Source organism: Providencia sp. PROV080, from assembly GCF_033688105.1.
GTDB classification, from domain to species: domain Bacteria; phylum Pseudomonadota; class Gammaproteobacteria; order Enterobacterales; family Enterobacteriaceae; genus Providencia; species Providencia zhejiangensis.
Genome location: NZ_CP096346.1, coordinates 346,029 through 461,371 on the forward strand (window position 1 = coordinate 346,029; position 115,343 = coordinate 461,371).

Sequence of the window (115,343 nt, forward strand, 5' to 3'; positions counted from 1 at the left end):
GTGCCATTAGGCGTCAATAGCCGATCTTAGCGTGTAGCGCTGCTACTTGAAGAAGTCAACGAGTATAGCTTTTTAATTAATCAAAATGGGATAACCAAGTTATGAGCAAACATTACGACTATATTGCAATTGGTGGTGGTAGTGGCGGCATTGCTTCTATGAACCGTGCAGCGATGTATGGACAAAAGTGTGCCCTGATCGAAGCGAAAGAATTAGGTGGAACCTGTGTAAACGTAGGATGTGTTCCAAAAAAAGTGATGTGGCATGCCGCACAAATTTCTGAAGCTATCCGTGCTTACGGCCCTGACTATGGTTTTGACACCACAATTAATCGTTTTGATTGGAAAACATTAATTGCAAGTCGTACTGCTTATATTGATCGTATCCACCAGTCTTATGATCGTGTGTTAGGCAATAATAAGGTTGATGTGATCAAGGGATTTGCTCGTTTTGTTGACGCACATACCGTTGAAGTCGATGGTGAAATTTATACAGCAGACCATATTTTGATTGCAACAGGTGGTCGTCCAGTGATCCCTGCCATCCCTGGTGCTGAATATGGCATGACTTCAGATGGCTTCTTTGAGTTAGAAGCGTTGCCAAAACGTGTTGCTGTTGTTGGTGCGGGCTATATCGCGGTTGAGTTAGCTGGGGTATTAAATGGTCTTGGTAGCGAAGCACACTTGTTTGTGCGTAAACACGCTCCATTACGCTCATTCGACCCGCTGATCGTTGAAACTTTAGTTGAAGTCATGAATACCGAAGGCCCCACTTTGCATACAGAGTCAGTGCCAAAAGAAGTTGTGAAAAATGCAGATGGCTCACTGACGTTGAAACTCGAAAATGGCAAACAACACACTGTTGATGCCTTGATCTGGGCTATTGGGCGTGAACCAATGACAGATAACTTGAATATTGAAGCGACAGGTGTTGAGCTGAATGAAAAAGGCTACATCAAAGTCGATAAATATCAAAATACCAATGTTGCTGGCGTGTATGCCGTAGGTGATAACACGGGCGCGGTTGAATTAACGCCAGTCGCGGTTGCCGCGGGTCGTCGCCTTTCAGAACGTTTGTTTAATAACAAACCTGATGAGCATTTAGACTATAGTAATATTCCAACCGTTGTATTTAGCCATCCACCTATTGGAACCGTTGGTTTAACGGAGCCTGAAGCTATTGAGAAATACGGTGCTGATCAGGTTAAATGTTATAAGTCGTCCTTTACCGCTATGTATACAGCAGTGACCTCCCATCGTCAGCCATGCCGCATGAAATTAGTTTGTGCAGGGGCGGATGAAAAAATTGTTGGTATTCATGGTATTGGATTTGGTATGGATGAAATCTTGCAAGGATTCGCTGTTGCGCTGAAGATGGGGGCAACCAAGAAAGATTTCGATAATACTGTGGCTATCCACCCAACAGCGGCGGAAGAGTTCGTGACAATGCGTTAAAACACCCGTTTTAGGTCATTCAACGAGATAAGGCTGAACGTGTCGGTTCAGCCTTTGTTATTTAATGGCTCATGCTGATAAGACATTAAGCATATTATTTTAATAATACGCTTAAATTTATTGGCTTTTTTGCCACCAAGAAACAATGTAGTCAGCGATCTGTTCAGGATTGTTAATATCCAGTTGCGGTAAGACAGTATCAATAATTTGATTACTTGCTACAGCAATCACATGTTGATCAATTAAGCCATCGAGGGGTTTGCCCACCTCAGCTCTAAACAGAGCGATCTTACTGATCGCCTCATGCTTAAAACCTTCCACTAAAATGAGATCCAGTGAGTGTGGATCAAAACGGCTCGCGAGGTAATGTAGGTCTAATTCTTCTTCATTATCTGGCGTTTCCGTCATGAGCGCCCAACGTTTTTGGCTGGCGACGAGTGTTTGGTCGGCACCTGCTTTACGCAATTCATAACTGTCTTTACCCGGTTTATCGACATCCATATCGTGATGCGTGTGCTTGACTAAGCCGACACGGAGGTGACGTTGCCGTAGTAATGGGATCACTTTTTTTAATAGCGTTGTTTTGCCAGTACCACTGTAGGCCGTGATACCCAGTAGAGGTAGAGATTTTTGGTTCATGATTCTTTTTGTTGCTGTTCCCAGTTGCGGCTATCTTCTGGTGTGTTTAAATTAGCAAAAGAGCCCGATTGTGGAGGGAAAATTACACATTTTGCTGCAACTTCCCGCATAAATAACATTAATTTTCGTTCCCCTTTTGCGAGATATTCATCCAACGAAGGTGCTAAAGAACGATGGAGTAAGGCAAAAGTTGGATGGTCACGTACTGTATCATTAGCATAACAAGCGAGGCTATCGCCTTTTGATTGAAACAGGGTTGAAGCTAGTGTGAGCGGAAAATCAGGAACATCACAAGGAACAAATAATAACCATTCTGTTGTCGCATGATGTAATCCAGCCTGCATGCCAGCTAATGGTCCGGCGAAATCCGCATTGAGATCAGAAATAACAGGAAAACCACTTTGTTGGTAGCATTCTTGGTTACGATTCGCATTGATCGCCAGTTTTCCGACCTGAGGCTGAAGGCGTTCAAGAATATGTTGATAAAGCGGTTTACCGCGAAGTGATATTAAACCTTTATCGACCCCCCCCATACGGCGGCCTAGCCCACCAGCGAGTATCACACCGGTTATTGATTGCTTATCTAACATATTCAATTTTCCTGACTATCTTCAATAAAAGGTTTCAACACAGATGAAAGTAAATTTCGTTATAGTATTCGCTAAAATTTATTCCATTTTCCTATAAAATCAACGAATGTACATGCGAATTAAAGTTAAACTTTACTTAGATTGACATCCATTCGCTTTTTCTCTTGTATGATAGCAAGTAATTTGGCCCCAATATTCGTGATGAAGGAATAAACATGAAATGCCATCGTTTAAATGAAGTTATTGAGCTTCTACATCCTGTATGGAAGGACAATTCAGATCTGAACTTAGTGGAATTACTGCAAAAGCTTGCAGATGAGGCGGGTTTTAAAGGCCCTTTATCTGACCTCACGGATGATGTGCTGATATATCATCTGAAAATGCGTGATAAAAGCAGTGATGAAGCTATACCTGGTTTGAAAAAAGATTATGAAGAAGACTTCAAAACCGCGTTACTGCGGGCTCGTGGTATCATAAAAGATTAATTCGTCATGAATAATATTGAACATTCTCATTTTCATTTTAGTGGCATCTCTCCTGACCTGATCCTTGATGCACTCATGGAAGCGGGTATCTACCCTGAATCAGGCCTGACTGAGCTTAATAGCTATGAAAATCGGGTTTACCAGTTTCAGGACGAAAACCGTAAACGGTTTGTGGTGAAGTTTTATCGACCCGAACGTTGGAACCGCTCACAAATTCAAGAAGAGCATGATTTTACGCTTGAATTACAAGAGGCTGAATTAGCTGTTGCTGCTCCCATCGAATTTTCAGGGCAAACCGTATTGGAATTCGGTGGTTTCATGTTTGCTGTTTTTCCAAGTATTGGTGGGCGTCAATATGAAACTGATAACTTATTTCAGCTTGAAGATGTTGGACGCTTATTAGGCCGGATCCACCAAGTGGGCAAGAAAAACAACTTCACGTTTCGTCCTACATTAGGCATTGCCGAGTATCTCGAGCAACCTAGGCACATCATGGCTCAGAGTGAATTGATTTCACCAAGATGGAAACCGGCATTCATTGAATCACTCGACAGATTGATAGAGCAGACGAAACGGCTTTGGCCAACGGAATTAGCAGCAATACGCTTACAGGGTGATTGCCACCCCGGCAATATTTTGTGGCGTGATGAGGCTTGGCTGGTGGATTTTGATGATGCGCGTAATGGCCCTGCGGTGCAAGACTTATGGATGCTGTTAAATGGCTCTCGTCAGGAACAGTTAATTCAGTTGGACACGCTACTGGAAGCCTATAATGAATTTTGTGATTTTGATGTCAAAGAACTGAAATTGATCGAGCCACTCAGAGCGATGCGAATGGTGCATTATTTGGGATGGATCATTCGTCGCTGGCAAGATCCTGCTTTTCCAAAGGCGTTTTCATGGTTACAAGATGATGATTTCTGGCAAAAACAATCAATCGAATTTGCTTTGCAAGTTGAACGATTGCAAGAAGCCCCTTTGCAGTTGAACTCTCAATTTTAATTAAATAAATACTATTTTTGGAGAACGTAGTATATGAAAAGAATCATGTTGGCTTTAATTGGTATTGCCATGTCATTTGGGGCTGCTGCCGCAAATTACTCTGAAGGTAAAGAATATACGGAGATCAAACAACCCGTACAAAACCTGCCACAGGTATTAGAGTTTTTCTCTTTTTATTGCCCACATTGCTATCAGTTTGAAAATGTCTATAAAGTACCGCAGACAGTAGAAAAAAATCTGCCTGAAGGCGTGAAAATGGAACGCTATCATGTTGATTTCTTAGGCCCGTTAGGTCCAAATCTGACCCAAGCTTGGGCTGTGGCGATGGTATTAAAAGTTGAAGACAAAGTGACACCTATTCTGTTCGAAGGTATCCAAAAAACGCAATCTATTCATACACCAGAAGATATTCGTAACGCCTTCATTAAGGCTGGTGTGAGTGGTGAAGAATATGATGCTGCGTTGAACAGCTTTGTCGTCAAATCACTGGTGTCTAAACAGCAGAATGCTGCGCAAGATCTGAAGCTACGTGGAGTTCCAGCGATGTTTGTTGATGGCAAATATCAAATCCGTAATAACGGGATTGCGGTAGAGAATGCGGCTGATTATGGAAAAGAGTTCTCCAATGTTGTGAACTATTTGATCAACAAAAAATAGCCTATCCTTGTGGCGGCGGGACTTGCCGCCACATTTCACGATTCTTTACGCACCGTTATCAATATCCACAATGTCTCGCATACACTATTTTTGCGCTAGATCAATGGACTTTGCTCTAACTTATTGATTTCATTTTCTTGTTTAACTACTTGATCTTTTCTTAGTTATTGAATCTAAGGCATAACATTATTTTGCCCACAGAGTTATCCACAGGTTATTTTGTTAGGTTTCATCGTCGATAAAGGGAAAATAATCACTTAATTCCTGTCATCGTAATGGCAACATTGTCGCAAGGATCGTCGGTGAAATTGAAACTCAACGTGTATCTAAGCCCACATTGTGGCATCCTATTCATTATTCATTCCTGACAAAAAGATGATGACAGATTATGGCTCAGATAGCAGAAAATCCTCTTATATTGGTAGATGGCTCATCTTACCTATACCGCGCTTATCATGCATTTCCACCTCTGACTAACAGTGCAGGCGAACCGACAGGCGCCATGTATGGTGTGCTCAATATGTTGCGTAGCTTGATTATGCAATATCAGCCAAGCCATGTGGCTGTCGTCTTTGATGCCAAGGGAAAAACATTTCGTGATGAACTGTTTGAAAGTTATAAATCACACCGTCCTCCCATGCCGGATGATTTGCGTGAGCAAATAGCACCACTGCACGAAATGGTAGAAGCAATGGGTTTACCATTATTGGTGGTTTCTGGGGTAGAAGCTGATGACGTGATTGGTACTCTTGCAAGACAAGCGAGTCAAAAAGGGATCCCTGTCTTGATCAGTACTGGTGATAAAGATATGGCGCAGTTGGTTGAACCCAATATTACGCTGATCAATACCATGACCAATACGATATTAGGGCCACAGGAAGTGGTTGATAAATATGGTGTACCACCTGAATTGATTATCGACTTTTTGGCTTTAATGGGGGATTCCTCTGATAACATCCCAGGGGTTCCGGGGGTTGGCGAAAAAACAGCGCTTGCCTTATTACAGGGGATCGGCAGTTTAGAGAAGATTTATGATTCTTTAGATGAGATTGCGGCGCTTGGATTTAGAGGCTCAAAAACACTTGCCCCTAAAATGGAAGAAAATCGAGAAGTTGCATTCCTCTCTTATCAACTTGCAACCATTAAAACGGATGTTGAGTTAGACAAAAGCTGTGAAGAGCTTGCCATTACCAAACCAAATGCAGAAAAACTTCATCAATTGTTTAGCCGCTATGAATTTAAACGTTGGTTAGCCGATGTCGAAAATGGCACTTGGATGGAGGGGAAAAGCGCGAAGAGTAGTGCAGCAGCAAGTAAAACAGAAAAGAAAATTGAAGCTGTCATGTCTGCTCCGACACTGAGTGCGGAAAATTACCAAACGATCTTAGAAAAAGCAGATTTAGATCGTTGGGTAGAAAAATTAGCGTCAGCATCTCTATTTGCTTTTGATACTGAAACCGACAGTTTAGATACTCAAGAAGCTCACTTAGTCGGCATGTCCTTTGCGATTGAACCTGGTTATGCGGCTTATCTACCCTTAGGTCATGATTATCTCGATGCACCAGCTCAACTGCCATTAAATGATGTTTTGGCTGTATTAAAGCCGATACTGGAAAGTGAAAAAATCTTGAAAGTAGGGCAAAACTTAAAATATGACGCTGAGGTGTTACTCAATTACGATATTGAGCTTAAAGGTATTGAATTCGACACGATGTTGGAGTCGTATGTACTCAACAGCGTTGCGGGCATGGGGCGCCATGATATGGATAGCCTCGCGGAACGCCATCTTAACCATAAAACCGTCTCTTTCGAAGAAATCGCTGGAAAGGGCAAAAAGCAACTGACATTCAATCAAATTGCGTTGGAACAAGCGGCGAATTACGCAGCAGAAGATGCCGATGTGACTTTGCTACTCCATCAAGCTCTGTATCCACAGCTAGAAGCTGAGCCTAAGTTGAATAAAGTTTTCCGTGAAATCGAAATGCCTTTAGTGCCTGTTCTTGTCAGAATGGAGCGTAAAGGGGTATTAATCGATGCGGCGGTGCTAGCGGCTCAATCGAAAGAGATCACTGCACGTTTGGCGGAATTGGAGAAAGAGGCTTTTGAGCTTGCGGGTGAAGAGTTCAATCTTGCGTCACCAAAACAACTACAAGCGATTCTCTTTGAGAAACTGCAATTGCCTGTTGTGAAGAAAACGCCAAGCGGCGCACCTTCCACCAATGAAGAAGTCCTTGAAGAGTTAGCACTGAATCACGCATTGCCTAAGTTATTACTTGAACATCGGAGTCTTGCAAAACTGAAGTCAACCTATACAGATAAGTTGCCGTTGATGATCAGCCCGCAAACTCAACGGGTACACACCTCGTATCACCAAGCAGTGACAGCGACAGGGCGTTTATCGTCTCGTGACCCTAACTTGCAAAATATCCCTGTTAGAACGGAAGAAGGCCGTCGTATTCGACAGGCTTTCATTGCACGTCAGGGCTATAAAGTTGTGGCGGCGGACTATTCGCAAATCGAATTACGTATTATGGCTCACTTATCACAAGATAAGGGGTTGTTAACTGCATTTGCGGAAGGTAAGGATATTCACCGTGCAACAGCATCTGAAGTATTTGGTGTGCCTTTGGATGAAGTGACGAGTGATCAGCGTCGTAGCGCAAAAGCAATTAACTTTGGTTTGATTTATGGCATGAGCGCATTTGGATTAGCGCGCCAATTGGGGATCCCTCGTGGTGAAGCGCAACGCTATATGGACCTCTATTTTGAGCGTTACCCAGGCGTGTTGCGTTATATGGAAAATACACGCCATCAAGCCTCTGAACAAGGCTATGTTGAAACTCTAGAAGGACGTCGTCTGTATCTTGCGGATATTAAATCAAGCAATGGTATGCGCCGAAAAGCGGCCGAACGTGAGGCGATCAACGCACCTATGCAAGGAACGGCAGCCGATATCATCAAGAAAGCGATGATCGCGGTGGATGCTTGGTTACAGACCGAAAAACCACATGCTGACATGCTCATGCAAGTACATGATGAATTGGTTTTTGAAGTCAAAGAGTCAGCGCTTGATAGTGTGACCGCCAAAATACGTGAGTTGATGGAACAAAGTATGCAACTTGATGTACCGTTGAAGGTTGATGTCGGTATTGGCGATAACTGGGATGAAGCCCACTAGTGAGAGTCTGAACTGAGTCGAATGCTTAATTCGACTCAGTTTTATTTAGTTATATTATCTATTGTGAAATTATATATTATTCTATTAATACTAATACATAACTCAGTACAGACGAATGTTTGGATGTTTTCTCATTAGCCATAATTTGCATTTGGGTATTAGGCTCAATCATTCCAGACCAAGATGATATACTGATGACAGTAACCCCATATTGATTCTAACGAGTATCAACTTCAGCAATTGCAACTTGCTTTCCATTAATATCTAGACGGTGATGAGCTTTTGTTTTTTACCCTCGACTCGATGCCATTAATTTTGGAATGGTTATTTTCCGTTTTTGTGGTGAAGGCGAAATGATTAACGCTTCTCCATTTTTAATGCAATACATTTCATTTACTTTCACTGTTGATTTCCTTGAGCTCATTTTGACTTTAAAAGCAATAATGGCATAGAGCGTGATGAGTGATAAAAATGAAATTTATTAAGTTTTAATTAAAATAAATTATTGCATTTTTGGTTCATCAATGGATATTTCATTGCCTAGCATTTTATTGATACGCTGAATGCTATTTTCGTTTAAGGAGCCTTGTAAATATTCCATTTTTAATTGGTTGATTAAATAATCATATTGGGCATTCGATAAATTTTTTTTTGACTGATAGAGGGCGGAAGTGGCAGATAGCATATCGACAATAGTGCGCGTTCCTACTTGATAACCCGCTTCTGTGGCATCTAATGAGCTTTGTGTCGAAATGATTAGTTGCTTATAGGCTTTAATACTACTTATCGACGACAATATATTATTGTATGAAGAGCTAACTTGCTGGGTGACGTTGCGATAATCACTTTCAAGTTGCTCTGTTGCTGCCTGAAAACCATACTGAGCTTGCTTAACTTGGGAATTAACCGTATTTCCTTGATAGATTGGTAAATTTAACGAGAGGGCTGCATTATTTTTCCCTGAATGGTTATGTATTCGATGTTGGTTTTCGATATTATTCTTGTCTAGCCGAGTGTTATTGATGGCTGTAGAAGCTTCTAAAGTGACTATAGGTAAATGCCCGCTTTTGGCGAGGGATATCTTATCATTTGATATTTCTTGTATCAGGCGAGATTTTAATAAGCTAAGGTTTTTCATTCGAGCATTTTCAAGTAGAAAGGTGATATTATCGGGTTTGGCGAGTTGTAACTTATTAATATTGAGTTTTGCTAATTGAGTATATCGAACGCCACTAATTTTTCTTAATATTTCAACTGAATTCTTCAATTCGTTGTAACCTATAACCTCTTGAGCAATGATGCTGTCATAGTTAGCTCTCGCATTTTGCACGTCAGTGATGGTCGTTAGTCCTACATTAAAGCGTTGTGTGGTTTGATCTAACTGATGATAAACCGCGAGTTTATGGGCTTTTATGTAAGTGAGGGCATCAATAGACTTTAAGATATTAAAGTAAGAGATAGCCGTTTCTAAAAGAAGATCTTGCTGGCTTATTTGATAGTTAATATCTGAAATAGCGGCCTGTTTTTCTTGAATAGACAGTGATTTCCACTGGGAACTATCGATTATAGCTTGTGTCATTTGTAGGGATAATGCGGAGTTTTTAATATTTTTATTATTATCTGTTTCATCATTGTTTTTATAGCTTGAATTCGCGTTTAATTTTAATTGAGGTAGTAATGAGCTACGCTCTTCATCTATTTTTTTATAGGCTTGATAACGCTCACTTTCTGTTTTTTTTAATGTGGGGTTGTTATCTTTCGTTATTTTATAAATATCCAATAAATCCTCTGCGTTACAATTAAAAACTATAATTATTGAGCTTATTAAAGTAAATAATTTAATTATTTTATTCATTGGTATTAATTCCTAATGCGTTTTTTACAGTTTCGTCTAAATGAGATGTCAGAAAGAAATTTTAATTAAATTATAGATCAGCCATTAAAATGTAAATATAAAAAATCACATTTAAAAATTTAATGTATCTGTTTTGCTATGTGAGCCAACTTAATTAAGTTAGTGTACAAAATGAAATTATTTTACTATCAAATATAATGTGCATTTACTACCTAAGAACGATTGCCACAGTCCATTTTTTTCCCTCAATATAGCGTTTATGTAATCTAATATCTTTTATGGCGACAGGCTTATTTCAGAGCTAAAGGATGAATCATGGAACGCTTATTTTCTCCAACTGCATTTCAAGGGCAGGTCGTGCTAGTTACTGGTGGAGCTCAAGGTATTGGTTTAGCGATTGTTGAAGCCTTTGCTCAATTAGGGGCTTGCGTGATGATGGCTGATTTGCAGTTACAAAAGGCGCAAGCAGCCGCAGCTTCATTGGTCGCAAAAGGGTTTAACGTTCAGGCGGAAGGTTGTGACTGTGCACAGCGGCAACAAATCACCGCTTTGATAGCCAAAATAGAGTGCCAATATCATCGATTAGATGTTGTGGTACACAATGCCGCCTATTTTCCGCTAACAGAATTTATGCAAATAGAGGAGGCGTTATTACAACAGACACTCAGTGTTAATTTAATGGCGCCTTTTTATTTGGCTCAAGCGGCTCAACCGATTATGCAAAGGCAGGGCGGTGGACGTATTTTAATCACCTCATCTGTCACTGGCCCTAGAGTTGCTTACCCAGGACTTACGCATTATGCGGCCTCTAAAGCGGGGGTTAATGGTTTTATTAAGTCAGCTGCATTGGAGTTAGCGCCTTTTGGGATCACGGTAAATGGCGTTGAACCGGGAATGATCCGTACACCTGCCATGGCCAATTTAGGGGATGACCAACTTAATCAAAATATAGCTAGGGCAGTGCCTCTCGGCCGTTTAGGTGAACCAGAGGATATTGCTGCTGCGATGGTATTTTTAGCCTCGCAAGCCGCAGGCTATATTACGGGACAGACGATTGTCGTTGATGGTGGGGCATTACTGCCTGAAACTGTTTTGTAGGTGAACCTGATCTCGCTCGATGCTCGACACCGATGATGTTTGCTCTGTTTTCTTTTGCGCAATTTGAAGGTGTCATGCCATAAAACATCTTTTATCTTTCTGGATTTTTCCTGCTGTTTTTATTTGGCGGAGAACCCCCTTTTTTGTGTGTTATTTGTGCAAAACTACGTGTTTTAGCTGAGTGGAATAAAAATTTACATTACATATTAATGCGACCTATCTCTCATAAATATGTAATAAAAATACGTTTTTTAACGCATATTGCGGTTTTATATTCGCTGAATCGTAGTAAGCATTGAAAAAAAATTACATAAAAGCTTTTTTTTGCGCAAAAAATCAAGTAGAGTATACGGCGTAGGGTACAGAGGTAAGATGTTCTATCTTTCAGACCTTTTACTTCACGTAATCGGATTTAGCTGAATATTAGCTGCTCCAGTCAATATTTTGACTGGAGCATTTTTTTATTCAAAATTTGAGCTAATTGATGATATTTGCCGTTGTGCGCCGATTGACGCACAAGGATGGAAATGGATTAAGCGGGCGTGCTGTACCAGCTATCGAGTTTGATACGTAATTTATCAATACCAATCTTTTTCAGTGCGGAAAAATATTCGACTTCCACATCACCCCCTAATGGTTGTAATGTTTGACGAACTTCCATTAATTGTTTTTTCCGTGCACCAGACGCGAGTTTATCAGCTTTCGTGAGGAGCACTAAAACAGGAATTTCCATCGCGATAGACCACTCAATCATTTGCATATCCAGGTCTTTCAGGGGGTGGCGAATGTCCATCAATACCACCAAGCCTTTAATACATTCTCTTTTTTGCAGATATTCGCCGAGTGCTTTTTGCCATTTGCGTTTCATCTCTTCAGGCACTTCGGCATAACCGTAGCCCGGTAAGTCAACAAGACGAATGCCTTCTTCGACTTCAAATAGATTGATTAATTGAGTGCGTCCTGGTGTTTTACTGGTACGGGCTAAGCTTTTTTGCTGTGTCAGCGCGTTCAATGCGCTAGATTTTCCTGCATTGGAGCGGCCAGCAAAGGCAACTTCGATACCGGTATCTTTTGGTAGATGACGGATATCGGGCGCACTGATGACAAATTTTGTCATGTGATAGTTATGGTTTTTGATTGTCATAGGTGGTTCTCCCTGAGTTGACCTTTGAGGCTGAGGGATTATAGCCATTGAAGGCTGACAAACAAAGCCAAAATTAATCTATACAATCGATGATATGCGTTTAAATTCGCTATTTTTATCTCATATTTGTAGTAATTTAACCATTGTCGAGAGTTTGTAGATTATCTGACGTAAATAAAGGTAAATCTTTAGCAATATATTTAGCTTCGCTCTAGAATTGGTGAATTACACTCATCATAGTCCAAGTTTACAGCATTGCTGATGATGCTTTCAGGCTCACACTTATACGTCTAGCCATCAATTTTTTGGTGTATTAGCTGTACCTTGAATTATTTAGAGTATAATTAAGTCATTAAGCTATAGCGAAAGGGATCTTGAATGTTAAAACGAATTTTTGTGCCTTTACTCGCGGTCTGTGCTATCAGCGCGTCTTCTCTGGCATTAGCTGCGGGTGAAACCTATGTCAAATTAGTGACTTCCGCGGGAAACATTGAATTAGAACTGAATGATAAAAAAGCACCCGTAACCACTGAAAACTTTCTTCAATATGTGAATGAAGGTTATTACAACGGGACCACGTTCCACCGTGTTATTCCTGGTTTTATGATTCAAGGCGGCGGTTTTAACAAAGATCTTCAGCAAAAGCAGACACGTGGCCCCATTAAAAATGAAGCAGACAACGGTCTACGTAATTTGCGTGGAACGATTTCGATGGCTCGTACAGCGAATAAAGACAGTGCGACCAGCCAGTTTTTTATCAACGTTGCTGATAATGCCTTCTTAGACCATGGCCAGCGTGACTTTGGTTATGCCGTTTTTGGTAAGGTTGTCAAAGGAATGGATGTGGTTGATAAAATTTCTAAAGTGAAAACCGAAAACGTTGGCCCATACCAAAATGTGCCCGTTGAGCCAATCTCTATCATTTCTGCTGAAGTGATCAAAAAGCCATAATGGATAGGGTGGGTAGGTCGTGAGTATTTACCCACTTATATTCTTTCCAATATATCAAATGAGATTACGATGCGTGACATTGATTGAGTGGTGTATTCACAGAGACATTGCCAATCCATGAGGATTGATCGTTTTTCTCCCTTTCCCTTCGCTATGCTTTTCTGCTTATCAGCCCGCCAGCTATTGCAACTAATTTCAATTTTGTGACCTTAATCACTGCGTGATTTGAAAACGGTTTGTTTGACGTTCTTTCGGGGCGTTTCGTTGTTAATACATTCACTAACCTAAATATTGGCCTCTATTAGGCATTTTCGTTGAAAAGTAAATTAATCAATTGAAAGGTCAATCTTTCGATTTGAATGGAAACGAAAGGTTTTTAGTGGTTTTTTGTTCTAAAAATGAACTTTAACAAGGATCACATTTTCGATTAGCTCACTCTGCTGTAATTCATCTATGTTGTTAGCATGGTCAATCGTGATAACAAGGTACTGTTTTTTAGGAGTGATATGCATGAGTACAGATACCGTAAAAAGGCGTGAATGCATCATGGATATGTTGTGCCAAGAAGGGAGTGTACGTGTCGATGCGTTAAGCAAACAATTTAATGTTTCTAGCGTCACTATTCGTAATGATTTACGTTATCTGGAAAAAAAAGGGTGTGCCTTGCGCTCTTATGGTGGAGCAATGGTCAATCATAAATTTGCTTTCGATAGACCGTTACAGGTCAAGGGGCGCATGGACCGTGAAATTAAAACTCGTATCGCTAAAAAAGCGGCGGAGTTTGTTCATGATGGGGATTCTCTCATCATTGATTCAGGTTCAACCACAGCCGAAATTGTTCCTTTTCTAAAACAGCACCGTGATTTAGTCGTGATGACTAATGCTCTCAATATCGCATACGAACTGGCCGGTTTCGACAGCGTAGATGTTATGGTTCTTGGCGGACACGTGCGCAAAAATTCTTATTCTCTTTATGGGCCAGCTGCTGAACAGCAGTTATCGCAATATCGTTTTGATACTTTGTTTCTTGGCGTGGATGGCTTTGATCTTGAAGCAGGGATCACGACGCCGAATAGCGGAGAAGCACATCTAAACCGTGTGATGTGTGATGTTGCTCATCAAATTATTGCCGTGGCAGATGGGACTAAATTTGGACGTAAGAGTTTTTGTTTAATACGCGAAGCTAGACTGATCCATCGTCTTATTACTGATAGCCGCATTCCACTTCATTATCGCCAAGCTTTGACGGCATTTGGTGTAGAAGTCATTGTTGTTGATGAATAAGGCATATCTATTTTAATTCTTAATTAAAAACGCAACGTTTTTAATCATATCTGAGTTATTTGGAGAAATTATGCAGCCGCTATTACAGCTGATCCATCGCCATAAATCGGGCGAGGACGTTGGGGTTTACTCTGTCTGTTCCGCACATCCATGGGTATTAGAAAGTGCGATTCGTTTTGCTAAACAGCGAAATACTTCCGTATTAATTGAAGCAACGTCTAATCAAGTTAACCAGTTTGGTGGCTATACTGGCATGTTGCCTAGCGATTTTCGTGAAATGGTTTGGCACATTGCGGATCAATTAGCATTCCCGCGTGAGAGAGTATGGTTAGGTGGCGATCATTTAGGTCCAAATGCATGGCAAAATCGGTGTGCTGATGAGGCGATGCAACTTTCAGAAACGCTAATTTATGATTATGTTGCGGCAGGTTTTCGTAAAATTCACCTTGATTGCTCAATGTCTTGTGCGGATGATCCCATCCCTTTGAGTGATGAAGTGGTCGCTTCTCGTGCGGCAAGACTATGCCAAGTGGCGGAACGTAGCTGGCAAGATCATGGTGGTGAAGCGCCTGTTTATGTTATTGGTACAGAGGTTCCTGTTCCGGGCGGTGCTAAAGAATCGATGGATGGCTTACAGGTGACATCGCCTGAAGCGGCTAAAGCGACATTGTCTATCCATGAAAATAAGTGGCAAGAGCATGGGTTAGCTCATGTGTGGCCGCGAGTGATTGCATTGGTTGTACAACCTGGCGTCGAATTTGACCATCACAATGTTGAACATTATCACCCCGAAAAAGCGAAGGCACTTAGCCAATTTATCGAATCAGTTCCTCATATCGTTTATGAAGCCCACTCTACCGATTACCAAGCATTAAAGGCTTATCGTCAGTTAGTGCGTGATCACTTTGCAATCTTAAAAGTCGGACCGGCATTAACGTTTGCTCTGCGTGAAGGATTATTTGCACTCGATAAATTAGATCGTGAATGGAATGGTGAACGTGATGCCGCTCATTTACACGCCACTCTCGAACAAATTATGAATGAGCAGCCAGAGCGTTGGCGCCCTTATTACAAAGGTAGTGCTCACCAGCAGTACATCGACAGACAATATAGCCTAAGTGACCGTATTCGTTATTACTGGGCAGAACCTGAAGTGGAAACCGCGGTCGCTAAATTATTAGACAATTTAAGGCGCAATCCCGTTCCTATTTCAATGTTAAGCCAATACCTACCTGAACAGGCAGAAGCCGTTAAAGTCGGCGATTTAGAGAATGACCCAAAAGCTTGGGTTATGGATAAAGTTCGAGGGGTGCTCCTTCAATATGCACAGGCGTGTGAGTCTCAATCACAAGGAGTGATGGCATGAAAACCATATTGTCATATTCACCATCTTGGTTAGAACAGCATGGCGCTCTGTTTACCGCGCAAGAAATTACACACCAGCCTCGACTGTGGCGTGAACTGTATCGAGAGTTGGCAGCAAAATCAGCACAATGGCAGCCTTTTTTGGCCAAATTATTCGCCAAGCCAGACTTACAAATTGTGTTATGCGGTGCAGGATCATCGGCTTTTGCAGGGAAAGCAATGGCACCTTGGCTACGCGAATACTGTGGGTTAGACGTACATGCATATGCCTCTACCGATATCGTCCCAACCCCTTGGCACTACCTTGATAAACATAAACCGACATTATTAGTTTCTTATGCGCGTTCGGGTAATAGCCCTGAAAGTGTGGGGGTCATCGAACTGGCCGATCAGCTACTCGACGATGTCTATCACTTGATGTTGACCTGTAATCCCGACGGCGCGCTAGCACGTTATGCGGAAGGGAAAAAGCATGTTTGTTCTTTAATCATGCCGGATGGCTCTCATGACAGCAGTTTTGCCATGACCTCAAGCTTTAGCTGTATGACATTAGCAACCTTATTACTCTTTGGTGTTCAAGACTTCACACAATCACTTAACCATGTTGAAGAGATTGCCACATTGGCAGAAACAGGCCTTTCACAATGGTTACCGATGATTCAAAGCATAACAGAGGATAGTTTTAGTCGCTTGGTTGTGCTTGGCTCAAGTTGCTTTACGGGCATAGCCGAAGAAGGGGCGTTGAAAATGTTAGAGCTAACGTCAGGGAAAGTGGCAACACGCTTTGACTCAACATTGGGGGTACGCCATGGTCATAAATTTATGATTGATAAAGAAACATTGGTAATAGTGATGTTATCGGCTGAAGAGTATTGCCGCCGCTATGATATAGATTTGCTAAATGAGCTGAAACATGACCAACGAGCAAAGAATATTGTGGCACTGAGCAGTCAGCCTTTAGTACAGGCCGTCGAGCTTGATAGCCAACTGAATGATATTTGGTTGATATTTCCTTACCTTGTCTTTTTGCAACTTTTGGCATTTGAAGCCTCTCTTCATCATGGTTTATCACCGGATAACCCTTGCCCGACTGGTGAAGTGAATCGTGTTGTTAAAGGTGTTCAGCTATACCCATACAAATCAACAAAATAATAATAGGAGTGAGTATGTCTACCCCAAATATATTGATGACTCGTATCGATAATCGTTTGATTCATGGCCAAGTTGGTGTGACATGGACGAATTCGCTTGGCGCCAATTTGGTGGTTGTTGCAAATGATGAAGCCGCAGTCGATCCTGTCGCCCAATCTTTAATGGACATGGTGGTTTCTGATGGTGTGCAAACCCGTTATTTTACCCTGCAAAAAACCATAGATGTGATCCATAAGGCCGCGGATCGTCAAAAGATTTTCATCGTTTGTAAAACTCCTCAAGATGTACTCACCCTAGTTCAGGGCGGTGTTCCTATCAAATTTGTCAATGTTGGCAATATGCATTTCATTGAAGGTAAAAAACAAATTCATAAAACGGTCTCTGTGGATGATAGCGATATTCATGCCTTTCGCGAATTAGAAAAATTAGGGATCACTTGTGAAATTCGTCGTGTACCGGATGAGGCGGGTGAAGCCGTCTCTAAGCTAATTAGCTAAGGAGGTCAGTATGCTGGCTGACGCACTACTTATCGCTTTAATTGCGGGGATTGCTGGGGTCGATTTATTTAATGGCTTGACGCACTTTCATCGACCCGTGGTGATTGGCCCCATTGTTGGATTGATTTTAGGCGATGTTCAAACTGGATTATTAGTCGGCGGAACATTGGAATTGGTTTGGATGGGAATGGTGCCACTTGCTGGGGCTCAACCACCTAATGTCGTTATTGGCGGCATTATTGGAACAACATTTGCCATCATGACACAGGCTGATCCTAAAGTTGCTATCGGTATTGCGGTTCCATTTTCTATCGCCGTACAAGGTTGTATCACACTGTTGTTCACACTTTATTCGCCTATGATGCATAAATGCGACGAAATGGTGAAAAAGCTCAATTGGCGCGGTATTGAGATGGTGAACTATTTTGGGATCCTTATTCTATTTTCTTTCTACTTTATTGTTGCTTTCTTACCCATTTACTTTGGTGCTGATGCCGCAAGTGCCATGGTACAAAAAGCGCCGCAATGGCTTTTGGATGGGTTAGCCGTAGCCGGTGGAATGATGCCAGCGATTGGTTTCTCATTACTGATGAAAATCATGATGAAAAAGACCTATGTTGCCTATTTTATTCTTGGTTTTATTTCAGTGACGTTCTTAAACATGCCTATTATCGCGGTCGCGCTGGGGGCATTCGCAATCGCACTGATTGATTTCTTCAACCGTACTCGCAATGACAACAATGATAACGGCAGCTCACCGAAAGTTGCTCAGGAGATGAATGATGGCATTTAATGACAATGATGAAGCTCTGGCAGCAAAAGCGGAGCAGCGAATGGCTCAAGCGATGGCAACGAGTCAGGTAGAGCGTGATGATTACCTTGATAGCGAACCTGCAACAGGACTCACTAACCGTGATATTAACGTTATGGCGCTGCGCTCATTACTACTACAGGCTTCTTTTAACTATGAACGTATGCAAGCGGGTGGCTGGCTTTATACGCTGATCCCAGCACTACGTAAAATTCATAAAAAGCCGGAAGACTTATCGAATTCGATGAAAATGCACATGGAATTTATCAACGTGCACCCGTTTGATGTGACATTTTTATCGGGTTTAGTGCTGGCGATGGAGCGCAGTAAAGAGAAAATCTCGACGATTCGCGCTGTGAAAATAGCGTTAATGGGGCCGTTGGGTGGCATTGGGGATGCGCTGTTCTGGCTGACGTTATTGCCCATTTGTGCCGGTATTGGCGCCTCACTCGCTCTGCAAGGAAGTTTATTTGGTCCCATCATTTTCCTGCTGATGTTTAACATCGTGCATTTTGCGTTACGTTTTGGATTGGCTCATTACGGCTATCGAGCAGGAACAAAAGCGATAGCCATGCTAAAAGCACACACAAAGAATATTTCTCATGCAGCTTCCATTGTTGGGATGACGGTGATCGGTGCCCTCGTGGCTTCTTATGTGCATCTCTCTACACCGTTAGTCATGACGGCCGGTGAAGCTAAAGTGGCGCTACAAACAGACGTATTAGACAAACTGATGCCAAATTTATTGCCTCTCAGTTTTACATTGCTTGTCTACTGGCTAATGAAAAAGGGCTTTTCACCCGTGAAACTCATTGGTGTCACTGTGGTATTTGGCGTGCTTGGTAAATTAGTTGGATTCTTATAAGGGGTTGGCAAATGTTAGGTGTAGTGATTACAGGTCATGGGGGATTTGCGAGTGGCCTATTACAAGCAGTACAACAGGTGATAGGCCCGCAAGAACAATGTGTTGCTATCGATTTTCCTGAAGGTATGTGTACCGACACGCTCCAGCAGGCCTTAAAAAAGGCGAGCCAGCAATGTGACCGAGGGGAGGGGGTTGTTTTTCTCACTGACTTATTAGGGGGATCTCCATTTCGGCAGGCGTCATTGATGGCGCTAGAAAATGAAAATTATCAAGTTATCACCGGAACCAATATGCAAATGGCAGCAGAAATGATGCTAGAGCGCGACGGTATGTCAGTTGCAGAATTTCGAGATATGGCATTGGAATGTGGGCACCGCGGTTTAACCAGTTTGTGGCATGAGCAACAACGTGAAAAAGACGCTGTTGTGAATGATGATGGCATTTAAGGAGAGCATATGTATTTAATTTCTAACCGTGAAATGCTGAAAAAAGCACAATACCGTGGTTATGCGGTACCGGCTTTTAATGTCCATAACCTAGAAACGGTTCAAGTTGTTGTTGAAACGGCAGCAGCGATGTCATCCCCCGTTATTCTTGCCGGCACACCAAGCACTTTTACTTATGCGGGGTTGGAATACATGGTCTCAATTTGTCGTGAAGCGGCACGGGTGAACCGTCTACCTATTGCGTTGCATCTTGATCATCATGAAGAGTATGACGATATTTGCCATAAAGTCAGAGCAGGCATTCGTTCTGTGATGATTGATGGTTCTCACTTTGCTTTTGAGCAAAACATCGAAACGGTCAAGAAAGTGGTGAAGTATTGTCAAAACTATGATGTTAGCGTTGAAGCTGAGCTAGGACGATTAGGTGGGCAAGAAGATGATTTGGTCGTCGACAGTAAAGATAGCTTCTATACTGATCCGATGGCAGCAAAAGAGTATATCACGCGGACAGGCATTGATTCCTTAGCCGTCGCGATAGGGTCAGCGCATGGTTTGTACCATGGCGAACCTCACCTTGATTTTGAGCGCCTAGCAGCGATTAAGCAGCAGGTTGATATTCCTCTGGTATTACATGGGGCTTCAGGGATCCCTGAAAACATGATTAAACGGGCTATTTCGCTTGGTGTGTGTAAAGTCAACGTGGCAACAGATTTAAAAATTGCTTTTGCTGATGCTGTCAAAGCGCATTTTGCCGAGCATCCAGATGCTAACGACCCTCGCAAATATATCACACCGGGTAAAGAGGCCATGCGCAAAGTTGTTGAAAGTAAAATTACGATTTGTGGGAGTGCCGGTATGATGTAAGTGGCGCTCACTTATGCATACAAGAGGCATTGATAGGATGTAAGATGATTAAATCAAATAAGCAGATATATGTTCGTAGGGCATTATTGCCTTCGGGGTGGGCGGATAATGTTTTAGTCATATTGGATGATCATGGGGGTATCCAGCGTGTGATCCCGAATACGCAGTCTGCGGAACAGCCGTCGCCATTCACATTATTACCTGCACTTATTGATACCCATATTCACGGAAGCGCGGGTGCTGATGTGATGGATGCGACCCATGAATCACTCAATAATATCTCTCGTTTCTTAGCATCAAAAGGTGTTGGTGCGTTTTTGGCAACAACAGTCACTGCTCATCATAACGCTATTGAACGAGCATTGGTTCAAGTTAAAAACAGCCAAAAACAAGGTGTGGATGGTGCCGAAATTTTAGGGAGCTATCTTGAAGGGCCATTTTTTACGGCACAACATAAAGGGGCTCATCCACAACATTTATTACATCAACCGGAAAAAGCGTTATTACAGCGATGGATAGCGGTTGCAGAAGGTAGTTTAAAATGTGTGGCGCTAGCCCCTGAGCATCCAACGTCACTTGAGCTAATACCTTGGTTAAAGTCACAGGGAGTGCGTGTCATGATTGGTCATTCAAGTGCAGATTATGCATTAACGCAACAAGGGTTAAATCAAGGTGCGGATGGGGTTGTCCATTGCTACAACGGAATGAATGGTCTACACCACCGTGAGCCGGGTATGGTTGGTGCTGCATTAACTCACGACCAATGTCAGGTGGAATTAATCTGTGATGGTCACCATGTGCATCCAGCTGCAATCAACGTGGTTTACCGTTGTTGTGGGGAACGTTTGTTGTTGATTACAGATGCAATGCGTGCGGCCGGCATGCCAGATGGTGAATACTCTCTCGGTGAAATGACGGTTCAGATGAAAAATGGTGTCGTTCGAACTGAAAGCGGTAGTCTCGCGGGGAGTACCTTGACCTTAGAACGGGGAGTGAGCACGCTACAGCAAGCTTGCAATATATCTTTCGCACAAGCATGGCTACATGGCAGTTTATATCCGGCAAAAGCGTTAGGGATTGCTGACCGTTTGGGTTCCATCGCGCCTGGTAAGCAAGCGAATTTAACACTCTGTGATACCGCAGGAGAAATACAGGCTACTTTTGTGCAGGGTAAGTTGGTTTTTCAGCGATAAACTGATTTAGGGTATGTGATGTCATACCCTAAAGCTGAAATCGTTTAATCGAATGAATGCTTGTAGAGTTAAGAATTATTATTTTATTAATTAAGAATAATTTGTTATCAGTATGTAAATATAATCCCATGATTTTTATATGGAAAATGGTTTAGATAAATTGGATTACTTGATTTAAATAGGCTATTTTCCTGCCTCGGCTGTGTTATGATACCCGCCCCTTATTATTTTTCACTGCTTTTTAGCTCGTATTCTGATTGCTAATGGTAGTAAACTATGCTGGGGATATAATATATAATGATAAAAATCAGTCGGATAGGCTACTATGCTTTTACTTATTGATAATTACGATTCATTTACTTATAACTTATATCAATACTTTTGCGAATTAGGCGCAGAAGTACTCGTTAAACGTAATGATGAAATTTCTATCGAAGAGATAGAATTATTAGCGCCTACACACCTAGTGATCTCACCAGGACCTTGCACGCCTGATGAGGCAGGGATCTCTCTTGAAGCCATTAAATATTTTGCAGGTAAAATTCCAATTTTAGGGATTTGCCTTGGTCATCAAGCGATCGGTCAAGCCTTTGGAGCCACGGTTGTGAAAGCAAGAGAAGTGATGCACGGCAAGACTTCTGCTATTCATCATAATCATCAAGGGGTTTTTAAAGGGTTAAATAGGCCGCTTACGGTAACTCGTTATCATTCCCTCGTCATCGCCGCGGAAACATTGCCAGCATCTTTTGATGTGTCCGCATGGTCACTGAATAACGGTGATGTGGATGAAATTATGGGAATACGTCATAAAACCCTACCAATCGAAGGTGTTCAGTTTCACCCAGAAAGTATTTTGAGTGAGCAAGGTCATGATCTACTGAATAATTTCCTAAAATACTAGACGTTGCTTATTTCAACAAAAAAATAAAATTCACTTCATCACTCGCTTAGCTATTGCTCTTTTGTGATTTTTTATTCATATTTATTGCTTATATTTTCACTTAAGCACTAAGCAAAAGCAGGTGAGGGGTATGAAAGAACAACAAGCAGTAAATCGGCAGACCTATGATGAGGTGATGTTACCTATTTATTCTCCGGCAGAATTCATTCCTGTTCGTGGGGAAGGTAGCCGAGTTTGGGACCAGCAAGGTAAAGAGTATATCGACTTTGCTGGTGGGATTGCGGTGTTAGCACTCGGTCATTGCCATCCTGCTTTAGTTGATGCAGTTCGTGAACAGAGCGAAAAGCTGTGGCATGTGAGTAATATTTTTACCAATGAGCCTGCGCTAAGATTGGCTCAAAAGCTAATTGAAGCCACTTTTGCTGAACGTGTCTTTTTTGCAAACTCTGGTGCTGAAGCCAATGAAGCCGCATTTAAATTAGCGCGTCATTACGCTATCACTAAATACAATCCATATAAAACGAAGATCATCGCTTTTAAGCAAGCCTTTCATGGTCGTACCTTTTTTACCGTATCAGTTGGAGGGCAAGCCAAATATGCGGATGGCTTTGGACCAAAACCCGCTGATATTATTCATGTGCCATTTAATGACCTTGATGCGGTCAAAGCGGTCATTGATGAAAATACATGCGCGGTCGTATTGGAACCTGTACAAGGGGAAGGGGGCGTCACTGCTGCAACGCAAGCGTTTATACAAGGCGTGCGTCAGTTATGTGATGATAATAAGGCTCTATTGGTCTTTGATGAAGTACAAAGTGGTATGGGGCGTACTGGTAAGTTATTCTCTTATATGGATTATGGTGTGGCGCCCGATATTCTGACCACTGCGAAAGCTCTTGGTGGCGGTTTTCCTATTAGTGCGATGCTGACCACCCATGAAATAGCGCAAGAAATGGGGCTTGGTACACACGGTACGACTTATGGTGGAAATCCGTTAGCTTGTGCTGTCGGTAATGCGGCGTTTGATATTATCAATACACCAAAAGTGTTGGATGGTGTCATCAAGCGACATGAGCTATTTGTTTCCCACTTGAATAAGCTCAATGAAAAATATGATATTTTTGCTGAGATCAGAGGGAAAGGGTTATTAATTGGTGCAGAATTGAAAAACCAACTCAATCATCGTTCGAAAGAGATTTTACAGGCGTGTGCCATTGAGGGATTAATGATGCTCAATGCTGGGCCAAATGTATTACGCTTTACTCCATCATTAATTATTTCTGAGGAAGAAATTAATAGTGGTATGAAAAAATTAGAAACAGTGATTGAAAACGTATTAAAAAATAAATAAATGTCTTTTACTCAAAGAGGTATTAACCTCTTTGAGTTTTTAACCATTGATGAGTAGATTAGATCATTATCTTTTTTTGTATAACCTTTCTACTGACGCCTGCTGTTCCTCTAATGTCGCAAATGTTTTTCGAATAATAACAGGAGCATTTTGAGCATTATTTGGAGTAATCGTTTTTTTTATTTTACGAGAACTTTGCGTGCTTATATTTTTTGTGTGATTAATGCGGTTTCCCTTATTTTGTATTTGTTGGGGATCTGCCTTGTTGTGAGTCTCAGAAACGCAAGGGGATAATGCTATTCCAGTCAGACCTCTTTTAACTTGCCCATTTATAATGACGCGTCCAGTGCCTTGAGAATGAGAAGAGATGACATGAGCGGTCTGATGAATTGACTGTTCCTTTTTCGGTGGATTGAGTTCCTTAGTCGTGGTGGCTATTTTGAGGGGAATGCGACTTCCTTTTTGATATGAAATTGGTTTCGGTTGAGTGAAGTGTTTAATAATGGTGTCTTTCTCGGATTGAGTTTGTTCTTTTTTATCCATATACCAAACTAAATCCAGTGCTGAATAGTTTGTACCAATAAGGCTTGCATTGAGTTCTGATTTTTTCAGGTAGAGCATTGAGCGATCTTTTAGAGATTCAGCAGAATAGCGATTAGCCTCTAATTTATCTAACACGTGATGACATTTAGATTTCAACTGCTCAAGTTTTTGTTGAAGATGACATTCAGACGTCGGTTTCTTCACATTTAATGGGGAGGTTGATTGGTTATCACAGATATGACGCTCATTTGTTTTAATCGTATTTTTTGACATGCTTGGTTTTAATGAATAGGAAAAGGGTAACGATAATGAGGGTAAAGAAGGGAGCTGGCTCTTATTGAGAATATTGGCGGTATTGATTGCCGCATCGATTTTAGTTTGCTGTACCTGACATGCGTTATCATCGTATTTTACGGGTGTCGATAAGGTGATTGAGGTTGGCTTAGTGCTATGTATTTCGTTAAGAAAATTATACTTTGCTTCTAGATTATTTCTTTTTATACGACATGATTCAGCGATTGTTTCAGTTGTCAGATTGCCACGTTTGAGCATCTCTGCATGAGCCGCTACTGTTTGGTTGATATATTTTACGGATGGGTGATGTTGACTTGTTTTCATTTTAATAAAACCTTTAAATAATAGTATATTAATTATTCTAGATTTTATTTTTTAGTGGATATGAATAATATAAAATAACGATACTTATGCTATTTGCTGGTTTTGTGGTGATATCGAAGGAAAATGGCTCTATATCAAAGATATAAAGCCATTATGCAATTGAGGTCAGACGAATTATAGGTTTATCGAGTACCGTACACCACGATAGTTTTACCATGCGCGGAGATAAGGTTTTGGTCTTCTAGCATTTTTAAGATGCGACCAACCGTTTCGCGGGAACAACCGACAATTTGGCCAATCTCTTGGCGTGTGATCTTAATTTGCATTCCATCTGGATGCGTCATCGCATCGGGTTGTTTCGCTAAATTAAGTAGCGTTTGAGCAATACGGCCTGTGACATCAAGGAAAGCCAGATTACCGACTTTTTCTGATGTGGTTTGTAGGCGGCTTGCCATTTGCGCGGAAAGGCGCATAAGGATATCAGGGTTAACCTGAATAAGCTGACGAAATTTTTTATAAGAAATTTCAGCGACTTCGCAGGCACTTTTTGCTCTGACCCAAGCTGAACGTTCTTGCCCTTCTTCAAATAACCCTAGTTCACCAATGAAGTCTCCCTGATTTAAATAGGAGAGGATCATTTCTTTGCCTTCTTCATCTTTGATTAAAACAGCCACTGAGCCTTTAACGATATAGTAAAGGGTTTCTGCTTTTTCACCCTGATGGATCAGAGTGCTCTTGGATGGATATTTATGAATATGGCAGTGTGACAAAAACCATTCAAGAGTAGGGTCTGTTTGTGGCTTGCCGAGAACCATTAGCGTTATCCTCTGTATGTTAATACAGCCATTCGGTTAATCGTCACCAGAATAGCTGGTTTTTTAAAGTCACTAGCTTAGCATATTAATTCGCATTATAGAGCAAGTTAATACCAACACTATAATATAATCAATTGAAACCTTGAGTTTTGATCTTAACCCTATCAGGTGGAACTTTGTTTGTAACATATTAAACTCAGAAAGTCTTGTTTTTATCGATTCAGCATCATAAAGCGCCTATTTGATTGAAAGGGTTTATGTAACAATGTAATCTTTTAGATAAACTTTTTCCTAGGGGAATAAAATATGGAAGCAAGAGTTAAATGGGTTGAAGGGCTCTCTTTTTTAGGCGAATCGGCTTCAGGTCATCAAGTTATGATGGACGGTAATTCCGGTGATAAAGCGCCTAGCCCAATGGAAATGGTCTTGATGGCTGCGGGCGGTTGTAGTGCTGTTGATGTTGTTTCTATTTTACAAAAAGGCCGTAATGACGTGAGAGGTTGTGAAGTTAAATTAACGTCACAGCGTAGGGATGAAGCACCTCATTATTTTACCCATATTAATTTGCACTTTATTGTAACGGGAACGGATTTAACGGAAAAAACGGTTGAACGCGCTGTTCAGCTTTCTGCTGAAAAATATTGCTCGGTCTCATTAATGTTAGAAAAAGCCGTCACTGTTACCCACAGTTTTGAAATCAAAAACCAATAATTTATTTATTAATTATATAAATTTTTTAATTTATGATGCTTATTTTAAATAATAATAAGCATCATTTATTATTAATCATGTTTTCTTTTTATGAGTTTTTCGACCAACGGTGTCATGATTAACTCCATCGCTAATCCTAATTTTCCACCTGGTACAACGATAGTGTTCATTGCGGATATAAAAGAACCATTTAACATCGACAATAAATAAGGGAAGTCGATCTGTTCTAGCCCCCTAAAACGAATGACAATGAAACTTTCATCTTGTGAAGGAATCGCTTTAGCGGAAAATGGATTGGATGTATCGACAGTCGGTACACGTTGGAAATTAATATGGGTACGTGAAAATTGAGGGGTAATATAATTAATATAGTCACCCATTGAACGTACGACGGAATCCATGACAGCTTCTCGTGAATGCCCCCGTTCTGTTGTATCGCGGATCAATTTTTGGATCCATTCAAGGTTAACGATTGGAACCACACCCACTAATAAATCGACGTACTGTGCGACATCGTTTTCAGGCGTGACGACACCGCCATGCAAGCCTTCATAGAATAAAACATCACTATTTGCAGGTAAGGGTTCCCACGGTGTGAATGTGCCAGGCTGAAGCCCATAGGGTACAGCTTCATCATAGGTATGAAGGTATTTACGTGATTGACCTCCACCCTGTAAGCTGTAATCTAATAAGGTCTGTTCTAACAATGAAAAATCATTCGCTTCGGGACCAAAATAGCTGATGTGGCGGCCTTGTTCTCTTGCTTTGCGAATCGCCATATCCATTTCTGGACGCGTATAACGGTGGAAACTATCCCCTTCTAATGTTGCCGCTTGGATATTTAACTGATGGAATATTTTACGAAATGCTAAGCTTGTGGAGGTGGTTCCGGCACCACTAGAACCAGTAATTGCAATAATTGGGTGCTTTTTTGACATCATGGACTCCCTGTGCTGCGTTTGCGTCCATGCTTATTAAAATCATGAGCGAAACGGGTTTACGGGCGAAACTGACTTTTTGGCATAAAATTAACAGATTCATGTAATTCTGACCAGACTAGCACAATTTCTCCTGAAACTAACAGCCGTTTTACGTCGTCTACCTTTTGTTGTAACGACTTTTCATGTTCACCATAATCTGTTCCTTCACGTAAGACATAAGCTTCGATCAGGTTTTCTAAAGTGTCAGGGTCTAAATCTTTCCAAGGAATAATCATGACGTTTATTTACTTAAATATGCTGTTAACCATTGAGGAATACGTTTTTCTAACCACATTTCTGGTTTCCTAAAGGAACCGCTAACAAAACCAACATGTCCACCATGTTCAGTCATTTGATATTCGATATTCGCGGGTAAATGTGCTAAATCAGGCACGACATCAGGTGCCATAAAAGGGTCATCTTTGGCATGAATGATTAATGTCGGTTTGGTAATACGGGGTAACCTTGGTAACGCACTGCATTTTTGATAATAATCTGTCGCATTTTCGAAACCATGGATCCTAGCCGTGATCACATCATCGAACTCACGAATACGTTTTAGTTGCTTCAATTGCGCTAAATTTAGGGGTAATGAACCTGGGTAACGCACCAGTTTGCGTGTGGCATTTCGTTTCAATCCATTCAGTAAATAACGTTGATAGAATTGGGAAAACCCCTTTTCCATGCGAATCGAACAAGGTTCTAGCATCAAAGGAGCAGATACGACAACCCCTGCATCAAGGTCTGCCTCATCACCACTTTCCGCTAAATAGCAAGCAAGCATATTACCACCAAGAGAATAGCCAACAGCAGCGGTTGGAACATTTCCCCAAGTCTGTTTTAGCCAATGCAAAAAATACCGCGCATCACTGGTTTCACCTGAGTGATAAATCCGCTTTTGACGATTCGGTTCACCACTACAACCTCGGAAATGCATGATCACCCCTAACCAACCGTGATTCTGGGCGCTTTCTAACATGCCATGAGCATAAGGGCTTTTAAAACTACCTTCTAAGCCATGAAATATCACTAAACGCGGTTTATCGCGTGCCAGCTCAGGGGCTTCACTCCAAGCAAGGTCGATAAAGTCACCGTCAGGTAACTCAAGTCGTTGCCAAATAGGCTTAATTTTCGGTGTACGTCGAAAGATCCTTGGCAATAATGTTTGAAGGTGTGGATTCTTAGCCCAGTTGATTGGTCGAAAGTTTTCTGACATAGCCTTATTTAATTTAGTAATACCCTTGTGGGGCACATAACATACTGTTATTTTTTTGTGATGCAAGTGCACTTAATCGTTAGGATTGATTATAAATGAGTCTAGGACTAGTTTTTTCACTTTTTACGTTTCTATTTATTGCAGCAATAACACCCGGTCCTAACAACATGTTGTTAACATCAAGCACTGCCAATTATGGTTTCCGTCGCAGTGTTCCCTTATTATTGGGGATCATGTTGGGTATGCAGTCTATACTTTACCTTTCCGCGTTTGGTGTTGCAGCGCTTTTATTGCTTTATCCCGCATTACATATCGGCATGAAAATCGTTGGTAGTATATATTTATTGTGGTTGGCATGGAAAACCGCAACCGCCAGCTATTCACCATTGAAAACAGAGAGTACCGTCGCCAAAAACATCAAATGGTATCAAGGTGGGTTGTTACAATTTTTAAATCCAAAAGCTTGGATGATGGGGCTCGGTGCTGTCGGTAGTTATAGTCTCCCCGGAGAACTGTTTACTCAATCGATTATTATAATGAGTATTGTCGTGGTCATGGTTAATTTAGTGGCAGGGGTAATTTGGATGGCTGGCGGAGTCTTCATTGGCCATTTTTTAAGAAGCCGTCGTGCGTGGTTTATTTTTAATATAGTGATGGGACTATTAACGGCAGCTTGCGTCCTCTTGATTTGGCTTGAATAAAAATGTGCGGTAAACGGCAAAAAACCCTTATGAAGGGGGGAGCCTAATCATTGTGGCTCCCCCTATCATTTAATCCAAATCGATATTTTTGCTACCAAAGAAGTAAGTGAAAATAAATCCGCACACATAAGCGACGGCAATGCCACCGACATAAACCGACATACCTGCAAACACACCTTGGGCAGAGGTCATGAGCGGAATGGCAACTAAACCTGATGGGCCAAACACCGTGTTCAGTCCGACAGGTAAGCCCATCCAAGCAATTAAACCAATAAAGAAACCACCCGCAGCCCCCCCTAAACAGGCCGTCACGAAAGGCTTCACGCGTGGTAAGGTGACGCCATAGATCAGGGGTTCTCCAATACCAAGGAAGCCCGGAATGATGGCACCGCGAATTTGATTACGCAAAACCGAATCTTTTTTCGCTTTTGCATAGAGTGCGAGAGCGGCACCCACTTGCCCAGCACCGGCCATGGCCAAAATTGGGAATAATGAGTTGAAGCCTTGCGCATCCACTAAGGCAAAATAGACGGGAACAAATCCTTGGTGTACCCCAAACATCACGGCGATCAAGAATAAACCTGCTAATACGGCGGTTCCAAATGGATTACCATTGAGGTGCATAAATAGCCATGACATACCACTGAATAACCAGCTACCTAATGGCATGATGACCACATAAGCCGCCGCACCAACAATCAGTAAGGTAATGGTGGAAGTTAAAATCATATCAAGGTTAGCAGGAATAATTTTACGTACCTGTTTTTCAACCCATGCACCAAAAATACAGGCGATTAACACACCGATAATGCTGCCTCTAGGGTCTATATCCCAACCAAAAAAGTTGGTCATTCCTGAAAACACCCCAGTGGTTGCATTGGGGTCATAACCCAATACAAAGAGTGCGGCAATAATCGCGCCATTGACTCCACTACCACCGAAGGCTTTTTGGGCATTATAGCCAATTAAAATACTTAAAAAGCTAAATAACCCTTTGCTGAACACCGACATATAAAGAATTAAGTGTACGCCAAATGTCTGTTGCTCTGGGGTTTTAGGTAACCCTTCCGGATAGAAGGTTTGAGTCGCTAATGTTGCGAAACCGAGTAGTAGACCGGCAGCAATAAACCCAGGAATAAGGGGAGTAAAAATGGTGGCAAACTTAGATAAAAAACGATGCACTGCACTTGTTTGTTTCTGCTTCATCTGTTGCTTATTCGATGAGGCAAGTGCACTTAGGTTCGTTGCTAATGAAGGATCTGTTTTTTCGTCAACGACCTGTTCACCACTTTCGAGTATTTGATTCATTAGGTCAGCAGCAGTTTGAGCTTTACCTGGCCCTAGAACAATTTGTAATTGCTCATCACTTTCGATGACGCCAAGGACGCCAGCGATTTGTTTAATTGCTGTTTTATCGACAAGTTGGTCATTGTTGAGTGTTAAACGCAAGCGAGTCATACAGTTTCCCGCTTGCTTAATATTTGCACTGCCGCCGACCTTTTGCAGGATCTCCTGCATCATTTCTTTTGTGATTTTAGCCATGCCATTTACCCTATCAGTTTCCGTTTATTAAACGGACTTTGCGACGTTGAGCGCCGTACGAATAAACCCATTATTGTCTGATAGCAATTGACGTGCTTCATGTGCATTTAGCCCAGATAAGATCATCAAAATTGCTGTTTTGCAGTGTCTTTGACATTGTTGTAACGCGGATTCTGCAGTTTCCCTGTCACATTCAGTCGCTTCCATGACGATTCTGACTTGTCTCTCAACTAACTTGGCATTGGTTGCTTCAACATCGACCATTAAATTGCCGAAGACTTTACCAATACGGATCATTGCCCCCGTCGTGATCATGTTGAGCACTAATTTCTGTGCTGTTCCTGCCTTCATGCGTGAAGAACCTGTCACGACTTCTGGTCCGACAATAGGTGTAATAGCGATATCGGCTGCATTGGCGACCGGACTATTTGGGTTACAGCTAATGGAAGCTGTCACAGCGCCGACTGTGCGTGCGTAGGCCAGCGCACCGAGTACATAAGGTGTACGGCCACTAGCGGCAATACCGACAAGTACATCTTTGTGATTAAATTGGATGTTAATCAGATCTTGCTCTCCCAGCTCTGGTTTATCTTCCGCATTTTCAACAGCACGGAAAATGGCTTGGTGACCGCCAGCGATTAAACCAATCACTTGTTCATGGGGAGTGCCATAGGTAGGAGGGCATTCACTCGCATCCAAAATACCGAGGCGACCTGATGTGCCTGCACCTGAATAAATCAATCTACCGCCATTGAGAAATGCTTGGGCGACTTTGTCGACAAGTTGTGCTATTTGTGGCAGTACTTTTTCGACAGCAAAGGGTACTTGCTTATCTTCATTATTGATGACTTGCAACATATCAAGAGTAGACAACTGATCGATATGGGTGCTCGCTGCGTTACGACTTTCCGTTACCATTTTGCTTAAGTCAATGGTCATAATAAATTACTCCTACTTCGGTTAATGGAAGGATATTAAGGAATTATTTATTCCAGTGATGTGATAATGATCACGGTGCTCTCTATTCTGAATTGTCAATATGAAAGAATATTTCTGTATGATTTAGATAGAGATGATTAGTTACTTATTGAATTTAAGGGATTAATACTAAGTAATGCTATTTTTCTACGAGGAATAATTTATTTTTAATCATAGGCTATGAATAAGGAATAAGGATGACTTTACTGGATACCATCACGTGTTTGCTACCAAGGCTTGCTGAAAATCAACGTAAGATCGCTCAGTACATCCTCGAAAAACCCGAGCGCGTACTTAGCTTATCTTCTCAGCAACTGGCGGAAACGTTGAATGTGAGTCAATCTGCTATTGTTAAATTTAGCCAAAAGGTCGGCGTGAAGGGATATCCGGCACTCAAATTAGCACTCAGTGAAATTATTGGTCGTCAACAACTTGATGAAGCGAACCCCCATGTGGCGTTGCATAATCGTATCACTCAGAGCGATAACCTAATGGTTGTCGCACAAAAGTTGGCTCTGGAAAAAAACTATTCCATCACCGAAACAACGCGTCATCTCGATTTTAAAATGTTTGAAAAAATTGTGGATAGCATTGATAAATCACAACGTGTACAGATTGTGGGGATTGGGGGATCAGGCTTAACGGCCAAAGACTTAAGTTACAAATTACAAAAGATTGGTATCACCACCTTGGTAGAATCGGATCACCATGTGCAAATTGCAGCCGCACTGACCTTGACCCCGCAGGATACTCAAATCGTGATTTCGTTTACAGGTAAGCGTAAAGATATGCTGACTGCTGCCAGCATTGCCCGTAAACAAGGCGCTAATGTGGTGGCAATTACGCGTAGTAGGCTTTCTCCTTTAGCACAATTGTCAGATTATGTACTGGAAAGTATTGCGGAAGAAAACGAATGGCGTAGCTCATCAATTTCATCGAGAACGGCTCAAAATACGCTGACAGACCTGCTGTTTATGGCTTTGCTCCAAAAACGTGAAGCACGAGCGAAAATGTTGGTAATGAATGCGCGAGTTATGATCAATAAATTAGACGAGTAAAGGCAAAATTGTTTTTTATCAATAAGTCACTTGCTTGTTCTTTGCAAAATGCCCTTATTTGAGTTAAGACTAATATAATGAATAAATAATATGGCGTAATATAATAAGGGCATTATTAATGAGGGCATTAATTGTTTATACGGAGCTAACGGATGACGACTCCGTCATTAGCCATGCAGTAGCAAGACTTGCCAGTGAACTCAATGATGAACATGTCGAAACAGTCATCATTCGCGACTTTGAAGACGGCCTCGCTTATATCCGCTCAAATACCAGTATTGATTGCTTATTGTACGGTCGAGATATGTCTGACCGTGATGAACAGGTTCAAGCGCATCGCTTAATTACCCAATTACATCGTAGGCAAGAAGATGTTCCCGTCTTCTTGCTCAGTGATCGTGAAGAAGCGCTGGTTGCTTTTGATCGTAATATGATGGAGCAAGTTGATGAATTTGCTTGGATTTTAGAAGACTCAGCCGACTTCATTGCAGGCCGAGTACTGGCGGCTATTCAACGCTATCGCTCTCAATTGCTCCCACCGTTAATGAAAAGCCTAATCAAGTACAGCGATGTGCATGAATACTCATGGGCAGCGCCGGGTCACCAAGGCGGTGTAGGGTTTACCAAAACGCCAGCAGGGCGTATTTATCATGATTTTTTTGGGGAAAATCTTTTCCGTACAGATATCGGAATAGAGCGCGTGGCTGTCGGATCGTTACTTGACCATACAGGGGCATTCGGCGAGTGTGAAAAGAATGCAGCTCGCGTGTTTGGTGCTGACCAGTCTTATTCTGTGGTTGTGGGCACCTCCGGCTCTAACCGAACAATTATGCAAGCCTGTATGACGGATGAAGATGTCGTGGTGATTGACCGTAATTGTCATAAATCTATTGAGCAAGGATTAATATTAACGGGGGCGAAACCCGTCTATATGATCCCGAGTCGCAATCGTTATGGCATTATTGGGCCAATTTATCCCAAAGAAATGACGCCAGATGCGATTAAATTTAAAATCGCGCATAACCCGCTTACGAAGGCGAAAGTTAAACAGAAACCGGCTTATAGTGTTGTGACCAATTGTACATATGATGGCGTTTGTTATAACGCACGTAAGGTACAAGACTTGCTGGACGGCTCTTTAGACCGTATTCATTTTGACGAAGCTTGGTATGGCTATGCGCGTTTTAACCCTATTTATCGTGACCATTTTGCAATGCGTGATGAAGAAAGAACAGAAAACCAGCCCACTATTTTTGCCACGCATTCTACGCATAAGTTACTGAATGCCTTATCACAAGCCTCTTTTATTCACGTACGTAATGGTCGTAACGCGATTGATTTTAATCGTTTCAATCAAGCCTATTTAATGCACTCAACCACCTCACCGCTATACGCGATTTGTGCATCCAATGATATCGCCGCGGATATGATGGATGGTAATAGCGGGCGGTCACTGACCGATGAGGTGATCCGTGAATCTATCGATTTTAGGCAGTCTTTGGCTTATTTGTATAAAGAATTTATCAATGATGGGGAATGGTTCTTTAAGCCTTGGAATCAGGAAATGGTGAAAGACCCTGCCACGGGTAAACGATATGCCTTTGAAGATGCCCCTGTTGAACTACTCATGAAAGAGCAAAGCTGTTGGGTCATGCATCCAGAGGATAAATGGCACGGCTTTAATGATATTCCTGATAATTGGGCCATGTTAGACCCTATTAAAGTGAGTATTCTCTCTCCGGGGATGGGGGATGATGGTAACTTATTGGATACAGGGGTGCCTGCTGCACTGGTGACCGCGTGGCTCAATCATTATGGCATTGTGCCGACACGCACTACTGACTTTCAAATCATGTTTCTCTTTTCGATGGGGATCACCAAAGGGAAGTGGGGAACATTAGTGAATACCCTGCTTTCCTTTAAGCGTCACTATGATAGTAATACCGCGTTGAAAAAGGTGCTCCCTGAGGTTGTGCAGTCTGCCCCTGAAATTTATGGTGAAATGGGGTTACGTGACCTAGGGGATAATATGTTTGCTTATTTACAGAAAAATAACCCAGGCGGATTACTCAATCAGGCGTATTCGCATTTACCTCAGGTGATGATGAGCCCGCGAGATGCTTATCAAGAAATTGTGGCGAATCGTGTTGAAGCGGTTCCGGTTGATCAATTAGTCGGTAGAGTGGCCGCTAACTCGATTATTCCTTATCCACCCGGTATCCCAATGCTTTTATCGGGGGAAAACTTTGGTGATGAAAATAGCCCCCATATTCGTTATTTACAAGGTTTACAGGCATGGGATAGTGCGTTCCCTGGTTTTGAGCATGAAACTGAAGGCACGGAAGTGATTGATGGCCGATATCATGTGATGTGTGTGACAGCACGAGAGCAATAAGTGAAATAGGGGAGTGCGAATATTAACGCGCTATCTTTAGAGAACCGAGGGAACAACGAGGTGAATGTCTGTTTATTCAACACCTATTTGTTCCCACTACGGTTCTTTGGAAGCGATAAATCAATCGGCTACGCGTTGGATTCGAATTCAGTGGTCATGGCTTCGAGCTGCTCTTGCAGTTCCATCCATGCCATTTCCACCTCTTCTAACGCATTTTTTTGCTCGGTTTGGCTTTTCAAACATTCTGATAGCTCATTCTTGCGAGCCTGCTCATAGATGGAGGCATCAGAAAGCATCGCTTCCAGTTCGGCTAAGGCGCTAGCGTGCTTCTCCATTTTCTTTTCCAACTCCACCAACTTTTTACGAATAGGTTGAGTCTGCTGGCGAAACTCGGCTTCGCGGCGTTTTTGATCTTTTCTATCTTGCGCAGTGACTGTCGTTGTGTTCGCTGGGCGTTCTTTTTCTTGTTGATCGCGAGCCTGTTGTAACTCCATTTTATTTTGTTCGGCTAGCCATTGTTGGTAATCCTCTAAATCACCATCAAAAGGTTCAACCAAACCATCATGCACTAAATATAAGTCATCGGTTGTGGAACGTAATAAGTGCCTATCATGAGATACCACAACCAAGGCCCCTTCGAAATCAATCAATGCTTCTGTCAGCGCTTGACGCATATCTAAATCTAGGTGGTTCGTGGGCTCATCAAGCAGTAACAAATTAGGTCGTTGCCAAACAATTAAGGCGAGTACCAAACGGGCTTTTTCGCCGCCAGAAAAACGGCCACTTGGGTCAGTCACCTGATCCCCTTTAAAACCAAACCCACCTAAATAATCACGTAATTGCTGCTCGGTTTCTTGTGGTGCCAGTCTTGCGAGATGTTGCAAAGGGGATTCGTCAGCATGCAAATACTCTAACTGATGCTGCGCGAAATAGCCTAATTTAATACCTTTAGCTAACGAAACAGTGCCTTGTAATGGCTGTAAGTCTCCAGCAAGTAGTTTAATCAGTGTCGATTTACCCGCACCGTTGCGGCCTAACAAACCAATACGCGAACCGGGAACCAGATTCAATTTAATCGATTTTAAGATGATGGTATCACCATAACCGGCACTGACTTTTTCCATTTTCAGTAATGGATTTGGCAAGCTTTCCGGCTTACGGAAGGAAAAATGAAAGGGATTGTCGACATGGGCCGGTGCCACCATTTCCATCCGCTCTAACATTTTAATACGGCTTTGAGCTTGTTTCGCTTTGGTTGCCTGTGCCCTAAAGCGATCGATATAGCTTTGTAGGTGGGCTGCTTTAGCTTGCTGACTCTCATATAAAGATTGTTGCTGAGCCAGTTTGGTGGCGCGTTGCCGTTCAAAGGAAGAATAGTTGCCGGTATATTCGAACATACTTTCTTGCTCAATATGCAATACTTTATCAATGATCGGATCGAGGAAATCTCGGTCATGAGAAATTAATATTAATGTGCCAGGATAGCTTTTCAGCCATTTCTCTAACCAGATGACGGCATCTAAATCAAGGTGGTTCGTTGGTTCATCCAGTAATAATAAATCAGAACGGCATAGCAATGCTTGCGCAAGGTTAAGGCGCATGCGCCAACCACCTGAAAATGATTTTACCGGTTCTTGTAATTGGTGTTGATTGAAACCAAGGCCATGTAACAGACTTGCAGCGCGTGAACGGATACTCCATGCATTAATCGCATCAAGTTGACCATGTAAGGCGGCTATTTTATGGCCATCATTCTTGTCATTGGCCAATTGCAGTTGTTGTTCGAGAGTACGAAATTCGCGATCACCATCTATCACATACTCAAGTGCAGGCTGATCGAGGGCGGGGGTTTCTTGGTTAACCCAAGCGAGCGCCCATGTATTTGGGAAGGTAGCCGAACCTGCTTCTGCTTGTAATTCGCCTTTTAGCAATGCAAGCAGGGTTGATTTTCCACAGCCGTTTTTACCCACTAACCCAACTTTTTGACCTGGGTTGATTGTCGCGGTGGCATTGTCCAGCAAAACGCGAACGCCACGGCGAATTTGTAATGAAGAGAAAACAATCATAGATGCCGTCAGTTGAAAATATGTTAAATTATACGCGTCATACTTCAAGTTGCAGCGCGTGTTGTCAAGGCATGCTAGCTAGTTTATCCACACTAGTTACCTAGCTCTCTAGGTGCCTAGCGATTCATTCACTTGCTGCCTCGCTGCAATTCGAATTATTAAGAGTATATACAGTGAATACCCTAGAATTTTCAGCTGGTATACGACCATACGAAAATGTGTAGGTGTAAAATAAAAGCGATATCCAAGCTGCATGGTAACGGAAAATTATCCGTCTGACACGCCTTTGAGGAGGGAAAGATGTCAAATAAGCTGAAAGTATTAGTGCTCTACGCACATCCTGACCCTGAAGAATCCGTCGCCAATAAAGCTTTGCTCGAAGCCGTCAAAGATTTAGACCATGTGACTGTACATGATCTGTATGCGACTTATCCTGACTATTTTATTGATGTGACCGCAGAGCAAAAACTGCTATGCCAATATGACGTCATTGTCTTTCAGCATCCCCTCTATACCTATAGTTGCCCAGCATTATTAAAAGAGTGGTTTGATAGAGTATTAACGCGACGTTTTGCGACAGATATGGGGTATCAAAAATTAAAAGGGAAATATTGGCGCTCAGTCATTACTACGGGAGAGCCTCAGGAAGCCTATCAATATGGAGGCTATAATCGTTATCCCTTAAACGACATTTTACGTCCTTTCGAACTGACAGCGGCAATGTGTGACATGCAATGGTTAGAACCCAACATTATTTATGCTGCGCGTAGGCAAGATAAACACCATTTACAGCAGATCATCTCAGGGTACCGTGAGTGGTTACAACAACCATTACAAACAGGGGGCCTCTCCTAATGGGACAACTCGATATCTTTGAAGCTGTCATCGTGTTCCTGTGTGCTGGGGTCGTCATGGTGCCCATCGCCCAAAAAATTCGTTTAGGTGCGGTGCTGGGGTATCTATTAGCGGGTATCATGATTGGACCGTTTGTCTTTGGTTTCATTCATAACGTTGACGATATTCTCCATTTTTCGGAAATGGGCGTTGTATTTTTGATGTTTTTAATTGGCTTAGAACTGAAGCCATCGAAACTCTGGGAGTTACGTCGTTCCATTTTTGGCGTTGGGACAGCACAAGTTGTCGTCACGGCCGCAATCATGGCGGGATTACTTTTTTTAGCAAAATTCTCTTGGCAAGCTGCGGTTGTTGGCGGGCTAGGTATGGCAATGTCATCAACCGCAATGGCTTTGCAGCTCATGAATGAAAAGGGCATGTCCAATAAAGAGAGCGGGCAGTTAGGGTTCTCGGTATTGTTATTCCAAGATATGGCCGTGATCCCAATAATGGCATTAATCCCATTATTGGCTGGTGATACCGCGAGCAGTGATTGGTATCGTATTGGCTTGAAGGTTGCTGCATTTGCAGGCCTTTGGGTGGTGGGACGTTACTTATTACGCCCGATGTTCCGTCTGGCGGCAAAATCAGGTGTCCATGAGATTTTTACCGCGGCAGCACTGTTGGTTGTGCTTGGTTCTGCGCTTATTATGGAAAGCCTCGGCTTCTCCATGGCGCTCGGAACTTTTATGGCGGGAGTGATGCTCGCTGAAACAGAATTTCGCCATGAGTTAGAAATTAATATTGAGCCATTTAAAGGTTTATTGCTGGGACTCTTTTTTATCTCAGTGGGTATGTCGCTAAATTTACAAATACTCTGGTCATATCTTCCACAAGTTTTATTCGGTGTTCTGGTCTTAGTCTCGGTGAAGGCTCTAGTGCTGTACACCCTCAGTTGGATAGAGCGATTACGCAATGGCGCTAGAGCGCAATTTTCTGGCGTATTAAGCCAAGGTGGTGAGTTTGCGTTTGTTATTTTTGCGACGGCATCGGGTGCCAGTGTGATTGATGAAAGGCAGATGGATTTACTGCTAGTGGTCGTCACGTTATCGATGATGACGACACCACTTGTGATGCAATTGATCGATGCCTATTTGAATTATCGTTATAATCGCCAGCCTGTTTCCCATGAAAAACCATTCGTTGAAGACAATGATCCCCATGTGATTTTAGTTGGCTTTGGGCGCATGGGCCAAGTTGTTGGTCGCTTACTAATGGCTAATAAAGTGAAAATTACGGTTCTTGAGCAGGATGTCACGGCAATTAGCACCATGCGTCGTTATGGTTATACCGTTTATTATGGTGATGCGCGTGAGCTACAACTATTGCGTTCAGCGGGAGCCGAGAAAGCGAAAGCGATTGTCATTACGAGTGACGTTCCTGAAGAGGTGATGGAAATCGTGCAATTATGTCAAGAAAACTTTCCAAACCTACATATTATTGCTCGAGCAAAAGGGCGCGTTGAGGCGCATGAATTATTGCAGCGTGGCGTCACCGATTTTAGTCGTGAAACCTTTTCCAGCGCATTAGAGTTGGGGAGTAAAGCACTCATTAGTACAGGCATGCACCCGCATAAAGCCTATCGCGCCAAACAGCATTTTCGACGATTGGATATGCGAGTATTACGGGAGATAATCCCAGAAAATGAAGGTGATAGCGGCCAAATTTCCCGTGTTAAAGAAGCGCGCCGAGAGTTAAATGAGTTGTTCGAAAAAGAGATGCTCAGAGAACATCGCCAGCCACATAGCTGGAATCATGATAAATAAAGGATAGATTAATGTCGTCAACACGTAAGCGGTTTATTGCAGGGGCAATCTGCCCTAAATGTCAATCACAAGACACCCTCATGATGTGGCGTGAAGATCAAATTGATGTTGTTGAGTGCGTTAATTGTGGGGATCAGCAGCGCCAAGTTGATGATAGTGCGACTCCTCATGTGAGAAAACAAGAGCAAGTGATCGGAATTTTTACGCCTGAATAAGAGAATTTTGTCAATTCTCAATACAGCTGTTTTGTTTTCCGGTACAATTAGCAAAATTTTTCCCCTCTATGGGTTGTAGGAGATGTCATGAAAGTAGCAAACGATTTGGTAGTCAGCTTGGCTTATCAAGTAAGAACAGAAGACGGTGTTTTAGTTGATGAGTCCCCGGCAAATGCGCCACTCGACTATCTACATGGCCGTGGTTCTTTAATTTCTGGTCTGGAAAAAGCGTTGGAAGGTCGTGCTGTAGGTGATCACTTTGATGTTGAAGTCGCCTCTGATGACGCATACGGTCAATACGACGAAAACTTAGTTCAACGTGTTCCAAAAGATGTGTTCATGGGCGTTGAAGAACTGCAAGTTGGTATGCGCTTCTTGGCAGATACAGATATGGGACCGGTGCCAGTTGAAATTACCGGTATTGAAGGTGATGAAGTCATCGTCGATGGTAACCACATGTTAGCGGGTCAAAACTTGAAATTTAATGTTGAGATCATCGCGATTCGTGAAGCCACCGAAGAAGAATTGGCTCATGGTCATGTTCACGGTGCAAATGGCCACGATCACGACCATGAAGGTGGTTGCTGTGGCGGCGGTCATGGTCACGACCATAGCCATGGTGATGCTGGCGGTTGTTGTGGTGGCGGTGAAGGTCACGGCCATGGCCACAAACACGGCGGTTGTGGTTGCCACTAAGTGGTTAAATAACAAAAAAAGGAAAGCGCTGGCTTTCCTTTTTTGCGTCTGAAGTTGATAACGAATTAGTAATGTGGAGGAGGTGTCTCTTCTTCTGGCCTTGCGAGGTGAGAAGATTGAGATGATTTTAATCGCTCTGCCACAATACGTATGTGCTCTTGTAACTTGGACAACTGCATTTGTTGGTCGGTAATCACTTGGTTAAGTTGTTCTATCGTAATTTCTTGAAAAGCCACTTTGCTTTCTAAAAGCTCAAGGCGTTGTTCAAAAGCGTCAAATGAATCCATTTTGGAGCCCCTTATGGCTTTTTATCATAAAAAAGCCATCATAATAACTGAACATTACAAATCAATAGATAAGTTTTAGTTAAAGAGATAGGCGATGAAACCTCTTTTTGTTAATGTTGTCTAAGTAGTCATTCTGTTGCTTACTATTCTACACTGAATTTTAATAAGTGAGTAACAACGCATACTTATAATAGATATCGGAGATTAGGATGAAATCACTGTTTAAGGCAAGTCTTCTGGCAACGACATTAGCATTGGCTTTTGGAGCCCCTCAAGTTATGGCGGCTGAGACCACTGCTAAAGCGCCAACAAGTAGCGCATTTAAATCAGCCGAAGAGCGTAATGCCTATGCATTAGGCGCGTCTTTGGGCCGCTATATGCAAAACTCATTGGAAGAGCAAAAAGCGATTGGTATCAATCTAGACAAAGCTCAGTTGCTTGCTGGTGTTCAAGATGCCTTCAACAACAAAAGTAAAATGACGGATGCAGAAGTTGAAGAGACGCTACGCCAGTTTGAAGGCCAAGTTAAACAAGCGGCTGAGAAAAAAATGAAAGATGAGTCAGCTGCGAATGAAAAAGCAGGTGCTGAGTATCGTGAAAAATACGCGAAAGAAAAAGGCGTAGTGAAAACTAAGTCAGGCCTACTGTACAAAATTGAAAAAGAAGGTACAGGTGCTAAACCTAAAGCAGATGATACCGTTGTCGTTCACTATAAAGGTATGCTGACGGATGGTACTGAATTTGATAGCTCATATTCACGTAATGAGCCTCTGACCATCCCACTGAATTCAGTGATTAAAGGTTGGACAGAAGGTCTGGTTAATGTGAAGAAAGGCGGCAAAATCCAGCTCGTGATCCCAGCGGAACTGGCATACGGTGAAAATGGTGTTCCAGGAATTCCTGCTAACTCCACACTGGTATTTGATGTTGAACTATTAGACATCAAGCCAGAAGCAAAATAATAATTGTTAAGTTGTCATAAAAAACCCAGCGATGTCTGGGTTTTTTACGTTAAGGCGTGATCAACGTATTTTCTTCAAAAAAAGAGTTAAGCAAAATATAATAATTAATTTATTGATAACTCTTATATATTTAAGAAAAGGGACCCATAAGCTTATTTGGCATTAGTTGATGGATTATGTGTTAAAAATAATGCTTATTTTGCTGAAAACTTGTGATAAGACAAACTCTCTTGCATGCAATTGCTTGACGGCGGCGCCTCGTAGTTTTAACTTCACTGTATTCGACCTAATTATTTATCGCCACATTTGCTGACCAAACATATGCAATGAAGCTATACACTAAATAATTCGAGGTGCAGCAGGGCGGCAAGTGAATGACTCGCTAGGCATATAGGAAACTATACAACTAGTGCGATTGAACGTCGCCAGCAATGTCGCAACTTGAAATATGACGAGTATAAAAGCCTCCAACAATTAACGCTTCATGAGTCAGTAAGGCGATTTTTCGTACACTTGAAGGATGGTGTTTAAAAATGTCTAACTCAGTACTTTCAAATGATCATAATGATATTAATTTATTAAATAATGAGCCTTTTACTCAGACTGATCATGAAATTCTAAAATCGTACGAAGCTGCCGTAGATGGCTTAGCTATGTTGATAGGTGCACATTGTGAAATCGTTCTTCACTCTCTGGAAGATTTAAAATGTTCAGCCGTCAGAATAGCCAACGGGCAACATACTGGACGTCAAATTGGTTCACCTATTACGGATCTTGCATTGCGTATGCTTCACGATATGGCGGATGAAGAATCAAATGTTTCAAAAGCCTATTTTACGAAAGCGAAAAGTGGCGACCTGATGAAATCGGTTACGATTGCCATTCGTAACCGCAATCAACGCGTGATAGGCCTTTTGTGCATTAATATGAATTTAGATGTGCCATTTTCAGAGATTATTAAAAGCTTTGTGCCTGAAGAAAAACAAGATGTGACTTCAGATGTTAACTTTGCCTCTTCCGTCGACGATTTGGTGGCTCAGACATTAGAATTTACGATTGAAGAGGTGGGGGCCGATCGTAATGTGTCGAACAATGCGAAAAATAAACAAGTTGTACTTAATCTGTATGAAAAAGGTATTTTTGATATTAAAGATGCCATTAACCAGGTGGCTGACCGCTTAAATATCTCTAAACATACCGTGTATCTCTATATTCGCCAGTTTAAGAGTGGGGAATGAGTAAACAATCTCTCACATACTGCTTGCTAGTTACTGGACCCGCTTATGGTACACAGCAAGCAGCCAGTGCTTACCAATTTGCGAATGCACTTCTTGAGGAAGGGCATTGCTTAAAAACGCTCTTTTTTTACAGTGAAGGTGTGACGAATGCGAATGCGCTAACGTCACCTGCCAATGATGAATTCAATTTAGTGAAAGCATGGCAGCAATTAGCGATAAAATCGGGTTGTGAAATGCATGTTTGTGTTTCTGCCGCGTTGCGCCGCGGGGTAGTGGATAAAGAACAGGCTGAGCTTTTATCACTTGCCGTTAGCAATTTAGGAGAGGGTTTTATGATGAGTGGGCTCGGAAGTTTAGCTGAGGCGATGATAACAGCGGATAGAACCATTCGTTTTTAAAACCAATTTATTATGCGATTCACCCCCCTTCATCATGGCGACCTGAGTAAACTCAAATTCAGCCGGTTGTGGGGGGCGGTTTAGCAACGCTTTGCATCATTTAGTGGATATATGAAAAAGTTTGCCTTTGTTTTTACTTCCATGCCTCACGGAAATGCAAGTGGTCGAGAAGGGCTAGATGCGCTACTTGCCACATCGGCACTCACTGAAGATATTGATGTTTTTTTCCTTTCAGATGGTGTCTGCCAGTTACTTGCTAATCAAAATCCAAAAGAAATTTTAGCGAGAGACTATATTTCCACGTTTAAAATTTTGCCACTTTACGATATCAATAATATTTTCGTGTGTGCGGATTCACTAAAAGAAAGAGGGATTTGCGAAAATAGTGAGTGGGTCGTTGAGGTAAATGTCATCAATTCGACACAAATTCGCGATAAATTATCCGAATATGATGTTGTGCTTAAATTTTGATCTGTTGTAGGATCTTTTCTATGCTTTATACTATAGCAAAGTCACCTTTTCACTGTGATCTCACCGCGTTTCTACGACTGATCACGCCGGATGATGCGGTATTATTGTTACAAGATGGCGTTATTGCTGCCATTCATCAATCCACTCATCTTTGTGAACTGCAAAAAAAAGGTGCACAAATCTATGCGTTAGATGCAGATGTCAATGCTCGAGGTTTGCAGAATATGCTATCAGAACAGGTCTCTTTAGCTTCATATCGCGATTTTGTTCAGCTAACTGTGAGCCATAAACAACATTTTGCCCTATAAAAGCGTTAAAAGTTGTATATTTCTTGACACCTGAGCCAGTCAGCAATAAAATTTCGCGTCCTCGTGTATCGTCATGTTGGCGAACGAGGTCGAAATCCGTGTTTACGAAGCAAAAAAAACCAGGAGCTTTTTTAATAATGGCAACTATTAATCAGCTGGTACGCAAATCACGTAGCTCGAAAGTTGTTAAAAGCAACGTTCCAGCACTGGAAGCTTGCCCGCAAAAACGTGGCGTATGTACTCGTGTATATACTACCACTCCTAAAAAACCAAACTCAGCACTACGTAAAGTGTGCCGTGTTCGTTTAACTAACGGTTATGAAGTTTCTTCTTACATCGGTGGTGAAGGCCACAACTTGCAGGAACACTCCGTAATCCTGATCCGTGGCGGTCGTGTTAAAGACTTGCCAGGTGTGCGTTATCACACCGTTCGCGGTGCACTGGACTGTTCTGGTGTTAAAGACCGTAAACAAGGCCGTTCTAAATACGGTGCTAAGAAACCTAAGGCTTAATGGTTCTCCGTTAAGTAAGGCCAAACATTTTTAATCTTAATGTCAAAATACTCTAATAGAGTTTTGGGCAAACCTGAATTAACAACGGAGTAATATCCATGCCACGTCGTCGCGTAATTGGTCAACGTAAAATTCTTCCAGATCCTAAGTTCGGATCAGAATTACTGGCCAAATTTGTGAACATCCTGATGGTAGACGGGAAAAAATCTACTGCTGAAGCAATCGTATATAACGCGCTTGAGACCCTGGCTCAGCGTTCTGGTAAGACTGAACTTGATGCATTCGAACTCGCACTGGATAACGTGCGTCCGACTGTGGAAGTTAAATCCCGCCGTGTTGGTGGTTCTACTTACCAAGTTCCTGTAGAAGTTCGTCCGGTTCGTCGTAATGCTCTGGCAATGCGTTGGATCGTTGATGCTGCTCGTAAACGCGGTGATAAGTCAATGGCTCTGCGCCTGGCAAACGAATTATCGGATGCAGCTGAGAACAAAGGTTCTGCTGTTAAGAAACGTGAAGACGTTCACCGTATGGCAGAAGCTAACAAGGCGTTCGCTCACTACCGCTGGTAATTTCACCGCATTAGTGATGCTTCTTAGGGTAGCCTTCCGCTACCCTTTATATGATGAATTGAACGCCCACGAGAGAGGAAAAAATGGCCCGTCAAACGCCCATATCACGCTATCGTAACATCGGTATCAGTGCACACATCGACGCCGGTAAAACAACAACTTCTGAACGTATTCTGTTCTATACAGGTGTAAACCATAAAATTGGTGAAACCCACGAAGGTTCTGCAACAATGGACTGGATGGAACAGGAGCAAGAGCGTGGTATTACTATCACGTCTGCTGCGACTACAGCATTCTGGTCCGGTATGGCAAAACAGTTTGAGCCACACCGTATCAACATTATTGACACCCCAGGACACGTTGACTTCACTATCGAAGTAGAACGTTCTATGCGTGTTCTTGATGGTGCAGTTATGGTTTACTGTGCTGTTGGTGGTGTTCAGCCACAGTCTGAAACTGTATGGCGTCAAGCTAACAAATATAAAGTTCCACGTATCGCGTTCGTTAACAAAATGGACCGTATGGGTGCAAACTTCCTGCGTGTTGTTGAACAATTAAAAACACGTCTGGCTGCAAACCCAGTTCCACTTCAATTACCAGTTGGTGCAGAAGAAGGCTTCACTGGTGTTGTTGACTTGATCAAAATGAAAGCGATCAAGTGGAGCGATGAAGATCAAGGCGTTACCTTCGAATACGAAGATATCCCTGCGAATATGCAAGATCAAGCTGAAGAATGGCATAACTTCCTAGTTGAATCTGCTGCTGAAGCATCAGAAGAACTGATGGAAAAATATTTAGGCGGTGATGAACTGTCTGAAGAAGAAATCAAAGCTGCTCTTCGTCAACGCGTTCTTGCAAGCGAAATTATCCTAGTTACCTGTGGTTCTGCATTTAAGAACAAAGGTGTTCAGGCAATGCTGGATGCAGTTATCGAGTTCTTACCTTCACCAACAGATGTACCTGCAATCAATGGTATTCTGGACGATGGTAAAGATACGCCAGCTGAACGTCACGCAAGTGATGATGAGCCGTTCTCATCTTTAGCATTTAAAATTGCAACTGACCCGTTCGTTGGTAACCTGACGTTCTTCCGTGTTTACTCTGGTTTTGTTAACTCAGGTGATACGGTTCTGAACCCAGTTAAATCTAAGAAAGAACGTTTTGGTCGTATCGTTCAGATGCACGCTAACAAGCGTGAAGAGATTAAAGAAGTTCGCGCTGGTGACATCGCGGCAGCTATCGGTCTGAAAGACGTAACTACAGGTGATACTCTGTGTGCTGTTGAAGCGCCAATCATCCTAGAACGTATGGAATTCCCAGAGCCAGTAATCTCTGTTGCAATTGAACCAAAAACTAAAGCTGACCAAGAAAAAATGGGTATCGCATTGGGTCGTTTGGCTCAAGAAGATCCATCATTCCGCGTATCAAGTGATGAAGAAACGGGTCAAACCATCATCGCTGGTATGGGTGAATTGCACTTGGACGTTCTGGTTGACCGTATGCGTCGCGAATTTAAAGTTGAAGCGAACGTTGGTAAACCACAAGTTGCTTACCGTGAAGCTATCACTGCTAAAGTGACAGACATCGAAGGTAAACACGCGAAACAGTCTGGTGGTCGTGGTCAGTACGGTCATGTGGTTATCGATATGTACCCACTTGACAAAAATGATAAAGACGGCGTTCCTATGGACTACGAATTTGTCAACGAAATCAAAGGTGGTGTAATCCCTGGTGAATACATCCCTGCGGTTGACAAAGGTATCCAAGAGCAGTTGAAATCTGGCCCACTGGCTGGTTATCCTGTTGTTAACATGGGTATTCGTCTGCATTTCGGTTCTTACCATGATGTTGACTCATCTGAACTGGCATTTAAACTGGCGGCATCAATCGCGTTTAAAGATGGCTTCAAAAAAGCTAAACCTGTTCTGCTTGAGCCAATCATGAAAGTTGAGGTGGAAACACCAGAAGACTACATGGGTGACGTTATTGGTGACTTGAACCGTCGCCGTGGTCTGATTGAAGGTATGGATGACATGGCAACTGGTAAAGTTGTTCGTGCACAAGTACCATTGTCAGAAATGTTCGGTTACGCTACAGACCTGCGTTCACAAACTCAAGGTCGTGCTTCATACTCAATGGAGTTCTTGAAGTACAATGAAGCACCTAACAACGTTGCACAAGCTGTTATCGAAGCTCGTAACGCTAAGTAATCGGTTTTAATCGATTTAACTACTTTAATTAAGTTCCCTCTTTATAGTGAAGAGGGAACTCCATAAGGAATAGAGTCGTGTCTAAAGAAAAATTTGAACGTTCCAAACCGCACGTTAACGTTGGTACAATCGGCCACGTTGACCACGGTAAAACTACCCTGACAGCAGCAATCACTACTGTTCTGGCAAAAACTTACGGCGGTAGCGCTCGTGCATTCGATCAAATCGATAACGCACCAGAAGAAAAAGCGCGTGGTATCACCATCTCTACTTCTCACGTAGAGTACGATACACCAACTCGCCACTACGCACACGTAGACTGCCCAGGACACGCCGACTATGTTAAAAACATGATCACCGGTGCTGCGCAGATGGATGGTGCAATCCTGGTTGTTGCTGCAACTGATGGCCCAATGCCACAAACTCGTGAGCACATCCTGTTAGGTCGTCAGGTTGGTGTTCCTTACATCATCGTTTTCCTGAACAAATGTGACATGGTAGACGACGAAGAGCTGTTAGAGCTAGTTGAAATGGAAGTTCGTGAGCTTCTGTCTCAGTACGATTTCCCAGGCGATGACACTCCAGTTATCCGTGGTTCAGCTCTGAAAGCGCTGGAAGGCAACCCAGAGTGGGAAGCGAAAATTGTTGAATTAGCAGAAGCACTGGACAGCTACATTCCAGAGCCAGAGCGTGCAATTGACAAGCCATTCCTGCTGCCAATCGAAGACGTATTCTCAATCTCTGGTCGTGGTACAGTAGTAACAGGCCGTGTTGAGCGTGGTATCATCAAAGTGGGTGAAGAAGTTGAAATCGTTGGTATCAAAGAGACCGCGAAAACCACTTGTACTGGTGTTGAAATGTTCCGTAAGCTTCTAGACGAAGGTCGTGCAGGTGAGAACGTTGGTGTTCTTCTGCGTGGTACTAAGCGTGAAGAAATCGAACGTGGTCAAGTTCTGGCGAAACCAGGTTCAATCAAGCCACACACTACTTTCGAATCAGAAGTTTATATCCTGAGCAAAGATGAAGGTGGTCGTCACACTCCATTCTTCAAAGGCTACCGTCCACAGTTCTACTTCCGTACAACTGACGTAACCGGTACTATCGAACTGCCAGAAGGCGTAGAGATGGTAATGCCAGGTGACAACATCAACATGAAAGTTACCCTGATCCACCCAATCGCGATGGATGATGGTTTGCGTTTCGCAATCCGTGAAGGTGGCCGTACTGTAGGTGCGGGTGTTGTTGCAAAAATCATTGCATAATAACAACCCACTTTAGTAAAAAGGGCATCTTTAAGATGCCCTTTTTATACTCAAAATAATTCAAGTAATATATTATTAATCAATTGGTTATCTTGAGTTATCTCAATGCCTCAATAGTGTAAAATGTCGCGACGCGATAGCGATTTGAGCCATCACCATGCAATATTTTAAACTATGAAGGGTATAACGTTGTAAAATTAAGAACCTATCTCATCAATGGTTGTGGAAATTATTGGTGAGATAGGCTCTGATGCAACGAATATAGCAACTGCATCATTAGCTTTATGCAGTTATATGAGATTTATTAAGGTTTTGCTCAGAAGATATGGTATATTTTACTGCTGCCGCATTTAGAAATTAATTTTCATAATAATCGCGGCAAAAAATTTGTTGAGCATGCCTTAAATTTACCTACGGAATAGCGAGTGAGCACATCATCGCCTTTTGCTAGTTGACTGCTCTTTGAGTTTCGTAGGCGTTGTCAACAATTCTCCTTGTTTGACTTAGCAAGCTCGGCTCGTAGTACATAAGGGATATGTTGGCATATTCTATTGGTTCGGTCTGTTTGCCTTCATTGGTAGGGCACAGGCTTTATACATACTTCATGGTAACAGGTTGAATTATGAGTGCGAATAGCGAAGCTCAAGGAAGTGGACGCAGTGTAGACATCTTTAAGTGGGTCGTTGTTGCTGTCCTGCTACTGATTGCTATAGTTGGCAACTATTACTTCCGTCAATATAATCTCGCGCTGCGTGCTTTTGCTGTTGTGGCTGTTGTCGCCATTGCAGGTGCTGTCGCTTTGTGGACTACAAAGGGCAAACAAACATTAGCGTTTGCGCGTGAAGCTCGCATTGAAATGCGAAAAGTGATTTGGCCAACTCGCCAAGAAGCATTACAAACGACTTTGATTGTTGCCGCAGTAACGGCTGTTATGTCATTAATACTGTGGGGATTAGATGGTATCCTAGTGCGTTTAGTTTCATTTATTACAAGCCTGAGGTTATTCTAAATGTCAGATTCACCTAAAAAGCGCTGGTATGTCATTCAGGCTTTCTCTGGTTTTGAAGGTCGCGTAGCGCAGTCTTTGCGTGAACATATCAAATTACACGGTATGGAAGACTCTTTCGGCGAAGTCATGGTACCAACAGAAGAAGTTGTTGAGATCCGTAGTGGTCAGCGCCGTAAAAGTGAACGTAAGTTTTTTCCAGGCTATGTATTAGTTCAAATGGTAATGAATGATGACTCATGGCACTTAGTACGTAGCGTACCACGTGTTATGGGGTTCATCGGCGGAACGTCGGATCGTCCAGCACCAATTAGTGATAAAGAAGTCGACGCGATTATGAATCGTCTGCAACAAGTTGGCGATAAACCACGTCCGAAAACATTGTTTGAGCCAGGTGAAATGGTTCGCGTTAGCGATGGTCCATTTGCTGACTTTAATGGTGTTGTCGAAGAAGTGGATTATGAAAAGAGCCGCTTGAAAGTCTCGGTTTCAATCTTTGGCCGTGCGACACCAGTCGAATTGGATTTCAGTCAGGTCGAAAAAGTATAACTTTAACGACAAAAACTGGCTTGCAAAAGGTGTGAAATTTGACTACAATTTCGCGCCTTTTGTTTTTTGCGCCTCGCACACGTGTTTAGTCAGTTGCGAGGGGCGTTAATTAACGGGGAGCCTAATCGCTAGGCGCTATCACCCATCTAGAGGAAATATTCATGGCTAAGAAAGTACAAGCCTACGTTAAGCTGCAAGTTGCAGCTGGTATGGCTAACCCAAGCCCACCGGTTGGTCCAGCACTGGGTCAACAAGGTGTGAACATCATGGAATTCTGTAAAGCGTTCAACGCAAAAACAGACAGCATGGAAAAAGGTTTACCAATTCCTGTTGTTATCACTGTTTATGCAGACCGTTCTTTCACTTTCGTTACGAAAACTCCACCTGCTGCTGTTCTGCTGAAAAAAGCAGCTGGCGTTAAGTCTGGTTCTGGTAAGCCGAACAAAGACAAAGTGGGTAAAGTGACCTCTGCTCAGATTCGCGAAATCGCTGAAACTAAAGCTGCGGACATGACTGGTGCTGACATTGACGCTATGATGCGTTCAATCGAAGGTACTGCTCGTTCCATGGGCCTGGTTGTGGAGGACTAATCAATGGCTAAACTGAATAAGCGCATGCGCAATATCCGTGAAAAAGTTGATGCAACTAAACAGTATGACATCAACGAAGCCGTTGCTCTGCTGAAAGAATTAGCGACTGCTAAATTCGTCGAAAGCGTTGACGTTGCTGTTAACCTTGGCATCGACGCTCGTAAATCTGACCAGAACGTACGTGGTGCAACTGTACTGCCACACGGTACTGGCCGTTCAGTTCGCGTTGCTGTCTTTACTCAAGGCGCAAACGCAGAAGCTGCTAAAGCAGCAGGTGCTGAGCTGGTTGGTATGGACGATCTGGCTGACAAAATCAAAGCTGGTGAAATGGATTTTGACGTTGTTATTGCTTCTCCAGATGCAATGCGCGTTGTTGGCCAATTAGGTCAAATCCTGGGTCCACGCGGCCTGATGCCAAACCCGAAAGTAGGTACTGTAACACCTAACGTTGCTGAAGCAGTTCAAAACGCTAAAGCGGGTCAGGTTCGTTACCGTAACGACAAGAACGGTATCATCCACACCACTATCGGTAAAGTTGACTTTGATGCTGACAAACTGAAAGAAAACCTAGAAGCACTGCTGATCGCGCTGAAAAAAGCAAAACCAGCTTCTGCTAAAGGCGTGTATATCAAGAAAGTTAGCCTGTCTACTACCATGGGTGCAGGTGTTGCTATTGACCAAGCTGGTCTATCAGCAGCAGTTTAATACTAATACTTTTAGTAATTAAACTTTACCTTTGCGTCAGATTTGTATAAAATCTGACGCCTTGAGTTTATTCGTACTGTTATTAGTATCAATAAACCACAAATTTCGGTATGGAGTCTGGCCTTTCCAGACCCCGTCCAAGACCGCAGGTGTAGCGATACTTAATCTACCTGCGTAGACGGTGACAGAGATACCAAGAATTTTATTCTGGCTTCTGCTCACCGTGTTTTAGCGCTCAACACATGTCGTGTTTGAGTGATGTGAGTCCCCGGGGTTTCCCGGTTAATCCAGGAGCAAGAAGCTAATGGCACTAAATCTTCAAGACAAACAAGCGATTGTTGCTGAAGTCAGCGAAGTAGCCAAAGGCGCGCTTTCTGCAGTTGTTGCTGATTCACGCGGCGTAACTGTAGCAAAAATGACTGAACTGCGTAAAGCAGGTCGCGAAGCTGGCGTTTACATCCGTGTTGTTCGTAACACGCTGATTCGCCGTGCTGTTGAAGGAACTTCTTATGAAGTCCTGAAAGACGCGTTTGTTGGTCCAACCTTGATTGCTTTCTCTAACGAACATCCGGGCGCTGCTGCTCGTCTGTTCAAAGAGTTCGCGAAAGCGAATCCAGCATTTGAGATTAAAGCTGCGGCCTTTGAAGGTGAGTTAATCCAGGCTAAAGATATCGATCGTCTGGCAACACTCCCAACTTACGAAGAAGCAATCGCACGCCTGATGGCAACCATGAAAGAAGCCGCTGCAGGCAAACTGGTTCGCACTCTGGCTGCTCTGCGCGATCAGAAAGAAGCTGCATAAGCCCTTTCCTTCGTTGCTTTTTAACGTATAAACTATTTCTGAATTTTAGGAACACTTGTTATGTCTATCACTAAAGACCAAATCCTTGACGCAGTTGCTGAAATGTCTGTAATGGACGTTGTTGAACTGATCACTATGATGGAAGAAAAATTCGGCGTTTCTGCTGCTGCGGCTGTTGCTGTTGCTCCAGGTGCTGCTGCTGAAGCTGCTGAAGAAAAAACTGAGTTCGACGTTGTTCTGGCTTCTGTTGGCGGTAACAAAGTTGCTGTTATCAAAGCAGTTCGCGGTGCGACCGGTCTGGGTCTGAAAGAAGCTAAAGATATGGTAGAATCTGCGCCAGCAACCATCAAAGAAGGTGCTAGCAAAGACGAAGCTGAAGCTCTGAAAAAATCTCTTGAAGAAGCAGGCGCTTCTGTTGAGCTTAAATAAGTTCAGCTTTCAGTTTGCAGCCTAACTTAAAGGCTGATGGCTGGTGATTTTTTAATCACCAGCCTTTTTGCGCTGTAAAGCGTGATTGGGTGTTAACAGCTTTTTCACGCAATTTTGATGTTAACAAACCCTCCAATACTTCTTTCTATTGACGACTTAATATACTGTGTTCTCAGCTACGACCCGCTCGGGTAGCTCGGTAGTCAGAGTGGCACAATGAAATGATTTAAGAGTAATAGCAATGAGTATTACGGAAAGTGTTCATTTTCCATTTCAAAAAATAGCGTTATCGATGCTGTCCTTATGGACGGACAGAGTGGGTCACTGATCAGCGAGCTGAGGAACCCTATGGTTTACTCCTATACCGAGAAAAAACGTATTCGTAAGGATTTTGGTAAACGTCCACAAGTTTTGGATGTACCTTATCTCCTTTCTATCCAACTTGACTCGTTCCAGAAGTTTATCGAGCAAGATCCTGATGGTCAGAACGGGCTGGAAGCAGCTTTCCGTTCTGTGTTTCCTATTCAGAGCTACAGCGGTAATGCTGAACTGCAATACGTCAGCTATCGTCTGGGTGAGCCTGTATTTGATGTTAAAGAATGTCAAATTCGTGGCGTCACATACTCTGCACCACTGCGTGTTAAGCTGCGCCTCATTGTTTATGAGCGTGAAGCACCAGAAGGCACCGTAAAAGACATCAAAGAGCAAGAAGTCTACATGGGTGAAATTCCACTCATGACTGAAAACGGAACCTTCGTTATCAACGGTACTGAGCGTGTTATCGTTTCTCAGTTACACCGTAGTCCTGGTGTCTTCTTCGACAGCGATAAAGGGAAAACACACTCTTCAGGTAAAGTCCTGTATAACGCGCGTATTATCCCTTACCGTGGTTCATGGCTTGATTTCGAATTCGATCCGAAAGATAACCTGTTTGTACGTATCGACCGTCGCCGTAAATTACCTGCGACCATTATTCTACGTGCAATGGATTACAGCACTGAAGACATCTTGAATTTGTTCTTCGAGAAAACTGTTTTCCAAATCCGCGATAACAAACTGATGATGACGCTAGTTCCTGAGCGTCTGCGTGGTGAGACCGCTTCTTTTGATATTGAAGCAAACGGCAAAGTGTATGTTGAAAAAGGCCGTCGTATCACTGCTCGTCATATCCGCTTACTAGAAAAAGAAGAAGTCAACAGCATCGAAGTGCCTGTTGAGTACATCGCTGGTAAAGTGGTCGCAAGAGATTACATTGATGAAAGTACAGGTGAGCTGATTTGCGCAGCTAACATGGAACTTTCATTGGATATGTTGGCACGTCTGAGCCAAGCGGGTCATAAAACAATTGAAACATTGTTTACCAACGACTTAGACCACGGTGCTTACATTTCTGAAACGCTGCGTGTCGATCCAACGAATGACCGCCTGAGCGCGTTGGTAGAAATCTACCGTATGATGCGTCCTGGTGAGCCACCAACACGTGAAGCTGCTGAGAACTTGTTCGATAACCTGTTCTTCTCAGAAGATCGTTATGATCTATCAGCTGTTGGTCGCATGAAGTTTAACCGTTCACTGGGCCGCGATGAAATCGAAGGTTCTGGTATCCTGAGTGAAGAAGACATCATTGATGTTATGCGTAAACTCATCGATATCCGTAACGGTAAAGGCGAAGTCGATGATATTGACCACTTAGGTAACCGTCGTATTCGTTCTGTTGGTGAGATGGCAGAAAACCAATTCCGTGTTGGTCTGGTCCGTGTTGAGCGTGCAGTGAAAGAGCGTCTTTCTCTGGGTGACCTTGATGCATTAGTACCACAAGATATGATCAACGCGAAGCCAATTTCTGCGGCAGTGAAAGAGTTCTTTGGTTCCAGCCAGCTTTCTCAGTTTATGGACCAAAACAACCCACTGTCTGAAATTACGCACAAACGTCGTATCTCAGCGTTGGGCCCAGGTGGTCTGACTCGTGAACGTGCGGGCTTTGAGGTACGTGACGTACACCCAACTCACTATGGTCGTGTTTGTCCAATCGAAACCCCTGAAGGTCCGAACATCGGTCTGATCAACTCCTTGTCTGTGTATGCTCAGACAAACGAGTACGGTTTCCTTGAAACACCTTATCGCTTAGTGCGTGATGGCCTTGTTACTGATGAAATTCATTACTTGTCTGCCATTGAAGAAGGTAACTTCATCATCGCTCAGGCAAACACCGTATTAGCGGAAGATGGTAGCTTTGTTGAAGAGCTGATCACTTGCCGTAACCATGGTGAATCAAGCTTGTTCAGCCGTGATCAAGTTGAATATATGGACGTTTCGACTCAGCAGGTCGTTTCTGTTGGTGCGTCACTGATTCCATTCCTTGAACACGATGATGCTAACCGTGCATTGATGGGTGCAAACATGCAACGTCAGGCGGTTCCAACTTTACGTGCTGATAAACCTTTAGTCGGTACAGGTATGGAACGTGCAGTAGCGGTTGACTCAGGGGTAACGGCTGTTGCGAAACGTGGCGGTACTGTTCAGTACGTTGATGCTTCTCGTATCGTTATTAAAGTTAATGAAGATGAGATGTATCCAGGTGAAGCTGGTATCGATATCTATAACCTGACTAAATATACCCGTTCTAACCAGAACACCTGTATTAGCCAGATGCCTTGTGTATCTTTAGGTGAGCCAGTTGAACGTGGTGACGTGTTAGCTGACGGTCCTTCAACTGACCTCGGTGAATTGGCTCTTGGCCAAAACATGCGCGTGGCATTTATGCCATGGAATGGTTATAACTTCGAAGACTCCATCCTTGTTTCTGAGCGTGTTGTTCAAGAAGACCGTTTCACAACGATTCATATTCAGGAACTCTCTTGTGTGTCTCGTGACACAAAACTGGGGCCTGAAGAAATTACGGCTGATATTCCTAACGTTGGTGAAGCTGCACTTTCTAAACTCGATGAGTCTGGGATTGTGTATATCGGCGCTGAAGTTAAAGGTGGCGATATCCTAGTTGGTAAAGTGACACCGAAAGGTGAAACCCAACTGACACCAGAAGAGAAACTGCTGCGCGCTATCTTTGGTGAGAAAGCATCTGACGTTAAAGACTCTTCTCTGCGTGTACCTAACGGTGTTTCCGGTACCGTCATTGACGTACAAGTCTTCACCCGTGATGGTGTAGAAAAAGACAAACGTGCGCTAGAGATTGAAGAAACTCAGTTACGTGAAGCGAAGAAAGACTTAACGGAAGAGTTACGTATTTTCGAAGCAGGTTTGTTTGCGCGTATCCGCTCTGTGCTGGTTAACGGCGGTATTGAAGCTGAGAAACTGGATAAATTGCCTCGCGATCGTTGGTTAGAGCTTTCTCTGGCTGATGAAGAGAAGCAAAATCAGTTAGAACAATTAGCTGAGCAGTACGATGAACTGAAATCTGAGTTCGAGAAGAAACTGGATGCTAAACGCCGTAAGATCACTCAAGGTGATGACTTGGCACCAGGCGTACTGAAAATTGTTAAGGTTTATCTGGCCGTTAAACGTCAGATCCAACCGGGTGATAAAATGGCGGGTCGCCATGGTAACAAAGGTGTTATCTCAAAAATCAACCCAGTTGAAGATATGCCTTACGATGAAAACGGTAACCCTGTAGACATCGTTCTGAACCCGCTGGGCGTACCATCGCGTATGAACATCGGTCAGATTCTGGAAACCCACTTGGGTATGGCTGCGAAAGGTATTGGTGATAAAATTAATGCTATGCTTAAACAGCAGCAAGATGTCGCCAAACTGCGTGAGTTCATCCAGAAAGCCTACGATCTTGGTGATGACCCTCGCCAGAAAGTAGATTTGAATACTTTCTCTGACGAAGAAGTTATGCGTCTGGCTGAAAACCTGAAAAAAGGTATGCCAATCGCAACACCAGTGTTCGATGGTGCAAAAGAGATTGAAATTAAAGAACTATTGAAATTGGGTGGTCTGCCAACTTCAGGTCAGATTACATTGTTCGACGGCCGTACAGGTGAGAAGTTTGAGCGTCAGGTAACGGTTGGTTACATGTATATGCTGAAACTGAACCACTTGGTTGACGATAAAATGCACGCCCGTTCTACTGGTTCTTACAGCTTGGTTACTCAGCAACCGTTGGGTGGTAAAGCTCAGTTCGGTGGTCAGCGTTTCGGGGAGATGGAAGTGTGGGCACTGGAAGCATATGGTGCAGCCTATACACTCCAAGAGATGCTAACGGTTAAGTCGGATGACGTTAACGGCCGTACGAAGATGTATAAAAACATCGTCGATGGCAACCATCAGATGGAACCTGGCATGCCGGAGTCCTTCAACGTATTGTTGAAAGAAATCCGCTCACTGGGTATCAACATCGAACTGGAAGACGAGTAATTCGTTTGTACCGGAAGGCTAGGTTTAGCCTTCCGGCCAGTATAAGTACTGGGATTAGGGGAGAGAGGCAGGGGCCTCTCACCTGACAGGTCTAACTCCGACAGGAGCCATTTTGTGAAAGACTTAATTAAGTTTCTGAAAGCGCAAACCAAGACCGAAGAGTTTGATGCGATCAAAATTGCTCTGGCATCGCCTGATATGATCCGTTCATGGTCATTCGGTGAAGTGAAAAAGCCAGAAACCATTAACTACCGTACGTTCAAGCCTGAGCGTGACGGCCTTTTCTGTGCGCGTATTTTCGGGCCAGTAAAAGACTACGAATGTCTGTGCGGTAAGTACAAACGTTTAAAACACCGTGGTGTGATTTGTGAGAAATGTGGCGTTGAAGTCACCCAGACTAAAGTTCGTCGTGAGCGCATGGGTCATATTGAACTTGCTTCTCCGACAGCTCATATCTGGTTCTTAAAATCATTGCCATCCCGTATCGGTTTGCTACTTGATATGCCTTTGCGTGATATCGAGCGTGTTCTGTACTTTGAATCCTACGTGGTTGTTGAAGGTGGTATGACTAGCCTTGAACGCTCACAGATTCTGACAGAAGAGCAATACTTAGATGCGCTGGAAGAGTTCGGTGACGAATTTGACGCGAAAATGGGTGCGGAAGCAATCCAAGGTCTGCTGAAAAACCTCGATCTTGAGAACGAGTGTGAAACGTTACGTGAAGAGTTGAACGAAACGAACTCTGAAACTAAACGTAAGAAGCTGACTAAGCGTATTAAACTGTTAGAAGCATTTATTCAGTCTGGTAACAAACCAGAATGGATGATCTTGAATGTTCTGCCAGTTCTACCACCTGATCTGCGTCCATTAGTTCCACTCGACGGTGGCCGTTTTGCAACATCGGATCTGAACGATCTTTACCGTCGTGTGATCAACCGTAACAACCGTCTGAAACGTCTTCTGGATCTGGCTGCGCCAGACATCATCGTACGTAACGAAAAACGTATGTTACAAGAAGCGGTCGATGCTCTGTTAGATAACGGTCGTCGCGGTCGTGCAATTACCGGTTCTAATAAACGTCCTCTGAAATCTTTGGCTGATATGATCAAAGGTAAACAAGGTCGTTTCCGTCAGAACTTGCTTGGTAAGCGTGTTGACTACTCAGGTCGTTCGGTTATCACTGTCGGTCCATACCTGCGTCTGCATCAGTGTGGTCTGCCTAAGAAAATGGCTCTTGAGTTATTCAAACCATTCATCTATGGCAAATTGGAACTCCGTGGTCTGGCAACAACCATCAAAGCTGCGAAGAAAATGGTTGAGCGTGAAGAAGCGGTAGTATGGGATATCTTGGATGAAGTTATCCGTGAACACCCAGTTATGCTGAACCGTGCGCCAACACTTCACCGTTTGGGTATCCAAGCCTTTGAACCTATTTTGATCGAAGGTAAAGCGATCCAGTTGCACCCTCTGGTGTGTGCGGCATATAACGCCGACTTCGATGGTGACCAAATGGCGGTACACGTTCCTCTAACTCTGGAAGCTCAGTTAGAAGCGCGTGCGTTGATGATGTCAACCAACAACATCCTGTCACCAGCGAGTGGTGAGCCTATCATCGTTCCTTCACAGGACGTTGTATTGGGTCTCTATTACATGACTCGTGACTGTGTAAACGCGAAAGGCGAAGGGATGGTTCTGGCCGGCCCTAAAGAAGCTGAGCGTGTTTACCGTTCTGGCCATGCTTCACTGCATGCCCGTGTTAAAGTCCGTATCACTGAAGAAGTGAAAGACGGTGAAGGTAACATTACGATTAACACCAGTATGGTTGATACTACTGTTGGTCGTGCAATTCTGTGGATGATCGTGCCGAAAGGTCTGCCTTACTCGCTGGTTAACCAAGCGTTAGGTAAAAAAGCGATCTCTAAAATGCTGAACACTTGTTACCGTGTTCTGGGTCTGAAACCTACGGTTATTTTTGCTGACCAAATCATGTATACCGGTTTTGCCTATGCGGCACGTTCTGGTGCATCGGTTGGTATCGACGATATGGTTATTCCTGAGAAAAAAGCAGGGATCATCGCCGAAGCCGAAGCAGAAGTTGCAGAAATTCAGGAACAGTTCCAGTCTGGTCTGGTGACAGCAGGCGAACGTTACAACAAAGTTATCGATATCTGGGCTGCGGCTAACGAACGTGTTGCTAAAGCGATGATGGAAAACCTGTCTACTGAAACGGTGATTAACCGCGACGGTGAAGAAGAACAGCAGGTTTCTTTCAACAGTATCTTTATGATGGCCGACTCCGGTGCTCGTGGTTCTGCTGCTCAGATTCGTCAGCTAGCCGGTATGCGTGGTCTGATGGCTAAGCCAGATGGCTCAATCATCGAAACACCAATCACGGCAAACTTCCGTGAAGGTCTGAACGTTCTCCAGTACTTTATTTCTACGCACGGTGCTCGTAAAGGTCTTGCGGATACGGCATTGAAAACAGCGAACTCCGGTTATCTGACTCGTCGTCTCGTTGACGTTGCTCAGGACTTGGTGGTGACTGAAGACGATTGTGGTACACACGAAGGTATCTTGATGACCCCGGTTATCGAGGGTGGTGATGTTAAAGAACCACTGCGTGAGCGTGTATTGGGTCGTGTGACGGCAGAAGATATTCTGATCCCAGGTACTGCGGACATTCTGGTTCCACGTAATACGTTGCTACACGAAAAATGGTGTGACCTTTTAGAAGAAAATTCTGTCGACAGCGTTAAAGTCCGTTCAGTCGTTAGCTGTGAAACTGACTTCGGTGTATGTGCTCACTGTTATGGTCGTGACCTTGCTCGTGGTCATATCATCAACAAAGGTGAAGCTATCGGGGTTATCGCGGCACAGTCAATCGGTGAACCAGGTACACAGTTGACGATGCGTACGTTCCACATCGGTGGTGCGGCATCTCGTGCGGCAGCAGAATCTAGCATCCAAGTTCGTAACCCAGGTACACTAAAACTGGTTAACGCGAAATTTGTGACTAACTCAGAAGGCAAACTGGTTATTACTTCACGTAATACCGAATTGCGCCTGATTGATGAGTTCGGTCGTACTAAAGAGAGCTATAAAGTACCTTACGGTGCGCACCTGACTAAAGGCGATGGCGCGGCAGTTACTGGCGGTGAAACCGTTGCTAACTGGGATCCACATACCATGCCAGTTGTCAGTGAAGTATCCGGTATTATTCGCTTCTCAGACATGCTTGATGGCCAAACAATGACGCGTCAGACGGATGAATTAACCGGTCTGTCTTCAATCGTTGTTCTGGATACAGCAGAGCGTACGAGTGGTGGTAAAGATTTACGTCCAGCACTTCGTGTTGTTGATGCGAATGGTAACGATGTTCTGATCCCTAACACCGACATGCCTGCTCAGTATTTCTTACCAGGTAAGGCAATTGTTCAGTTAGATGATGGCATCGCTATCAACGTCGGTGATACCTTAGCACGTATTCCACAAGAATCTGTGGGAACTAAAGATATCACGGGTGGTCTACCTCGCGTTGCTGACCTGTTTGAAGCGCGTCGTCCGAAAGAGCCAGCTATTTTGGCTGAGATCAGCGGTATTGTTTCCTTCGGTAAAGAGACCAAAGGTAAACGTCGTCTGGTAATTACACCGATGGATGGTTCTGATCCGTATGAAGAGATGATCCCTAAATGGCGTCAGCTCAACGTATTTGAAGGTGAGATCGTTGAACGCGGTGATGTAATTTCTGATGGCCCTGAGTCGCCACATGATATCTTGCGTCTGCGTGGTGTACATGCAGTGACACGTTATATCACTAACGAAGTTCAGGAAGTTTACCGTTTACAAGGCGTTAAGATTAACGATAAACACATTGAAGTTATCGTTCGTCAGATGCTGCGTAAGGTGACTATTGCTGATGCGGGAAGTTCTGAGTTCCTTGAAGGCGAGCAGGTCGAGTACTCACGTGTTAAAGTTTCTAACCGTAAACTTGAGCTGGATGGTAAAATCCCAGCTAAGTTCGATCGCGACCTATTGGGTATCACGAAGGCATCTCTGGCAACAGAATCCTTCATCTCAGCAGCATCGTTCCAAGAAACAACACGCGTACTGACAGAAGCAGCCGTTGCAGGTAAACGCGACGAACTGCGTGGTCTGAAAGAAAACGTTATTGTGGGTCGTTTGATCCCAGCAGGTACTGGTTTTGCGTATCACCAAGACCGTATCCGTCGTCGTCATCTGAACGATGTTGTGGAAGCTCCACAAGTTAGTGCGGATGAAGCAACGGCTAACTTGGCTGAACTGTTAAATGCAGGATTCAGCAGCGATAACAATTAAGACGTATTCGTCAGATTGGAACACAATCATAAAACCGGCGCTGTAATAGCGCCGGTTTTTTTTATTTAAACGTGTGTTCAAGCAAAAGCCATTCAGCCTGAACTTTGCTTTACAGTGATAACAAATGGTATGTGAGTATGCGTGACTTCACACAGGTATTCAGTGGATCATGAAATTAGCCTGTTGCTTTTATTATTTTAAAAAGTCGCTGAGTTCAGTATGAGAAAAATGGGGAATTTATTTCCCCATTTGAGTGATATCACCGGGATGTAAAAATGGGCTAATAGAATACGCCAATGATCGTGCAATGAATCACAAAACCGACCATGAGTGGGATGGCGGTACGCTTAACCACATCAAAAGGTTGTAATTTAGCGCCACTGGAAACGGCAATGATCACGCCAGCAACAGGTGACATACCACGCCCCATATGAGAAGCCTGCTGCATAGGTAAGATCATGGCGATCGGGTTAGCCCCCATACTGTGTGCGATTTGTGGGATCAATTCGACAAAAGCTAAGAATGGCGCATTACCTGAACCCATGATCACAGCAGCAGCTAGAGTGACCAATGCAAATACGAGTGCCATTGCAAAGGGGGGTAAACCAACGGATTCCGCCATTAAGATCAACTGGTCAATGGCACCGCTGACTTTAATCCCATGTGCGAAAACGCCCGCTGCAACGAGTAGCCCAACAACGTGACTAAAAGCCTGCCCCATTCCATTCAAGAAGTGCTGGAAGCCATTACATACCGTTTTGAAATTACGAATACGTAATGTTTCGATAAGCATACAGATAGCCATTGCAATCAATACGATGGTGACAACATCAAGGTGTATGCCTTCAAAAAAGAGGTTCGAAGAACCTACCGCCATGATAATGGGCAACATAGGAAGAATGGCATAGTAGCCAGGAATATTTTTGCTTGTCGGTTCTTTTTCATGAGATTGAACGGCTTTACCAATCTCAGGGATAAAGCCTGCTTTGCGATCGCAGTGACGTTGCCAGAAGATATGTGTAATACCAACCGCTAAGACGGTAACTAATGCAGCAGGTCCTTGATAATACAATACATATTCAACAACTGACATATCAACCGCTTTGGCGCCACGGATAGCATCGATAGCGGTTGGGGTATAAGCAACGCCTAATGAGGTGGCAATGACCCCCGCAGCTGATGCTGGCGATAAGCCCAATCCAATCATGATAGGAAACATGGTTCCCATCAATAACACGGCTAAACCTGTTGCTGACGGGATCGCGAGTTGCAAAATACTGGCCAGTAAAAATGAAAAAAACAGCAGAACATAGGGAGAACGCATATTTTTTAATGGCTTAGTTGCAACACGCACGACGGCTTCGTTAGCACCAATATGATCCATGTAATGAGCGAAACCCATTAGTGCCATGATCATTAAACCGAGATCGGCAGCACGACTACTGAAGAGATCACGCATAACCTCAAAGGGATCGAGCCATGTTAAACCAGTAGACGCGACATTTTTGGGCAAGATAGGACCCCAACCTAAGGCGAGGGTCATAATCATTAACGCTAAACCGGCAATAAATAATACAGGTTCAGCCTTATAACCTTTCAGAATGAAACGTGCTACCAAAATAACGATAATAAGAACCGTTAGAATTGGGATCATGCTTTTGCTCCTGATTTGAAGCGTTCAGCAGTGATTTGAACGACTTGTTTTAGCACATCACTTGCAGCGTATAATGATTTAATTGGAAGATATTCATAAATAGAATGGAAATTATGAGCACCAGTAAAAATATTTGGGCAAGGTAAGCCATTTTGCGATAGTGCTGCACCATCGTAGCCACCACGCATTGGGATCACTTTTGGGGTAATACCACAAGCGTGATAAGCCTCTACAGCGATGTCGATAGGGTAACGATTTTCACCTTGTAAGCTGTTATAAACGTTAGAATAACGGTCTGCTAGGGTACAAGTGACGCTCTCTTTGCCCCATAAGTCTTCACAGTGTGCGGCTAATTTTTTCAAAAATGCCATACGCGCACGATAACCATCTTCTGTGAAATCACGTACATCCATTTTGAGTACGGTACGAGCGCTATTACCTGATAACTGTTTTACCCAATAGTAACCTTCACGATCCGCAGTGTATTCAGGAGCTTCACCGCCCGGTAGCATGGCGATAAATTTATGCGCCATTAATAATGAGTTAATGAGTTTGCCTTTGGCGGACATTGGGTGGGCGGATTTACCTGTAAAGACGATTTCAACGTCACCCGCATTCCAGTTTTCATACACTAATTCACCAATACCACAGCAATCAAGGGTATAGGCAAAGTCTGCCCCAAATTCTTGTACATCAAAGGCTTTTGCGCCACGCAAACCTTGCTCTTCATCGGGAACAAAGCCGACTTTAATGGTGCCATGTTTAATTTGAGGGTTCTGTTTGAAGTATTGCAGCATATCCATAATAGAGGCTATGGCTGCTTTGTCATCGGCACCCAATAGACTCGTGCCGTCCGTGACAATAATATCATCACCTAGATAGTTAGCGAGTTCAGGGAACTCACTTTGACGAAGATAGATATTTAGCTGTTTATTTAAGCACAGGTCTTCACCGTTATAGTGCAGGATTTGTGCTTTAGTATCATTAGTTTGTTCAGCACTCGTATCAAGATGACCAAAGAAAGCAACGGTAGGAACGTCATAATCTAAATTTGAGGGCAAGGTTGCAGTGACAATGGCGGTATCACGTAGTTTAATCTCTTCAAGACCTAATGCTTCCAGCTCTTGAACGAGTTTTTTGGCTAAAACGCGCTGACCTTCAGAAGAGGGCATAATACCCGCAGCGCCATTTTCCCTATTGGTGGTGGTATTAATTTGGGTATAAGAAATAAACCGATCAACAATATTCATTATATTCATTCTCCAACATCACTATGATGAATGTTTTCTTTTATGATTGTGGTTATAAATGTCGTTTCCATATTTATCACAATCTTTTTTATCATGAATAATGAAAGAACCAATATCTGACCAGTGAATTTTTTTTCAAAATGCCACCGAGTGTAGAAAAATGATAATTAGTAGAGGACATTATTCGATTAATAGATTAAGATGCTAGGCTTTAAGTTTATTAGTGATTTTAATCTAATATTTTTGTTGAGAAATAGATAGCCTTTCATTTGTATTGTCTTTTTGTCTATTGGTAGTTAATGATATCAAAATAAACTCATAATTTAGGTTAAATTTTTAAATAAATTTAATGGGTTAATTTTATTTAATTCTAAAACAGAGAGTTAACTCGATGCAGTGCTAGTTTTAACTAAAGCTCAGGCGTTTGATCTCTATTAACATATTGATTTGAAATGTCTTTTGTTTTTTCCGAGGCGTGTTTTATTCAATTATTTTTGATTGTTTTTGCTTTTGTTAAATTAATTGAGAGGGACGTCTATAGACAATGTTATTATTTAAATAGCCAAGGCTAATCGAAATAGAATAAAGTTTTAGTAAAATAGGATTAGGTGTGGTTATTTTCTATTTATAACCGAAATCTAAGTATGATTAAAATTTAAAATATACTTATAGTCTTATATGGCGTTATATACGCTATAAAAACCAAAACGATAAGTTAAAAATAATCATTAGAAATTTGATTTAAATGCTACTAGACTGTTAACAAGCAATGATAATAAGTCATGAGGTTTTCAGTGCAAAAAAGTATAATAACAAAGAGTAGTTTTATTTCAGGTTTCCAGTGGTTCTTCTTTATTTTTTGTAACACAGTCGTGATTCCACCTACCTTACAATCGGCTTTTCATTTAACAGCTGAAACCACATTTGTTATCACACAATACGCTTTCTTACTGATCGCTGTGGCTTGTTTAATTCAAGCTTTTTTAGGTCATAAGCGCTCATTGATGGAGGGATCGACAGGGCTATGGTGGGCCACAATATTGACCGTCACCCTCTCGGAATCAATGCAAGGAACCGCTTTAGCAACCATTGGGTGGAGTCTAACCGTCGGTATTTTTTTGTCGGGGATTGTTACCCTTTTAATCGGTATCACAGGTATTGGCAATGGGTTATCCAGTTTGTTCAAACCCGGTGTTTTAGTGGTATTTATGTTTCTCCTTGGAGCCCAATTAGTTTCGATTTTTCTAAAAGGTATGCTCGGGCTTCCATTTGGCGTCATAGATACCAATGTCGAGGTTAATTATCCGGTATTCTTTTTAGCATTCGCGGTGCTAATTTTGGTGATTGCGATGATTGTGTTTTTACCCGCAAGCATGAGTCAATATGCCTTATTATGTGGAATCATTATTGGATGGATTGCGTATAGTCTGTTATTTGATGGCAAAATTTCAGCTATTTCGGAAGTTAAGTGGGAGTTGTTTCCCTTTGGACGTGCAGATGAAGTCCAACCTAGCATCGTGATCACGGCGATATTGGCCGGTATTTTGAACACGTCAAATACTTTTGGGGCAATACGTGGAAGTGATGTTTTTTATCAGCAAAAGGGATTAACAAAGTCTATTTACCGTCGGAGTTTTGTGGCGTCGGGTGTTTTGACTTTATTTTCGGCTCCGTTAGGTGTGGTGCCATTTTCGCCTTTTGTATCATCTATTGGCTTGATTACACAAACGAAAGACACTTCACGAGTCTCTTTTACTATCGGTAGCGTGTTGTTGTTATTGGTTGGGGCTATCGCCGCATTAACCCAATTTTTTCGCTCATTGCCTCTCGCGATTGGCAGTGCTGTCATGTTAGCAACCTATTTACCCCTGTTATTCTCTTCTTTTTCATTTTTAGCCGAAATTAAACTGAACGCGCGTAATATTTATCGTTTGGCACTTCCCCTGTTTATTGGGATTTTTTTGATGTCTGCACCTGATGCGGTAATGAATTCGCTACCGATGATGTTCAGTTCACTGCTAGGAAACGGTTTGTTAATGGGGATTATTCTGTCATTGATCCTCGAAAACAGCATTAAGTGGGATCATATTCATTAGAAGTGGTAAAAACCTCATTATGTTATTTTTATAATGAGGCTAAAGCCTATTCGCTACAGGGGAGCATAGAGCTCATAACGACCGGTTTGGTAATGCGTAGGAATATAAAAGCGGCCATCAAAGCTATTTTTGTAAGATTTATAACGACCAAACATGCCGGCGGATACTGATGTTGAACGGTACTTAAATGGGTATTGAGTACCATCTAAATAGACGACGGTGATGTGATAATCAGTGATTGGTTTGGTCTGGAGAACTAAGCTGTCTTTACTGTTTGCATCCCTTACCATATGAGGAAGGCTATAGTTTACGGCGACCATTTGCCCACGGTAGGAATAGTAGTACCCTTGGATGTTGTGCTTATTCGGAATAGAAAAACGTGCAAAATCCGCATCGGTTATCAAGCCAATAGAATCGAAATACTCACTATAACCTTCGATGGTTATTTCATGATTTTGACTGATAGTAATGACCTGAAAAGGGCGAGTTCCCTTAATCTCTTTTTGTGCCCGTAAGCGAGAGAAAGTCTCTTCTACGGTATATTCCTCGCCATCTATATTTCTGGCCCCTTGAATTTCCGCCATCATTAATTGGACGATTTCTGTTGAAGGTGTTGGATGCTGCCAACGCACATTCGCACAGGCACTCAATAAGCATACTGATAATGCGGCAAAGAGCCACAAAGGCCATTTTTTAGCAGTCATAGTGGATTTGATAATAGTGGAAAGAGAATGCAGTATAGACTGACAAGCCTAGTTAAAAAGTAGCTAAAAAAGGGATAAACCTCATCCATGAAGTTTATCTCTGATAATTTAACGGCCTAGGTAGCCATCCCAATCTTTCCAAACAGGTTGTAATCCTGAACGGATCAGTGATTCGGCAACTTGGGCAGCGCTACGATTATCGTGTGGGGAAAATTGTTCTAATTCCGCATGGTCATCGGCATAGCCGCCCGGTTGTGTTTTGGAGCCCGCACTCACATTATTAATGGCTAGAGGGACGACATGATCGCGGAAATAAGGGGATTCACGAGTGGAAAGTGATAACTCAATATCTGGGGCTAATAAACGAAAGGCACAAATTAGTTGCACGAGTTCAGCTTCATTCATTAAAGAAGCCGGCTCGATGCCACCAGCACAAGGACGTAATCGCGGAAATGAGATTGAATAGCGGCTTTGCCAATAGTGTTTTTGGAGGTAAATCAGATGTTCTGCCACCATATAGCAGTCAGTTCGCCAGCTATTAGACAAACCAATTAATGCCCCGAGTCCTATCTTATCGATTCCGGCCCGTCCTAAACGGTCTGGAGTTTCTAATCGCCAGTGAAAATCCTGCTTTTTACCTTTTAGGTGGTGCAACTGGTAAGCCGGTTCATGGTAGGTTTCTTGATATACCATGACGCCATCTAGCCCTAAAGCTTTAAGTTCGGCATACTCTTCAGTTGCGAGTGGCTGAACTTCCATCATCAAGGAGCTAAAGTAGCTGCGTATAGTAGGCAAGTGTTCACGAAAATAATCCATCCCAACTTTAGATTGATGTTCACCCGTCACCAGTAACAGACTATCAAAACCGATTTTACGGATCGTTTCGCATTCATTAATGATTTCATGTTTATCTAAGGTTTTTCGTTTAATGCGATTACTCATCGAAAAACCACAATAAGTGCAATCATTCGCGCATAAATTTGATAGATATAGCGGGACATAAAATCCGACCGTGTTTCCAAAACGTTGTCGTGTCAACTTTTGAGCTTTCTGTGCCAGCTGTTCAAGAAAAGGACGAGCGGCAGGCGAAAGTAATGCCATAAAATCATTGAGTGTTAGGGTGTCGTTAGCAAGTGCCTGTTGTACATCTTGAGCTGTTTTGGCATAGATTTGTAATGTAAGGTCATCCCAATTGAGCTGTTGCCAGCGTTGACGAAAGCTTGTACTCATTGCAGTGCTCCCAAAAATTCGGTTAAGGGGCTGGATGCTTCAGCATGTTGTTTAGGTCTAGCAAGACCGGCTTGCCGAGCGAGTTCTGCTGCTTCTAGGGAAACTCTAAATGCGTTTGCCATCAGTACCGGATCATTAGCAACGGCAATGGCCGTGTTGACTAATACCGCATCGGCGCCCATTTCAATGGCTTCAAGGGCATGGCTAGGCGCACCAATCCCCGCATCAATGACGACAGGAACGGCGGCTTGCTCGATAATGATCCGTAGCATCTCCTTGGTTACTAACCCTTTATTGGTTCCAATCGGCGCACCTAAAGGCATTACGGCCGCACAACCCACCTCTTCGAGCCGTCGACAGAGAACCGGATCTGCACTGCAATAGGGAAGTACCACAAAGCCTTCTTTGACCAACTGCTCTGCTGCAAGAAGGGTTTCAACGGGATCGGGCAGTAGGTATTTGACATCTGGGTGGATTTCTAACTTTACCCAATTCGTACCTAAAGCTTCCCGAGCAAGACGTGCCGCGAAAATGGCTTCTTGAGCATTTTTGGCCCCCGACGTGTTGGGGAGTAGTTTTACGCCAAGTTCTTGTAAAGGTTTTAAAATTCCATCGTCATTGCCACGTAAGTCAACACGTTTCATCGCCATAGTAACGAGCTGGCTACCTGATGCCGTTATTGCCGCTTGCATTAAGGTTGGGTTGGCAAATTTCCCTGTTCCGGTAAATAGACGTGATTGAAAAGTGACATCGGCAATTTTTAACATGATTAGCCTCCAGCGATAGCTTGAAACAATAAAATATTGTCTTGATCATTTAGATGGTGTGAATCCCACTGATGACGAGGAATGATAACTTGGTTAATGGCCAAAGCCGTACCAACGGTACTACGTTCTATCGCGGTAAGTAATTGAGACACCGTTAATGGCGCCTCGAACTCCATTGGTTGGTCGTTAATTATAAGGCGCATGTTTCTTCTCGACAGATAGGACATTGAATAGAAGGGGTTAGCTGCAATGTATTCCATTGTTGCTGTTTGCCATCAAATAAACGCAATTTTCCACTTAAAGAGGAAGGTAACCCAACTAATAGCTTAATCGCTTCTAAGGCTTGTAAGGTGCCAATGACACCAACGACAGGCCCAAGAACACCAGCGGTACGACAGTTACGTTGAGGCTCCGTTTGGTCGGGATATAAACAGGCATAACAACCATGATTAAAAGGAGGCTCGAGCACCATTAACTGTCCACCAAACCCAACAGCACTCCCGCTAACGAGTGTTTTATTGGCTATCACACAGGCTTCATTCACAGCATGACGCGTCGCCATGTTATCGCAACAATCGAGGACTAGATCGACTTGCTCGACAAGTGGCAATAAGCTTTGACTATCTAATTTCTTTTGTAAAACATGGGTTGTCACTAATGGATTAAGGTGTTGCAGTCGTTCTGAGGCCAGCTTAGCTTTTGATTGTGGGATGTCTTCGGTACCGTATAAAACTTGCCTTTGTAAATTAGAGAGATGCAATTCATCGTGGTCAGCAAGCCACAATTCACCCACACCAGCAGCTGTCAAATAAAGGGATGCTGGGGCACCTAAACCACCGAGACCAACAATGAGCACTTTACTGTTTTTCAGCTTGGTTTGACCTTCTGGCCCAATATCTTCAAGCAATAGCTGGCGGCTGTAACGCATAAATTCGTGATCATTTAACATGATAAACTCCTCGAATTCACCTACAGCTACAAGAAAGTATGCTGTAGGTTTGATTCAGGTAATCAATGATTTTCTACGAGGCGCAAAAGTGTTTTTGTTGCCTCTAGCCAATCGTCCGCTTTGGTAATTGCACTTACTAAGGCAACACTACCCACCCCAGTTGCGAGTACGGCGGGCACTTTATCGATAGAAATGCCACCGATAGCAACGGTTGGATAGTCTGGAGTCGCCTCCACCATGGCTTTTAGTGTGTTTAATCCTTGAGGAGATGACGGCATTTCTTTAGTTTGTGTCGGGAAAATATGCCCCATCGCAATATAAGAAGGACGCACTGATTTTGCGATGGCGAGTTCATGCTCATCATGGGTTGAGATACCTAAACGTAGCCCTGCTTGATGAATAGCAAGTAGATCGGCGGTTTCTAGGTCTTCTTGACCGAGGTGCACACCATAGGCAGCAAACTCAATGGCTAAACGCCAATAGTCATTGATAAATAACCGTGCATGATGTTTTTTGCCTAAAGCTATCGCTTGTTGGATATCATCACGAACTTCATCTTCACGCTTATCTTTTATACGGAGCTGTATGGTTGTGACGCCTGCATTGAGTAGACGATCAATCCATTCGACAGAGTCGACTACGGGATACAGGCCGAGTCGATGTTCTGTGGGGGCAAAAGGTGTATTAGGCAATTTTGTCATCGGACACGACCTCAGCGCTATGATACAACTCACTACCATGGGCTCGGAAAGCTTCGGACATTTGTTCCATTCCCGCTTCTTTTTGTGCCGCATAGTCACGTACTTCCTGCGAAATTTTCATTGAGCAGAATTTAGGGCCGCACATAGAGCAGAAATGAGCAACTTTCCCAGAAGCTTGCGGTAAGGTTTCGTCGTGATAAGCACGGGCAGTATCAGGATCGAGTGCGAGGTTGAATTGGTCTTCCCAGCGGAACTCAAAACGTGCTTTGGACATGGCATTATCACGAATTTGTGCACCGGGATGGCCTTTGGCAAGATCAGCGGCATGCGCTGCGATTTTATAGGTAATCAACCCTTGCTTAACGTCTTCTTTATTGGGTAAACCCAAATGCTCTTTAGGCGTGACATAACACAGCATTGCGCAACCAAACCAACCAATCATGGCGGCTCCAATGCCTGATGTGAAATGGTCATAGCCCGGTGCAATATCGGTAGTCAAAGGGCCTAATGTATAAAATGGTGCTTCATGGCAGTGCTCAAGCTCTTCAGTCATGTTACGACGGATCATCTGCATTGGCACATGCCCCGGCCCTTCAATCATCACCTGTACATCATATTCCCATGCAATTTTTGTCAATTCACCAAGCGTGTGTAACTCGGCAAATTGTGCAGCATCGTTTGCATCTTGAATGGAGCCAGGGCGTAAACCATCCCCTAATGATAAAGAAACATCATAAGCCGCACAGATTTCGCAAATTTCACGGAAATTTTCATATAAGAAATTTTCTTGATGATGAGAGAGGCACCATTTCGCCATAATCGAGCCACCGCGAGAGACAATGCCTGTCAAACGCTTCGCGGTCATTGGAACATAACGCAATAATACGCCTGCATGGATGGTGAAGTAATCGACGCCTTGTTCTGCCTGTTCAAGTAACGTATCACGGAACATTTCCCATGTTAGGTTTTCGGCGACACCATTGACTTTCTCTAATGCTTGATAAATAGGAACAGTACCGATAGGCACAGGGCTATTGCGTAGAATCCATTCGCGAGTTTCATGAATATAGCGTCCAGTAGACAGATCCATCACGGTATCTGCCCCCCAGCGAGTAGACCAAATCAGTTTCTCGACTTCTTCTTCAATGGATGAAGTGACCGATGAGTTACCGATATTGGCATTCACCTTCACTAAGAAGTTACGGCCGATAATCATGGGCTCTGATTCAGGGTGATTGATATTGGCGGGTATGATGGCACGACCCGCTGCGACTTCTTGACGAACGAATTCAGGCGTGATGTTTTCCGGTAGATTCGCCCCAAAACTTTGCCCTGGATGCTGCTGCCTTAATACCTCACCACGAATACGTTCACGGCCCATATTTTCACGAATGGCGATAAATTCCATTTCCGGGGTAATAATACCTTGGCGAGCATAGTGTAACTGAGTGACACGCTTGCCAGAGATCGCTTTTAATGGGCGAGGGCGATGATTAAACCTTAAATGGTCTAGCCCCGCATCAGCGAGTCGCTGTTGTGTAAAATCAGAGCTGAGGTTATCAACCTGAACAGTATCATTACGTTCGCGGATCCAACCTTCACGGATCTTTTTTAATCCTTTATGGACATTCAGTTCCGAGTCTGGGTCACCATAAGGACCCGACGTATCATAAACGGGCACCGCTTCATTATCTTCAAATTGTGGATTATCTTTATCACCACCAATCAGTGTTGGCGAGAGTTGAATTTCTCGCATAGGTACCTGAATATCCTCTCTCGATCCCGTTAAATAGATACGTTTGGAATTAGGGAATGAGACGCCAGAAACCGTGTTAATGAAGTTTTCAGCAGCATCACGTTGCGCTTTTCGCGTTCGTGCAGGTGCAGCTTTAGGTGAAAGGTCAGTTGTAGGGATAATATTATTTTGGGACATAGCAATTTCCTGACATTGTCACGAACGATTATGCGGTATGCATAGCGTTCTGGTTTATCGTAAGAAAGTTGCTTGTCTGGAGTTCGGATGGAGTAATAGTAAGATGTTGCGCTTTCATTTTGCTGTGCTGTTAGTTTCGCCATATTGTGAGTTTTTTCATCAATATCAATATGAGCTGCGAAATAAACAAAATTGGGCGCTAAATGATTACTCTTGTTCCCTTCGCGGGTATTAACCCGATCAGGTTCCGCGGATCCCGAATTAACGGTCTCAGCTCGTGGTATACACCACTGAGCACTCCGACAAGAGACTCCAGTATAGTGTTCTCTGGGTTATTCTCAAGCATTTTCCTTGTCATCCTTCACACGATAAGTGTGTTGGCTGCGCTCAGCGACCCAAGTCACATACGTGTGTATGCTCCTTGGGATATCTTTGCTTTCCTATATGCGCTTTAGAGGAAGTGACATATGCGTGGTTTCGAGGAATGGCATATACATGGCTTAAAGGAAAAGAATATTTTAATAATGGCGTATTCAAACTAAAAATAAGGTTAAAGTTGCCACGTATATTGTCGCCAGTTATTTTCTTCCGCTGCCCGTTGTAGTTTTTGATCGCCATTAACAATAAACACTTCATCCGCAAATTGACACATAGGAAGGTCGTTAGCGGAATCAGTATAAAAATAGATATAGGCATCGGTAATTGGCTGGTGGCGGATCCACTGGAGGAGCCGTTTGACTTTACCTTCTTTAAATGTCGCAATACCTTCGACTTCATCGGTATAGCAGCCATTTTGCTGCTTTATATCGATCCCCATTACAACGTCAGCGCCTAAACGTTCGGCGATTTTTTTCACAATAAATGAGACTGTTGCGGAGATCACTATGATCGGAATGCCGTGTTGTCGATAATTTTCGATAGTACGGATCCCTTCAGGGTAGATGCGCGGTACCACCATAGTGTCAACAAAATCGGCTAACCAGAGATCAATTTGTGAGGTACTGATCCCAGCTAAAGCCTGTAGGCTAAAACGCAGGTAAGTTGCCATATCCAGCGTACCCGCATTGTATTGTGCCATCATCTGTTTATCCGCTTCGACAAAGCGAGGATCTGTGATAATTTGCTGATCCCACAGGTATTGTGTCCACAACACGCTACTATCACCTTGAATTAAGGTCTCATCTAAATCAAAAACGGCTAATTTATTTTGCATTATGCCTCTTTTTACGATTCGCTAACTAAATGCACGAATTTCATTCTTGTTAAACATTAACTCTAGGCGAGTACCGGGTTCAAAGAGTCGTTCAGACGAACGATTAAGCAAATCAACCGTCATGTTACCCGCAGCCGTATTGACTGAGTAACGAATAATGTTTCCTAGTAGTTGATGATCAAGAATGATTGCATCAACAGGGTGTGAAATATGATCGCCGTAGTGGCGTCCTGTCTCCTTAACATAGATGGATTCAGGGCGAATAGCGAGTGTGCCTTGTAAATTTAGCCCCAATAAGGCATTCGCTTTATCTGCATCAACAAGGTTATAGTGACCCATAAAACGTGCCACAAACTCATTCGCTGGCTGGGTATAAATATTTTCAGCGGTATCACTCTGGATAATAGCGCCTTTATTCATTAAAAAGATGCGATCAGACATGATCATCGCTTCGTCTTGATCATGAGTCACAAAAATCGTCGTGAGTTTTAATTCACGTTGAATATGGCGAATCTGTTGTCGCAGATGTTTACGAATACGTGCATCAAGTGCTGATAATGGCTCATCTAAGAGTAAAATCTGTGGTTTCATCACCAGTGCTCGTGCAAGGGCTACCCGTTGACGTTGCCCCCCTGAAAGCTGATGAGGAAACTGATGTTCTTTACCTTGTAATTCGACCATTTCAATAACTTCTGCTACTGCTTTTCTTCGTTCCTGACGCTCTACTTTGCGCATTTTTAAGCCGAAAGCGATGTTATCTTCAATAGTCATATTCGGAAATAAGGCATAGCTTTGAAAAACCATACCGATTCCACGTTGCTGAGCAGCTTGGTGGGTTATATTTTGACGATTAATATACAGCTCACCATGATCCGGTTGTTCGAGTCCTGCAATACAGCGTAATAATGTCGATTTTCCGCAGCCACTGGGCCCGAGTAAGGTGATGAATTCACCTTTTTCAATTGTGAATTGGATATTTGAGAAGACGTGATTTTGGCCGAATGATTTACTCAAATTTTCAGCAATGACATAACTCATTATTTATCTCCAGAGCGACTCATTCGAGTTGCTAACCATGTGAGAAGCAATGTAAATAGGAAATAAGACATCACTAACGCAGAGGTAAAATGCCCACTGGTTTGACGCATATTAAATAGATAGATTTGCAGGGTTTCATAACGTGTACCGACCAAAATGTTGGCAAAGACGAATTCACCCATTAAAAATGAAAATGAAATTAATAGAGATACCAATAGGCCTTTACGAATATTCGGTAACACAATCAATAAAAAAGCCTTGAAAGTACTTGCACCTAACAAATGTGCCGCATCCATCAAATCATGCAGGTTGATCCCTTGAAAACTGTTTGCTAACGCACGGTACATAAAAGGTAGGGTGATAGTGAAATAAGTACCGATGAGTATCCACGGAGTGCCGACCAACATAAAAGGTTCATCGGCAAAAATTTGTAATAATCCGACGGATGAAACCACCGGTGGAATTGCAAAAGGAAGAATAATCAGGAGATCCATCAATCCTTTTAGTTTCGGGAAACGATAAAACACGGCAAATGTCATCGGTAAAATAACTAGCGTACTCACCAACAGCGTGCCGAAACAGATAATCAGAGAGCGTCCGAAGGCCAACAAAAATCGAGGGTCTTGCCAGAGTTGTAAATACCATTTTAGCGAGAGGGCATCGGGTAACACCGTTGCTCCCCATTGTGTCGCGATAGAATAAATAAATGTCGCCACGATAGGCAGGGCAAGCAGGCTCGCGACGCTAATCAGGATTAATTTATGTAACCAAAGGCCAGACGTTTGGTGTGATTTGGTCGTAAGGCTATAACTTGGCATGATAGCTCCGTTTTAACAGCCAATGATGGATGGCGGTGATAAAACCAAGGATCGCAATCAGCAATACCGATAATGCAGCCGCCATATTAGGCTCTAAGTAGAGGTCACCTGATACAAGGCTAGCGATACGAATCGTAATTAGGTTGTAGTTTCCACTCGTCAGTGCGTAAGTACTGGCATAGGCTCCAACCGCATTAGCGACTAAAATAATAAATGTACCGAGTAATGCAGGCGCGAGGACAGGGATTGCGACTTTGCACCAGTAGGCCAATTTACTGGCTCCCATTGTTTTGGCGGCATCTTCCCATTCCGGTTTTAGCGCATCAAAAGCAGGGTAGAGTAATAGGATCCCAAGTGGAATTTGAAAATAAATATACAGTACCATTAACCCACTAGCGCTATAGATATTGAACTCTTCAATGATCCCCCACGCCTTGAGTTGTAAAGTAATCGCACCGTTAAAACCGAGAATAATGATAAAGGCAAACGCGAGGGGGACACCGCTGAAATTACTGGCCATGGTAGTAAAAGAGATCATCATGCTGCGAATTCGCCCCTGCATTTTATAAATAGAAAAGGCAGTGATAGCGGAAACGAGCAACCCAACGATACTACAAATGACTGATAGCCATAATGTATTTTCAAAGGCCTGCAAATAAAAATCGTTGCTAACAATCTCAGCATAATTCGCAAAAGACCAACTTTCTTCATAGATAAAACTATTAACCAATACCCAAATCATTGGTGCGATTTGAAATAGACAAAATAAAATGAAAAAAGGTACGGTTAAAAGTGCAGCTTGCCAGCGCAAACGCGAGAAACATTTTTTGCCCATCAGTATTCTCCCCAGCGGGGAGCTGGCTTGCTCACAAGGGGGGCTAACATCCGCCATTAGTTACCTCCTACCAATAATTCGTTACAGACTTGTTTATCTGCATGATCAATATTGAGTAGAGTACAAATGGTTCCACAGAGCGCGGTTTGTTCAATATGGCATTGCGCATGATGTGAAAACTTATCCCCAATAACAAACAATGGAACATGTCGTTCTTCTGGGAGTATGCCGCCATGGCTATGATCCTTATTCATACCATGATCGCTGGTAATGATGATTTGATAGCCTTGCTCAATCCATGTTGGGAGATAATTTGCGAGGATAATATCCGCCTTCCGTGCACTATTACGATATTGTGAGGAGTCCAGTCCGAATTTATGGCCGGTATCATCAATATTCATTGGATGGATCAATAAGAAATCAGGATGATATTGGGTACGTAGATATTCAGCATCGACGAACAGATGATCATCGGGGTAATGATCCGCTTGATAAAAGCAGCCATATTGAATTGCGAGTTGTGTATCGCAAGTAAAGCGGTCTCGAGTGGCGACAAAAGGCGCTCTATTGTACAGTTCACTAACCCAATAATAGGCCGCAGCGGCAGTGGTTTTTTCTGCTTTTCGTGCAAGTGAAAAAATACTTTCAAAGTGGGATAAACGTATGATGTCATTATTGACAATGCCGCTATTTGCAGGAGAAATCCCCGTCAAAATGCATTCATATAGAGGCCGAGACATCGAGGGCAACTCACTCTCCATTTTATAAAGCGTGGCTTGGTCAGCTTCAATCAATGCATTGAGATAGCCCATGCAATCATGGGCTACTGAATAGGTTAGGCCGTCAAGGACAACAAGTATAACTTTATCAGACATGAGAAATTTTATTCCTAAAGGCACATTATTGCTGGTGAATTAAGACTTGTTGTTGCCACATTTTGGGTAATGTGCGAGAAGATTTTTCCCACCCTTCGGCATCTTTAATGGGGTGCACATTCTTATATTGTTCATCCGGTAACAATTTAGCTTTAATATCATCGGGTAATGTTAGATATTCGGCACGAATAGGACGCGCATAACCTTCCGCTAAATTGATTTGTCCCTTGTCACTAAAGATAAATTCACGCGCTAATTTTGCTGCATTAGGGTTTTTTGCATATTTATTAATGATGGTGGTGTAGCCAGAAATAACAGAGCCATCAGAGGGAATGACAACCGTAAAACGATCACGATTGATTTGGTCACGATAATTTAGCGCATTGAAATCCCAGAGGATACCAACTTCAACTTCGCCTTTTTCGATATTGGCGACCGTAGGATCATTAACGGATAGACGTTTTTGTTTGGCTAATTCACCAAAAAACTCGATAGCAGGCTGTAAATTGTTTTCATCACCACCACGAGCAAAAGCAGCGGCTAAGACAGCATTATTCGCTTGGGCGGCAATACCCACATCACCCACAGTCACTCTATATTTGCCTTTCAATAGATCATCCCAACTTTTTGGGGCATCTTTGACGAGATCGTTGTTAATCATAAAGGCGATCGTTCCAGTATAAGCGAGGGCCCAGTGACCCTCTTTATCTTTTGCCCAATCAGGAATTTGTGACCATGTGGTAGGTTTGTAAGGCTGAGTAACCCCTTTTAGTACGGCAACAGGGCCAAATGATGCACCCACATCACCAATATCGGCAGTGGCGTTGTTTTTCTCTGCGGCAAACTTTGCAATTTCTTGTGCAGAGCTCATGTCCGTATCTTGATGTTTCAATCCGTAGGTTTTTTCGAGATCTTGCCAAGTTCCTTTCCAGTTAGCCCAAGTGTCTGGCATACCAACACTGTAAACTTGTCCTTCTTGTTTGGCTGCATTAATTAATGGGGTTAAATCAGCATCATTCGCTAAAGCAAGGCTTGATGTTGTTAGAGAAATCAAAACAGCAGGTACGATCGCTTTCATTTTCTTCTCACTATAGTGGAGGCGTATTGGTTAATTAGCATGCTAATTTTCTAACGTGACAGTGAGTTGACGGTTTTGTGACACTTTTTCGATATTTTGTGGAAGAAATTGTCTAAAAAGTGTCAAAAATAACCACTAAAAATGACGCATTACATCGTATTAGGCCACGCGTTTTTACATCCATTCATGACGTTAACTACCGACAGCGTATAGATCATGGATTGACGGCGTGCACGCTCCCTTTTTCACTAGCAGCGATAGTGTGATGCTTCATTTACAGGTTGCCTAGTTGCTCCTCCAGATATTTAATAGAGAAAGAGTAAAAATTGTTTATATCAATAAAAGATGTGAAAAATGAAAAAAGTAACATTAGTTGGAACAGAGCAAGGCTGGTGGTTTGTTTGTTTTGCTGGGCGTTTATGGCTACCACAAGGCGATGTGCCGCATGGAACGGCAAGTGACTGGTTATTATCCGGAAAAATTGCAACGCCGATTGGTGAGTGGCAAGGTGAAACCGTTTGGCTGATTGCTGAAAAAATGCCAGCAGATATGGCATCGCCTCGTTTGGTCGCTTCACAAGATGAAGGGTTGTTTCGTTTAGCAGGAAGAGGGGTACAACTCGCGGAATTTTACCGTTCACATCGCTATTGTGGATACTGTGGAACGGCGATGCGCCATAGTACAACCGAATGGGCATGTCTTTGTGACCATTGTCATGAGCGCTACTATCCACAAATTGCTCCTTGCATTATTGTCGCTATTCGTCGTGATGACCACATATTACTGGCTCAGCATCGTCGCCATACTCAAAACCCTCTCTTTACTGTGCTTGCGGGGTTTGTTGAAGTCGGTGAAACATTAGAAGAAGCTGTTGCGCGCGAAGTCATGGAAGAAAGTGGTATCAAAGTTCGCCATATTCGCTATGTGTCTTCTCAGCCTTGGCCATTTCCACACTCTTTGATGATGGGGTTTCTTGCCGATTATGAAAGCGGTGAAATCAACGTTGATCCGAAGGAATTAGTCAGTGCTGGGTGGTATCACTACAACAATTTACCGAAAATCCCTCCGAGTGACACTATTGCGAGACGTTTAATTGAGGATACCGTGGCACTCTGTCGCCAAGAGGACTATTGAGCGCCTAAATTGCCTAGGCGCTGATATTGTTATCTTTAACATGATATACTGAGCTTGCTTCAAGTTGTCGTGTTGTTGACTATGTTCATGTGTTTGCGTTGTATAACTATCAATGATCGAGTGACTCACCCTCTTGTTGCTTAGCAGCATCTCAAATTTTTGGAGTATACGAGTGTCACCCTTAGCCATTTGCGGCGGCCACTGATTATAATGGAGTAAATAATGACTGAGTTGAAAAATGACCGCTATCTACGTGCCTTGCTACGTCAGCCTGTAGATACCACCCCTGTATGGATGATGCGTCAAGCAGGGCGTTACCTACCGGAGTACAAAGCAACTCGCGCACAGGCTGGTGATTTTATTTCTCTGTGCAAAAACACTGAACTGGCCTGTGAAGTGACACTTCAGCCATTACGCCGTTTTCCATTAGATGCTGCAATTCTCTTTTCTGATATTCTGACTATTCCCGATGCAATGGGGCTTGGTCTCTATTTTGAGACAGGGGAAGGTCCTCGTTTCAAAAAGCCCATTACGAGCCTGAGTGATATTAAAAAGATTCCTGTACCTGACCCTGAAATGGAACTGGGTTATGTGATGGATGCGGTTAGAGCGATCCGTAAAGCGCTGAATGGCGATGTACCTCTTATTGGTTTTTCGGGAAGTCCTTGGACCCTTGCCACTTACATGATTGAAGGTGGAAGCAGTAAAGCATTCACTAAAATCAAAAAAATGATGTATGGAGAGCCAAATGCCCTTCACTTATTGCTCGATAAGCTAGCGGATAGCGTTATTTTATATTTAAATGCGCAAATTCGTGCGGGTGCTCAATCGGTGATGATCTTTGACACATGGGGTGGTGTACTGACAAAGCGTGATTACCAACAATTCTCGCTCCACTATATGCATAAGATCATTGATGGCCTACAGCGTGAAAACGAAGGTCGCCGTGTCCCTGTGACGTTATTTACAAAGGGGGGCGGGCAATGGCTAGAAGAGATGGCGGCAACGGGTTGTGATGCTTTAGGATTGGATTGGACAACGGAAATTGCCGATGCGCGCCGTCGTGTTGGTGATAAAGTTGCATTGCAGGGCAATATGGATCCATCAATGTTATATGCGCCAGTACCGCGTATCGAAGAAGAAGTTAAAAATATACTTGCGGGCTTTGGTCAAGGTAATGGGCATGTCTTTAACTTAGGCCATGGTATTCATCAAGATGTTCCGCCTGAGCATGCGGGAGCATTCGTAGAAGCCGTTCATCGTTTTTCACGTCAATACCATCAATAGTTGATCGGTTTTTAAACAGCGTACTGATATATTCTTGTAAGTACGCTGTTATCTTCTATCATTAATCGTTAATCATATTTAGTATTGAGTTCACCATGACAATAGATACCCACTTGTTGCGACAACAGCAAATAGAAAACGCACAACGGGTTGTATTACGTGATGAGGATTTACAACCGACTTTGATTGGTGGAGCCGATGTTGGTTTTGAACAACAAGGCGCTATCACACGTGCGGTGATAGCGGTTTTATCTTGGCCCGACTTACAATTGGTTGAATATCAGATTGCACGAATACCGACTCAGTTACCTTATATCCCTGGATTACTCTCTTTTCGTGAAGTGCCCGGGTTGGTAGCGGCTTGGGAACAACTCAATCATAAACCTGAATTAGTGTTAGTTGATGGGCAAGGAATCGCTCATCCTCGACGTTTTGGTGTTGCATGCCATTTTGGCTTACAGGTTGATATTCCCACAATCGGGGTTGCTAAAAGTCGATTGTATGGCGACTATAAATTGGTCGATGAGGAAAAAGACAGTGTCCAACCACTGACCCATGGAGAAGAACCACTTGGATGGGTGCTGAGAAGCAAAAAGCGTTGTAACCCACTGTTTATTTCGCCAGGTCACAAAGTGAGTGTTGACTCCTCCTTAAAATGGGTCGAAGGTTGTTTGAAGGGCTACAGACTCCCAGAGCCAACACGTTTTGCGGATGGAATTGCCTCGAATCGAGCGTTTTTTGAGCGAATGAAAGGGAAATCTAGCTAATTATCAGCAAAATATGTGGCATTGTCCGATTTTCAGGTAAACTGCGAAGCATTAAGATTGATGAGTCAGAAATTATGTTAAGAAATCCCATTCATTTGAGGTTGGAAAAACTAGAAAGCTGGCAACATGTTACTTTTATGGCATGCTTGTGCGAAAGAATGTACCCCAACTTTCAAATGTTTTGCCAACAAAGTTCGTTTGCTGATGCAAAAGTTTACCGCGCCATACTTGATTTGGTTTGGGAAACACTGGTCGTAAAAGATAGCAAAATTAATTTCGACAATCAGTTAGAAAAATTAGAGGAAATCATCCCATCTGCTGATGATTTTGACATGTATGGCGTTTATCCAGCGATTGATGCTTGTATTGCCTTAGGCGAAGTCATTCACTCTAAATTAAGCGGTGAAACCCTGAGTCATGCTATTGCGGTTAGTGAAGTGTCGATTCGTACCGTTGCTATGCTCGAAATGACGCAAGCCGGAAAGGAAATGTCAGAGCAGGAACTAAAAGAATTATCCTCTGTTGAGGAAGAATGGGATATCCAGTGGGAAATTTTCCGTTTACTGGCTGCCTGTGAAGAGCGAGACTTAGAGTTAATTAATGGATTAAAAGCTGACCTCCGCGAGGCGGGAGTCAGTAATATTGGCATTGCAATCAGCTAATTTTCGCGTTTTCATTGATAAAACGTGACTTAGAGCAGTAATGCTGATGACTAAGACTTCACATTTGCCCCTAGACTGGTCTACATTTAGGGGCAAGAAGAGAAGTGGCTATCGGGGGCGTGTATCAGGGGCTGTCAATTTGGCATATCCGACGCACTCGATGCTTTGCAAACGATAAACACACTGTGTAAGGATAATTTATGAACAAGACTGAATTAGTTGATGCTATCGCAGAATCAGCAGATCTGACTAAAGTACAGGCAAAAGCAGCATTAGAATCAACACTGAATGCTATCTCAGAAACGCTGAAAAAAGGCGAGCAAGTACAACTGGTCGGTTTCGGTACTTTCAAAGTCAGCCACCGTGCAGAGCGTACCGGTCGTAACCCGCAAACTCGCGAAGAAATCACTATCCCAGCAACTAACGTTCCTGCTTTCTCTGCCGGTAAAGCACTGAAAGAAGCGGTAAAATAAGAAAGTTGCAAACAAGAATTATCAGGAGGGGGAGACTACGACCCCTTTTGTTCATTCGGAAAGGGTTGCTGGTATTGGGAGCACTCTCAATGCTCAGCGCCTGTTCTTCTCGCTCTAACTTCCCAGAATTTAGTGCAAGTGGATTTATCGCTGATAATGGCGTAATCCGTATGTGGCGTCTGAACGATGCTAAACATGATCCTCAAGTGCTAATGGTGGTTTACAGCCCCTATAAAGGCACCGATACCTCAGTTAATTTCTTTGAATACCGTTCAGGTCAGCTTTGGCAAATCCGTAGCCAGATCTTAAATGCAGGCGAACAAGAAATCATGGAACAGCTTCGCTTTGATAAAAACGATGATGTCGTTTTTATGCAACGCGTAGAAAAAGATCGCAAAACAGCCCTGTCGTCTGATGATATTATCCGCTGGCGTTTTGAAGCGAAACGTATTCTCGATATTAATACAGCCCTAGTTGTTGGTGATGTTAAGTTGTATCAAGGTCACTGGTCACAAGACAAAGTGGTTACTTGTGAAGGCGATACCAAAAAAGTCATCTTTGAGCCTTATGCTCAGAATTGGTTAGAAAATCGGGCAAAGGTATGGCATAAGCAATTAAATATTGCTTGGTTGGAATCGCCCGAAGGAAATCAGCTTTTGATGGTAGCAGATACAGATTTTTGTCGCTGGCAACCTAGTAAAGATTCATTGTAATCTCACCGCTTGTCGTCTTTCGCATTCTCACGTTGTTGGCTTCAGCAACTCACCCCCCCAGTCACATACCTGTGTATACTCCTGAAGATAAGTTACTGTGCCGCCTAGTTAGGCAACGAAATACTGAGAGCTTTTGTCTGTTAGAAACAAAAACAGAAATACAATAAAAAAGCTGATAAAGCGGTTTTGTTGAAACCTGTTTATCAGCTTAATGGACTGAGTTTTTTGTGGTCGTTACTTCAAACGTGCAATGGCACGATAGCCAATATCTTTACGGTAAAAACTGCCATCCCAATGGATATTTGCCGCGGCTTGATAGGCTTTTTGCTGGGCTTGAGCAATATCATTACCGAGGGCTGTAACACACAGTACGCGCCCGCCAGCCGTCACGACATCGCCATCTTTCAGTTTTGTTCCCGCATGGAACACTTTGCTATCTGTCGCTTCTTCGGTTGGTAAACCGAGGATCACATCACCGTTACGATAGTCGCCAGGGTAACCACCCGCAGCAATAACAATGCCTAATGCAGGGCGCTCATCCCATGATGAACCCTTACCTGCTAACTCACCTTTTGCGCCAGCAAGACATAATTCAACGAGATCAGATTGTAGACGCATCATAATTGGCTGAGTTTCAGGATCACCAAAACGGCAGTTAAACTCGATAACTTTTGGATTGCCTGCTTTGTCAATCATGAGTCCTGCATAGAGGAAACCTTGATAGCGATGACCTTCTGCATCCATCCCTTGCACTGTTGGATAGATAACTTGTTCCATAACGCGTTGGTGGATCTCATCTGTCACAACAGGAGCGGGGGAATATGCCCCCATACCGCCAGTATTCAATCCGGTATCACCATCACCAACACGTTTGTGATCTTGACTGGTTGCCATAGGAATAACATTTTCACCATCCACCATGACGATAAAACTGGCTTCTTCGCCATCAAGGAATTCCTCAATAACGATACGATGACCTGCATCACCAAATGCATTACCCGCGAGCATATCCTGTACGGCATCTTTAGCTTCTTCGAGCGTCATCGCGACGATCACACCTTTACCCGCAGCAAGTCCATCGGCTTTAATTACGATGGGGGCACCGACTCTATCTAAGTAGGCTAATGCTGGTTCTACCTCGGTAAAATTTTGATAGGCAGCGGTTGGGATATTATGGCGAGCTAAGAAGTCCTTAGTAAAAGCCTTAGAGCCTTCTAGCTGAGCCGCTCCTTGAGTCGGCCCAAAAATGGTTAGGCCTGCTTTTTGAAATGCGTCAACCACCCCAAGTACTAAAGGCGCCTCAGGCCCAACAATGGTTAAGCCAATTTGCTTTTCTTTTGCAAACGTTAATAAACCATCAATATCAGTTGCAGAAATAGCAACATTTTCCAGTGATGGTTCTAATGCAGTACCTGCATTACCTGGAGCGACATAAACTTTATCTGCAAGCGGAGATTGTGCCGCTTTCCACGCTAAAGCATGTTCGCGGCCGCCACCACCAATAATTAAAATATTCATACTGTTACCCTACGTTAAATTAATGGCGGAAATGACGCATATTCGTGAAAATCATGGCAATACCATGTTCGTTAGCGGCATCAATGACTTCGTTATCGCGAATAGAGCCTCCAGGCTGGATCACGCAAGTGACACCAACTGCTGCTGCTGCATCAATACCATCTCGGAATGGAAAAAAGGCATCGGATGCCATTGCACAACCTGCGACTTCTAAGCCTTCATCGGCGGCTTTGATACCCGCTATTTTGGCTGAGTAGACTCGACTCATTTGGCCTGCACCAATTCCAATTGTCATATCGTTTTTGGCATACACAATCGCATTGGACTTCACAAATTTAGCCACCTTCCAGCAGAACATAGCATCTTTTAATTCACGTTCAGTCGGTTGACGTTTTGTGACTACACGTAGCTCATCGGCCTGAACCATGCCTAAATCACGATCTTGTACTAGCAAACCGCCATTAACACGTTTGAAATCTAGCCCCGCAATAGGTTTATTCCACTCTCCACAGGTCAGAACTCGAACATTTTGCTTTGTTGCTAATATAGAAAGCGCATCGTCTGCAACGGTTGGCGCGATAATGACTTCAACGAATTGACGTTCAATAATGGCTTCGGCGGTCGTTTTATCTAGCATACGGTTAAATGCGATAATGCCACCAAAAGCCGAAGTTGGATCGGTTTTAAATGCACGTTCATACGCCGCGTGGATGTTGTTACCGATTGCAACACCACAAGGGTTAGCGTGTTTGACTATCACACACGCAGGCTCTTCAAAAGATTTTACGCATTCCAAAGCGGCATCTGTGTCCGCTATATTATTATAAGACAATGCCTTGCCTTGGATCTGTGTCGCTGTTGCGATAGACGCTTCTTGAGGATTTTCTTCTATATAGAAAGCGGCATCTTGATGGCTGTTTTCGCCATAGCGCATATCTTGTTTTTTAATGAAATTTAAATTCAAGGTACGAGGAAAGCGTCCGGAAGGCTGTGTTGTATCACCATAATAAGGAGCGACTAGCTCACCAAAATAGTTAGCAATCATGCTGTCATACGCAGCGGTATGTTCGAATGCTTTAATTGCAAGGTCAAAACGTGTGGACCAATTTAATGAATTATCGTGATTATCGAGTTCTTCTATGATTTTTTCGTAATCAAGGCAGTTAACAACAATCGCGACATCTTTATGGTTTTTAGCCGCAGAGCGAACCATTGTTGGCCCACCAATATCGATGTTCTCAACAGCATCTTCTAAAGTGCAATTAGGTTTGGCAACTGTTTGTGCGAATGGATATAAATTTACAACGACCATATCTATCGGCTCGATAGCATGCTGTTGCATGATAGCATCATCTATACCTCGGCGGCCTAAAATACCGCCATGCACTTTAGGGTGTAGTGTTTTTACTCGCCCATCCATCATTTCAGGGAACCCCGTATAGTCTGAAACTTCGGTAACGTTTAACCCTGACTCTGCAAGCAGTTTTGCGGTTCCACCGGTAGAGAGCAGTTCAACACCTCGCTGAGAAAGCGCCTTAGCGAATTCAACAACACCTGTTTTATCAGAAACACTGAGAAGGGCACGACGAATAGGACGAAGCTGTTGCATGAGATAGATCCCTTGGATAAGAAAGCAATAAAACCGTAAGAGTTAGTGGAAAGAGTAAAATGACTCTTCTTATATATATCTATTGTGTGTTGCCATCGCTTAAATGCATCAACATCGTAATAGATAGAGATAACCTACTAACAATTTCAGAACATAAAAACAAAATCAACGATGAATTTTCAGGCTAATTGTAACGCAAACGTTTGCGTAATGCGCGTTATATTTTAATTATTTTTATGATTGTGGATAACATTGTGAATAAGACTGTATAAGGGGGTGTTTTGCTGTGGAATGCATCAATCAAACAAAAAAGTGAAAAAAAGAGTTGCCAGAATTTCCTGACTCCCTATAATGCGCATCCGTTGTCACGACAAACCGCTTCGGTGGTCAGGTTGAAAAAGAAACCCTCGTGATGACTGAGGTGAAAAAGAGAGAAAAAGTTGAAAATAATCACTTGACTTTCTGACAGAAAAACGTAGTATACGACACCTCGCGACAACAACCTAAACGGTTAATATCGAAAGATAAAGTCGCAACGCTCTTTAACAATTTATCAGACAATCTGTGTGGGCACTCACAGGACACTATCAAAAAAATATTTGATTTTAAGTCTTGAAGAGTGACTAACACGTTAATTCATATATGAACTAACAATGTGCAATTCGATTGTGGAAGGATAACGCGAAGGCGAGTGAGCATTTCCGAGACAGTACTGAAGTACGGCGAGGAAAGCGGAGCGAAGCCGACAATGTTAGCCGAAAAGAAGCGAATTGATAAACAGTTTAATTCTTTGAGCATCAGACTACTTTTAATTGAAGAGTTTGATCATGGCTCAGATTGAACGCTGGCGGCAGGCCTAACACATGCAAGTCGAGCGGTAACAGGGGAAGCTTGCTTCTCGCTGACGAGCGGCGGACGGGTGAGTAATGTATGGGGATCTGCCCGATAGAGGGGGATAACTACTGGAAACGGTGGCTAATACCGCATAATCTCTAAGGAGCAAAGCAGGGGACCTTCGGGCCTTGCGCTATCGGATGAACCCATATGGGATTAGCTAGTAGGTGGGGTAATGGCTCACCTAGGCGACGATCCCTAGCTGGTCTGAGAGGATGATCAGCCACACTGGGACTGAGACACGGCCCAGACTCCTACGGGAGGCAGCAGTGGGGAATATTGCACAATGGGCGCAAGCCTGATGCAGCCATGCCGCGTGTATGAAGAAGGCCCTAGGGTTGTAAAGTACTTTCAGTCGGGAGGAAGGCGTTGATGCTAATATCATCAACGATTGACGTTACCGACAGAAGAAGCACCGGCTAACTCCGTGCCAGCAGCCGCGGTAATACGGAGGGTGCAAGCGTTAATCGGAATTACTGGGCGTAAAGCGCACGCAGGCGGTTGATTAAGTTAGATGTGAAATCCCCGGGCTTAACCTGGGAATGGCATCTAAGACTGGTCAGCTAGAGTCTTGTAGAGGGGGGTAGAATTCCATGTGTAGCGGTGAAATGCGTAGAGATGTGGAGGAATACCGGTGGCGAAGGCGGCCCCCTGGACAAAGACTGACGCTCAGGTGCGAAAGCGTGGGGAGCAAACAGGATTAGATACCCTGGTAGTCCACGCTGTAAACGATGTCGATTTGGAGGTTGTGCCCTTGAGGCGTGGCTTCCGGAGCTAACGCGTTAAATCGACCGCCTGGGGAGTACGGCCGCAAGGTTAAAACTCAAATGAATTGACGGGGGCCCGCACAAGCGGTGGAGCATGTGGTTTAATTCGATGCAACGCGAAGAACCTTACCTACTCTTGACATCCAGAGAACTTAGCAGAGATGCTTTGGTGCCTTCGGGAACTCTGAGACAGGTGCTGCATGGCTGTCGTCAGCTCGTGTTGTGAAATGTTGGGTTAAGTCCCGCAACGAGCGCAACCCTTATCCTTTGTTGCCAGCGATTCGGTCGGGAACTCAAAGGAGACTGCCGGTGATAAACCGGAGGAAGGTGGGGATGACGTCAAGTCATCATGGCCCTTACGAGTAGGGCTACACACGTGCTACAATGGCGTATACAAAGAGAAGCGACCTCGCGAGAGCAAGCGGAACTCATAAAGTACGTCGTAGTCCGGATTGGAGTCTGCAACTCGACTCCATGAAGTCGGAATCGCTAGTAATCGTAGATCAGAATGCTACGGTGAATACGTTCCCGGGCCTTGTACACACCGCCCGTCACACCATGGGAGTGGGTTGCAAAAGAAGTAGGTAGCTTAACCTTCGGGAGGGCGCTTACCACTTTGTGATCCATGACTGGGGTGAAGTCGTAACAAGGTAACCGTAGGGGAACCTGCGGTTGGATCACCTCCTTACCATTGAAGTGTTCCTGTGAAGTGTTCACACAGATTGTCTGATGAAAAGTAGAGCAATAGGCTATACGTGGGAGACTTACCAAAGGGTAAGGCTTGCATGAAATAGGCCACAACATGGTTGTGCAATATTTCGTGTCCCCTTCGTCTAGAGGCCTAGGACACCGCCCTTTCACGGCGGTAACAGGGGTTCGAATCCCCTAGGGGACGCCAATTGCGCCGATATCGAGTGAAAGACGATGTCCTCAATAATGATTAAACTAATTCACTGAGTTAGTTTAACAATTATGCTCTTTAACAATCTGGAACAAGCTGAAAATTGAAACAACGCACATTGTTTATCGCTTAAACAATGTGAGAGTCTCTCAAAATTTCAAACCTGAAATTTTCGATCATTCAAACGAGTGGCATGAGCGAGCAGTGTGAAATTCGCGGCGTAGGAGCGCAGTCAGCGCAGCGTACATTGGTACGTGAGCATGACGAGCACCGCGCAACAAAGAATTTCACCACGCACAGCAATGACAGTTAGGTGATCGTTGAAACAATTTCGGGTTGTGAGGTTAAGCGACTAAGCGTACACGGTGGATGCCTAGGCAATCAGAGGCGATGAAGGACGTGCTAATCTGCGAAAAGCGTCGGTAAGGTGATATGAACCGCTATAGCCGACGATGTCCGAATGGGGAAACCCAGTGCAATTCGTTGCACTATCGTTTGATGAATCCATAGTCAAACGAGGCGAACCGAGGGAACTGAAACATCTCAGTACCTCGAGGAAAAGAAATCAACCGAGATTCCCCTAGTAGCGGCGAGCGAACGGGGAGCAGCCCAGAGTCTTAATCAGCATCAGCATCAGGAGAACGGTCTGGAAAGTCCGGCAGTAAAGGGTGATAGCCCCGTATCCGAAGGTGTTGGTGTTGTGAACTCGACGAGTAGGGCGGGACACGTGTTATCCTGTCTGAATATGGGGGGACCATCCTCCAAGGCTAAATACTCCTGATTGACCGATAGTGAACCAGTACCGTGAGGGAAAGGCGAAAAGAACCCCAGCGAGGGGAGTGAAATAGAACCTGAAACCGTGTACGTACAAGCAGTGGGAGCCCCATCACTCAAGTGCCTCGGCAATTGAGTGAGGGTTTAAACAACCACCACAAGAACAGCGCAGGATTTGCAAACAAGATTGGCTGATTTTTTCAAGCCGCAGCGCAGTGTACATAGAAGTACACGAGCAGCGGAAGTTAAAAAATCGGGAAAGATTGGCCGCAAAGACAAGCGGGACATTTGAGGATGGGGTGACTGCGTACCTTTTGTATAATGGGTCAGCGACTTATATTCTGTAGCAAGGTTAACCGTATAGGGGAGCCGTAGGGAAACCGAGTCTTAACTGGGCGATTAAGTTGCAGGGTATAGACCCGAAACCCGGTGATCTAGCCATGGGCAGGTTGAAGGTTGGGTAACACTAACTGGAGGACCGAACCGACTAATGTTGAAAAATTAGCGGATGACTTGTGGCTGGGGGTGAAAGGCCAATCAAACCGGGAGATAGCTGGTTCTCCCCGAAAGCTATTTAGGTAGCGCCTCGTGAACTCATCTTCGGGGGTAGAGCACTGTTTCGGCTAGGGGGTCATCCCGACTTACCAACCCGATGCAAACTACGAATACCGAAGAATGTTATCACGGGAGACACACGGCGGGTGCTAACGTTCGTCGTGAAGAGGGAAACAACCCAGACCGCCAGCTAAGGTCCCAAAGTCATGGTTAAGTGGGAAACGAAGTGGGAAGGCTCAGACAGCCAGGATGTTGGCTTAGAAGCAGCCATCATTTAAAGAAAGCGTAATAGCTCACTGGTCGAGTCGGCCTGCGCGGAAGATGTAACGGGGCTAAACCATGCACCGAAGCTGCGGCAGCGACATTTAGATGTTGTTGGGTAGGGGAGCGTTCTGTAAGCCTGCGAAGGTGTGCTGCGAGGCATGCTGGAGGTATCAGAAGTGCGAATGCTGACATAAGTAACGATAATGCGGGTGAAAAACCCGCACGCCGGAAGACCAAGGGTTCCTGTCCAACGTTAATCGGGGCAGGGTGAGTCGACCCCTAAGGCGAGGCAGAAATGCGTAGTCGATGGGAAACAGGTTAATATTCCTGTACTGGTGATAATTGCGATGGGGGGACGGAGAAGGCTAGGCTGGCCGGGCGACGGTTGTCCCGGTTTAAGGATGTAGGCAGGTGAATTAGGCAAATCCGGTTCACTACATGCTGAGGTCTGATGACGAGTCACTACGGTGGCGAAGTAGCTCATGCCCCGCTTCCAGGAAAAGCCTCTAAGCTCTAGATTATCATTAATCGTACCCCAAACCGACACAGGTGGTCAGGTAGAGAATACTCAGGCGCTTGAGAGAACTCGGGTGAAGGAACTAGGCAAAATGGTGCCGTAACTTCGGGAGAAGGCACGCTGGCGCTAGGTGAAGTCCCTCGCGGATGGAGCTGAAGCCAGTCGCAGATACCAGCTGGCTGCAACTGTTTATTAAAAACACAGCACTGTGCAAACACGAAAGTGGACGTATACGGTGTGACGCCTGCCCGGTGCTGGAAGGTTAATTGATGGGGTTATCCGTAAGGAGAAGCTCTTGATCGAAGCCCCAGTAAACGGCGGCCGTAACTATAACGGTCCTAAGGTAGCGAAATTCCTTGTCGGGTAAGTTCCGACCTGCACGAATGGCGTAATGATGGCCAGGCTGTCTCCACCCGAGACTCAGTGAAATTGAACTCGCTGTGAAGATGCAGTGTACCCGCGGCAAGACGGAAAGACCCCGTGAACCTTTACTATAGCTTGACACTGAACATTGAGCCTTGATGTGTAGGATAGGTGGGAGGCTTTGAAGTGTGGACGCCAGTCTGCATGGAGCCAACCTTGAAATACCACCCTTTAATGTTTGATGTTCTAACGTGGCCCCATTATCTGGGGTGCGGACAGTGTCTGGTGGGTAGTTTGACTGGGGCGGTCTCCTCCCAAAGAGTAACGGAGGAGCACGAAGGTTGGCTAAGCATGGTCGGACATCATGCGGTTAGTGCAAAGGCATAAGCCAGCTTGACTGCGAGAGTGACGGCTCGAGCAGGTACGAAAGTAGGTCTTAGTGATCCGGTGGTTCTGAATGGAAGGGCCATCGCTCAACGGATAAAAGGTACTCCGGGGATAACAGGCTGATACCGCCCAAGAGTTCATATCGACGGCGGTGTTTGGCACCTCGATGTCGGCTCATCACATCCTGGGGCTGAAGTAGGTCCCAAGGGTATGGCTGTTCGCCATTTAAAGTGGTACGCGAGCTGGGTTTAGAACGTCGTGAGACAGTTCGGTCCCTATCTGCCGTGGGCGTTGGAAGATTGAAAGGGGCTGCTCCTAGTACGAGAGGACCGGAGTGGACGCACCACTGGTGTTCGGGTTGTCATGCCAATGGCACTGCCCGGTAGCTAAGTGCGGAAGAGATAACCGCTGAAAGCATCTAAGCGGGAAACTTGCCTTGAGATGAGTCTTCCCTGACTCTTTAAGGGTCCTAAAGGAACGTTTAAGACTAAGACGTTGATAGGCTGGGTGTGTAAGCGTAGCGATACGTTGAGCTAACCAGTACTAATGAACCGTGAGGCTTAACCTGACAACACCGAAGGTGTTTTAGAGAGAACGTTGTGAAGCGCACGCAGAGTGTGAGAAATTAGCTTGTTCAAGATTGCTGTTCTGGTTGGTGCAAGCCGACGGGAACAAAAACCGAATTTGTCTGGCGGCAATAGCGCGGTGGTCCCACCTGACCCCATGCCGAACTCAGCAGTGAAACGCCGTAGCGCCGATGGTAGTGTGGGGTCTCCCCATGTGAGAGTAGGGAACTGCCAGACATTAAATTAGTGAGAAAGCCACCCGATGGGTGGCTTTTTTGCGTTTGGGGGATGTGATACCGTTTTATCATCCTTCTGCCTTACTGTCACCACCAACCCCATCCACGGCACTTCCTCACCAATCCTGCACCAGCGAACCGCATATTGATGGCCAATACATTGAGTAGAGATAAAGGAATGGCTCACTATTCGACTTATTTTCATGGTTGAGACCATTTTATAGGATGACTGGTGTTTATTTTTATGAATCGCAATCGGTATCGAAATAACATAATGGTTTAGATCGCTTTATCATACTGAGTACTCGATATCCATCTCATCAACTTATAGGTAAATAACTCGCTAGCTTATAAGCTCTGGCCTCAGAGGCTGTTAGGGGAGAGTCAAATAGCGGTAGAGGTCATTGACGACCTTTAGCTCATTCTTGTTGAAGATGGTTTTTTATTATTCTGACCATAGAAGGAGACGAATATTTATTGAGTATCGATAATAATTTAGCGATCTATAAGTAAGTTTTAACACTTTAACAATTAAATTTTTGAAAATTAATTAATTTAAAGAATGAATAAGTCGTTTAAAGCGTTTTTTTCTGCATCTTTTATTAAAATACGACAACTAATAATATCAATAAAATCAACTCATAAAGTAAAAGCCATTCAGTTTATTGATCTTATGCCATTCCTGCTTGCTATATCGGTTAGCGATAAACGAGTCACGCATCCTTTATGAGGGCTAGTTCGCATACGAGATATAGGTGTAGAGTTGCATGAGTGATGATTGGCCGCTTACATTTTACTGCTATTAATTGCTATTTATCATTCGCTACAGCATCGAGTCTCACTCCTTCCTGCCATCTTTCTATCCAATCAGCTACTTCTTCCAGATTCGATAAATTACATATTATATAAATACAAATTCTAATAAATTTTGAGTTATATAACCTGATGGTTTTTATAATAATATTTTAATAATCAATTAATTATAAGTCTTATATATTTATAAGGAGAAGTGAATTTAATCTAATATCTTGAAATTATTTCAATTGGTCGTGAAAGTCTCGACATTGGGGGCAATTTTAGTTAAATTGTTTGGCATTCTAGAAGTCTAAACGTATAAATGTATAAAAGGGGATAAAGGATGCCAATTCGTTTACCAGATGAGTTGCCCGCGGTAAATTTCTTGCGAGAAGAAAATGTTTTTGTCATGACAACGACAAGAGCAAGCCTTCAGGAGATCCGTCCCTTGAAAGTATTACTGCTTAACTTAATGCCTAAAAAGATTGAAACTGAAAACCAATTTTTACGTTTACTATCGAATACTCCGCTTCAAGTCGATATTCAATTATTACGTATTGACCAGCGAGAATCTAAAAATACTCCAGCAGAACATTTGGATACGTTTTATTGTGACTTTGACGATATTAAAGACCAAAACTTTGATGGATTAATCGTCACGGGTGCACCCCTTGGCCTAGTTGAGTTTTGTGATGTGGCGTATTGGGAACAAATAGAACAAGTTCTTCACTGGGCGAAGGATCATGTGACATCGACCCTATTTGTTTGCTGGGCTGTGCAAGCGGCGCTTAAAGTACTTTATGACCTCCCTAAATGGACTCGAGAAGAAAAGTTATCTGGTATCTATCAGCATGATACCCTTGAACCTTTCGCCTTGTTAACAAGGGGATTTGATGGCTCTTTTTATGCACCACATTCACGTTATGCTGATTTTCCTGAAAAACTTATTCGCGAGTATACCGATTTAGAAATATTGGCGAGTTCACAAGAAGCGGGCGCATATTTATTCGCATCGAAAGATAAACGACTGGTTTTTGTTACAGGTCATCCGGAATATGATGCCGAAACCCTTGCTCAGGAATATTGGCGTGATATGGATGCAGGCCTCTCACCTAAAATACCGTGTAATTATTTTAAAGAAAATGATCCGGAAAAGGATCCCATTGTTAGCTGGCGTAGTCATGGTCACCTACTTTTCTCTAATTGGTTGAATTATTATGTGTATCAGATCACACCTTTTGATCTTAGCCATATGGAACCTACTTTAGACTAAAAAACAGTCAATATTCTAGTAAAATAGCGATTTAAAAGAGTATTAAATGTGAGTTGTAAGTATTTTTAGTTAGTTAAACTAAGTTATGTGTTTTTGGAAGAATCAAAGCAGCCATTTATTGGCTGCTTTTTTGTTTTTTACGATAAATTGATAATGAGTTGTTATTCTTATAACACATTGATTTAACTTACGTTTAACATCTTATCATCTTAAAAGGGAACGTATAATCATAATTAAATTTATTTAAATTATGTTTATTATCAATTGATTATGTTGGTTTTAAAATAAAATGGAAACCGTTTTTGATTTATTTTTATTTTAGGTTAATCTTAATTCTATCGGCGGACATGAATGAGGATTGACTAATGGACCAGCAGTTATCAGCATCAACATTAACGTTTACAAACAGTTTTAATCAGCAAGATAGCGAGGTGCTAACGGCTGATGCTATCGCTTTTCTGTCGGATCTTGCAGAAAAATTTTCAGCTAAAAGAGAATCTTTATTAAAAGAACGGCAGGTTAAACAGCAGCAAATTGACTCAGGCGTGTTACCTGATTTTATTTCAGAAAGTGATTCCATTAAAAATTCCGACTGGAAAATTCAAAATATCCCTGAGGATTTGCGTGATCGCCGAGTCGAGATCACTGGCCCTGTTGAACGCAAAATGGTGATTAATGCACTGAATGCCAATGTAAAAGTTTTTATGGCTGACTTTGAAGATTCCCTTTCTCCGTCATGGGATAAATTGATTGATGGTCAAATAAATTTAAGAGATGCAATTCGTGGGGATATCTCCTATACCAATGAAAATGGAAAGGTCTACCAATTAAAATCTAATCCAGCAGTCCTGATTGCCCGTGTGCGTGGCCTGCATTTAGATGAAAAACATGTATTGCTTGAGGGAAAACCAATTCCTGGTGGCCTGTTTGATTTCGCTCTCTACTTTTTCCATAACTATGCAGCGTTACTGGCAAAAGGAAGTGGCCCTTATTTTTACATACCGAAACTTGAGTCTTGGCAAGAGGCTAAGTGGTGGAGTGATGTGTTTAGCGCGGCTGAAGATACCGTTGGTTTACCAAGAGGAACGATTAAAGCGACCGTTCTTATTGAAACACTGCCTGCTGTTTTTCAAATGGATGAAATTTTATATCACATGCGTCATCACATTGTTGGGCTTAACTGTGGCCGTTGGGATTACATTTTTAGTTATATCAAAACATTAAAAGAGCATTCAGATAGAGTCTTGCCTGATCGTCAGGTAGTGACGATGACACAACCTTTTTTAAGTGCTTATTCGCGTTTATTAATTAAAACCTGCCATCGTAGAGGCGCTTTTGCGATGGGAGGCATGTCGGCCTTTATTCCAAGTAAAGACGCGGAAGAAAACAAGGCTATCTTAGCGAAAGTTAAAGCGGATAAAGAGCTGGAAGCACGCAATGGGCATGATGGTTCTTGGGTTGCACATCCAGGATTGGCTGACACTGTCATGGACGTTTTTAATCACGTTTTAGGTGAACGCAAAAATCAATTAGATGTGTCTCGTGAATCCGATGAAGAGATTAGTGCTCAACAGCTATTACAACCTTGTGAAGGTGAGAGAACTGAAGCTGGTATGAGAGCCAATATCCGTGTTGCGGTGCAATATATCGAAGCTTGGATCTCTGGGAATGGGTGTGTACCTATTTATGGTTTGATGGAAGATGCCGCGACGGCTGAAATATCTCGTACCTCTATTTGGCAATGGATACGTCATGGAAAGTCACTTTCAAATGGTGAAAAAGTCACGAAAGCACTGTTTGAAGAGATGCTAGATGAAGAGTTGCAAGTCATTCAACAAGAGCTTGGCGATCAAAAATTCCAACATGGTCGTTTCCGTGAAGCAGCAGATTTAATGCGCAGGATAACAACACAGGATGAATTAATAGAATTTTTAACTGTGCCGGGCTACCAACTTATTCAGTAATCAATATAGAACAAAACATCATAGACCCTACATAAATTATAAGGAATACGAACATGACGATATCACGCGCAGAGCAGATTACCCAATTAGAGAACGAATGGAAAAAAGCACGTTGGAAAGGCATTACTCGCCCTTATAGTGCTGAAGAAGTGGTGAAGCTGCGTGGTTCAGTTAACCCAGAACATACGCTTGCGACCAAGGGAGCACAAAGATTATGGGAGCAGCTTCACGGCCAGTCTAAAAAAGGTTATGTGAATGCGTTGGGCGCATTAACCGGCGGTCAAGCATTACAACAAGCGAAAGCAGGCATTGAAGCTATCTATCTTTCTGGTTGGCAAGTCGCTGCGGATGCCAATACGGCTTCAAGTATGTATCCTGACCAATCGTTATATCCCGTAGATTCGGTGCCTTCAGTCGTTAAAAAGATAAATAATACGTTCCGTCGAGCGGATCAAATTCAGTGGGCTAATGGTATTGGACCTGAAAATAAAGAATATATCGATTTCTTTTTACCGATTGTCGCTGATGCAGAAGCTGGTTTTGGTGGCGTTCTTAATGCCTTTGAATTAATGAAAGGCATGATTGAAGCTGGGGCTGCGGCGGTACACTTTGAAGATCAACTAGCGGCGGTTAAAAAGTGTGGCCATATGGGAGGAAAAGTATTAGTTCCAACTCAAGAGGCGGTACAAAAACTAGTTGCCGCTCGACTGGCAGCAGATGTCTCAGGGGTGGCAACTATTCTGATCGCTAGAACTGATGCGGATGCGGCTGATCTTTTAACATCGGACTGTGATCCTTATGATGCTGAATTTATTACAGGGGAAAGAACCAATGAAGGCTTTTTCCGTACGAAAGCAGGGATCGAACAAGCGATTAGCCGTGGATTAGCTTATGCACCATATGCCGATTTAGTTTGGTGTGAAACGTCAAAGCCAGATTTGGAAGCTGCTCGCCAATTTGCTGAGGCGATTCATGCAAAATACCCAGGTAAATTATTGGCTTATAACTGTTCACCTTCATTTAATTGGAAGAAGAATCTAGATGATGCAACGATTGCACGCTTCCAAGATGAACTTTCAGCGATGGGGTACCGTTTCCAATTTATCACCTTAGCGGGGATTCATAGCATGTGGTTTAACATGTTTGACTTAGCTCATGCATATGCGCAAGGAGAGGGAATGAAGCATTATGTTGAGAAGGTACAAGAACGTGAATTTGCGGCTATTAATAAAGGATATACTTTCTCTTCGCATCAACAAGAGGTGGGCACGGGTTACTTTGATAAGGTTACAACCGTCATTCAAGGTGGCACATCGTCAGTCACTGCCTTGACGGGGTCGACAGAAGAAGAACAGTTCTAAAAGGCAAATTTTTGCCTAAGTGACACATCGATTCCTTTTGTTCACGTGTATCTGTTTTTTATTTTTTCGGCACTTTCGAGTGCCGTTTTTTGTCGGGAGCTACTATGACACTATCGACTGAACAGATAATTGCTCAGACAATCTTGCAGGGTTTTGATGCTCAGTATGGTCGTTTTTTAGAAATAACCTCGGGTGCACAAGAACGATTTGAGCGGGCTGATTGGCATGCAATCCAAGATGCGATGAAGCAAAGAATACAACTTTATGACCATCATGTTGGATTGGTGGTGGCTCAGTTGCAATTTATGGGATTAGTTCAGTCATTAACACCGGAAATGTTATCCAGCATCAAACGTGTTTATACCACTCTGTTACCTAATTACCCTCGTTTTGAAATAGCGGAAAGTTTTTTTAATTCAGTGTATTGTCGTCTGTTTAAGCATCGCGAGCTGACACAAGAAAATTTGTTTATATTCACATCTCAACCTGCACGGCGTTTTAGTGATCTTCCCAGGCCACTCGATCGGCAATATTTGGTCAATGGCAGTTTATTTACTGTGTTACAAGAGATACTCAGTGCGCTGCCATTACGATTACGGTGGCGTTCTTTAAATTGGGATGTGCAATGTATTGTTGATAGCTTAATTTCCCGCTTCCCGAATATTCAAGATGAAAGCGTTTCTTTTCATATAGTTAATGAATTATTTTATCGAAATAAAGCGGCTTGGCTAGTGGGTAAACTCGTTATTAATGATGAGGTTCATCCATTTTTATTACCTATCCACCATGACGCTGATAATAGCCTTTATGTGGACACCTGTTTAACGGGATTTGACGAAGCAAGTATTGTTTTTGGGTTTGCTCGCTCTTATTTTATGGTATATGCCCCTTTTCCTGCGGCATTAGTTTTTTGGTTAAGAGAAATTTTACCCAGTAAATCCATTGCTGAGTTGTATATGGCAATTGGCTGCCAAAAGCATGGTAAAACAGAATATTACCGTGAATACTTGGCTTTTATTAATTTTTCTCGAGAACAATTTACGATAGCGCCGGGGGTTAAAGGAATGGTGATGTTGGTGTTCACTTCACCGTCATTTGATCGGGTATTTAAGTTGATTAAAGACGAGTTTGCCCCCCAAAAAGAGGTCACAAGAGCGCGCGTACAGGAGTGCTATCGGTTGGTGAAGGAGCATGACAGAGTTGGTCGCATGGCCGATACCCAAGAATTTGAAAATTTTATCATAGATAAACGCTATATCAGTGATGAGTTAATGGAGGAGTTGCGAAAGGAAACTCCGTCATTAATTGAAGATTTAGGAGACAAAATATTGATCCGTCATTTGTATATGGAAAGAAAGATGACGCCTCTCAATATTTATATGGATGATGCCAATGAAGCGGAATTACGCCATGTGATTGATGAATACGGTCAAGCAATCAAGCAGCTTGCCGCAGCGAATATTTTTCCTGGTGATATGTTGTTTAAAAACTTTGGCGTGACACGGCATGGGCGTGTTGTTTTTTATGACTATGATGAAATTTGTTATATGACCGAGGTGAATTTCCGACGTATCCCTGAGCCAATGTATCCAGAGCAGGAGCTGTCGGGAGAGCCTTGGTATAGCGTAGGAGAGCATGATGTTTTTCCTGAGGAATTCGCGCTGTTTTTATGCCAAGACCCCAAAATACGAGGCTATCTGCAAGAACGGCACGGAAATCTATTTACGGCAGAATATTGGCAAAGTTTACAAAATAGGATCCGTAGTGGGCATATAGAGGACGTTTATGCGTATCAAGAGGAACTGCGCTTTTGCCGATGTATTACGCATGAAAAAGTGTGTATAAATAGTGACTGAGCTTAAGATACCGAGCCACTGTCGTCATCAACTCTGGCTCGGTATAGATTTTATGCTAGCTTAGCGCCCTTAATGGCTTCTTCCGCTAATTGAGTGATGCGCGGATAGTCACCGGCTTTCAAGGCATCCTCTGGCACTAGCCATGAGCCGCCAATACATAGTACGCTTTTTAATGCGAGGTAATCGCGATAATTGGCAGGAGATATCCCTCCCGTCGGGCAGAATTTTACTTGCGGGAACGGGCCAGCGATGGCTTGCAGAGCTTTAATTCCGCCATTAGCTTCAGCAGGAAAGAACTTAAACGCCTTCAAACCATGATTCATTCCAAGCATTAATTCAGAAACGGTGGATATACCTGGAATTAAAGGAATACAGCCCTGAGTTGCCGCACAGAGTAACTCTTCCGTTAGCCCTGGGCTAATAGCAAATTGCGCTCCAGCTTCGGTGACTGCTTCAAGTTGTTGAACGTTAATTACAGTGCCTGCACCAATAATGGCTTCCGGAACTTCTTTTGCGATAAGCCGAATCGCGTCAATGGCACATTCTGTTCGTAGCGTCACTTCGAGTACTTTAATCCCCCCTTTGACGAGTGCTTTTGCAAGAGGGATTGCGTGCTCAAGTTGATTAATGACGATAACGGGAACGACAGGACCTGTATTTAGTACATCCTCAGCCGACAATTTCCAATTTTGCATAATCTTTTCCTAATCCACTGAAACAGTTAAAAATTGAGACTACAAGCGCCTTCTTCCGCACCCGAACAATGCTGGCGCAGTGCACCAAATAGTTCTCTGCCACAACCTGAATATTGGGTACTTAAATCAGGTTGATACGCTTGACGTTTCGCAAGTTCATGTTCATCGACTAATAGCGTTAGCTCACCCGTTAGACCATTAACACGTATCATATCTCCATCTTGTACTTTGGCGAGCAAGCCCCCTTTGTTGGCTTCAGGAGTGACATGAATGGCTGATGGAACTTTGCCTGATGCGCCAGATAAACGACCATCTGTAACCAAGGCGACTTGATAGCCTCGGTCCATTAAAACACCTAATGGTGGCATTAATTTATGGAGTTCAGGCATACCATTTGCAGATGGGCCTTGGAAACGAACGATAATGACACAATCGCGATTCAATGCTCCGGATTCAAAAAGGGGGAGGATAGCGTGTTGATCATTAAATACGACGGCAGGCGCTTCAATTATTTGATTTTCTTCAGGTATAGCGGACGTTTTCATTACCGCACGTCCTAAGTTACCAGAGAGTACCTTTGTGCCGCCATGCTGAGAAAAGGGGTGATGAATATCTGCGATGACTTGTAAGTCAAAAGAGGTTTTGGCACCATCACGCCACTCTAACTGCCCATTATTTAGCCATGGTTCCAAGGTGTAGTGTGAAAGGCCATAACCAGCAACGGTATTAACATCATGATGAAGTAGGCCTTTTGATAGCAGCTGATGAACAAGCAGGGCAACTCCGCCTGCCGCTTGAAATTGGTTGATATCCGCTTGTCCGTTCGGATAGATACGACAGATTAAGGGAATAATGGCGGATAATTCAGAGAAATCATCCCAATTAATCATAATACCTGCGGCCTTAGCGATAGCAATCAGGTGCATCGTTAAATTGGTTGAGCCTCCCGTTGCGAGTAAGGCTATGATGCCATTCACAATCACTTTTTCATCAACTAGCTGGCCGATAGGCAGGTAGTTGCCTGACTGTTTGGTTAGGCGAGTAATTTGGCGAGCCGCGGCATCTGTTAAAGCATGGCGTAATGGTGTGTCAGGCTGCACAAATGATGAACCGGGTAAATGAAGCCCCATCACCTCCATGACCATTTGATTAGAGTTAGCCGTGCCGTAGAAGGTACAAGTGCCTATACTGTGATAAGAGGCCGCTTCTGCTTCGAGTAAAGCACTGCGATCGACTTTCCCTTCAACATATTGCTGGCGGATCCTCACTTTTTCTTTATTTGGTAGCCCTGTGGTCATAGGCCCTGCTGGAACAAAAATGGCCGGTAGGTGCCCGAAAGATAAGGCGCCTATCATGAGGCCCGGAACAATTTTATCGCAAATACCAAGATATAAAGCGCCATCGAACATGTTGTGTGAAAGCCCTATTGCGGTGGACATTGCAATGACATCACGGCTGAGTAAAGAGAGTTCCATACCATCCTGACCTTGGGTCACACCATCACACATTGCAGGTACACCCGCAGCGACTTGGCCAATAGCACCCGATTCACGTAATGCGGCTTTCAAGCGCTCTGGATAGGTATCGTAAGGGCGATGGGCGGATAGCATGTCATTGTAGGCGTTAATAATCGCGATATCGGAGTGTGTCAGGCTCTTGAGGATGTTTTTATCTTCAGGTTGGCAGGCAGCAAAACCATGGGCGAGATTACCACAAGCGAGCTCAGCACGATGCACTGTTGTACGCTGAGCTTGTTCAATTTTGTGTAGATACTGTTCCCTTGTGTTTTTTGAACGTTCGATAATACGCTTGGTTATTCGCATTATTTCTGGATGAACGCTACTCGCTATCTTTTTGGAATTGCTCATAATTACAGACCTCACAATAGAGATTTTACTATCAGCCAACACTGTTTTTATCGACTCAGTGTGTTGATGATATTCTTTTCACATCAAATGTTACCGGTAACATTGTTTATTGAAATCGTAAGAGTTGCAATGGATGATATGCAAATTTCGAGCTATCTGTGATCTGAATCAAGATTATTGAGGTCTCAGGAAAAGGTGAAACGGTGTTGTTTTATTGCTGTGCGGCTGAATTTACGCTGATATTTGTTGTCTAGTGATAGATATCGTTCTATTCATAAAAACACCAATAATAGGAATACAATGCTTAAACGATTTATTGCGGTGGCTTTAGTGTTAATGTGCTCGGTAACGAAGGCTGAAACGGTCTTAGAATCAGGGTCGTTATCAATATTGAAGGATATCCAACATAATATCAAAGGGCTCGACTCTGAGCAGCGCGTGAAATTAATAACAGCCATGTTCCTAGGCACACCGTATAATGACCGTACGTTGAATTCGCATGATTCAGAGAAGGAAAGCTTGGTTGTCAATTTAAAATCAATGGATTGTATGACATTCATTGAGTATACCGAAGCATTAAAGCAGTCAGATAATTATGATGATTTTATTTCTAATTTAAAAAAGACTCGATACCGCGAAGAAAATATCGCCTATATCACTCGGCGACATTTTTTTACTGATTGGCTGTTGGCCGCTGATGAAGCGATGTCTGATATGACTCAGGAGATTAGCCCTCATACGATACAAGTACATAAGCATTTGAATCAAAAAGGCAATGGCCAATTGCTGATTCAAGGTCTCCCTGTTACATCACGAACGATCAGTTATATTCCAACTCAGTATATTGATGAGGCTGTTCTGAAAAAACTCCAAACAGGTGACTATATTGGTATTTACTCGAATAAACCGGAATTGGATGTGAGTCATGTTGGTATTGCGATTCGTGAAGGCAATAAAATCTATTTTAGAAATGCATCCTCGTTGAAATTAAATTTAAAAGTTGTGGATGTAGAGTTAAACCGCTACTTACAAGATAAAGTGGGGATCATCGTTATAAGGTCGAAAGGCGTCAATTTTGGTTAAGAGGGTATTTTAAAAACATAACATTGGTTTGTGTGTGATCGTTTGATTTTAAGTTAGGGGAAGCATTTATTTCTATTGGCGTTAAGTTTTTTACTCCTGAGGCTTTTATTACTATTGAATTTAAAATCATGATCTATGTCATATTATAAATATGTTATTAGCTATTTTTTGTTTTTAGAAATATTGTTTTAAGTGTCTAACTATTTCTAGACTTATTTAAAGTGTAAACAGTTATGAATAAGTTAAGTATAAATAATTAACTATAAAAATATTTCAAAAGATTATGAAAATAAAAAATGATTAAAAAGCAATGAATTGCTTTTTAAAAAATAGAGATGAGAGTTTAAAAACGTTAAATGATAATTATCATCTATCAATTTATTAAAGTTTGATTGTTGATAACTATTTTTAATAAAAAATGGAGATCCTATAATAGAAAATATAAAAAAATAATTATTTATTTCTTTTTCTAGGAGAGGGGTATGGCTATAAGAGAAAGAGAAGATGTGTATACCTTATTAGGTCATCATTTGCGGCAAGCAAGAATGAAAAGAGGGCTATCGGGTAACGAATTAGCCGATATTATTAATTTAAGTCAGCAACAAGTTTCGCGTTATGAGCGTGGAGTGAATAAGCTAAGTTTAGATAAACTTATTGAAATTGTTGTTTTTTTAGATATCGATATAAAAGATATCATGAGTATCATCACGAACGAAATTGAGCACGAAAAACGGACGATTTATTCAACAATAAGATAGGATATTGTATTCATTATATTACTATTCCTATCTAATATTTATTAATATAATTAATTAGTGTGAAATTGAATAAGCTTCTTAAGCGTGAGGCAAGATCCCTCTTTGTACCTAAGATAGTCAATATGCTCGGTCATCGATGCTTAACAGGCGTTTGATCTTATCGATGAGTAACTGGTGTTAAATAATCAGTTACTCATGTAAATAATATCAACCCATTAATTTAATAGAGTGGTTATTATTCAATAAATATATTTTTAATCTCAGTACTACTTTAGTATGAATGATACGCTTAAATCTTACACTAACAGTGTTATTCTTAAGCGTTAAAAGGACAGATAAGTTAATTGACATTCGGTTTCTACTTAATTAATGACCCTGTATTGCTATTATATTTTAATAAATAATCATTGTTTGAAAATAGTTGTTCCACATCCTCGCGATTTATCTTGTCATTGCTTTGCCGTTTTCTGTTTGTATATTCTCGCACTTCTACTTAATGATTGACTGCTAATTCTTAATCCTTATCTTCGTATTTAGTCGATGTGACTCATTGCATAAAAGTGAAATTGAGCATCAAAATGGCAAATATTGATAGCGAGTCTATGTATTAATACTCTTCAATGGGTTCAAGAAAACATCATATTAAAATTTGGACATCAAAATTCTCAAGGCGGTGTAGCCGCATTTTGAGGCCATTTGCAGCGAACCTCGCGTTCTATTGATGCTTTGTATATTTTTTGTGATCTGATAAAAAGGTAGAATAGGCATCGGTGTGATGGCGCGCCATAAAGGGCTGAACAAATGACTCGTAATTTATTAATTTTATTTGTGTTTATTATTTCAGGCTGTTCGACACTCTCTTCACGGCAGGGGTATTATGTTGATACGAGTTATCCATCACGTAACACCAGTGAGAGAGTTCAATATGTGGTTTTGCATTACACTGTCTCTAATGATGATTATTCCATTTATTTGCTCACTAAAGGGCAAGTGAGTTCCCATTATCTGATCCCTAGTCAGCCTACACAGAAAGATAACCAACCCGTCGTATTACAATTAGTTCCAGAAGAACTGAAAGCATGGCATGCGGGTGATAGCCACTGGCGGTATCATAGTGGCTTGAATGATATTTCCATTGGTATTGAAATTGTGAATGCGGGTTTTAGTGTTGACAAAAAAGGTAATAAGACATGGGCACCTTTTAATCAGTCTCAAATTTCAGCGTTGATCCCATTAGTTAAAGATATTATGCAGCGATACAATATTCCGGCTCAGAATATTGTTGGTCATAGTGATATTGCGCCATTGCGTAAAGAAGATCCTGGTAGAGCCTTTCCTTGGGAAACATTAGCGAAACAGGGCATTGGTGCTTGGCCTGATGCAGCAACGGTCACAAATTATTTATCGGGTCGAAGTGCCTATGAGCCCGGTAATGTGTTGTTGCTACAGAAAGCATTGAGATTTTATGGTTATGCCGAGGTACCGTTATCCGGTCAGCTTGATGCGCAGACACAAAAGATTATTCGTGCTTTTCAAATGCACTTCCGTCCACGCAATATTGAGGGGAAAGCCGATGCTGAAACTGAGGCTATTGCGTTAGCATTAATTGAAAAGTACCGTGATATGTCACGTTTTCTCTCTTCTAACCAATTTGAGCGGCCACAGGTTCAGCATGTGGGGGATTAGTTAACGGATTGCGCCATATTCACGGCTGATCTCTTTCGCAGCTTTGATCACCATCGCACCCAGCTCAGTCACGCGATCATCGGTGATACGTGACAGTGGCCCTGAGATTGAAATCGCAGCAAAGGCTTCTTTGTGCTCATCATAAATACACGCGCCGATACATCTTAACCCTAACGCATGCTCTTCATCATCGTAGGAAAACCCTTGTTTTTTCGCCTGTTGCAAGTTTTCTTTTAAGGCCGAAGGGGTGGTTAATGTATAGGGTGTATAGGCGTGGAGGCCTTTTTTACTCAGCAAAGGAATCAGCTGTTCTTCTGGAAGATTGGCAATAAACGCTTTACCCGCACCTGAGGCATGTAGCGGTAGTTTACCCCCAATCGGCGCTGACATGCGCATTAATGCATTGCATTGTACTTGATCGACGATGACAGCATCGAATTCACTGTGATCTAAAATGGCAAGATTGACGGTTTCACCCGACTCTTCCATTAAACGACGCAATATAGGGTGAACTAAAGCAAGTAAATTACGGCTCTCAAGGAAGCTACTACCAATAATAAAGGCATTAGAAGCAATAACCCATAATCCAAGATCCCCTGTTTGGCGTACAAAGCCATGCTGTTCGAGCGTCATGAGCAAACGGTGCGTGGTGGAATTGGGTAAACCTGCTTGTAGGGCTAAATCCGTTAAAGCAATTCCCCCCGTTGATTCAGAAATATATTCCAAAAGTGTTAGTCCACGACTTAATGACTGGACTTGACCTGCCGCAGGTGCGCCACTTGCTGGCCCTTTTGCCTTTTTTATTTTTTTACTGATTGATGCAGTCGCCATTAAGTCTCTCCTGACTGGAATGAATTTTTGTTTCTATTATGAATGATCTCACCCCAAAATACTCATCGGATCAGTGAAAAATTAGATCTGATGCAACCTGAGAAACTCTCATCATGGCATGGGCTTCTCGACCTAAAAACTATGGTAGGATTATCATAGCGCTAATTTAACTTATGACTAAGGTTGTTGTTTTTTAGGAGGCAGGGAAAGTGAGTTATAAAATCAGTAGGTTAGAACAAGAATTACAAAAGAGAATCTTAGTACTGGACGGGGCGATGGGGACAATGATCCAACGCCATAAACTCACTGAAGAACAATTTCGTGGTGAACGATTTGCGGATTGGCCTAGCGATCTAAAAGGAAACAATGATCTACTTGTTTTAACTCAGCCAGAAATCATTCGTGAGATCCACAACCAATATTTTGAAGCAGGCGCTGATATTGTTGAGACTAATACTTTCAACTCAACAACGATCGCAATGGCGGACTATAAAATGGAATCCTTGTCTGCTGAAATTAATGAAGTCGCCGCACGTATCGCTCGTGAATGTGCTGATGAGTGGACTCGTAAAACCCCCGAACAACCGCGTTATGTTGCGGGAGTACTGGGGCCGACCAATCGAACAGCGTCTATTTCTCCGGATGTTAACGATCCCGCATTTCGAAACATTAGTTTTGATCAACTGGTTGAAGCATACCGCGAATCAACGCGATCACTGATCAAAGGGGGTGTTGATTTGATCATGATCGAAACCATTTTTGATACGTTAAATGCCAAAGCGGCTATTTTCGCGATTGAAACCGAATTTGAAGCTTTAGGGATCACGTTGCCGGTCATGATTTCAGGCACGATCACGGATGCCTCTGGACGGACGTTATCGGGACAAACGACCGAAGCTTTCTATAACTCATTACGTCATGCTAAACCTATTTCATTTGGTTTGAACTGTGCCTTGGGGCCGGATGAATTACGCCAATATGTTTCTGAATTATCGCGTATTGCTGAGTGCTATGTGAGTGCACACCCTAACGCGGGGTTGCCAAATGCGTTTGGTGAATATGACCTTGATGCACAAAACATGGCGGCTCAAATTCATGAATGGGCGCAGGCGGGTTTTCTCAATATTGTTGGTGGTTGTTGTGGAACAACACCTTTACATATCAAAAAGATGGCTGAAGCAGTTAAAGGAATTCCCCCTAGAGTATTGCCAGAACTTGCTGTTGAATGTCGTTTATCAGGCTTAGAACCCCTGAATATTGGTAAAGGATCATTATTTGTTAATGTGGGTGAACGGACCAATGTGACGGGTTCAGCAAAATTTAAACGCCTCATTAAAGAGGGTCATTACCAAGAAGCTTTAGATATCGCTCGTCAGCAAGTGGAAAATGGTGCTCAAATCATTGATATCAACATGGATGAAGGTATGTTGGATTCAGAAGCGGCCATGGTACGTTTTTTGAATCTGATTGCTGGTGAGCCAGATATTGCACGTGTGCCAATCATGATCGACTCGTCTAAGTGGGATGTGATTGAAAAGGGCCTTAAATGTATTCAAGGCAAAGGCATTGTTAACTCAATTTCGATGAAGGAAGGGGAAGCCGCCTTTATTGAACATGCCAAATTAGTGCGTAAATACGGTGCTGCCGTTATTGTGATGGCCTTTGATGAGGTGGGCCAAGCAGATACCCGCGAACGAAAAATTGAAATTTGCCGCCGTGCGTATCAAGTGTTGACCGAACAGATTGGTTTTCCGCCTGAAGATATTATTTTTGACCCCAATATTTTTGCAGTAGCAACCGGTATCGAAGAGCATAATAACTATGCGGTCGATTTTATTGAGGTTTGTCAGGATATCAAACAGCAATTACCGCATGCCATGATCTCTGGTGGAGTGTCTAACGTTTCGTTTTCCTTTAGAGGAAATGATCCTGTGCGAGAGGCTATTCATGCCGTATTCCTCTATTACGCGATCCGTAATGGTATGGATATGGGAATTGTCAATGCGGGACAATTGGCTATCTATGATGATCTTCCCGCAGAGTTAAAAGAGGCGGTCGAAGATGTCATTTTAAACCGCCGTGATGACAGTACGGAACGTCTACTCGAACTCGCTGAAAAATACCGCAAAACCAACAGTGATGAACAACAGATTCAACAGGCGGAATGGCGCTCATGGGATGTTGAAAAGCGCTTAGAATATGCCTTAGTTAAAGGCATTACTGAATTTATTACACAAGATACCGAAGAAGCACGTCAGCGTGCGGCAAGCCCGATTGAAGTGATTGAAGGGCCACTCATGAATGGCATGAATGTGGTGGGAGACTTATTTGGTGAAGGGAAAATGTTTCTTCCGCAAGTGGTAAAATCTGCTCGGGTGATGAAACAAGCCGTTGCTTATTTAGAGCCTTATATTCAAGAGCTTAAGCAAGCGGGAAGTAGCGCGGGTAAAATTTTACTCGCAACGGTAAAAGGTGATGTTCATGACATTGGAAAAAACATTGTTGGTGTCGTCTTACAGTGTAATAACTATGAAATTATAGACTTAGGCGTCATGGTGCCTTGTGAAACAATCTTAAGAACGGCTCGAGAGCAGAATGTCGATATTATCGGGCTTTCAGGGTTAATCACTCCCTCATTAGATGAAATGGTGCATGTTGCTAAAGAGATGGAGCGCCAAGGTTTTACTCTACCGTTGATGATTGGTGGAGCCACGACATCGAAAGCCCATACCGCTGTCAAAATAGAGCCAAACTACAGCCATTCCGTCACGTATGTGCAAAATGCATCACGCACTGTTGGGGTGGTTTCTGCTTTACTATCAGACACTCAAAAAGACGAATTTGTGGCACGAACCCGTCGTGAATATGAAGTGGTGCGTGAACAGCATGGCCGTAAAAAAACTAAAACACCGCCGGTTTCTCTTGATGTCGCCCGTGCTAATCCTGTGAAAATTAACTGGCAAGATTATCAACCGCCAGTACCGCGTTTTTTAGGCGTAAAAGAAGTTAAGGCATCCATTGAGACATTACGTCACTATATTGACTGGACACCTTTCTTTATGACGTGGTCTCTTGCTGGTAAGTACCCACGTATTTTAGAAGATGAGGTGGTAGGGGAAGAAGCGCGCAAACTGCTAAGTGACGCTAATAATATGTTAGATAAATTAGCTAAAGAGAAATCATTGACCCCTAGAGGCATTTTAGGGTTATTCCCTGCCAATCGTGTGGGGGATGATATTGAAATATATCACTCTACTGCCCGTGATAGCGTGCAGTCAGTTGCACTCAATTTACGTCAGCAGACAGAGAAAAAAGAGTTTCCGAACTATTGTTTATCTGATTTCGTGGCACCGAAAAGCAGTGGTAAAGCCGATTATATCGGTGCTTTTGCCGTTACTGGTGGTTTAGAAGAGGATGTGCTGGCGGAACAGTATGAGCAGCAACATGATGACTATAATAAGATCATGCTAAAAGCCTTGGCGGATAGGCTAGCCGAAGCATTTGCTGAGTATTTACATCAGCAGGTGAGAAAAGAGTATTGGGGTTATGCGCCAGAAGAAAATTTAGCGAATGAAGAGCTTATTCGTGAGAAATATCAAGGTATTCGTCCAGCGCCAGGCTATCCTGCTTGTCCTGAACACACGGAAAAAGAAAAAATTTGGCGGCTGTTAGATGTCGAAAATCAAATAGGGATGAAATTGACAAGCTCTTACGCGATGTGGCCTGGAGCCTCAGTGTCAGGTTGGTACTTTAGCCACCCAGATAGCAAGTACTTTGCAGTCGCTCAACTGCAACGTGACCAAATAGAGGATTACGCTAAACGTAAGGGGATGTCGGTGAGTGAGCTGGAACGATGGCTTGCCCCTAACTTAGGTTATGACCCAGAGGATTGATTTTTAGTGAGTTCGACACCATCTTATCAGTAAGACACTTAAAGAGGCTGAATGATGAGCTACGAATTTATGATTGAAGATAGGCTGCCGGATACGGCGGTCTATCCTTATAAAATCCAAAACAGTGCGGCACCTGAGACGTTTTTCATGAGCGAAGATTTCGTGAGCGCGATGATGAGCATTCTGCAAATCATGGATAAGCTGGATACTGACGAGATGCTCAGTGATCACTGTTTTAATCAAGTTTGGCTAAAGAGTGAATTGACACCGGCTCGAGCAGAGGAAATCTATCTTTATTTAGAAGATGCGAAAGTGGTTGAGCCTATTCCTTCACAAGAAGAAATTGAAGCATTTCATCAAGCGCAGCGCGAGGAAGATGCATTATTGTCCAAGGAAAGCCCAAAAGAAGGGATGATCCCAGTTCATAAGTTTGCGACGAATGATGGTTGGTTGGTGACGGTCAAAGAGTGCGGCTGGATTGCTGAAGTTTTCTCGGCTGAGTTAGTCGGGGAAAACCAATTTGTGGTGTCACAAATTGCCAACTTATGCAAAGTAAACCATGAAACATTGGAGTCAATGCTTGTTGAATGGGGTAAGTTTAATTTATTTGCCAGTAAACATGGCGGATATCGAGTGAATTAATGGAACAAAGGTGGTGAATGTTATCTCACCACCTTTATTCGCGAATAGACGCTATTCTTTATCGATTTTAGATTCGGCACACTTATTCTTTTCCATTAGGAGTGTTATGTTATATGCATAACGCTGGTGAATGGATAGAGCTAATGAATTTACGATCTTTAATAGTATTGCTTTGCTTGAGCAATGTGACTTTTGTGCAAGCTGAGACAACAGAACCGTTGTCAGTCAAAGAAAAACAATCATTACCAGCATCTCAAGTTTCACCTTCAAATAACCTGCCTGAAGATTTTACTCATCGATTGAAAGAAGCTGAGTCCGGCGATATTGACGCTATTTTGGATATTGGCCTCGTTTATATGGACGGTACGGACTATTTACCTGCGGACAGTCAGCAGGCGGCTATTTGGTTTAAAAAAGCCGCCAAACTGGGTAATACCGATGGCGATTATTATTTGGGGCTATTAGCGCAAAATCAGGAAAAATATGCAGAGGCTGCTCGTTGGTATCGTAAAGGGGCTGAAAAAGGCGATGCCTATTGCCAGTATGGCCTAGGATTTTTATATGAGCGTGGCTATGGCGTAAAACAAGATTACCAGCAAGCGAAAGCATGGTATTCAGAAGCCGCGGAGCAGGGGCAAGCCTATGGGCAATTTGCGCTAGGCATGTTCTACCATGATGGATTAGGCGGAGATGTCGATTATCAAAAAGCCCGAGAATGGTATGAGGAGAGTGCGCAGCAAGGCGTAGCTTCCGCAGTGAATAATCTGGCTGTGTTATATGAAAACGGTGAAGGCGTTGAAAAGGATGAAGAACGGGCCATCAACTTGTATCGCCAAGCGGCAAATATGGGCTCAGCAACAGCACAAACCAATATGGGCGACTTTTACTACGAAGGTCATCGCTTAATTGAGAAAAACCATTATCAAGCTATCTATTGGTACAAACGTGCCGCATTACAGGGAAATGCTGACGCGCAATTTGCCATGGGGCGAGGTTATGAATCAGGGGATGGAATAGGTAAAGATCTGCCGAGTGCGTTCGATTGGTATCAGCAAGGTGCTGAAAATGGTTCTGTTGCGGCTGCAATGAAAGTGGCTGAATTTTATGAGCAAGGCTTAGGTGGTGTAACAGCCGATCATGGAAAGGCCATTGAATGGTATATGAGTATGGCCGATGATGATATTCCCGAGGCTCAAGTTAAATTAGCGGAATGGTATCTGGAAGGACAGTTACCTAAAGTTGACAGTCAAAAGATCGTGAGTTGGTTATTGGCCTCCGAACAGAATAATATTCAATCAAAAAACCAGTTAGCGCTTTTTTATTTGACGGGCACAGGCGTACAACAAAACGTCCAAAAGGCACGAGAGCTTTTGCAGCAATCCGCATTTAAAGATATCAGTGAGGCTCAAAATAACCTTGCAGTAATGTATGCGCGAGGGCTAGGCGGCGAGAAAAATATTTTCCGTGCGATGAGGTGGTTTGAACGCGCGGCACAATCAGGTAATGCCGTTGCGATCAAAAACTTACAGCTATTACAGGAAAATAAAGAAGCGAAAGCATCAATGCTAAAATACAGTGATAACGTTCAATTAATAATGAATAAGCGGTGATGGATATAACAAAAGGGTCATTGGGTGATGACCCTCTTGTTAAAAATAAAATAATGGCTTATTCGAACAGATTTGAGTGTAAAGTCCGCACGATTTCTTCCGCATCGTTACCCGGTACAAGTAAGCAAATATTGTGGCTGCTAGCCCCGTAGCTGATCATGCGAATATTAAATGATTCTAAAGCCCCAAAAATTTGTTTACCCAGTCCATTCACTTGAGATAACTCATTACCAATAATCGCAACTAACGCGAGATTTTCTTCCACTTCAACGCGACACAAGGTCGAAAGTTCGGTCATCAGTGCGTTCGTGAGTAAGCTCCCATTAGTGCCTGTTGAGCCTGTCGTATCGAGTGTTAACGCGACGCTCACTTCTGACGTGGTGATCAAATCAACAGAAATATTGTGACGCAATAAAATCGTGAATATCTCAGCTAAGAAGCCGCGTGCGTGGAGCATTTTCAAACTATGCAATGTCAGTAATGTTTGTTTGCGGCGTAAAGCTAATGCTCTAAATTGTGGAGCATTCGCTGTTTTATCGCAGACTAATGTCCCCCCTGCATCTGGGTCTTTGCTCGAGCCAACGAACACAGGGATGCCTGCACGTACTGCTGGCAATAAGGTCGCGGGATGTAGAATTTTTGCCCCAAAAGTGGCCATTTCAGCCGCTTCATCAAAAGCGATTTCATCAATACGTTGAGCAGCCGGTACGACACGGGGATCGGTCGTGTAGATACCCGGTACATCGGTCCAAATATCAACGCGAGATAGGTCGAGAACCTCAGCGAGTAAAGCCGCAGTATAATCACTTCCACCACGGCCAAGGGTAGTGGTACGGCCTTTGCTGTCTTGACCAATAAAACCTTGGGTGATGAATACTGTATTTTGTAAACGCGGCAGCAATTGTTGACGCGCAGCCTCTTTTAACTGCTGTAAATCAGGTTCTGCACGGCCAAAGTTTGCATTGGTTTTCATGACCTTGCGGACATCGAACCATTGTGAATCGGTACCACGCTGACGGATCACTTCAACAAACAGTAGCGTTGACATTAATTCACCATGACTGACCATTTCATCCGTTAAGGCGTCTGATGTTGCAAGTGAAGCGGAATCCGCTAAATGGGCGATATTATCCAGTAAACGATTAATTTCTTCGCGAATAACGTCAGCATGCTGTAACTTATCAATAATTGCGTATTGAATGTCTTTGACCTTTTGCAGTAGCTCATTACGTTTATCAGTGTCGCAACCTTCGGCAAGTTCAATCAATAAATTCGTGATCCCTGCTGAGGCAGAAAGAACCACAACACGGACATGATTATTTGAAAGAACAATATCAGCACTTTTGTTCATCGCTTCAAAATTGGCGACACTCGTTCCACCAAATTTAGCGATAACGAACGGGGTACTTTCTGATAAAGACGCTACTGCATTCATGGTATCAATCCCTTTTGGCAATCTATTTTTTATATAGAAATATCGGGTTAGCTCGATGGCGTCAATGAAGAATCGATAC

At 43.1% G+C, this 115,343-nt stretch carries 95 protein-coding genes, 1 tRNA gene, 3 rRNA genes and 1 riboswitch; of the genes, 64 read left to right on the forward strand and 35 right to left on the reverse strand.

All coding sequences use genetic code 11. The features are described from left to right. The first annotated feature begins 101 nt into the window (after positions 1-101). Positions 102-1,454, forward strand: a complete 1,353-nt coding sequence (gene gorA / locus M1F03_RS01495) for a glutathione-disulfide reductase (RefSeq protein WP_154624377.1) — start codon at positions 102-104, stop codon at positions 1,452-1,454. A gap of 117 nt (positions 1,455-1,571) precedes the next feature. On the opposite strand, the gene mobB is transcribed toward gorA, so the two are convergent. Beyond that, positions 1,572-2,093 carry a molybdopterin-guanine dinucleotide biosynthesis protein MobB gene (gene mobB, locus M1F03_RS01500; protein WP_247046722.1) on the reverse strand — a complete coding sequence of 174 codons (522 nt, stop codon included), beginning with the start codon at positions 2,091-2,093 and terminating at the stop codon, positions 1,572-1,574. Then, entirely contained in the window at positions 2,090-2,683 is a 594-nt protein-coding gene (gene mobA / locus M1F03_RS01505) for a molybdenum cofactor guanylyltransferase MobA (protein ID WP_163860544.1), read from the reverse strand. The genes mobB and mobA overlap by 4 nt, the downstream gene beginning before the upstream one ends. Positions 2,684-2,898: 215 nt before the next feature. On the opposite strand from mobA, the gene M1F03_RS01510 reads away from it, so the two are divergent. From M1F03_RS01510 to polA, 4 genes are all read left to right on the forward strand, one after another. Then, positions 2,899-3,168: a YihD family protein gene (locus M1F03_RS01510; RefSeq protein ID WP_154624380.1), complete on the forward strand. Its 270-nt coding sequence runs from the start codon at positions 2,899-2,901 to the stop codon at positions 3,166-3,168. 6 nt (positions 3,169-3,174) lie between these two features. Further along, positions 3,175-4,170 carry a serine/threonine protein kinase gene (locus M1F03_RS01515; protein ID WP_249999695.1) on the forward strand — a complete coding sequence of 332 codons (996 nt, stop codon included), beginning with the start codon at positions 3,175-3,177 and terminating at the stop codon, positions 4,168-4,170. 33 nt (positions 4,171-4,203) lie between these two features. Then, the gene (gene dsbA / locus M1F03_RS01520) at positions 4,204-4,827 is read left to right on the forward strand and encodes a thiol:disulfide interchange protein DsbA (protein WP_154624382.1); all 624 of its coding nucleotides are present in this window, start codon (positions 4,204-4,206) and stop codon (positions 4,825-4,827) included. 388 nt (positions 4,828-5,215) lie between these two features. Beyond that, on the forward strand, positions 5,216-8,005 hold the full coding sequence (gene polA / locus M1F03_RS01525; RefSeq protein ID WP_247046719.1) for a DNA polymerase I: 2,790 nt from the start codon (positions 5,216-5,218) through the stop codon (positions 8,003-8,005). Between the two features lie 502 nt (positions 8,006-8,507). Here polA and tolC read toward each other — a convergent pair. After that, complete coding sequence (gene tolC, locus M1F03_RS01530) at positions 8,508-9,860, reverse strand: outer membrane channel protein TolC (RefSeq protein WP_251464912.1); 1,353 nt, start codon at positions 9,858-9,860, stop codon at positions 8,508-8,510. Positions 9,861-10,175: 315 nt separating this feature from the next. On the opposite strand from tolC, the gene M1F03_RS01535 reads away from it, so the two are divergent. Beyond that, a complete protein-coding gene (locus tag M1F03_RS01535; RefSeq protein ID WP_251464913.1) occupies positions 10,176-10,958 on the forward strand; it encodes an SDR family oxidoreductase in 783 nt (260 codons plus the stop codon). A 532-nt stretch (positions 10,959-11,490) separates the two neighbouring features. On the opposite strand, the gene yihA is transcribed toward M1F03_RS01535, so the two are convergent. Continuing rightward, positions 11,491-12,102, reverse strand: coding sequence for a ribosome biogenesis GTP-binding protein YihA/YsxC (yihA, locus tag M1F03_RS01540; RefSeq protein ID WP_247047461.1), 612 nt, complete (start codon positions 12,100-12,102; stop codon positions 11,491-11,493). A 378-nt stretch (positions 12,103-12,480) separates the two neighbouring features. Between yihA and ppiA the strand changes: the two genes are divergently transcribed. The 12 genes from ppiA (at position 12,481) to M1F03_RS01600 (ending at position 23,782) form a co-directional block, all read left to right on the forward strand. Continuing rightward, entirely contained in the window at positions 12,481-13,053 is a 573-nt protein-coding gene (gene ppiA, locus M1F03_RS01545; RefSeq protein ID WP_154622085.1) for a peptidylprolyl isomerase A, read from the forward strand. 510 nt (positions 13,054-13,563) lie between these two features. Next, the gene (gene agaR, locus M1F03_RS01550; protein WP_154622084.1) at positions 13,564-14,337 is read left to right on the forward strand and encodes a transcriptional repressor AgaR; all 774 of its coding nucleotides are present in this window, start codon (positions 13,564-13,566) and stop codon (positions 14,335-14,337) included. Positions 14,338-14,407: 70 nt separating this feature from the next. After that, positions 14,408-15,703 carry a D-tagatose-bisphosphate aldolase, class II, non-catalytic subunit gene (locus tag M1F03_RS01555; protein WP_154622083.1) on the forward strand — a complete coding sequence of 432 codons (1,296 nt, stop codon included), beginning with the start codon at positions 14,408-14,410 and terminating at the stop codon, positions 15,701-15,703. Beyond that, positions 15,700-16,854, forward strand: coding sequence for an SIS domain-containing protein (locus tag M1F03_RS01560; RefSeq protein ID WP_318840062.1), 1,155 nt, complete (start codon positions 15,700-15,702; stop codon positions 16,852-16,854). The genes M1F03_RS01555 and M1F03_RS01560 overlap by 4 nt, the downstream gene beginning before the upstream one ends. 14 nt (positions 16,855-16,868) lie before the next feature. After that, entirely contained in the window at positions 16,869-17,351 is a 483-nt protein-coding gene (agaV, locus tag M1F03_RS01565; RefSeq protein WP_154622081.1) for a PTS N-acetylgalactosamine transporter subunit IIB, read from the forward strand. 10 nt (positions 17,352-17,361) lie between these two features. After that, entirely contained in the window at positions 17,362-18,144 is a 783-nt protein-coding gene (gene agaW / locus M1F03_RS01570; protein WP_154622080.1) for a PTS N-acetylgalactosamine transporter subunit IIC, read from the forward strand. Continuing rightward, positions 18,134-19,027, forward strand: coding sequence for a PTS system mannose/fructose/sorbose family transporter subunit IID (locus M1F03_RS01575; RefSeq protein ID WP_154622088.1), 894 nt, complete (start codon positions 18,134-18,136; stop codon positions 19,025-19,027). Before agaW ends, M1F03_RS01575 begins: the two co-directional genes overlap by 11 nt. 11 nt (positions 19,028-19,038) lie before the next feature. Then, positions 19,039-19,473 carry a PTS galactosamine/N-acetylgalactosamine transporter subunit IIA gene (gene agaF / locus M1F03_RS01580; protein WP_163860551.1) on the forward strand — a complete coding sequence of 145 codons (435 nt, stop codon included), beginning with the start codon at positions 19,039-19,041 and terminating at the stop codon, positions 19,471-19,473. Between the two features lie 9 nt (positions 19,474-19,482). Continuing rightward, a complete protein-coding gene (locus M1F03_RS01585) occupies positions 19,483-20,337 on the forward strand; it encodes a tagatose bisphosphate family class II aldolase (RefSeq protein WP_154622078.1) in 855 nt (284 codons plus the stop codon). 44 nt (positions 20,338-20,381) lie between these two features. Further along, a complete protein-coding gene (nagA, locus tag M1F03_RS01590; RefSeq protein ID WP_163860552.1) occupies positions 20,382-21,530 on the forward strand; it encodes an N-acetylglucosamine-6-phosphate deacetylase in 1,149 nt (382 codons plus the stop codon). Positions 21,531-21,855: 325 nt separating this feature from the next. After that, complete coding sequence (locus M1F03_RS01595) at positions 21,856-22,431, forward strand: aminodeoxychorismate synthase component II (protein ID WP_154622466.1); 576 nt, start codon at positions 21,856-21,858, stop codon at positions 22,429-22,431. A 130-nt stretch (positions 22,432-22,561) separates the two neighbouring features. After that, a complete protein-coding gene (locus M1F03_RS01600) occupies positions 22,562-23,782 on the forward strand; it encodes an aspartate aminotransferase family protein (protein ID WP_154622467.1) in 1,221 nt (406 codons plus the stop codon). Between the two features lie 66 nt (positions 23,783-23,848). On the opposite strand, the gene M1F03_RS01605 is transcribed toward M1F03_RS01600, so the two are convergent. Then, positions 23,849-24,943, reverse strand: a complete 1,095-nt coding sequence (locus M1F03_RS01605; protein ID WP_251464919.1) for a hypothetical protein — start codon at positions 24,941-24,943, stop codon at positions 23,849-23,851. 182 nt (positions 24,944-25,125) lie between these two features. Beyond that, entirely contained in the window at positions 25,126-25,758 is a 633-nt protein-coding gene (gene crp / locus M1F03_RS01610; RefSeq protein ID WP_004923862.1) for a cAMP-activated global transcriptional regulator CRP, read from the reverse strand. Between the two features lie 306 nt (positions 25,759-26,064). On the opposite strand from crp, the gene M1F03_RS01615 reads away from it, so the two are divergent. After that, positions 26,065-26,469, forward strand: a complete 405-nt coding sequence (locus tag M1F03_RS01615; protein WP_318840063.1) for an OsmC family protein — start codon at positions 26,065-26,067, stop codon at positions 26,467-26,469. A gap of 71 nt (positions 26,470-26,540) precedes the next feature. Here the strand turns inward: M1F03_RS01615 and M1F03_RS01620 are convergent, their stop codons facing one another. The 3 genes from M1F03_RS01620 to M1F03_RS01630 are packed head-to-tail and all read right to left on the reverse strand — an operon-like array spanning position 26,541 to position 28,665. Continuing rightward, entirely contained in the window at positions 26,541-27,407 is an 867-nt protein-coding gene (locus M1F03_RS01620) for a phosphoribulokinase (RefSeq protein ID WP_154635710.1), read from the reverse strand. A 59-nt stretch (positions 27,408-27,466) separates the two neighbouring features. Next, positions 27,467-27,685: a YheU family protein gene (locus M1F03_RS01625; RefSeq protein ID WP_154623249.1), complete on the reverse strand. Its 219-nt coding sequence runs from the start codon at positions 27,683-27,685 to the stop codon at positions 27,467-27,469. Between the two features lie 5 nt (positions 27,686-27,690). Next, positions 27,691-28,665: a hydrolase gene (locus tag M1F03_RS01630; RefSeq protein ID WP_163860553.1), complete on the reverse strand. Its 975-nt coding sequence runs from the start codon at positions 28,663-28,665 to the stop codon at positions 27,691-27,693. 95 nt (positions 28,666-28,760) lie between these two features. On the opposite strand from M1F03_RS01630, the gene M1F03_RS01635 reads away from it, so the two are divergent. After that, on the forward strand, positions 28,761-29,366 hold the full coding sequence (locus M1F03_RS01635) for a LysE family translocator (protein WP_318840064.1): 606 nt from the start codon (positions 28,761-28,763) through the stop codon (positions 29,364-29,366). Positions 29,367-29,435: 69 nt separating this feature from the next. On the opposite strand, the gene murP is transcribed toward M1F03_RS01635, so the two are convergent. Both murP and murQ read right to left on the reverse strand, forming a co-directional pair. Continuing rightward, positions 29,436-30,908 carry a PTS N-acetylmuramic acid transporter subunit IIBC gene (murP, locus tag M1F03_RS01640; protein WP_163860554.1) on the reverse strand — a complete coding sequence of 491 codons (1,473 nt, stop codon included), beginning with the start codon at positions 30,906-30,908 and terminating at the stop codon, positions 29,436-29,438. Positions 30,909-30,935: 27 nt separating this feature from the next. Further along, positions 30,936-31,847 (reverse strand): N-acetylmuramic acid 6-phosphate etherase, encoded by a 912-nt coding sequence (gene murQ, locus M1F03_RS01645; protein ID WP_154623253.1) that lies wholly within the window; start codon positions 31,845-31,847, stop codon positions 30,936-30,938. A 236-nt stretch (positions 31,848-32,083) separates the two neighbouring features. On the opposite strand from murQ, the gene M1F03_RS01650 reads away from it, so the two are divergent. After that, a complete protein-coding gene (locus M1F03_RS01650) occupies positions 32,084-32,944 on the forward strand; it encodes a MurR/RpiR family transcriptional regulator (RefSeq protein WP_154623254.1) in 861 nt (286 codons plus the stop codon). A gap of 118 nt (positions 32,945-33,062) precedes the next feature. Beyond that, the gene (gene adiA / locus M1F03_RS01655; RefSeq protein WP_163860555.1) at positions 33,063-35,339 is read left to right on the forward strand and encodes an arginine decarboxylase; all 2,277 of its coding nucleotides are present in this window, start codon (positions 33,063-33,065) and stop codon (positions 35,337-35,339) included. A 128-nt stretch (positions 35,340-35,467) separates the two neighbouring features. Here adiA and M1F03_RS01660 read toward each other — a convergent pair whose 3' ends face one another. Further along, complete coding sequence (locus M1F03_RS01660) at positions 35,468-37,405, reverse strand: ABC transporter ATP-binding protein (RefSeq protein ID WP_154623256.1); 1,938 nt, start codon at positions 37,403-37,405, stop codon at positions 35,468-35,470. Between the two features lie 300 nt (positions 37,406-37,705). On the opposite strand from M1F03_RS01660, the gene kefG reads away from it, so the two are divergent. The 4 genes from kefG (at position 37,706) to slyD (ending at position 40,976) form a co-directional block, all read left to right on the forward strand. Continuing rightward, a complete protein-coding gene (kefG, locus tag M1F03_RS01665; RefSeq protein WP_154623257.1) occupies positions 37,706-38,260 on the forward strand; it encodes a glutathione-regulated potassium-efflux system ancillary protein KefG in 555 nt (184 codons plus the stop codon). Continuing rightward, positions 38,260-40,065: a glutathione-regulated potassium-efflux system protein KefB gene (kefB, locus tag M1F03_RS01670; protein WP_318840065.1), complete on the forward strand. Its 1,806-nt coding sequence runs from the start codon at positions 38,260-38,262 to the stop codon at positions 40,063-40,065. The genes kefG and kefB overlap by 1 nt, the downstream gene beginning before the upstream one ends. Before the next feature lie 11 nt (positions 40,066-40,076). After that, entirely contained in the window at positions 40,077-40,280 is a 204-nt protein-coding gene (locus tag M1F03_RS01675) for a YheV family putative zinc ribbon protein (RefSeq protein ID WP_154623259.1), read from the forward strand. Between the two features lie 87 nt (positions 40,281-40,367). After that, entirely contained in the window at positions 40,368-40,976 is a 609-nt protein-coding gene (slyD, locus tag M1F03_RS01680) for a peptidylprolyl isomerase (RefSeq protein ID WP_154623260.1), read from the forward strand. A 65-nt stretch (positions 40,977-41,041) separates the two neighbouring features. Here the strand turns inward: slyD and M1F03_RS01685 are convergent, their stop codons facing one another. After that, entirely contained in the window at positions 41,042-41,263 is a 222-nt protein-coding gene (locus tag M1F03_RS01685) for a SlyX family protein (RefSeq protein WP_154623261.1), read from the reverse strand. 209 nt (positions 41,264-41,472) lie between these two features. Here M1F03_RS01685 and fkpA point away from each other — a divergent pair, with 209 nt between their 5' ends. The 17 genes from fkpA to rpoC all read left to right on the forward strand — a co-directional run bounded on the left by fkpA (position 41,473) and on the right by rpoC (position 61,986). Next, positions 41,473-42,225, forward strand: coding sequence for an FKBP-type peptidyl-prolyl cis-trans isomerase (gene fkpA / locus M1F03_RS01690; RefSeq protein ID WP_154623262.1), 753 nt, complete (start codon positions 41,473-41,475; stop codon positions 42,223-42,225). 533 nt (positions 42,226-42,758) lie between these two features. Continuing rightward, complete coding sequence (locus tag M1F03_RS01695) at positions 42,759-43,463, forward strand: transcriptional regulator (RefSeq protein ID WP_154624187.1); 705 nt, start codon at positions 42,759-42,761, stop codon at positions 43,461-43,463. Next, a complete protein-coding gene (gene tusD, locus M1F03_RS01700; protein WP_154624188.1) occupies positions 43,460-43,861 on the forward strand; it encodes a sulfurtransferase complex subunit TusD in 402 nt (133 codons plus the stop codon). The genes M1F03_RS01695 and tusD overlap by 4 nt, the downstream gene beginning before the upstream one ends. A gap of 111 nt (positions 43,862-43,972) precedes the next feature. Beyond that, positions 43,973-44,332 carry a sulfurtransferase complex subunit TusC gene (gene tusC, locus M1F03_RS01705; RefSeq protein WP_163860559.1) on the forward strand — a complete coding sequence of 120 codons (360 nt, stop codon included), beginning with the start codon at positions 43,973-43,975 and terminating at the stop codon, positions 44,330-44,332. A 20-nt stretch (positions 44,333-44,352) separates the two neighbouring features. Then, complete coding sequence (gene tusB, locus M1F03_RS01710; RefSeq protein ID WP_154624190.1) at positions 44,353-44,640, forward strand: sulfurtransferase complex subunit TusB; 288 nt, start codon at positions 44,353-44,355, stop codon at positions 44,638-44,640. Between the two features lie 137 nt (positions 44,641-44,777). Next, complete coding sequence (gene rpsL / locus M1F03_RS01715) at positions 44,778-45,152, forward strand: 30S ribosomal protein S12 (protein ID WP_163860560.1); 375 nt, start codon at positions 44,778-44,780, stop codon at positions 45,150-45,152. A gap of 98 nt (positions 45,153-45,250) precedes the next feature. Beyond that, complete coding sequence (gene rpsG, locus M1F03_RS01720; protein WP_004262486.1) at positions 45,251-45,721, forward strand: 30S ribosomal protein S7; 471 nt, start codon at positions 45,251-45,253, stop codon at positions 45,719-45,721. An 83-nt stretch (positions 45,722-45,804) separates the two neighbouring features. Then, positions 45,805-47,931, forward strand: a complete 2,127-nt coding sequence (gene fusA / locus M1F03_RS01725) for an elongation factor G (RefSeq protein ID WP_154624192.1) — start codon at positions 45,805-45,807, stop codon at positions 47,929-47,931. 77 nt (positions 47,932-48,008) lie between these two features. After that, positions 48,009-49,193, forward strand: a complete 1,185-nt coding sequence (gene tuf / locus M1F03_RS01730; protein ID WP_154624778.1) for an elongation factor Tu — start codon at positions 48,009-48,011, stop codon at positions 49,191-49,193. A 622-nt stretch (positions 49,194-49,815) separates the two neighbouring features. Beyond that, the gene (secE, locus tag M1F03_RS01735) at positions 49,816-50,202 is read left to right on the forward strand and encodes a preprotein translocase subunit SecE (RefSeq protein WP_154624921.1); all 387 of its coding nucleotides are present in this window, start codon (positions 49,816-49,818) and stop codon (positions 50,200-50,202) included. Continuing rightward, positions 50,203-50,748 carry a transcription termination/antitermination protein NusG gene (gene nusG, locus M1F03_RS01740; protein WP_154624920.1) on the forward strand — a complete coding sequence of 182 codons (546 nt, stop codon included), beginning with the start codon at positions 50,203-50,205 and terminating at the stop codon, positions 50,746-50,748. Between the two features lie 161 nt (positions 50,749-50,909). Continuing rightward, positions 50,910-51,338 carry a 50S ribosomal protein L11 gene (rplK, locus tag M1F03_RS01745; RefSeq protein WP_154624919.1) on the forward strand — a complete coding sequence of 143 codons (429 nt, stop codon included), beginning with the start codon at positions 50,910-50,912 and terminating at the stop codon, positions 51,336-51,338. Between the two features lie 3 nt (positions 51,339-51,341). Beyond that, entirely contained in the window at positions 51,342-52,043 is a 702-nt protein-coding gene (rplA, locus tag M1F03_RS01750; RefSeq protein WP_154624918.1) for a 50S ribosomal protein L1, read from the forward strand. A gap of 304 nt (positions 52,044-52,347) precedes the next feature. Further along, positions 52,348-52,845 (forward strand): 50S ribosomal protein L10, encoded by a 498-nt coding sequence (gene rplJ / locus M1F03_RS01755; protein ID WP_004924776.1) that lies wholly within the window; start codon positions 52,348-52,350, stop codon positions 52,843-52,845. A gap of 60 nt (positions 52,846-52,905) precedes the next feature. Then, on the forward strand, positions 52,906-53,274 hold the full coding sequence (gene rplL / locus M1F03_RS01760) for a 50S ribosomal protein L7/L12 (protein WP_004924778.1): 369 nt from the start codon (positions 52,906-52,908) through the stop codon (positions 53,272-53,274). A 348-nt stretch (positions 53,275-53,622) separates the two neighbouring features. Further along, positions 53,623-57,651 (forward strand): DNA-directed RNA polymerase subunit beta, encoded by a 4,029-nt coding sequence (gene rpoB, locus M1F03_RS01765; protein WP_154624917.1) that lies wholly within the window; start codon positions 53,623-53,625, stop codon positions 57,649-57,651. 114 nt (positions 57,652-57,765) lie between these two features. Then, a complete protein-coding gene (gene rpoC / locus M1F03_RS01770) occupies positions 57,766-61,986 on the forward strand; it encodes a DNA-directed RNA polymerase subunit beta' (protein ID WP_163860562.1) in 4,221 nt (1,406 codons plus the stop codon). A gap of 280 nt (positions 61,987-62,266) precedes the next feature. Here rpoC and dcuC read toward each other — a convergent pair whose 3' ends face one another. Together dcuC and pepT are read right to left on the reverse strand one after the other, a co-directional pair. Next, on the reverse strand, positions 62,267-63,640 hold the full coding sequence (dcuC, locus tag M1F03_RS01775; RefSeq protein ID WP_154624916.1) for a C4-dicarboxylate transporter DcuC: 1,374 nt from the start codon (positions 63,638-63,640) through the stop codon (positions 62,267-62,269). Next, positions 63,637-64,890: a peptidase T gene (gene pepT, locus M1F03_RS01780; RefSeq protein ID WP_196714220.1), complete on the reverse strand. Its 1,254-nt coding sequence runs from the start codon at positions 64,888-64,890 to the stop codon at positions 63,637-63,639. Before pepT ends, dcuC begins: the two co-directional genes overlap by 4 nt. Positions 64,891-65,672: 782 nt before the next feature. Here pepT and M1F03_RS01785 point away from each other — a divergent pair. Further along, entirely contained in the window at positions 65,673-66,986 is a 1,314-nt protein-coding gene (locus M1F03_RS01785) for a uracil/xanthine transporter (RefSeq protein WP_251464922.1), read from the forward strand. A gap of 53 nt (positions 66,987-67,039) precedes the next feature. Here M1F03_RS01785 and M1F03_RS01790 read toward each other — a convergent pair whose 3' ends face one another. The 13 genes from M1F03_RS01790 to M1F03_RS01850 form a co-directional block, all read right to left on the reverse strand. After that, positions 67,040-67,690, reverse strand: a complete 651-nt coding sequence (locus M1F03_RS01790; protein ID WP_251464924.1) for a hypothetical protein — start codon at positions 67,688-67,690, stop codon at positions 67,040-67,042. A gap of 108 nt (positions 67,691-67,798) precedes the next feature. Next, a complete protein-coding gene (gene thiH, locus M1F03_RS01795) occupies positions 67,799-68,920 on the reverse strand; it encodes a 2-iminoacetate synthase ThiH (RefSeq protein WP_196714217.1) in 1,122 nt (373 codons plus the stop codon). Then, positions 68,917-69,687, reverse strand: coding sequence for a thiazole synthase (locus M1F03_RS01800; protein ID WP_154624788.1), 771 nt, complete (start codon positions 69,685-69,687; stop codon positions 68,917-68,919). The genes thiH and M1F03_RS01800 overlap by 4 nt, the downstream gene beginning before the upstream one ends. 2 nt (positions 69,688-69,689) lie before the next feature. Next, positions 69,690-69,890: a sulfur carrier protein ThiS gene (gene thiS, locus M1F03_RS01805; RefSeq protein WP_196714216.1), complete on the reverse strand. Its 201-nt coding sequence runs from the start codon at positions 69,888-69,890 to the stop codon at positions 69,690-69,692. Beyond that, the gene (locus M1F03_RS01810; protein WP_163860564.1) at positions 69,878-70,636 is read right to left on the reverse strand and encodes a HesA/MoeB/ThiF family protein; all 759 of its coding nucleotides are present in this window, start codon (positions 70,634-70,636) and stop codon (positions 69,878-69,880) included. Before M1F03_RS01810 ends, thiS begins: the two co-directional genes overlap by 13 nt. A gap of 62 nt (positions 70,637-70,698) precedes the next feature. Further along, positions 70,699-71,337, reverse strand: a complete 639-nt coding sequence (thiE, locus tag M1F03_RS01815; RefSeq protein WP_154624791.1) for a thiamine phosphate synthase — start codon at positions 71,335-71,337, stop codon at positions 70,699-70,701. Next, on the reverse strand, positions 71,321-73,270 hold the full coding sequence (gene thiC / locus M1F03_RS01820; protein WP_163860565.1) for a phosphomethylpyrimidine synthase ThiC: 1,950 nt from the start codon (positions 73,268-73,270) through the stop codon (positions 71,321-71,323). Before thiC ends, thiE begins: the two co-directional genes overlap by 17 nt. A gap of 200 nt (positions 73,271-73,470) precedes the next feature. Continuing rightward, positions 73,471-73,582, reverse strand: a riboswitch (TPP riboswitch). 238 nt (positions 73,583-73,820) lie between these two features. Then, positions 73,821-74,483 carry an HAD family hydrolase gene (locus M1F03_RS01825; RefSeq protein ID WP_154624793.1) on the reverse strand — a complete coding sequence of 221 codons (663 nt, stop codon included), beginning with the start codon at positions 74,481-74,483 and terminating at the stop codon, positions 73,821-73,823. 21 nt (positions 74,484-74,504) lie between these two features. Then, on the reverse strand, positions 74,505-75,521 hold the full coding sequence (locus M1F03_RS01830; protein ID WP_196714212.1) for an ABC transporter ATP-binding protein: 1,017 nt from the start codon (positions 75,519-75,521) through the stop codon (positions 74,505-74,507). Beyond that, entirely contained in the window at positions 75,521-76,339 is an 819-nt protein-coding gene (locus M1F03_RS01835; RefSeq protein WP_154624795.1) for an ABC transporter permease, read from the reverse strand. The genes M1F03_RS01830 and M1F03_RS01835 overlap by 1 nt, the downstream gene beginning before the upstream one ends. Continuing rightward, positions 76,326-77,231, reverse strand: coding sequence for an ABC transporter permease (locus tag M1F03_RS01840; protein WP_163860567.1), 906 nt, complete (start codon positions 77,229-77,231; stop codon positions 76,326-76,328). Before M1F03_RS01840 ends, M1F03_RS01835 begins: the two co-directional genes overlap by 14 nt. Continuing rightward, a complete protein-coding gene (locus M1F03_RS01845; RefSeq protein ID WP_251464926.1) occupies positions 77,231-78,049 on the reverse strand; it encodes an alkaline phosphatase family protein in 819 nt (272 codons plus the stop codon). The genes M1F03_RS01840 and M1F03_RS01845 overlap by 1 nt, the downstream gene beginning before the upstream one ends. 25 nt (positions 78,050-78,074) lie before the next feature. Beyond that, positions 78,075-79,127 carry an ABC transporter substrate-binding protein gene (locus M1F03_RS01850; RefSeq protein WP_154624798.1) on the reverse strand — a complete coding sequence of 351 codons (1,053 nt, stop codon included), beginning with the start codon at positions 79,125-79,127 and terminating at the stop codon, positions 78,075-78,077. Between the two features lie 354 nt (positions 79,128-79,481). Between M1F03_RS01850 and nudC the strand changes: the two genes are divergently transcribed. From nudC to M1F03_RS01880, 6 genes are all read left to right on the forward strand, one after another. After that, positions 79,482-80,261, forward strand: coding sequence for an NAD(+) diphosphatase (gene nudC / locus M1F03_RS01855; protein WP_154624799.1), 780 nt, complete (start codon positions 79,482-79,484; stop codon positions 80,259-80,261). 222 nt (positions 80,262-80,483) lie between these two features. Next, a complete protein-coding gene (gene hemE / locus M1F03_RS01860; protein WP_251464928.1) occupies positions 80,484-81,548 on the forward strand; it encodes a uroporphyrinogen decarboxylase in 1,065 nt (354 codons plus the stop codon). Positions 81,549-81,643: 95 nt separating this feature from the next. Beyond that, the gene (gene nfi, locus M1F03_RS01865; protein WP_196714209.1) at positions 81,644-82,315 is read left to right on the forward strand and encodes a deoxyribonuclease V; all 672 of its coding nucleotides are present in this window, start codon (positions 81,644-81,646) and stop codon (positions 82,313-82,315) included. A gap of 74 nt (positions 82,316-82,389) precedes the next feature. Further along, positions 82,390-82,977: a YjaG family protein gene (locus M1F03_RS01870; RefSeq protein WP_154624802.1), complete on the forward strand. Its 588-nt coding sequence runs from the start codon at positions 82,390-82,392 to the stop codon at positions 82,975-82,977. Between the two features lie 200 nt (positions 82,978-83,177). After that, a complete protein-coding gene (locus M1F03_RS01875) occupies positions 83,178-83,450 on the forward strand; it encodes an HU family DNA-binding protein (RefSeq protein WP_004924821.1) in 273 nt (90 codons plus the stop codon). Positions 83,451-83,539: 89 nt separating this feature from the next. Continuing rightward, a complete protein-coding gene (locus tag M1F03_RS01880; RefSeq protein WP_154624803.1) occupies positions 83,540-84,163 on the forward strand; it encodes a DUF1481 domain-containing protein in 624 nt (207 codons plus the stop codon). A 234-nt stretch (positions 84,164-84,397) separates the two neighbouring features. Here M1F03_RS01880 and purD read toward each other — a convergent pair whose 3' ends face one another. Both purD and purH read right to left on the reverse strand, forming a co-directional pair. Then, positions 84,398-85,681 carry a phosphoribosylamine--glycine ligase gene (gene purD / locus M1F03_RS01885; protein ID WP_163860569.1) on the reverse strand — a complete coding sequence of 428 codons (1,284 nt, stop codon included), beginning with the start codon at positions 85,679-85,681 and terminating at the stop codon, positions 84,398-84,400. A 19-nt stretch (positions 85,682-85,700) separates the two neighbouring features. After that, entirely contained in the window at positions 85,701-87,290 is a 1,590-nt protein-coding gene (gene purH / locus M1F03_RS01890) for a bifunctional phosphoribosylaminoimidazolecarboxamide formyltransferase/IMP cyclohydrolase (protein WP_154624805.1), read from the reverse strand. A gap of 809 nt (positions 87,291-88,099) precedes the next feature. Here purH and M1F03_RS01895 point away from each other — a divergent pair. The 4 genes from M1F03_RS01895 (at position 88,100) to rrf (ending at position 93,515) form a co-directional block, all read left to right on the forward strand. Further along, positions 88,100-89,639 (forward strand): 16S ribosomal RNA (locus tag M1F03_RS01895). Positions 89,640-89,773: 134 nt separating this feature from the next. Next, positions 89,774-89,849: transfer RNA gene (locus M1F03_RS01900), tRNA-Glu, on the forward strand. A gap of 345 nt (positions 89,850-90,194) precedes the next feature. Beyond that, a 23S ribosomal RNA gene (locus M1F03_RS01905) occupies positions 90,195-93,280 on the forward strand. Positions 93,281-93,399: 119 nt separating this feature from the next. After that, positions 93,400-93,515, forward strand: a 5S ribosomal RNA gene (gene rrf, locus M1F03_RS01910). The 16S, 23S and 5S rRNA genes sit together here with 1 tRNA gene alongside, the layout of an rRNA operon. 6 nt (positions 93,516-93,521) lie before the next feature. Here rrf and M1F03_RS01915 read toward each other — a convergent pair. Beyond that, positions 93,522-93,719 (reverse strand): hypothetical protein, encoded by a 198-nt coding sequence (locus M1F03_RS01915; protein WP_163860651.1) that lies wholly within the window; start codon positions 93,717-93,719, stop codon positions 93,522-93,524. 933 nt (positions 93,720-94,652) lie between these two features. On the opposite strand from M1F03_RS01915, the gene metA reads away from it, so the two are divergent. The 4 genes from metA to aceK all read left to right on the forward strand — a co-directional run bounded on the left by metA (position 94,653) and on the right by aceK (position 100,763). Then, entirely contained in the window at positions 94,653-95,582 is a 930-nt protein-coding gene (gene metA, locus M1F03_RS01920) for a homoserine O-acetyltransferase MetA (RefSeq protein ID WP_196713957.1), read from the forward strand. Positions 95,583-95,947: 365 nt separating this feature from the next. After that, the gene (gene aceB / locus M1F03_RS01925; protein ID WP_154623067.1) at positions 95,948-97,546 is read left to right on the forward strand and encodes a malate synthase A; all 1,599 of its coding nucleotides are present in this window, start codon (positions 95,948-95,950) and stop codon (positions 97,544-97,546) included. Positions 97,547-97,599: 53 nt separating this feature from the next. Next, positions 97,600-98,907: an isocitrate lyase gene (aceA, locus tag M1F03_RS01930; RefSeq protein WP_154623066.1), complete on the forward strand. Its 1,308-nt coding sequence runs from the start codon at positions 97,600-97,602 to the stop codon at positions 98,905-98,907. A 104-nt stretch (positions 98,908-99,011) separates the two neighbouring features. Further along, on the forward strand, positions 99,012-100,763 hold the full coding sequence (gene aceK / locus M1F03_RS01935; RefSeq protein WP_272661258.1) for a bifunctional isocitrate dehydrogenase kinase/phosphatase: 1,752 nt from the start codon (positions 99,012-99,014) through the stop codon (positions 100,761-100,763). Positions 100,764-100,813: 50 nt separating this feature from the next. Here aceK and M1F03_RS01940 read toward each other — a convergent pair whose 3' ends face one another. Together M1F03_RS01940 and edd are read right to left on the reverse strand one after the other, a co-directional pair. Further along, positions 100,814-101,458 carry a bifunctional 4-hydroxy-2-oxoglutarate aldolase/2-dehydro-3-deoxy-phosphogluconate aldolase gene (locus tag M1F03_RS01940; protein WP_154623064.1) on the reverse strand — a complete coding sequence of 215 codons (645 nt, stop codon included), beginning with the start codon at positions 101,456-101,458 and terminating at the stop codon, positions 100,814-100,816. Positions 101,459-101,484: 26 nt separating this feature from the next. Further along, the gene (gene edd / locus M1F03_RS01945; protein WP_251464934.1) at positions 101,485-103,326 is read right to left on the reverse strand and encodes a phosphogluconate dehydratase; all 1,842 of its coding nucleotides are present in this window, start codon (positions 103,324-103,326) and stop codon (positions 101,485-101,487) included. 300 nt (positions 103,327-103,626) lie between these two features. Between edd and M1F03_RS01950 the strand changes: the two genes are divergently transcribed. The 3 genes from M1F03_RS01950 to M1F03_RS01960 all read left to right on the forward strand — a co-directional run bounded on the left by M1F03_RS01950 (position 103,627) and on the right by M1F03_RS01960 (position 106,853). Then, positions 103,627-104,409, forward strand: a complete 783-nt coding sequence (locus M1F03_RS01950) for an N-acetylmuramoyl-L-alanine amidase-like domain-containing protein (RefSeq protein ID WP_154623062.1) — start codon at positions 103,627-103,629, stop codon at positions 104,407-104,409. A 482-nt stretch (positions 104,410-104,891) separates the two neighbouring features. Beyond that, complete coding sequence (locus M1F03_RS01955; protein WP_196713961.1) at positions 104,892-105,167, forward strand: helix-turn-helix domain-containing protein; 276 nt, start codon at positions 104,892-104,894, stop codon at positions 105,165-105,167. Positions 105,168-105,968: 801 nt separating this feature from the next. Beyond that, complete coding sequence (locus M1F03_RS01960; RefSeq protein ID WP_247047175.1) at positions 105,969-106,853, forward strand: N-acetylmuramoyl-L-alanine amidase; 885 nt, start codon at positions 105,969-105,971, stop codon at positions 106,851-106,853. Here the strand turns inward: M1F03_RS01960 and iclR are convergent, their stop codons facing one another. Then, positions 106,854-107,684, reverse strand: coding sequence for a glyoxylate bypass operon transcriptional repressor IclR (gene iclR / locus M1F03_RS01965; RefSeq protein ID WP_004925895.1), 831 nt, complete (start codon positions 107,682-107,684; stop codon positions 106,854-106,856). It abuts the gene before it with no gap. A 209-nt stretch (positions 107,685-107,893) separates the two neighbouring features. Here iclR and metH point away from each other — a divergent pair, with 209 nt between their 5' ends. From metH to M1F03_RS01980, 3 genes are all read left to right on the forward strand, one after another. Beyond that, complete coding sequence (gene metH / locus M1F03_RS01970) at positions 107,894-111,577, forward strand: methionine synthase (RefSeq protein WP_163860573.1); 3,684 nt, start codon at positions 107,894-107,896, stop codon at positions 111,575-111,577. Between the two features lie 54 nt (positions 111,578-111,631). Beyond that, complete coding sequence (locus M1F03_RS01975; RefSeq protein ID WP_154623882.1) at positions 111,632-112,219, forward strand: hypothetical protein; 588 nt, start codon at positions 111,632-111,634, stop codon at positions 112,217-112,219. 113 nt (positions 112,220-112,332) lie between these two features. Beyond that, the gene (locus M1F03_RS01980; protein WP_230085860.1) at positions 112,333-113,829 is read left to right on the forward strand and encodes an SEL1-like repeat protein; all 1,497 of its coding nucleotides are present in this window, start codon (positions 112,333-112,335) and stop codon (positions 113,827-113,829) included. Positions 113,830-113,887: 58 nt separating this feature from the next. On the opposite strand, the gene lysC is transcribed toward M1F03_RS01980, so the two are convergent. After that, positions 113,888-115,264 (reverse strand): lysine-sensitive aspartokinase 3, encoded by a 1,377-nt coding sequence (gene lysC, locus M1F03_RS01985; protein WP_154623879.1) that lies wholly within the window; start codon positions 115,262-115,264, stop codon positions 113,888-113,890. Between the last annotated feature and the right edge of the window lie 79 nt (positions 115,265-115,343).

What these genes read in the sequence shown, in the direction of transcription:
- M1F03_RS01785 (WP_251464922.1), top strand. Translation starts at nt 65,673, where the DNA reads ATGAGGTTTTCAGTGCAAAAAAGTATAATAACAAAGAGTAGTTTTATT.
- M1F03_RS01975 (WP_154623882.1), top strand. Translation starts at nt 111,632, where the DNA reads ATGAGCTACGAATTTATGATTGAAGATAGGCTGCCGGATACGGCGGTC.
- hemE (WP_251464928.1), top strand. Translation starts at nt 80,484, where the DNA reads ATGACTGAGTTGAAAAATGACCGCTATCTACGTGCCTTGCTACGTCAG.
- M1F03_RS01620 (WP_154635710.1), bottom strand. Translation starts at nt 27,407, where the DNA reads ATGTCAAAAAAGCACCCAATTATTGCAATTACTGGTTCTAGTGGTGCC.
- M1F03_RS01880 (WP_154624803.1), top strand. Translation starts at nt 83,540, where the DNA reads ATGCTCAGCGCCTGTTCTTCTCGCTCTAACTTCCCAGAATTTAGTGCA.
- secE (WP_154624921.1), top strand. Translation starts at nt 49,816, where the DNA reads ATGAGTGCGAATAGCGAAGCTCAAGGAAGTGGACGCAGTGTAGACATC.
- crp (WP_004923862.1), bottom strand. Translation starts at nt 25,758, where the DNA reads ATGGTTCTCGGCAAGCCACAAACAGACCCTACTCTTGAATGGTTTTTG.
- M1F03_RS01515 (WP_249999695.1), top strand. Translation starts at nt 3,175, where the DNA reads ATGAATAATATTGAACATTCTCATTTTCATTTTAGTGGCATCTCTCCT.
- dsbA (WP_154624382.1), top strand. Translation starts at nt 4,204, where the DNA reads ATGAAAAGAATCATGTTGGCTTTAATTGGTATTGCCATGTCATTTGGG.
- nudC (WP_154624799.1), top strand. Translation starts at nt 79,482, where the DNA reads ATGAAAAAAGTAACATTAGTTGGAACAGAGCAAGGCTGGTGGTTTGTT.
- M1F03_RS01830 (WP_196714212.1), bottom strand. Translation starts at nt 75,521, where the DNA reads ATGAGTTATGTCATTGCTGAAAATTTGAGTAAATCATTCGGCCAAAAT.
- M1F03_RS01790 (WP_251464924.1), bottom strand. Translation starts at nt 67,690, where the DNA reads ATGACTGCTAAAAAATGGCCTTTGTGGCTCTTTGCCGCATTATCAGTA.
- yihA (WP_247047461.1), bottom strand. Translation starts at nt 12,102, where the DNA reads ATGACAATCAAAAACCATAACTATCACATGACAAAATTTGTCATCAGT.
- M1F03_RS01575 (WP_154622088.1), top strand. Translation starts at nt 18,134, where the DNA reads ATGGCATTTAATGACAATGATGAAGCTCTGGCAGCAAAAGCGGAGCAG.
- aceK (WP_272661258.1), top strand. Translation starts at nt 99,012, where the DNA reads ATGACACTATCGACTGAACAGATAATTGCTCAGACAATCTTGCAGGGT.
- agaW (WP_154622080.1), top strand. Translation starts at nt 17,362, where the DNA reads ATGCTGGCTGACGCACTACTTATCGCTTTAATTGCGGGGATTGCTGGG.
- kefG (WP_154623257.1), top strand. Translation starts at nt 37,706, where the DNA reads ATGTCAAATAAGCTGAAAGTATTAGTGCTCTACGCACATCCTGACCCT.
- nagA (WP_163860552.1), top strand. Translation starts at nt 20,382, where the DNA reads ATGATTAAATCAAATAAGCAGATATATGTTCGTAGGGCATTATTGCCT.
- M1F03_RS01870 (WP_154624802.1), top strand. Translation starts at nt 82,390, where the DNA reads ATGTTAAGAAATCCCATTCATTTGAGGTTGGAAAAACTAGAAAGCTGG.
- M1F03_RS01940 (WP_154623064.1), bottom strand. Translation starts at nt 101,458, where the DNA reads ATGCAAAATTGGAAATTGTCGGCTGAGGATGTACTAAATACAGGTCCT.
- polA (WP_247046719.1), top strand. Translation starts at nt 5,216, where the DNA reads ATGGCTCAGATAGCAGAAAATCCTCTTATATTGGTAGATGGCTCATCT.
- aceB (WP_154623067.1), top strand. Translation starts at nt 95,948, where the DNA reads ATGGACCAGCAGTTATCAGCATCAACATTAACGTTTACAAACAGTTTT.
- adiA (WP_163860555.1), top strand. Translation starts at nt 33,063, where the DNA reads ATGAGGGCATTAATTGTTTATACGGAGCTAACGGATGACGACTCCGTC.
- murQ (WP_154623253.1), bottom strand. Translation starts at nt 31,847, where the DNA reads ATGACCATTGACTTAAGCAAAATGGTAACGGAAAGTCGTAACGCAGCG.
- M1F03_RS01875 (WP_004924821.1), top strand. Translation starts at nt 83,178, where the DNA reads ATGAACAAGACTGAATTAGTTGATGCTATCGCAGAATCAGCAGATCTG.
- edd (WP_251464934.1), bottom strand. Translation starts at nt 103,326, where the DNA reads ATGAGCAATTCCAAAAAGATAGCGAGTAGCGTTCATCCAGAAATAATG.
- rplK (WP_154624919.1), top strand. Translation starts at nt 50,910, where the DNA reads ATGGCTAAGAAAGTACAAGCCTACGTTAAGCTGCAAGTTGCAGCTGGT.
- thiE (WP_154624791.1), bottom strand. Translation starts at nt 71,337, where the DNA reads ATGACAAAATTGCCTAATACACCTTTTGCCCCCACAGAACATCGACTC.
- rplL (WP_004924778.1), top strand. Translation starts at nt 52,906, where the DNA reads ATGTCTATCACTAAAGACCAAATCCTTGACGCAGTTGCTGAAATGTCT.
- tolC (WP_251464912.1), bottom strand. Translation starts at nt 9,860, where the DNA reads ATGAATAAAATAATTAAATTATTTACTTTAATAAGCTCAATAATTATA.
- M1F03_RS01560 (WP_318840062.1), top strand. Translation starts at nt 15,700, where the DNA reads ATGAAAACCATATTGTCATATTCACCATCTTGGTTAGAACAGCATGGC.
- kefB (WP_318840065.1), top strand. Translation starts at nt 38,260, where the DNA reads ATGGGACAACTCGATATCTTTGAAGCTGTCATCGTGTTCCTGTGTGCT.
- mobA (WP_163860544.1), bottom strand. Translation starts at nt 2,683, where the DNA reads ATGTTAGATAAGCAATCAATAACCGGTGTGATACTCGCTGGTGGGCTA.
- M1F03_RS01825 (WP_154624793.1), bottom strand. Translation starts at nt 74,483, where the DNA reads ATGCAAAATAAATTAGCCGTTTTTGATTTAGATGAGACCTTAATTCAA.
- rplJ (WP_004924776.1), top strand. Translation starts at nt 52,348, where the DNA reads ATGGCACTAAATCTTCAAGACAAACAAGCGATTGTTGCTGAAGTCAGC.
- M1F03_RS01555 (WP_154622083.1), top strand. Translation starts at nt 14,408, where the DNA reads ATGCAGCCGCTATTACAGCTGATCCATCGCCATAAATCGGGCGAGGAC.
- M1F03_RS01915 (WP_163860651.1), bottom strand. Translation starts at nt 93,719, where the DNA reads ATGAAAATAAGTCGAATAGTGAGCCATTCCTTTATCTCTACTCAATGT.
- M1F03_RS01585 (WP_154622078.1), top strand. Translation starts at nt 19,483, where the DNA reads ATGTATTTAATTTCTAACCGTGAAATGCTGAAAAAAGCACAATACCGT.
- rpsG (WP_004262486.1), top strand. Translation starts at nt 45,251, where the DNA reads ATGCCACGTCGTCGCGTAATTGGTCAACGTAAAATTCTTCCAGATCCT.
- agaV (WP_154622081.1), top strand. Translation starts at nt 16,869, where the DNA reads ATGTCTACCCCAAATATATTGATGACTCGTATCGATAATCGTTTGATT.
- rpoB (WP_154624917.1), top strand. Translation starts at nt 53,623, where the DNA reads ATGGTTTACTCCTATACCGAGAAAAAACGTATTCGTAAGGATTTTGGT.
- dcuC (WP_154624916.1), bottom strand. Translation starts at nt 63,640, where the DNA reads ATGATCCCAATTCTAACGGTTCTTATTATCGTTATTTTGGTAGCACGT.
- M1F03_RS01650 (WP_154623254.1), top strand. Translation starts at nt 32,084, where the DNA reads ATGACTTTACTGGATACCATCACGTGTTTGCTACCAAGGCTTGCTGAA.
- M1F03_RS01625 (WP_154623249.1), bottom strand. Translation starts at nt 27,685, where the DNA reads ATGATTATTCCTTGGAAAGATTTAGACCCTGACACTTTAGAAAACCTG.
- M1F03_RS01810 (WP_163860564.1), bottom strand. Translation starts at nt 70,636, where the DNA reads ATGTTAAATGATCACGAATTTATGCGTTACAGCCGCCAGCTATTGCTT.
- thiS (WP_196714216.1), bottom strand. Translation starts at nt 69,890, where the DNA reads ATGCGCCTTATAATTAACGACCAACCAATGGAGTTCGAGGCGCCATTA.
- M1F03_RS01695 (WP_154624187.1), top strand. Translation starts at nt 42,759, where the DNA reads ATGTCTAACTCAGTACTTTCAAATGATCATAATGATATTAATTTATTA.
- M1F03_RS01630 (WP_163860553.1), bottom strand. Translation starts at nt 28,665, where the DNA reads ATGTCAGAAAACTTTCGACCAATCAACTGGGCTAAGAATCCACACCTT.
- iclR (WP_004925895.1), bottom strand. Translation starts at nt 107,684, where the DNA reads ATGGCGACTGCATCAATCAGTAAAAAAATAAAAAAGGCAAAAGGGCCA.
- M1F03_RS01850 (WP_154624798.1), bottom strand. Translation starts at nt 79,127, where the DNA reads ATGAAAGCGATCGTACCTGCTGTTTTGATTTCTCTAACAACATCAAGC.
- purD (WP_163860569.1), bottom strand. Translation starts at nt 85,681, where the DNA reads ATGAATATTTTAATTATTGGTGGTGGCGGCCGCGAACATGCTTTAGCG.
- slyD (WP_154623260.1), top strand. Translation starts at nt 40,368, where the DNA reads ATGAAAGTAGCAAACGATTTGGTAGTCAGCTTGGCTTATCAAGTAAGA.
- M1F03_RS01955 (WP_196713961.1), top strand. Translation starts at nt 104,892, where the DNA reads ATGGCTATAAGAGAAAGAGAAGATGTGTATACCTTATTAGGTCATCAT.
- ppiA (WP_154622085.1), top strand. Translation starts at nt 12,481, where the DNA reads ATGTTAAAACGAATTTTTGTGCCTTTACTCGCGGTCTGTGCTATCAGC.
- M1F03_RS01960 (WP_247047175.1), top strand. Translation starts at nt 105,969, where the DNA reads ATGACTCGTAATTTATTAATTTTATTTGTGTTTATTATTTCAGGCTGT.
- M1F03_RS01605 (WP_251464919.1), bottom strand. Translation starts at nt 24,943, where the DNA reads ATGAAAACAAGTCAACATCACCCATCCGTAAAATATATCAACCAAACA.
- agaR (WP_154622084.1), top strand. Translation starts at nt 13,564, where the DNA reads ATGAGTACAGATACCGTAAAAAGGCGTGAATGCATCATGGATATGTTG.
- tusB (WP_154624190.1), top strand. Translation starts at nt 44,353, where the DNA reads ATGCTTTATACTATAGCAAAGTCACCTTTTCACTGTGATCTCACCGCG.
- thiC (WP_163860565.1), bottom strand. Translation starts at nt 73,270, where the DNA reads ATGTCCCAAAATAATATTATCCCTACAACTGACCTTTCACCTAAAGCT.
- aceA (WP_154623066.1), top strand. Translation starts at nt 97,600, where the DNA reads ATGACGATATCACGCGCAGAGCAGATTACCCAATTAGAGAACGAATGG.
- M1F03_RS01950 (WP_154623062.1), top strand. Translation starts at nt 103,627, where the DNA reads ATGCTTAAACGATTTATTGCGGTGGCTTTAGTGTTAATGTGCTCGGTA.
- M1F03_RS01835 (WP_154624795.1), bottom strand. Translation starts at nt 76,339, where the DNA reads ATGCCAAGTTATAGCCTTACGACCAAATCACACCAAACGTCTGGCCTT.
- M1F03_RS01685 (WP_154623261.1), bottom strand. Translation starts at nt 41,263, where the DNA reads ATGGATTCATTTGACGCTTTTGAACAACGCCTTGAGCTTTTAGAAAGC.
- M1F03_RS01980 (WP_230085860.1), top strand. Translation starts at nt 112,333, where the DNA reads ATGCATAACGCTGGTGAATGGATAGAGCTAATGAATTTACGATCTTTA.
- murP (WP_163860554.1), bottom strand. Translation starts at nt 30,908, where the DNA reads ATGGCTAAAATCACAAAAGAAATGATGCAGGAGATCCTGCAAAAGGTC.
- thiH (WP_196714217.1), bottom strand. Translation starts at nt 68,920, where the DNA reads ATGAGTACAAGCTTTCGTCAACGCTGGCAACAGCTCAATTGGGATGAC.
- M1F03_RS01635 (WP_318840064.1), top strand. Translation starts at nt 28,761, where the DNA reads ATGAGTCTAGGACTAGTTTTTTCACTTTTTACGTTTCTATTTATTGCA.
- nusG (WP_154624920.1), top strand. Translation starts at nt 50,203, where the DNA reads ATGTCAGATTCACCTAAAAAGCGCTGGTATGTCATTCAGGCTTTCTCT.
- purH (WP_154624805.1), bottom strand. Translation starts at nt 87,290, where the DNA reads ATGCAACAGCTTCGTCCTATTCGTCGTGCCCTTCTCAGTGTTTCTGAT.
- M1F03_RS01600 (WP_154622467.1), top strand. Translation starts at nt 22,562, where the DNA reads ATGAAAGAACAACAAGCAGTAAATCGGCAGACCTATGATGAGGTGATG.
- tusD (WP_154624188.1), top strand. Translation starts at nt 43,460, where the DNA reads ATGAGTAAACAATCTCTCACATACTGCTTGCTAGTTACTGGACCCGCT.
- M1F03_RS01845 (WP_251464926.1), bottom strand. Translation starts at nt 78,049, where the DNA reads ATGTCTGATAAAGTTATACTTGTTGTCCTTGACGGCCTAACCTATTCA.
- rplA (WP_154624918.1), top strand. Translation starts at nt 51,342, where the DNA reads ATGGCTAAACTGAATAAGCGCATGCGCAATATCCGTGAAAAAGTTGAT.
- fkpA (WP_154623262.1), top strand. Translation starts at nt 41,473, where the DNA reads ATGAAATCACTGTTTAAGGCAAGTCTTCTGGCAACGACATTAGCATTG.
- pepT (WP_196714220.1), bottom strand. Translation starts at nt 64,890, where the DNA reads ATGAATATTGTTGATCGGTTTATTTCTTATACCCAAATTAATACCACC.
- M1F03_RS01535 (WP_251464913.1), top strand. Translation starts at nt 10,176, where the DNA reads ATGGAACGCTTATTTTCTCCAACTGCATTTCAAGGGCAGGTCGTGCTA.
- M1F03_RS01615 (WP_318840063.1), top strand. Translation starts at nt 26,065, where the DNA reads ATGGAAGCAAGAGTTAAATGGGTTGAAGGGCTCTCTTTTTTAGGCGAA.
- metA (WP_196713957.1), top strand. Translation starts at nt 94,653, where the DNA reads ATGCCAATTCGTTTACCAGATGAGTTGCCCGCGGTAAATTTCTTGCGA.
- fusA (WP_154624192.1), top strand. Translation starts at nt 45,805, where the DNA reads ATGGCCCGTCAAACGCCCATATCACGCTATCGTAACATCGGTATCAGT.
- tusC (WP_163860559.1), top strand. Translation starts at nt 43,973, where the DNA reads ATGAAAAAGTTTGCCTTTGTTTTTACTTCCATGCCTCACGGAAATGCA.
- M1F03_RS01660 (WP_154623256.1), bottom strand. Translation starts at nt 37,405, where the DNA reads ATGATTGTTTTCTCTTCATTACAAATTCGCCGTGGCGTTCGCGTTTTG.
- lysC (WP_154623879.1), bottom strand. Translation starts at nt 115,264, where the DNA reads ATGAATGCAGTAGCGTCTTTATCAGAAAGTACCCCGTTCGTTATCGCT.
- M1F03_RS01595 (WP_154622466.1), top strand. Translation starts at nt 21,856, where the DNA reads ATGCTTTTACTTATTGATAATTACGATTCATTTACTTATAACTTATAT.
- agaF (WP_163860551.1), top strand. Translation starts at nt 19,039, where the DNA reads ATGTTAGGTGTAGTGATTACAGGTCATGGGGGATTTGCGAGTGGCCTA.
- nfi (WP_196714209.1), top strand. Translation starts at nt 81,644, where the DNA reads ATGACAATAGATACCCACTTGTTGCGACAACAGCAAATAGAAAACGCA.
- gorA (WP_154624377.1), top strand. Translation starts at nt 102, where the DNA reads ATGAGCAAACATTACGACTATATTGCAATTGGTGGTGGTAGTGGCGGC.
- M1F03_RS01510 (WP_154624380.1), top strand. Translation starts at nt 2,899, where the DNA reads ATGAAATGCCATCGTTTAAATGAAGTTATTGAGCTTCTACATCCTGTA.
- M1F03_RS01840 (WP_163860567.1), bottom strand. Translation starts at nt 77,231, where the DNA reads ATGGCGGATGTTAGCCCCCCTTGTGAGCAAGCCAGCTCCCCGCTGGGG.
- rpsL (WP_163860560.1), top strand. Translation starts at nt 44,778, where the DNA reads ATGGCAACTATTAATCAGCTGGTACGCAAATCACGTAGCTCGAAAGTT.
- mobB (WP_247046722.1), bottom strand. Translation starts at nt 2,093, where the DNA reads ATGAACCAAAAATCTCTACCTCTACTGGGTATCACGGCCTACAGTGGT.
- M1F03_RS01675 (WP_154623259.1), top strand. Translation starts at nt 40,077, where the DNA reads ATGTCGTCAACACGTAAGCGGTTTATTGCAGGGGCAATCTGCCCTAAA.
- M1F03_RS01800 (WP_154624788.1), bottom strand. Translation starts at nt 69,687, where the DNA reads ATGTTAAAAATTGCCGATGTCACTTTTCAATCACGTCTATTTACCGGA.